This window comes from Chryseobacterium piscicola (assembly GCF_900156685.1).
Classification (GTDB): Bacteria; Bacteroidota; Bacteroidia; order Flavobacteriales; family Weeksellaceae; genus Chryseobacterium; species Chryseobacterium piscicola.
In genome coordinates this window covers 1-99,274 of record NZ_FTOJ01000011.1, presented here as the reverse complement: position 1 = coordinate 99,274, position 99,274 = coordinate 1, and the positions used below count along the sequence as shown (strand labels likewise).

General features: G+C 34.7%; 85 protein-coding genes. 44 read left to right on the top strand and 41 right to left on the bottom strand.

Features of this window, described 5'->3' with window-relative positions:
- Positions 1 to 657: 657 nt before the first annotated feature.
- The 14 genes from BW939_RS14540 to BW939_RS14475 form a co-directional block, all read right to left on the bottom strand.
- The gene (locus tag BW939_RS14540; RefSeq protein WP_076452741.1) at positions 658 to 1,332 is read right to left on the bottom strand and encodes a hypothetical protein; all 675 of its coding nucleotides are present in this window, start codon (positions 1,330 to 1,332) and stop codon (positions 658 to 660) included.
- Between the two features lie 10 nt (positions 1,333 to 1,342).
- On the bottom strand, positions 1,343 to 2,203 hold the full coding sequence (gene rfbD / locus BW939_RS14535; protein ID WP_076452740.1) for a dTDP-4-dehydrorhamnose reductase: 861 nt from the start codon (positions 2,201 to 2,203) through the stop codon (positions 1,343 to 1,345).
- Between the two features lies 1 nt (position 2,204).
- On the bottom strand, positions 2,205 to 2,690 hold the full coding sequence (locus tag BW939_RS14530) for an acyl-CoA thioesterase (protein ID WP_076452739.1): 486 nt from the start codon (positions 2,688 to 2,690) through the stop codon (positions 2,205 to 2,207).
- Between the two features lie 71 nt (positions 2,691 to 2,761).
- On the bottom strand, positions 2,762 to 3,265 hold the full coding sequence (locus BW939_RS14525) for an OmpH/Skp family outer membrane protein (RefSeq protein ID WP_076452738.1): 504 nt from the start codon (positions 3,263 to 3,265) through the stop codon (positions 2,762 to 2,764).
- A 73-nt stretch (positions 3,266 to 3,338) separates the two neighbouring features.
- Positions 3,339 to 3,878 carry an OmpH/Skp family outer membrane protein gene (locus BW939_RS14520; protein ID WP_076452737.1) on the bottom strand — a complete coding sequence of 180 codons (540 nt, stop codon included), beginning with the start codon at positions 3,876 to 3,878 and terminating at the stop codon, positions 3,339 to 3,341.
- 2 nt (positions 3,879 to 3,880) lie between these two features.
- Positions 3,881 to 6,418 (bottom strand): outer membrane protein assembly factor BamA, encoded by a 2,538-nt coding sequence (bamA, locus tag BW939_RS14515; protein WP_076452750.1) that lies wholly within the window; start codon positions 6,416 to 6,418, stop codon positions 3,881 to 3,883.
- Positions 6,419 to 6,446: 28 nt separating this feature from the next.
- Positions 6,447 to 7,196: a polyprenyl diphosphate synthase gene (gene uppS, locus BW939_RS14510; protein WP_076452736.1), complete on the bottom strand. Its 750-nt coding sequence runs from the start codon at positions 7,194 to 7,196 to the stop codon at positions 6,447 to 6,449.
- Between the two features lie 7 nt (positions 7,197 to 7,203).
- A complete protein-coding gene (locus tag BW939_RS14505; protein WP_076452735.1) occupies positions 7,204 to 8,097 on the bottom strand; it encodes a DUF6089 family protein in 894 nt (297 codons plus the stop codon).
- A gap of 296 nt (positions 8,098 to 8,393) precedes the next feature.
- A complete protein-coding gene (locus tag BW939_RS14500) occupies positions 8,394 to 10,889 on the bottom strand; it encodes an exopolysaccharide transport family protein (protein ID WP_076452734.1) in 2,496 nt (831 codons plus the stop codon).
- 1 nt (position 10,890) lies between these two features.
- On the bottom strand, positions 10,891 to 11,727 hold the full coding sequence (locus tag BW939_RS14495; protein WP_076452733.1) for a polysaccharide biosynthesis/export family protein: 837 nt from the start codon (positions 11,725 to 11,727) through the stop codon (positions 10,891 to 10,893).
- Between the two features lie 34 nt (positions 11,728 to 11,761).
- On the bottom strand, positions 11,762 to 12,892 hold the full coding sequence (locus BW939_RS14490) for a glycosyltransferase family 4 protein (RefSeq protein ID WP_076452732.1): 1,131 nt from the start codon (positions 12,890 to 12,892) through the stop codon (positions 11,762 to 11,764).
- Positions 12,893 to 12,930: 38 nt separating this feature from the next.
- Positions 12,931 to 13,938, bottom strand: coding sequence for a glycosyltransferase (locus BW939_RS14485; protein WP_076452731.1), 1,008 nt, complete (start codon positions 13,936 to 13,938; stop codon positions 12,931 to 12,933).
- Between the two features lie 69 nt (positions 13,939 to 14,007).
- Positions 14,008 to 15,078, bottom strand: coding sequence for a formimidoylglutamase (locus tag BW939_RS14480; protein WP_076452730.1), 1,071 nt, complete (start codon positions 15,076 to 15,078; stop codon positions 14,008 to 14,010).
- 292 nt (positions 15,079 to 15,370) lie between these two features.
- Positions 15,371 to 16,519, bottom strand: a complete 1,149-nt coding sequence (locus BW939_RS14475) for an alpha/beta hydrolase (RefSeq protein WP_076452729.1) — start codon at positions 16,517 to 16,519, stop codon at positions 15,371 to 15,373.
- 178 nt (positions 16,520 to 16,697) lie between these two features.
- Here BW939_RS14475 and BW939_RS14470 point away from each other — a divergent pair, with 178 nt between their 5' ends.
- The 4 genes from BW939_RS14470 (at position 16,698) to BW939_RS14455 (ending at position 18,767) form a co-directional block, all read left to right on the top strand.
- A complete protein-coding gene (locus tag BW939_RS14470) occupies positions 16,698 to 17,177 on the top strand; it encodes a hypothetical protein (RefSeq protein WP_076452728.1) in 480 nt (159 codons plus the stop codon).
- A gap of 84 nt (positions 17,178 to 17,261) precedes the next feature.
- Positions 17,262 to 17,558 (top strand): hypothetical protein, encoded by a 297-nt coding sequence (locus tag BW939_RS14465; RefSeq protein ID WP_123891556.1) that lies wholly within the window; start codon positions 17,262 to 17,264, stop codon positions 17,556 to 17,558.
- A 44-nt stretch (positions 17,559 to 17,602) separates the two neighbouring features.
- Entirely contained in the window at positions 17,603 to 18,154 is a 552-nt protein-coding gene (locus tag BW939_RS14460) for an REP-associated tyrosine transposase (RefSeq protein WP_076452726.1), read from the top strand.
- Positions 18,155 to 18,431: 277 nt separating this feature from the next.
- Positions 18,432 to 18,767 carry a hypothetical protein gene (locus BW939_RS14455; protein ID WP_159439280.1) on the top strand — a complete coding sequence of 112 codons (336 nt, stop codon included), beginning with the start codon at positions 18,432 to 18,434 and terminating at the stop codon, positions 18,765 to 18,767.
- Between the two features lie 143 nt (positions 18,768 to 18,910).
- Here the strand turns inward: BW939_RS14455 and topA are convergent, their stop codons facing one another.
- From topA to BW939_RS14430, 5 genes are all read right to left on the bottom strand, one after another.
- A complete protein-coding gene (gene topA, locus BW939_RS14450; protein ID WP_076452724.1) occupies positions 18,911 to 21,484 on the bottom strand; it encodes a type I DNA topoisomerase in 2,574 nt (857 codons plus the stop codon).
- 44 nt (positions 21,485 to 21,528) lie between these two features.
- Positions 21,529 to 22,674, bottom strand: coding sequence for a hypothetical protein (locus BW939_RS14445; RefSeq protein WP_076452723.1), 1,146 nt, complete (start codon positions 22,672 to 22,674; stop codon positions 21,529 to 21,531).
- Between the two features lie 249 nt (positions 22,675 to 22,923).
- Positions 22,924 to 26,364, bottom strand: a complete 3,441-nt coding sequence (locus BW939_RS14440; RefSeq protein ID WP_084566672.1) for a T9SS type A sorting domain-containing protein — start codon at positions 26,362 to 26,364, stop codon at positions 22,924 to 22,926.
- Positions 26,365 to 26,588: 224 nt separating this feature from the next.
- Positions 26,589 to 27,728: an EpsG family protein gene (locus BW939_RS14435; protein WP_076452722.1), complete on the bottom strand. Its 1,140-nt coding sequence runs from the start codon at positions 27,726 to 27,728 to the stop codon at positions 26,589 to 26,591.
- Entirely contained in the window at positions 27,729 to 28,730 is a 1,002-nt protein-coding gene (locus BW939_RS14430) for a hypothetical protein (RefSeq protein ID WP_076452721.1), read from the bottom strand.
- A 147-nt stretch (positions 28,731 to 28,877) separates the two neighbouring features.
- On the opposite strand from BW939_RS14430, the gene BW939_RS14425 reads away from it, so the two are divergent.
- The 6 genes from BW939_RS14425 to BW939_RS14400 all read left to right on the top strand — a co-directional run bounded on the left by BW939_RS14425 (position 28,878) and on the right by BW939_RS14400 (position 36,005).
- Positions 28,878 to 32,531, top strand: a complete 3,654-nt coding sequence (locus BW939_RS14425) for an MMPL family transporter (RefSeq protein ID WP_076452720.1) — start codon at positions 28,878 to 28,880, stop codon at positions 32,529 to 32,531.
- Positions 32,532 to 32,657: 126 nt separating this feature from the next.
- Positions 32,658 to 33,572: a hypothetical protein gene (locus BW939_RS14420; protein ID WP_076452719.1), complete on the top strand. Its 915-nt coding sequence runs from the start codon at positions 32,658 to 32,660 to the stop codon at positions 33,570 to 33,572.
- Between the two features lie 2 nt (positions 33,573 to 33,574).
- The gene (locus BW939_RS14415) at positions 33,575 to 34,714 is read left to right on the top strand and encodes a dialkylresorcinol biosynthesis protein DarB (protein WP_076452718.1); all 1,140 of its coding nucleotides are present in this window, start codon (positions 33,575 to 33,577) and stop codon (positions 34,712 to 34,714) included.
- A complete protein-coding gene (locus tag BW939_RS14410) occupies positions 34,714 to 35,145 on the top strand; it encodes a hotdog family protein (protein ID WP_084566671.1) in 432 nt (143 codons plus the stop codon). Before BW939_RS14415 ends, BW939_RS14410 begins: the two co-directional genes overlap by 1 nt.
- A gap of 61 nt (positions 35,146 to 35,206) precedes the next feature.
- Positions 35,207 to 35,644: a hotdog family protein gene (locus BW939_RS14405; protein WP_076452717.1), complete on the top strand. Its 438-nt coding sequence runs from the start codon at positions 35,207 to 35,209 to the stop codon at positions 35,642 to 35,644.
- Positions 35,645 to 35,735: 91 nt separating this feature from the next.
- The gene (locus tag BW939_RS14400; RefSeq protein WP_076452716.1) at positions 35,736 to 36,005 is read left to right on the top strand and encodes a hypothetical protein; all 270 of its coding nucleotides are present in this window, start codon (positions 35,736 to 35,738) and stop codon (positions 36,003 to 36,005) included.
- Positions 36,006 to 36,100: 95 nt separating this feature from the next.
- Here BW939_RS14400 and BW939_RS14395 read toward each other — a convergent pair whose 3' ends face one another.
- Positions 36,101 to 39,013 carry a M16 family metallopeptidase gene (locus BW939_RS14395; RefSeq protein WP_076452715.1) on the bottom strand — a complete coding sequence of 971 codons (2,913 nt, stop codon included), beginning with the start codon at positions 39,011 to 39,013 and terminating at the stop codon, positions 36,101 to 36,103.
- A 246-nt stretch (positions 39,014 to 39,259) separates the two neighbouring features.
- On the opposite strand from BW939_RS14395, the gene BW939_RS14390 reads away from it, so the two are divergent.
- From BW939_RS14390 to BW939_RS14300, 18 genes are all read left to right on the top strand, one after another.
- Positions 39,260 to 39,664, top strand: coding sequence for a flexirubin biosynthesis protein DarG (locus BW939_RS14390; RefSeq protein WP_028121066.1), 405 nt, complete (start codon positions 39,260 to 39,262; stop codon positions 39,662 to 39,664).
- Positions 39,664 to 40,659, top strand: a complete 996-nt coding sequence (locus BW939_RS14385; protein ID WP_028121065.1) for a BtrH-related acyltransferase DarH — start codon at positions 39,664 to 39,666, stop codon at positions 40,657 to 40,659. Before BW939_RS14390 ends, BW939_RS14385 begins: the two co-directional genes overlap by 1 nt.
- Before the next feature lies 1 nt (position 40,660).
- Positions 40,661 to 41,413: an ABC transporter ATP-binding protein gene (locus BW939_RS14380; protein WP_076452714.1), complete on the top strand. Its 753-nt coding sequence runs from the start codon at positions 40,661 to 40,663 to the stop codon at positions 41,411 to 41,413.
- Complete coding sequence (locus tag BW939_RS14375) at positions 41,403 to 42,665, top strand: ABC transporter permease (RefSeq protein ID WP_076452713.1); 1,263 nt, start codon at positions 41,403 to 41,405, stop codon at positions 42,663 to 42,665. The genes BW939_RS14380 and BW939_RS14375 overlap by 11 nt, the downstream gene beginning before the upstream one ends.
- A 455-nt stretch (positions 42,666 to 43,120) precedes the next feature.
- Entirely contained in the window at positions 43,121 to 43,540 is a 420-nt protein-coding gene (locus tag BW939_RS14370) for an acyl-CoA thioesterase (RefSeq protein WP_076452712.1), read from the top strand.
- A gap of 293 nt (positions 43,541 to 43,833) precedes the next feature.
- Complete coding sequence (locus BW939_RS14360; RefSeq protein ID WP_076452710.1) at positions 43,834 to 44,967, top strand: beta-ketoacyl synthase N-terminal-like domain-containing protein; 1,134 nt, start codon at positions 43,834 to 43,836, stop codon at positions 44,965 to 44,967.
- Positions 44,968 to 45,007: 40 nt separating this feature from the next.
- Positions 45,008 to 45,250, top strand: a complete 243-nt coding sequence (locus BW939_RS14355; RefSeq protein WP_076452709.1) for a hypothetical protein — start codon at positions 45,008 to 45,010, stop codon at positions 45,248 to 45,250.
- On the top strand, positions 45,240 to 45,527 hold the full coding sequence (locus BW939_RS14350; RefSeq protein ID WP_076452708.1) for a type II toxin-antitoxin system RelE/ParE family toxin: 288 nt from the start codon (positions 45,240 to 45,242) through the stop codon (positions 45,525 to 45,527). The genes BW939_RS14355 and BW939_RS14350 overlap by 11 nt, the downstream gene beginning before the upstream one ends.
- Positions 45,528 to 45,545: 18 nt before the next feature.
- Positions 45,546 to 46,085: a 3-oxoacyl-ACP synthase gene (locus BW939_RS14345; RefSeq protein WP_076452707.1), complete on the top strand. Its 540-nt coding sequence runs from the start codon at positions 45,546 to 45,548 to the stop codon at positions 46,083 to 46,085.
- A gap of 157 nt (positions 46,086 to 46,242) precedes the next feature.
- Positions 46,243 to 46,500 carry a phosphopantetheine-binding protein gene (locus tag BW939_RS14340; protein WP_076452706.1) on the top strand — a complete coding sequence of 86 codons (258 nt, stop codon included), beginning with the start codon at positions 46,243 to 46,245 and terminating at the stop codon, positions 46,498 to 46,500.
- An 82-nt stretch (positions 46,501 to 46,582) separates the two neighbouring features.
- On the top strand, positions 46,583 to 47,782 hold the full coding sequence (locus tag BW939_RS14335) for a beta-ketoacyl-[acyl-carrier-protein] synthase family protein (RefSeq protein WP_076452705.1): 1,200 nt from the start codon (positions 46,583 to 46,585) through the stop codon (positions 47,780 to 47,782).
- Positions 47,779 to 48,840: a beta-ketoacyl synthase N-terminal-like domain-containing protein gene (locus BW939_RS14330; RefSeq protein ID WP_076452704.1), complete on the top strand. Its 1,062-nt coding sequence runs from the start codon at positions 47,779 to 47,781 to the stop codon at positions 48,838 to 48,840. Before BW939_RS14335 ends, BW939_RS14330 begins: the two co-directional genes overlap by 4 nt.
- A gap of 33 nt (positions 48,841 to 48,873) precedes the next feature.
- A complete protein-coding gene (locus BW939_RS14325) occupies positions 48,874 to 49,623 on the top strand; it encodes a polysaccharide deacetylase family protein (protein WP_076452747.1) in 750 nt (249 codons plus the stop codon).
- Positions 49,623 to 50,249 carry a flexirubin biosynthesis/transport protein LolA2 gene (locus tag BW939_RS14320; protein WP_076452703.1) on the top strand — a complete coding sequence of 209 codons (627 nt, stop codon included), beginning with the start codon at positions 49,623 to 49,625 and terminating at the stop codon, positions 50,247 to 50,249. The genes BW939_RS14325 and BW939_RS14320 overlap by 1 nt, the downstream gene beginning before the upstream one ends.
- On the top strand, positions 50,215 to 50,850 hold the full coding sequence (locus BW939_RS14315) for a flexirubin biosynthesis protein LolB2 (RefSeq protein WP_076452702.1): 636 nt from the start codon (positions 50,215 to 50,217) through the stop codon (positions 50,848 to 50,850). Before BW939_RS14320 ends, BW939_RS14315 begins: the two co-directional genes overlap by 35 nt.
- Before the next feature lie 3 nt (positions 50,851 to 50,853).
- Entirely contained in the window at positions 50,854 to 51,228 is a 375-nt protein-coding gene (locus BW939_RS14310) for an ApeI family dehydratase (protein ID WP_185094323.1), read from the top strand.
- 1 nt (position 51,229) lies between these two features.
- Positions 51,230 to 51,715 carry a hypothetical protein gene (locus BW939_RS14305; protein ID WP_028121050.1) on the top strand — a complete coding sequence of 162 codons (486 nt, stop codon included), beginning with the start codon at positions 51,230 to 51,232 and terminating at the stop codon, positions 51,713 to 51,715.
- Positions 51,716 to 52,888: a DUF2062 domain-containing protein gene (locus BW939_RS14300; RefSeq protein WP_076452701.1), complete on the top strand. Its 1,173-nt coding sequence runs from the start codon at positions 51,716 to 51,718 to the stop codon at positions 52,886 to 52,888.
- Positions 52,889 to 53,029: 141 nt separating this feature from the next.
- Here BW939_RS14300 and BW939_RS14295 read toward each other — a convergent pair whose 3' ends face one another.
- The 7 genes from BW939_RS14295 to BW939_RS14265 form a co-directional block, all read right to left on the bottom strand.
- Positions 53,030 to 54,676 (bottom strand): C45 family autoproteolytic acyltransferase/hydolase, encoded by a 1,647-nt coding sequence (locus tag BW939_RS14295; protein WP_076452700.1) that lies wholly within the window; start codon positions 54,674 to 54,676, stop codon positions 53,030 to 53,032.
- Positions 54,666 to 56,201 carry a phytoene desaturase family protein gene (locus tag BW939_RS14290; RefSeq protein ID WP_076452699.1) on the bottom strand — a complete coding sequence of 512 codons (1,536 nt, stop codon included), beginning with the start codon at positions 56,199 to 56,201 and terminating at the stop codon, positions 54,666 to 54,668. Before BW939_RS14290 ends, BW939_RS14295 begins: the two co-directional genes overlap by 11 nt.
- A gap of 80 nt (positions 56,202 to 56,281) precedes the next feature.
- Positions 56,282 to 57,166, bottom strand: coding sequence for an LpxL/LpxP family acyltransferase (locus BW939_RS14285; RefSeq protein WP_076452698.1), 885 nt, complete (start codon positions 57,164 to 57,166; stop codon positions 56,282 to 56,284).
- A gap of 79 nt (positions 57,167 to 57,245) precedes the next feature.
- Positions 57,246 to 57,497, bottom strand: coding sequence for an acyl carrier protein (locus tag BW939_RS14280; RefSeq protein WP_076452697.1), 252 nt, complete (start codon positions 57,495 to 57,497; stop codon positions 57,246 to 57,248).
- A gap of 6 nt (positions 57,498 to 57,503) precedes the next feature.
- Complete coding sequence (locus BW939_RS14275) at positions 57,504 to 58,724, bottom strand: beta-ketoacyl-[acyl-carrier-protein] synthase family protein (protein WP_076452746.1); 1,221 nt, start codon at positions 58,722 to 58,724, stop codon at positions 57,504 to 57,506.
- Positions 58,725 to 58,814: 90 nt separating this feature from the next.
- On the bottom strand, positions 58,815 to 59,546 hold the full coding sequence (fabG, locus tag BW939_RS14270; RefSeq protein ID WP_076452696.1) for a flexirubin biosynthesis SDR family reductase FlxB: 732 nt from the start codon (positions 59,544 to 59,546) through the stop codon (positions 58,815 to 58,817).
- Positions 59,547 to 59,593: 47 nt separating this feature from the next.
- Positions 59,594 to 61,114, bottom strand: coding sequence for a flexirubin biosynthesis tyrosine ammonia-lyase FlxA (locus BW939_RS14265; protein WP_076452695.1), 1,521 nt, complete (start codon positions 61,112 to 61,114; stop codon positions 59,594 to 59,596).
- Between the two features lie 84 nt (positions 61,115 to 61,198).
- Between BW939_RS14265 and BW939_RS14260 the strand changes: the two genes are divergently transcribed.
- Complete coding sequence (locus BW939_RS14260; RefSeq protein WP_076452694.1) at positions 61,199 to 62,443, top strand: NAD(P)/FAD-dependent oxidoreductase; 1,245 nt, start codon at positions 61,199 to 61,201, stop codon at positions 62,441 to 62,443.
- A 35-nt stretch (positions 62,444 to 62,478) separates the two neighbouring features.
- Here the strand turns inward: BW939_RS14260 and BW939_RS14255 are convergent, their stop codons facing one another.
- A complete protein-coding gene (locus BW939_RS14255; protein ID WP_076452693.1) occupies positions 62,479 to 63,771 on the bottom strand; it encodes a flexirubin biosynthesis putative acyl-CoA ligase FlxY in 1,293 nt (430 codons plus the stop codon).
- A gap of 410 nt (positions 63,772 to 64,181) precedes the next feature.
- Between BW939_RS14255 and ileS the strand changes: the two genes are divergently transcribed.
- The 8 genes from ileS to BW939_RS14215 all read left to right on the top strand — a co-directional run bounded on the left by ileS (position 64,182) and on the right by BW939_RS14215 (position 73,163).
- Positions 64,182 to 67,580 (top strand): isoleucine--tRNA ligase, encoded by a 3,399-nt coding sequence (gene ileS, locus BW939_RS14250; protein ID WP_076452692.1) that lies wholly within the window; start codon positions 64,182 to 64,184, stop codon positions 67,578 to 67,580.
- 59 nt (positions 67,581 to 67,639) lie between these two features.
- Positions 67,640 to 68,020, top strand: a complete 381-nt coding sequence (locus BW939_RS14245; protein WP_076452691.1) for a TraR/DksA family transcriptional regulator — start codon at positions 67,640 to 67,642, stop codon at positions 68,018 to 68,020.
- 84 nt (positions 68,021 to 68,104) lie between these two features.
- A complete protein-coding gene (locus BW939_RS14240) occupies positions 68,105 to 68,350 on the top strand; it encodes a DUF6576 domain-containing protein (protein WP_076452690.1) in 246 nt (81 codons plus the stop codon).
- Between the two features lie 50 nt (positions 68,351 to 68,400).
- Positions 68,401 to 68,598 carry a DUF2683 family protein gene (locus BW939_RS14235; RefSeq protein ID WP_076452689.1) on the top strand — a complete coding sequence of 66 codons (198 nt, stop codon included), beginning with the start codon at positions 68,401 to 68,403 and terminating at the stop codon, positions 68,596 to 68,598.
- Complete coding sequence (locus BW939_RS14230; RefSeq protein ID WP_076452688.1) at positions 68,598 to 69,248, top strand: lipoprotein signal peptidase; 651 nt, start codon at positions 68,598 to 68,600, stop codon at positions 69,246 to 69,248. Before BW939_RS14235 ends, BW939_RS14230 begins: the two co-directional genes overlap by 1 nt.
- Before the next feature lie 423 nt (positions 69,249 to 69,671).
- Positions 69,672 to 70,931 carry a serine hydrolase domain-containing protein gene (locus BW939_RS14225; protein ID WP_076452687.1) on the top strand — a complete coding sequence of 420 codons (1,260 nt, stop codon included), beginning with the start codon at positions 69,672 to 69,674 and terminating at the stop codon, positions 70,929 to 70,931.
- 25 nt (positions 70,932 to 70,956) lie between these two features.
- The gene (locus BW939_RS14220) at positions 70,957 to 72,705 is read left to right on the top strand and encodes an Ig-like domain-containing domain (protein WP_076452686.1); all 1,749 of its coding nucleotides are present in this window, start codon (positions 70,957 to 70,959) and stop codon (positions 72,703 to 72,705) included.
- Positions 72,705 to 73,163, top strand: coding sequence for a heme-binding domain-containing protein (locus BW939_RS14215; protein WP_076452685.1), 459 nt, complete (start codon positions 72,705 to 72,707; stop codon positions 73,161 to 73,163). Before BW939_RS14220 ends, BW939_RS14215 begins: the two co-directional genes overlap by 1 nt.
- Position 73,164: 1 nt before the next feature.
- Here BW939_RS14215 and BW939_RS14210 read toward each other — a convergent pair whose 3' ends face one another.
- The 5 genes from BW939_RS14210 to BW939_RS14190 all read right to left on the bottom strand — a co-directional run bounded on the left by BW939_RS14210 (position 73,165) and on the right by BW939_RS14190 (position 77,443).
- Positions 73,165 to 73,683, bottom strand: a complete 519-nt coding sequence (locus tag BW939_RS14210) for an NUDIX hydrolase (RefSeq protein WP_076452684.1) — start codon at positions 73,681 to 73,683, stop codon at positions 73,165 to 73,167.
- A complete protein-coding gene (gene xerD / locus BW939_RS14205; RefSeq protein ID WP_076452683.1) occupies positions 73,680 to 74,594 on the bottom strand; it encodes a site-specific tyrosine recombinase XerD in 915 nt (304 codons plus the stop codon). Before xerD ends, BW939_RS14210 begins: the two co-directional genes overlap by 4 nt.
- Positions 74,595 to 74,619: 25 nt before the next feature.
- On the bottom strand, positions 74,620 to 75,048 hold the full coding sequence (locus BW939_RS14200) for a deoxycytidylate deaminase (RefSeq protein ID WP_076452745.1): 429 nt from the start codon (positions 75,046 to 75,048) through the stop codon (positions 74,620 to 74,622).
- Between the two features lie 34 nt (positions 75,049 to 75,082).
- Entirely contained in the window at positions 75,083 to 75,850 is a 768-nt protein-coding gene (locus tag BW939_RS14195; protein WP_076452682.1) for an enoyl-CoA hydratase/isomerase family protein, read from the bottom strand.
- A gap of 105 nt (positions 75,851 to 75,955) precedes the next feature.
- Positions 75,956 to 77,443 carry a catalase gene (locus BW939_RS14190; RefSeq protein ID WP_076452744.1) on the bottom strand — a complete coding sequence of 496 codons (1,488 nt, stop codon included), beginning with the start codon at positions 77,441 to 77,443 and terminating at the stop codon, positions 75,956 to 75,958.
- A 109-nt stretch (positions 77,444 to 77,552) separates the two neighbouring features.
- Between BW939_RS14190 and BW939_RS14185 the strand changes: the two genes are divergently transcribed.
- From BW939_RS14185 to BW939_RS14165, 5 genes are all read left to right on the top strand, one after another.
- Complete coding sequence (locus tag BW939_RS14185; RefSeq protein WP_076452681.1) at positions 77,553 to 78,503, top strand: LysR substrate-binding domain-containing protein; 951 nt, start codon at positions 77,553 to 77,555, stop codon at positions 78,501 to 78,503.
- 231 nt (positions 78,504 to 78,734) lie between these two features.
- Positions 78,735 to 80,015: a methionine adenosyltransferase gene (gene metK / locus BW939_RS14180; RefSeq protein ID WP_076452680.1), complete on the top strand. Its 1,281-nt coding sequence runs from the start codon at positions 78,735 to 78,737 to the stop codon at positions 80,013 to 80,015.
- 78 nt (positions 80,016 to 80,093) lie between these two features.
- Positions 80,094 to 80,585, top strand: coding sequence for a hypothetical protein (locus tag BW939_RS14175; protein ID WP_105170186.1), 492 nt, complete (start codon positions 80,094 to 80,096; stop codon positions 80,583 to 80,585).
- Between the two features lie 188 nt (positions 80,586 to 80,773).
- Positions 80,774 to 81,361, top strand: coding sequence for an RNA polymerase sigma factor (locus BW939_RS14170; RefSeq protein WP_076452679.1), 588 nt, complete (start codon positions 80,774 to 80,776; stop codon positions 81,359 to 81,361).
- A 202-nt stretch (positions 81,362 to 81,563) separates the two neighbouring features.
- A complete protein-coding gene (locus BW939_RS14165; RefSeq protein ID WP_076452678.1) occupies positions 81,564 to 82,259 on the top strand; it encodes a YjjG family noncanonical pyrimidine nucleotidase in 696 nt (231 codons plus the stop codon).
- Between the two features lie 40 nt (positions 82,260 to 82,299).
- On the opposite strand, the gene trpS is transcribed toward BW939_RS14165, so the two are convergent.
- The 6 genes from trpS to BW939_RS14135 form a co-directional block, all read right to left on the bottom strand.
- On the bottom strand, positions 82,300 to 83,268 hold the full coding sequence (gene trpS, locus BW939_RS14160; protein ID WP_076452677.1) for a tryptophan--tRNA ligase: 969 nt from the start codon (positions 83,266 to 83,268) through the stop codon (positions 82,300 to 82,302).
- A gap of 388 nt (positions 83,269 to 83,656) precedes the next feature.
- A complete protein-coding gene (locus tag BW939_RS14155; RefSeq protein WP_076452676.1) occupies positions 83,657 to 84,586 on the bottom strand; it encodes a 2-hydroxyacid dehydrogenase in 930 nt (309 codons plus the stop codon).
- A 148-nt stretch (positions 84,587 to 84,734) separates the two neighbouring features.
- The gene (locus tag BW939_RS14150) at positions 84,735 to 85,256 is read right to left on the bottom strand and encodes an acyl-CoA thioesterase (protein ID WP_076452675.1); all 522 of its coding nucleotides are present in this window, start codon (positions 85,254 to 85,256) and stop codon (positions 84,735 to 84,737) included.
- Entirely contained in the window at positions 85,244 to 86,029 is a 786-nt protein-coding gene (locus tag BW939_RS14145) for an HU domain-containing protein (protein WP_076452674.1), read from the bottom strand. The genes BW939_RS14150 and BW939_RS14145 overlap by 13 nt, the downstream gene beginning before the upstream one ends.
- A gap of 510 nt (positions 86,030 to 86,539) precedes the next feature.
- Entirely contained in the window at positions 86,540 to 88,639 is a 2,100-nt protein-coding gene (locus BW939_RS14140) for a TonB-dependent receptor (protein WP_076452673.1), read from the bottom strand.
- Positions 88,640 to 88,890: 251 nt separating this feature from the next.
- A complete protein-coding gene (locus BW939_RS14135; protein WP_105170187.1) occupies positions 88,891 to 89,646 on the bottom strand; it encodes a WG repeat-containing protein in 756 nt (251 codons plus the stop codon).
- 391 nt (positions 89,647 to 90,037) lie between these two features.
- Between BW939_RS14135 and BW939_RS14125 the strand changes: the two genes are divergently transcribed.
- Positions 90,038 to 92,818, top strand: a complete 2,781-nt coding sequence (locus BW939_RS14125) for a bifunctional aconitate hydratase 2/2-methylisocitrate dehydratase (protein ID WP_076452670.1) — start codon at positions 90,038 to 90,040, stop codon at positions 92,816 to 92,818.
- Positions 92,819 to 93,259: 441 nt separating this feature from the next.
- Complete coding sequence (locus BW939_RS14120; protein ID WP_076452669.1) at positions 93,260 to 95,527, top strand: aconitate hydratase; 2,268 nt, start codon at positions 93,260 to 93,262, stop codon at positions 95,525 to 95,527.
- Between the two features lie 274 nt (positions 95,528 to 95,801).
- Here BW939_RS14120 and BW939_RS14115 read toward each other — a convergent pair whose 3' ends face one another.
- Together BW939_RS14115 and BW939_RS14110 are read right to left on the bottom strand one after the other, a co-directional pair.
- The gene (locus BW939_RS14115) at positions 95,802 to 96,989 is read right to left on the bottom strand and encodes a hypothetical protein (RefSeq protein ID WP_076452668.1); all 1,188 of its coding nucleotides are present in this window, start codon (positions 96,987 to 96,989) and stop codon (positions 95,802 to 95,804) included.
- Between the two features lie 14 nt (positions 96,990 to 97,003).
- Complete coding sequence (locus BW939_RS14110; protein WP_123891557.1) at positions 97,004 to 98,203, bottom strand: hypothetical protein; 1,200 nt, start codon at positions 98,201 to 98,203, stop codon at positions 97,004 to 97,006.
- Positions 98,204 to 99,274: the final 1,071 nt, after the last annotated feature.

The following is a 99,274-nucleotide window of genomic DNA, read 5'->3' as shown; positions in this document are numbered from 1 at the left end:
GTTTAAAAAAAAGGTTTTTTTTGCTTTTTATAGGAGAAGCTGGGCGGGTTTAGCGTCTTGTGATGAAATAATAATAGAATATACTGCATCATTTGAGCCTGTATTATATTATCCGAAACAAAATTTTTACTAAAATAAAATGCTGCTTTATATATAGAGATGAAACTTGTGTTCCCCTAAATCTTTTTTTGTTAAAGTAGCTATGCGAATTTTTAGTTTACATTTGAATCTTTTCGGGTTTTAAATATTGCAAAATGATAAAATGAAAAGTCTCTAATGAAATTTTGATTTTGAAAAAATGCGATCTATAATACTAGATATCAAAATATGGATTCTTTTATATAGTGCTGCGCCTAGATTAGAAAGAAAATGTTTTGTGGGAACCACCAAAAAGGTTTGTTTACTGGATCGTGTTTTAGGAATAAATCTTCTTTATAGCCCCGATGGTAGCGGCATCCTTTTGTGATGAGGAACGAAGAGCAAAAGATACAGCGGACAGCGGGTTCCCGGCTCTTAAAAAAAATGCAAATTCCTGCGGTGATCAATTGTCATTTTTTGAGGTCGGAGGTGGGAAAGGAGATGATAGGTTATCGATTTTTTTTAAAAATAATAAAATTGATAAATGAATATATAGTGATAATTCTCTGTATTTTCATTTTAGTATTTAGAATAAATGGTTCGTAGAAAATCCCCAAATGATTCTTCGAGTCCTATGATGTCTCCTGATTTTAGATTGAGCCCTCCAACTCCCGAGTCGTCTGCTTTAATATTCGATGATGTGGCTTTAAAATAATAGGATGTGCTTTGATTTTTCACCTGAAATTTAATGGTTGAACCAAAAATTTTTTTTGTGGAAATCGTATAAACTTCTCCCGCTATCACTGGAATTGAAAGATAAGACCGTGGTGATAAAATATAATCTTTTTTGTTGACAGCTATTTTTTGGTTTTTTGCCGAAGATGCGAAGATATAGAGTGCGCCGTTTTTTTTCCAATATAAATCTTTATTTAAATAATATAAATTTAACCTATAATGCCTGGAATCAAATTTAGAATTGGAACCGTCAATTGTTTCAAAAGGTTTTATAGTATAAGAATTTGCGCCAATATCTTTTGCTTTTTTGTAAATTGCGGAAAATACGTCCGCATCGTTATCTGAAAATCCTTGAACTTCTATTTCTCCCAGATATTCAGCTTGCTGAATGTTTTCTGAAAGCAAATATAAATGCTTATCATTATTACTATTCGTTTTTTCCACTTTGTTCAGAAAAACATTTTGTGAAAAGACGATTTGGGAAATCAGTATGAAAAATAGGATTTGAAGTTTACTCATTTAATTAAAATTAATTTTGAAGAATTGATACAACATCTTGAAGACTATTTTCCCAATGTTTTAGCTCAATTTGATATGTCTTTTCGATTTTATCAAGATTCATAGTGCTTCGCTTTGGTCTTTTTGCAGGTGTAGGATATTGCTCGGTAGTTAAGTAATTTAATTTCACTGAAGAACCTGAGAATTCTGCGATTTTTTTTGCAAACTCTAACCATGTGGTTTCAGGATAATTTGAAAAATGGTATATTCCGTAAGTTTTTGGTTTGGTATCAATAATTTTCAAAATGGCTTCGGCCAAATCATTTGCATTGGTAGGTTGCCCATATTGATCTCCTACAATACCTAGTTCCTGTTTTTGTTCAAATAAATTAAGCATTGTTTTGACAAAATTTTTATTGAATTCCGAATACAGCCAAGATGTACGAAGAATAATGGTTTGAGGATTATTTTCTAATGCCAACTCTTCTCCTTCTCTTTTTGAAGCTCCGTAAACTCCTATTGGTGTAGTAAAATCTTCTTCACAATAGTCTAGATTGGTTTCGCCATCAAAAACATAATCTGTTGAAACATGAATAAACGTGGTTTTATACTCTTTGCATACTTCTGCTAAATTCCCAACTGCTATGGCATTTATTGCGAATGCTTTTTCTTGCTCTTGCTCTGCCAAATCTACAGCAGTGTAGGCAGAAGCATTGATGCAAAATTCTGGTTTATTGTCGTAGAAAAAATCATCAATTTGGTCTTTATTGGTAATATCTAATGTTTTTGAATCTGTAAAAATAAATTCATATTTACTTTCAAAATCGAATGCTAATTTTCGGATACAGTTTCCTAATTGTCCGTTGCTTCCGATTACTGCTATTTTATGCATTTTATGAGTTTTTTGCGTTTTTGGTTCTTAAAAATTTCACTCTCGACTGAAAATCTTTCTGCTCTAGATCGACAAAGAATTTGCCAAAAGTTTCTATAATATCTTGAGGATGGCTTTCGGATTTTCTGGTTTTAATATTAAAATAGATAACGGTAACCCAGAGTACAGCGTGAATGGTTTTCTCATCAAGACTTTTCATTAAAATCTCCACTTTTGCTGTGCGTTCTCCTACTTCTATTGTTTTGCTGCTAATTACTACTTGATGGTTGTATCTTACTTCTCTTAAGTAAGCGATTTCGTTCTGAACAGCAAGCCAGGTACAGCCTGTTTTTTTTGTGTATTCTTCATATGTAAAACCGTAATAAGTTTCTACGTGATCTTCTCTTGCATTAAACATATAATCCAGATATTTTACATTATTTAAATGACCTATTGGATCACAATCGCTGAATCTCACTTTTACCGTTGTCGATACTTCTTTTTCCATGTCACAAAAATAAAAAAACCACCTTTAATAAAAAATAAAGGTGGTCATTATATTATTTGAAATTAAAAAAATTATTTAATTGCCAATTCTTTTTTCACAGCATCAGTAATATCTGCACCGTTTTTGTAAACTAATGAAGTTGAGTTTCCATCTAATACAAATTCATAACCTCCAGCTTTAGATACTTTCTCTATAGCTACATTTAATTTTTGTTCAATTGGATTGAAAGCCGCATCTTGTTTAGCTTGAAGATCTTTTTGAGCTTTTTGCTGCATTGCAGTGATTTCGTCTTGAAGTTTCTTCATTTCGTCTCCTCTCAATTTGTTTTCAGCTTCAGTTTTGGTTTGAGCTTCTTTCATATAAAGATCATACTTTGTTTGAGCTGCTTCCATTTTTTTCTTGATTTCAGCTTCTTTAGTATCTGCAAAAGCTTTCAAATCTGTATCAGCTTTCTTTTTATCGGGCATTGCGTTTAGCACTCCGAAGACGTCTAAAGTAGCAACTTTCTGTGCTTTAGCCGTACCAAAAGATGCCATCATCAATATCGCTGCAAATAATACACTTAATTTTTTCATAATAGGTAAATAGATAATTTTGTTTTTTCTTTGATTGCAAAAATAGTAAAAAGTTAACTACTGCAACAAGAATTTATTTTTTGCTCTTTTTTTCTTTGTCTGATCCCTTTAGAAGTATATCTAAAACCTTATCGGTGTAGTCATTTCTCTTCTGAAGGAAAATTACATTGTTTTCTGTTTTATCAAGAACCATGCCCAGTCCATTTTTCTCAGACATCTTTTGAATTGCTGCCCAGATTTGATCTTGAAAAGGCGTCATCAAATTTGCTCTAAGTTTACTGATTTCTCCTGTAGAACCAAACCTTAAACTAGTAGTTGTTTTGATATTTTTTTCAAGGTCTAAAACTTCCTTTTCACGAAGTCTGAGCTGGTCACCAATTAATAAAACTTTTTCGTTTTCAAAAGCTGATCTTTTCTTTTCGTATTCCGACTGTAGACTTTGCAATTCATTTTGCCAAGTATCAATTTGCGAATTTAATCTTGCTTCTGCTTCTTTATATTGAGGAAGCATTCCCAAAATGTATTCTGTGTCTACAACTCCAACTTTTTGGGCATTTATAGATGAAAATGCAACAAATAGGAAAAGAAAAATAAAAGCTTTTAAAGTTTTCATAATTATAAAGATTGGTTCATTAAGAAGTGAGCTCTCCAACCTGCAGGTTCTGTTCCTAATACAGTTTTATCGAAACCGTATGCAAAATCAAAACCTATTAAACCAAAGGCTCCCATGTATACTCTAACCCCTACACCAACTGATCTTTTTAATTGGAATGGGTTATAGCCTGCCCAAGAGTTCCAAACGTTACCACCTTCTGCAAAAGTTAATGCATAAATTTTAGCCGTTTGATTCATTGAGATTGGATATCTTAATTCTAAGGTAAATCTATTGTAAATAGTACCTCCGCCGGTAGGGGTAATATCATCTAAAGTTCCACCATAAGTAGAAGCATTTTCATAACCTCTTAGAGGAATAAGCTCTCTACCATCAAATCTACCTCCAAAAAGACCAGTTCCACCAACGTAGAATCTTTCAAATGGTGGTGCTCCTAGTGCTTTATCGTAGCCATCCATAAAGCCCATTTCGGCAGACGATCTCAATACTAATTTACCAAGAACTTCGTTGTAAACATCCGCTTTAAATTTAATTTTATAGAATTCCATCCACTTATATTTTTCTACAGGAGTCATTGAAGCATAGTTCTTACTCTTGAAAAGTGAATAGGGCGGCGTAAATTTACCTGACAATTCAATATTTGATCCCATAGTAGGGAAAATTGGATCTATTCCTGCTGAATTTCTGCTCAAACCTAAGTTTAGACTTAAGTTATTTGCTGTTCCATACAATTCTGTAGAAGCTCCAAATTCAAAAGGATAATTGCTAAAATCATATTTTTGAAACTGAAGTCCAGTATATAATGAGAAATAATCATCAGGCCATGTCAATCGTCTGTTAAGACCCACTGTTGCTGAGAAAATATTCAATCTCTGATCTGGGCCAGAAAATTGGCTGTAATTTACTCTTGAATTATTTAAACTTACAGAAAGAGCTGTTGGTCTTGTACCAAACAACCATGGTTCTGTAAAAGACACTCCGTAGTTCTGAAAATTCTGACCAGCTTGAGCTTGTATTGATAAAGTTTGACCATCTCCTTGAGGCACAGGTCTAAAGTCTTTAAATTTAAGGAAATTTCTTAATGAGAAATTATTAAATGTAAGTCCTAAAGTTCCGATAAAGCTATTACCACCATATCCTGCCTGAAGCTGTACCTGAGAAGATCCTTTTTCAACTAATTTCCAGTTTACATCAACGGTATTATCTTGTTGGTTTGGGTTGATGTCTTGTCCGATTTGTTGAGGATCAAAGAAAGACATTCCTGCCAAATCAAAATAAGTTCTTTTGATTTCAGATTTTTTAAAAAGTTCACCTGGCTTGGTTCTTAATGAACGAAGGATAACGTGGTCATGAGTAGTTGTATTACCTTCCCATGTTACACGGTTCCATGTTGCCTGCTCGCCTTCGTTAATACGAATTTCAAGATTTACAGCATCTCCACTTACTGATTTTTCAACTGGAGTAACATTTGAGAAAAGATAGCCATTATTCATGTACATCGACTTGATGTCTGAATCATCTTCTTTACCTCCATCTTCTCCCACTTTTTTGTTGAATCCAACTGCATCGTAGATGTCTCCTTTTTTGTATCCTAAGATTCTTTGAAGATATTCTGTGGGGTATACGGTATTTCCGGTAAAACTAATATCGCCGATGTAATATTTTTTACCTTCGGCAAGTTTTACGTTGATTTCGTAGTTATTCTTTTTGTTTCTCCAAACAGAATCTGAAACGATTTTAGCATCTCTGTAGCCCAAAGAATTGTAGTAGCTTATAAGGCTTTGCTTATCTTCTTTATACTTATCTTCGATGAATTTGGAAGATTTTAATATACCTCCAATTCCGAATCTCTTTTGTTTAGTTTCTTTGAATGCTTTTTTTCTAAGTTTAGCATCGGTTACACTGGTGTTTCCTTCAAACTCAATATGGCTGATTTTGATTTTCTTGCCTTTGTCGACGTTAATCGTCCAATCTACCATATTAGGGTCGTTGGCATTCACTTTATCTTGGATACTGATACTAGCGTCTGCAAATCCTTTTTTTACATAATCTTTAGGAAGATTAGTTTTAAGACTTGATACAAGATTTTGGGTAATTTTAGTTCCTGGCTTTAGATTGTTGTCTTTAGCTAGTTTTTCATTTTTTGATTTCCCAATTCCTTTTCCTGTAAATTTAACTTCTCCTAGTTCCTTAAGATCTTGAAGATAAAATTTTAAAACTACAGTTTGTCCTTCAATACTTTCTACATACACCTCTACCTCAGAAAAAGACTGTGTATCCCAAAGTTTTTTGATCCCGTTACTGATCTTTTGCCCTGGAATATCTACTGTTTCTCCTTTTGATAGACCTGTGAATCTCAGGATCTGAGCAGGTGTATATTTTTTTACCCCATCCACAACAATATCTTTAAGAGTGTAAGCTCCTTCTTGATTATTTGCCAGAATGCTTGTATTAACAGCAGTACTGTCTTGTGGTGTTACTTGTCCATAAAAATGTGCAGAGGCTGCAAACATAATGATGGGTAATAATCTAAACTTCATTTTATCGTAGTCTTTCTTTTCTAAAAATTTACTGGATTTTGATTTGTTCCCCTGTGAGACCATATCTTCTTTCTTTGTTTTGATAGTTTACAATACATTGAAAGAAAACATCTTTTGTAAAGTCTGGCCAAAGAATATCGAGAAACTGCAGTTCTGCATAAGCAATCTGCCAAAGCAAGAAATTACTAATGCGTACTTCGCCGCTTGTTCTTATCAACAAATCTACTGGTGGGAAATTTTTTGTATATAAGTAATTTTCGAATAGTTGTTCGTTAATATCTTCAATTTGAATTTTTCCTTCCTTTACTTCGGTACCTATTTTCTTTACAGCATTTAAAATCTCTTCTTGGGAGCCGTAGCTAATGGCTAAAATCAAATTGCCTTTGGTATTATCTTTGGTAAGTTCTACCACATTCATCAATTGATCTTTTACCAAAGGAGAAAGTTTTTCTATATTGCCTATAACATGCATACGTAAACCTTTTGTGAAAATCTCTTCTGATTCTAGCAATAAAGTTTCCGTAAGCAAACTCATCAATGTATTTACCTCGGCTTCGGGGCGGTTCCAGTTTTCTGATGAGAATGTGTAAAGGGTAAGATAAGGTATGTGAACTTCATTACAAGCGTTAATTGCATTTCTTACTGCATCGATTGCATTTTTATGACCAAACGTTCTTTCTTCTCCCCGAGATTTAGCCCATCTTCCATTACCATCCATAATGATCGCAACGTGCTGTGGTAGTTTTTCTGGGTTTATTTTTTCTTTAATCAACGACATAATTTAATTAATCACAATAACAAGGAGGTCTTCCGAATGAATAAGTAAGACCTAGGCTGAATGTATTCAACCAGTCTCTTGATTCGCTATCTCCTATGTTTCTGTTTTTGATGAATTCTGCTTCTCTTTCTTTAGAAACAATAAAATAATTTCCAGTTTGAAGCAATGATCCTCCTGTAGAAGGACTTAAAATTTCTGCATTATAGCTTGAGTTCACATCAGTTCTTAGAACTTTACTGTGATCCAGCTGATCTGTTACTGCTAATCTGAAGGTAGCTTCAGCAAAAATGCCCCACCCGTGATTGAATTTGTATTTCAAACCAACACCGAAAGGCACAATTGGTGCTATTTTTTTTCCTAATGAATAATCTACTGTAGTTACAAAATCAAGTTCATCTATTGGTGCTTGTGCAACCCCGTTAGCGTCTCTTCTGTAATCATGTTTTACTGTAGCCTTAGGAGCATCAAACATTATACCTCCAAAACCAGCAAATATATATGGGCTCAACATGCTTAGTTGCTCATTATTCACTGGAAAGAAATTATATTCAAAAAGTAAACTTGCTTCGTATATATTATTTTTCCCGAAAGAATTACGATTTCTTCTGTATTCTTCTTTCGCAGCTTTATCACTGAACTGTACTTGGTTGTAACCTAAGTCTAATCTCACAGTTTGATAAGGATTAAAATTAAACCTATATAATAAACCACCGTAAAAAGGAAACCCCCATTCTGAAGCTCTATCTAAATCCAAAGGCTTCTGTAGAATATAGTTTGTTTTCCCAACATCGCCAACAAGATTACTCATCCCAAGTCGAATTCCCACTTCGTTTCTTTGAGCTTTCACTGATACCATTACAGTAAATATGGCAAGGAAGCTAATCAATAATTTTTTATTCATAAAAGAATACGGATTTATGGTTATTTTAAATTTTAATTTTTGCAAATATAAAACAATTTTATATTAATGATAATCTTAATGATTAGTTAAAAATAAACAAAAAAACATAATTAATTAGTATCTAAACGGCAAAATGTTAAAAATATTCTTTTTACGCTATTTTACAGCCTTTTTAATTTTTTTTATAATTCGTTTATTTTCTTTCACAAATAATATGTTTAAGTAAAATTTGTATATATTTTGATTCTGAAATTCAAGACAAAAAAGGTAAACCCTCATTTCAGAGGGTTTAGAATTTATTTTTTATTGAAAAACTCCCGCAATTTGTTTCTCATTCTGATGAGCATTGGTTCTTTGTAGTTTTTATCTTCATCAAAATAGCCGTAACCATAACCATATCCGTAACCATAGCCATACCCATAGCCATAGCCTTGTTTAGTGTTGTAATCATTATACACAAATCCTAAATGCTTTATCTCATTATCATGATACTTTTCTGTAATCATTTTTAGCATGTATTTTTCGGTATATTCATGTCTTACTACGTACAAATTGGCATCTGAATGCTTCATGAGTTCAAAAGAATCTGCAACCAAACCTACTGGAGGAGAATCTATTACAATAAAATCATACATTGTACGAAGTTCATCAATAAACTGCATATTCTTCTCGCTCATCAAAAGCTCAGACGGATTGGGAGGTATTGGTCCGGATGTAGCTACATCAAGATTCGGAATTCTGGTTTTGTTGATGATTTTTTCTATTCCTACCTCACCTGTAAGATAGTTTGAGATTCCGTATTTATTATCTATATTAAAATCATTAAAAATCTTTGGCTTTCTAAGATCCATTCCTAAAAGGATAGTCTTCTTGTCACTAAGACCTAAAACAGATGAAAGGTTGATGGAAACATAAGTCTTCCCCTCACCTCCTACTGAGGAAGTTACTAGAATTACTTTACTCTTATCATTTTCCCCTGAAAGAAATCGCATATTGGCTCTGATCCCTCTAAAAGCCTCTGAAACTGAAGATTTTGGCTGTTCTAAGACCGTAAGCATAGTATCTCCGTTACCGTTATTGCCTATCACACCAAGTAATGGGATTTTGGTAACACTCAAGAGTTCTTTTATGTTTCTGATTTTCGTATCTAAAAACGCTCCGATACCAATAAATAATAATGGAAGAGCTAATAAACCGCCCATAATCATAGATTTGGTACCTTCTACATTGGGACCAATTGGGCCTTGCCCGAGATTTTTCGCTGGGTCTATTACCGAAATGTCTGATTTGTTGGTTGCTAATCTAAGCTGGCTTTCATTTTGTCTTGACAAGATACTATTGTAAGTAGCTTCAATCATATTGTAACCTCGCTCAGCATCGAGATATTTTCTTTGTTTTTCTGGATAAGTATCCAAGTCTATATTGGCATTATCTATTTGCTGATTTATTTTTGAAATCTCTGATGTGTAAACTGTGTAGTAATTCCTCAATGCTCCATTAGAATTTACCCTCGCCTCACTTATGAGCCTATTAATCTCTTTCATAGGTTCTGAGTTTGGCGTATAAATACTGGCCATATCTCTTCTTTTGGCATATAAAGCTTTCATTTCAGAAACGGAAGCTTGGAACAAACCATCTTCAAAACCTGCTGCAGTAGTGCTGATCATTTTTTCAAAATTCTGCCCATCTACATTATTTCTAATTGTGTTTAAGGAAGTAAGTTTACTTACAAGATCTGCTTTTTTGGCATCTAGTTCTTTAATTTTTTCAAGAGATTTCTCGTCTCTGTTTTTGATGTCATAAAGTTTTTCTGATGTTTTCAGATGATTCATGACTTGTGCACTAGAATCTAGCTTTCTTCTTATTGATTTTAGATTATCTTCAAGATATTCTTTCGTATTTTCATCTAAAATATTTTTATCTGCAAATCTTTTCTTTTGTAGTTCTGCAACAGATTTATTCAAGAAATTCACTGTACTGTTTAGATTATAGCCTGTTTTAGATATAATCATAATGGTATTAATTTCTTTATCAAAATCTACAGACATTGTTCCTATAATCCCGTTTACAGCGTCGTTTACAGTTGCTAATTCTACAATAATATTATCTAGTTTTATTGCTTGAATTTTAGGATTTGGCACCAATCTGAATCTAAGATTCGGTGTAGTATACCATTCGTTTACTTTTACAGTTTTGTTCCCCGGTCTGGTATAGCTATCAACGCTATGGTATCCTTCAACTTCGTAGTTGTAAAGACTTGTAGACTCACCTTCTTCTGGAAGCTGAATTTCATAAGCACCATTGGTTTTAGGAATGATTGTAATGGGATAATTTACTTGCTGTAAATGCTTCCTATCAACCTCCAAAAACACTGGTGAATCATCTTTATCAAGATAGGTAGCTTTTATGACTCCTTTTGTTTTATAATTTACAAAAAGACCTAATTCTTTTACTAAAAACTCATTATGAGTACGTGAAAGAAGCATTTTTTTTAAATAAATACCATCTTGATTTCCGTTTTGTCCCCAAATAAAGTTGATTGACTGATTGGGTGTGAAATAACTCGCTGTATTGTTTGAAACACTCAACGAAAGACTTGACGAAAAAATATTCTGTGCATAATATTTTCCATATACATAGGCAATTCCGTAGCCTATCATCAGCATCATTACAAACCAATACCAATTTTTAAGAACTCTTCTTATAAAATGTTCAATATCAAAAATAGCGAAAGATCCTGTTTTTTCTTTCGGTTGAATCTTATCTTTTTTTACTTCTCTTTCCGGAATCATATTATAGGTTTTTGATAAGTAAATAAACCGACAAAGCTGTGGTAAATACCGAAACTCCACTTATAATCGTCTGTACAGGGTCTTTCCCAAATCCGTTGAGACTTCTACCACGTGTTGTAAGATAAATCTCGTCTCCATTTTGCACATAAAAGTATGGTGAATTCATCACATCTTGCCTTGTAAGGTCTACTTTTGCGATTTTTATTCCTTCCGGCAACTTTCTGTGAATCTCTATATTTTTTCTATCTATCGTTCTGTTTAATCCTCCATTGATAGCGATTGCTTCAGACAATGTAAGTACATTTTTCATTACTGTTTTTTCGCCTGTCATGCCTGTAGTTTCCACATCTCCTAAAACATAATAAGTAATACCTGCAGTATTTAAACGAACTTCAGATTTTCCCTCTTGAAAATTTTCGTTTACTCTCTCCTGAATTTCTTGACTGATTTCTTCAATTGTTCTTCCTTCAGCTTTCACATATCCTATTCCAAATATATTAATATCGCCTTTAGATTCAACCTTCAATCCTGTAAAATATATCATAGCATTTCCTCCACTTCCCGAACCACCAGCCACTGAGACATTTGCTCCCGCTCCCCCTGAGGCATAAAGTGTAGAGTAAAATTGTGCAGCATCCCCTTTTGGAGTAGTAATAATATCTAGTTTTAAAATATCGTTTTTTGTCACTCTATAAATAGGAATATTATAGGGAACTAAGCCTTCTTCATTGATGACCAAACTTTCGCTAGGTTGCATATATTTCACATCCTTTGGCGAAATACAAGACGACAAAAAGAATGCTGAAAGTAATATTAGATAATAATTCAAATTTTTCATTACTGAATAAAAATTAATTTGTGAAAATAGAAATTTAAAGTTTAGATTGTGTTTTTTGTTCTTGAAGTTTACAAATAATATCTGGAAGATAAGCTCCCAGAAACCCTAGAGCCAAAACTATAGCCAAAAGCTGATTGACATCAATGTGTCTGAAATAGTAAGCTACAGCTACAATCATAAGATAGTACAGGACAATATAAAAACTTGATCTCCTGTGAGTAAGATTCATCCTAATGAGCTTGTGGTGAATATGATTTTTATCTGCCTCGAAAGGAGATTTTTTGTTCATTAGCCTTATAATGATAACATTCAAGGTATCTACGATAGGTAAAATCAAAATTGCTACAGCAATCGCAGGTGCAGATTTCAGATGATAACGTGGCATTCCTGGGATTTTTTTATCTATAAAAATATCAATAAAACAAACTGCCGTAAAAGCCAAAAGAAATCCTAATAGCATGGAGCCTGTATCTCCCATAAATATTTTTGTAGACCTATAATGCGACAGATTATAATACAAAAACGCCATAACAGAACCTATAATACACACTGATAAAATAACCAAAGGATAATTGAACTCTCCTAAGCGGTAATAACTTATACCAAAAAGAGCACTACAAAGCAGAGAATATCCGCCAGCCAAACCATCTATACCGTCTATAAGATTGAATGCATTAATTAAAATTATAAAAGTAACCACTGTGATAATTACACTCAAATAATAGTTAATCTCATAAATGCCGAAAATGCCGAAAAAACTTCTAATCCTTACATCAGAACCCATTACAAGAACTACAGATACCAAAATCTGAGCAAACAACTTTTTGTAAGCCCTCATCACCATAATATCATCCATAACGCCAACGTAGAGTAGAATAATAAGTGATGCAAAGAGAAATTTATAGAGATCAAAAATTTCGTGGGCGAAAATAGAAGCACAAATTCCTATCGAATAAAAAATAGCAATTCCCCCAAGATTAGGGATTTTCCTTAGATGCGAACTACGCTGCCCTGGCTCATCCATCAGATTTTTTCTTCGTGAAATTTTAATGATGGTTGGTACAGAAAAAAAAGTGATGATGAATGAAAACAGTAAAGCCAAACCTACTTTCAGATAAAAAAAGGGAAGTCCTGTTTGCTGTAAGAACAATTCGAAATTCTTCATACTCGTTGTATTCGAATGCTTAAAATCAATGATAATTTTTACATAAATCTTCTAAAAGCCTTGTAAAAACCACTAAAGTAAAGCAGATAATAAATTTTTTTTTTCAAAGGCAAAGATAACAGATAATTTCTATCAAAACGATTGTAAATCAATATATCTTTAAAATTAATATCATTTTGTTGTATAAAAAGACTCAATTTTTCACTCATCATTTTAAAAGTAGCATCATCTTTTACAAATGCTAAATAAGCAAGAAAGGTATAAACTCCTTCTAAAATCTGAAAGTTTTTTAGCTCAACTCTCTTCGATGAATACTGAGATTTTTCGAATGCAGATTCTACATCTTCTACAGCCTTCAAAATATCTAGACCTTTTTCTGTATGTGTTTTGGAAATTGAATTGCTGCGCTCCAGATAGTGATAGTGATAATTTTGAGTCTGAGCTAAAGTTTTACATTCCAATAAAAGTTGCGGAATGAGTTGAATATCTTCAAAATGAACTCCTTTTTTGAATCTTTTGGTTTCAAAAAGCTCTTTTTTAAACAATTTATTACAAGCAAAATAACTTACATCTGAAAAAACAGAAAAATGCCTTTCTAAATCAATTTTCTCTGGCATATTGGGGATTTGCGTCAACTTTTGAGTAATATTTTCGTACTCATCAACTTTTTGAATATTACAGATAACCATTTCCGCTTGGTTTTTTTCTCCAAGAAACAGCATTTCCTCAAACATCGTGGGAGAGACATAATCATCGCTATCTACAAAGCCTATAAAATCCCCAGAAGCTCGTTCTATCCCAAAGTTTCGGGCATCGCTTAAGCCACCGTTTTCTTTTGTAAAAGCTTTTATCTTTGAAGGATATTCAGCTTCATACCTGTCTATTATTAGCTGTGAACCATCACTACTACCGTCATTAACAATGATAATTTCAATATTTTGCAATGTTTGATTCACCAGAGACAAAATACATTTTTCCAGATACAATTCTACATTGTAAACTGGAACTATTACCGAAACAGTGTTTGTTTTTGAAAAATCCGTCATAACCAATACCCACCACTGAGCTTTTCATTTTGTATTACCTAAATAGCGCAAATTCGCAGTTGCCAAAAACTAATCTTTAGTAAATCTTGGACTCAGCCAACCTCTTTTGGCGTCATCAAAATCTTTTCTTGAGCATGGAATACAGTTTTCTATATTATCATCATCACCAAAATACCAAAGACTACTGAAAACATCTCGTTTGAAACCATATTGCCTATCATTAATCAAAACATAAAAAAGTTCGTACTGCCTTTCTTTCGGATGAGATCGCTGGATGTTGATTCCCTCAATCAAATACCAAATCATTTGTGCCAAAAGCTGATGATTGAGTTGATTTTCAGAATAAATATTATAATTGAAAATTCCTACAGATTTTAAATTTTCACTCAACCCTATTTCTTTCATGTAAGCACAAATTTCCCTTCTGTTTAAACCATTTACCTGCGGATTTACAGAAAAAGAATCACTAAAACTTTCTACTGCATCACAATTAACGGTTACGAGATCTGCTTTTCTGAAGAAAGGCTCGGTTTTCTCTGTAGAATTCATCATTTCAGCGAGACGTACAATATCAAACTCAACTTCCTTGATTAACTTAATAGAATCCGCTTCGTTTAAATGTTTCTGATAGCCTAAATGATGATAATTTTTTATTGAAAAATCTTTTGAACCAAAAATTTTACCTAAAAACGTTTGTTCGTTTATTCTTTCACCTTGTTTCAGCGAAATAATATTGCTTATTTGTGTATAATTAATGTTTTGCTGATGAAAATTCAAACCAGAAAATAAAGAAAAAGCAAAGTCATTGGAACCTCCAACGATTATCGGAATCGCTCTTTTTTGTTGACAAGACGATAAAACTTCCTGTAAAATATAATGTGAATCTTCCACTGTTTTCCCAGAAACAAGATCTCCCAAATCTACAATAGGAATATCAAAATCAAACTGAGAAAGTTGGTAAAACTCTTTACGAATCGGCGTAAAATCTTGCATCTCTGCTTCACCTTCTGCCCCTCGATAATCTGACACAAAAAGTAAAACAATACTGTCTTCTTTCAGTTCTTTCGTAATTTTGTTCCCAATTTGCCAGTTTTCTGTTCTGAAATTTCTTGGCGAAATAATAAAATCTTCAAAATCCATGCTTCGAGTTGCTTTTAACAGCCTCAAAAATATTAAAATAAGATGACTTTGGTATAAGAAATTATAGTAAATCTTTTAACCACTACGGTTACAAATGTTTATAGCTATGTGGTGATAGTAATCTCTAATCGTAGAAACGTTTCACTCAATAATGGACGAAGCCAAACCTGTGCTCAACAAATTCTAAATATTTTTACCAGCCGCTAAAGTCTGCGTAAAAATTGTTCAAAAATAAAATTGAAACAAGGTCTGAATATCAAAATTAAATGTAGTTCGTTTAAACCTTAAATATCTATCTCCCCATCTGCGTCACAGAATAGAAAAACCGCTCTACAGAATACATAGATAACTGTCCGGCAGGACCATTCAGATTATACTCAAAACCATGCGTTCCCCACGGAATGGTAAGTAAATAATTCTTCACATGATGTTTATCTAGTTCTTTCTTCAGCATTTCACTTTGGATATGCCATACGTGGGCATCAAGACAACCGTGAGCGAGTAAGGTTGGTGTAGTTTCAGAATTAACATGAAATATCGGTGATTCTGAAACATATCTATCGGGGACTTCTTCGGGCGTACCCCCTAAGAAATCTCTCTGTACCTCTCTGGAATCCATGATTAAAGGATTATCGGGATTTTTATAGCTCCAAGGCATGTCTATCGCGCCATAAAATGCTGCAACACCTTTTACACCATTTTCTTTCCCGGTGTAAGCCATCGTTAAAACAATGGATGCACCTGCAGATCTTCCCATCAGAACAATATTGGTTGTGTCAATTTTCAGCTCTTCAGCGTGCTGACGAATCCATTTAAAAGCAGAATGCAAATCTTCCTGCTGAGCCGGACTAGGGAATTTCGGGGCCAATCTGTAATTAATCGTTGCAACCTGATAACCTGCATTCGCAAAATAATTATTGGCTGCAGCAATCTCACTGTTATCGCCACGTTTCCATGAACCTCCATGCACAACAATTAAGCATGGCCGAACTCCGGGAATGACTGAAGGTGTAAAGTTTAATGTTAAATCAACTCCATCTGTTTTGGCATAATGATAGGTTTTAAAAGGAATATCTTTCGCCCCATTTCCCGTAAACATCTGTAAAAAACTGTAAGGTTTCTTCTGATGAAAACCTTTCATGTCTGCATCTTTTACTCCGAATGATTTTTCAAGATCTTCATTTAAGTGACTGCCAACATTATAAGCCCGCACAATGGGTGAAGTGAGGATCACAAAAGTAATTCCGCCTAAAATAAGCGATACTTTTCTGAATCTTTTTGAATACCAACTCCAAACCAGCAAAGCCAGCGAAAAGAGCATAAAAACCCAGCAAAATTCGGGAACGGCTATACCAACATACCATGTACTCTGGCTTGGTACAGGAAAAAAATTAACAAGAGATAGTATAAAGAGCAGGATAATCAGGACGAAACGAATCATAGTTATGGTTTAAAATAACATACGATTTAAGTTGAGTAACAGTTTTATGTTGATTTGTAAATGATTGAACCGAAATGTAAAAATCATAATTTGAATTAAAATTTTACATCAAACACAAGTGTTTTGAATAATAAAATTTGCTAAATTTGATTTTCAACAAACAATAAATCAACACACAATGAGTACAAAAAATCAGATCAGCGTAGAAATTCCGGCTACTGTTATTGCCGAGGTTAATCAAAAATTACAAGACTGCAAGAGTTTACTTGCACCTTATTTACAGGCTTTGGCTAAAGGCGAGAAAGAATCTATTTTCAAGTTGGGCGACAAAACCGTGGCGACCGTTCAAAAGGTAAAAGATTACACGGGCACCAACCCCGAATTTGCACCTGCCTATATGGATCAGGCGGAATTTCTGAAAGACGAGGCGGTAGTGAGCAGTCTTTCGCCTATACGTAATCTCGCTACACAGTTTGCATCGGATCTCAGCGATACCATTACTATTGCAGGTAACGAGGCTTTACTTGCTGCTCTTCTCTATTATGGCGCTGTAAAGGAAGCTTCCAACAAAGGCGTTGCAACCGCAAAACCTATTTACGAAGACCTCAGCCAAAGATTTTCCCTAAAAGGTTCGAAGAAAAATTCTGCTGAAAAGTAAACATCTCCTTTCATTATCTAAACGACTCTTTTTTACTCAACGGCGAGTGCAAAAGAGTCGTTTTTGAGTGTAAAAGATTCAAATTTGAGTATACAGGACTCGTTTGTGAGTGTGAAAGATTTGATTTCCATTGTTGAAGACTGGTTTTTGAGTGTGGAGAACTGGTTTTTGAATGCACAAGACTCAAATTCCAATATTAAAGATGCATTTTTCACTAGTGAAGTCTCGATTATAAATATTGTAGCGAAATTTTTAAAGTTACTTGATAATGGGTACGAGAGGTACGCTCGCACCAGCAATAAAAAGCAGATTCAAGCAACACCAGAATATAAGATTTCCGCTGGCGCGAGCGTCTCGCTCGTACACATAAACCAACCATAACCTTTTCCTACAAACACATCATCAATTCAACACAACTAAAAACTATGAGCAGAAAATATAAATTTCACGAAAAAGAAGGAGCTTACTTTATAAGTTTCGCCACTGTATTCTGGATCGATTTATTTACCAGAATGGAGTATTTTGACATTGTAATTAATTCTTTAGATTACTGTCGTAAAAACAAAGGATTGATTATTTTTGGATATTGTATTATGCCAAGTCACATACACTTATTGTTCCGTTCGGCAGATGGTAAGCCGTCTGATCTCATTAGAGATTTTAAAGGCTTTACTTCCAAAAAATTGATTGAAGCAATTAAGGAAAATAACCTAGAGAGTAGAAAAGAATGGATATTATGGATGCTTAAAAAGGCTGGAGAAAGAAATTCAAACATTAAAAATCATCAGTTGTGGCAACAGAACAATCAGCCAATTGAGATTTGGTCTTTAAAAGTGTTTGAACAAAAATTAAACTACATCCATCAAAATCCTGTAGAAAGTGGTTTTGTAATAGAACCATGGGAATGGAAATACAGCAGTGCACGAAATTACTGCGATGATTTTGAAGATGTTTTAAAAATTGATATTAATACTTGATGTAATTAGTGCGGACACGAGCGGGACGCTCGCGCCAGCGAGGGGGATAAATCTACAACATCGAGATCATAATCTATAATACTATTTCTTACTTAAAAAAATTGATTTCATGAAAAGATTGATGTTAATAATCAGAACTATCATTTTCATAGCAGTCTTATCTTGTGAAAAAGAGAAACATGAAAAGCAACTACATGTGAAATCAGATAATACACTTCTTAAGATTAATTCTTTTAAAGATTCTCATGTTTCAAATAAATTCGATAAAGGGTGTATTATGACCTTTTCTAAAAAAGAAGACAGCAAGAATGAAATTATCCTGATGCAAGGAACAACAATTCAACATGTGATCGGCAGATCAATTTTCATAATGAAAATTGATGGAACATTTCAGATGTTTAATTCAAATGACGAAAAAGACATTGCAAGAATAAATAGGGATTTGATTATGGCAAAAATAACTAACAACGATTATGAAGTAGAAATCATTACTCATTTTCAACAAAACATCCGTGGATCAAACTTAAATAAATATTACGGAACGGTAAAGGTTAGAAGAAAAAAAGATAATTGTACCAATTCTATTGATTATTTTGGTGAGATGACCTGTTGATTTGCTCTATATTAAATTAAAAAAAAGATTATCCCAACGCTGGTGAGAGCGTCCCGGTCGTACCCATTGCATAAAAGACACAAGCAAGTAACAAAAAAGCACAGATCAAAAATCTGTGCTTTACTATTCTATAAAAGAGAATACTATTTCTTTGTTGCAGGTTTTTTCGCTGCCGGCTTCTTAGCAGCAGTTGTTGCCTTTTTCGCAGGAGCTTTCTTCGCTGCAGGTTTTTTCTTTTCTGCAAAAGCTTTTGGATCTTGTGCTGTGATCCATTTTTTAACCTCATCGATAGAAACCTCTTTCAGGTCGTCTGCTTCGTATTTGCTATCGTCTTTTTTCTTTGGTATTTTGTGGATGTTTTTTCCGTGTTTTACGATGGGGCCCCATCTCGCATTTTCAATGGAGATCTTTTCTGCTTCCCAATGCTGGATGTAGCGGTTGGCTTCTTTTTCTAGTTTAGCCTCTACCAATTCGTTGATGTCGCTTTGAGAAAGATTTTCGAAGTTATAACGTTTCGGAACGTTGATGAAAATACTTTGGTATTTGATGAACGGACCAAATCTTCCGCTTCCTTTTGTAATAGGCTCACCTTTGTAAGACGCAATTGGAGCATCGGCTAATTTCTTTTCTGCAATAATTTCTTCAGCACGCGTTTGCTCTATAGAAAGTGGATCTTCCCCTTTCGGAATGCTGATGTACGTTTCTCCCCACTTCACATAAGGACCAAATCTTCCGACACCAATAGCAACCGGCAAACCGTCTACTTCATTGAGATCAAATGGTAATTTGAACAATTCCAAAGCATCTTCCAGAGTGATGGTAGCGATGTTTTGTCCGGATAAAAGTGATGCGAAAACTGGTTTTTCCTCATCATCCTGCTCGCCAATCTGAATCATAGGACCGAATCTTCCGATTCTGGTGGTAACATTTTTTCCTGTTTTTGGATCTACACCCAAAAGACGTTCACCGTTGGCACGGTCTGCATTTTCTTCTACATCTTCAATTCTCGGATGGAATTTTGAGTAGAAATCGGTCATCATTTCTTTCCACTTCTGCCCACCATTGGCAATTTCGTCAAAACTTTCTTCTACTCTAGCTGTAAATCCGAAGTCTAGAATTTCGCTGAAATTATCGGTAAGGAAGTCATTCACCACTTCGCCGATGTCTGTAGGAACGAATTTATTTTTGTCGCCCCCGAATTTTTCGTCGAGAACTTCTTTTTTGATTTTATCTTTTACAAGAGACATTTTCACAATCTCACGCGTATGAGGCTCTATTTCTCTTTTGTCAACATACTCACGGTTTTGAATCGTTTGGATGGTAGGTGCATAGGTAGACGGACGACCAATTCCCAACTCTTCTAGTTTTCTTACCAAACCGGCTTCAGTATATCTTGCGCTTGGTCTTGTGAATTTTTCTGTTGCGGTAATTTTTTTATAGTCTAAAACTTCACCTACGGTAACTTTTGGCAATAGTTTTTCGTTGTTTTCTTCATCGTCTTCATCTGTTTTTACAATTCCGTAAGCTCTTAGGAAACCATCGAAGATGATAACTTCTCCTTGCGCTTCAAAGTGCAGGGGAAGTTTTGCATTACCAATTTCAATCACAGTTTTCTCAATTTTGGCATTCGCCATTTGAGAAGCGAGTGTTCTTCTGTAAATTAACTGATACAATTTGTTCAACTGTACGTCACCAATAGATTTTACAGAAAAATCTGTAGGCCGGATGGCTTCGTGGGCTTCTTGTGCAGAAGATGATTTGGTGGTATATTTTTTTGGCGAAGAATATTCTTTACCATATTCTGATAAAATCTGATTTTTTGCACCTTCAATAGCTTCTTGAGAGAGGTTTACCGAGTCTGTTCTCATGTAAGTAATGTGACCTTCTTCATACAATCTCTGTGCAAGGCGCATGGTATTGGTAACGTTATACCCCAATCTTGAAGAAGCTTCCTGCTGAAGTGTAGAAGTGGTAAAAGGGGCAGATGCAGAACGGCTTCCGGGTTTTGTTTCTACATTTAAAACTTTAAAATCAACAGTTTTTGCCAATTCTAAAAACTTTTCTGCGTCTTCTTCTTTGTCGAAATCTTTTTTCAATTTTGCGGCGATTTCCTGCGAGGTTTTATTCAAGAAAACACCATCCAGTTTGAAACTTGCTTTTGGTAGAAATGCCCGGATTTCTTTTTCTCTTTCCACTACCAAACGCACGGCTACCGATTGTACTCTACCGGCAGACAATCCTGGTTTTACTTTTTTCCAAAGAACGGGAGACATTTCGAAACCTACGATTCTATCCAGCACCCTTCTTGCCTGCTGGGCATTCACCAAGTTTTGATCAATATCTCTAGGGTTTTCTATGGCTTTAAGAATAGCATTTTTTGTAATCTCGTGGAAAACAATTCTCTTTCTATTTTCAGGCTTCAGTTTTAGTTCGTCTGCCAAGTGCCACGCAATAGCTTCTCCCTCACGATCCTCATCGGAAGCGAGCCATACCATTTCGGCCTTTTTTACAGCAGACTTTAGCTCTGTAACCAATTTCTTTTTGTCGGCGGAAACTTCGTAATCCGGACTAAATGTGGCCAAGTCTATTCCCATCCCTTTTTTAGGCAAATCTCGGATGTGTCCGAAGCTTGATTTTACCTCAAAATCGCTACCTAAATATTTTTGAATAGTTTTTGCTTTAGCCGGAGACTCGACGATTACTAAATTTTTCGACATCCTGAAATTTTTGCAAAAGTAAGCCTTTTTTTATTAAAGCATATTTACAGCATTTTATTTAACAATTCTATTGGCGAAATAAACACTCTGTACAACAAACCTTGCCATGTAAAACCTTTCCCTGACATCTCCACTCTGTACATTAAAGAAAAAAGAATAAACGAAAGTACAATTCCGTTTTTCACATTTAACCTAAAACCTCTAGAAACCTCATCAGAATTGCGTTTTGGGAGATTTAATGTAAGAAGAACAATGATGAAAATCATGTGAATATAAAGCCATCTTCCCCAATCGATTGCGAGATAAAAAAGCGGTAATGAGAATAGAAAAGCTAGAATTAATAAAATAGACAGAAACTTTTGTGCTTTTTGAAATTTTAAATAAAAGCCGACATGAGCAACGCTAATAATAAAGCTTAAAAAGTATAACCTATACTCATTAAAATGATCGATAATATATTTTTTTTCGTCAAAATTCCAGAAAAATATTCCTTTAGTTAAAACTACACCACGGTCTTTCAGAATTTCCAGAGAATGTCCTTCGTTGATTTCTTTGCCAAAGAAAAATAGTAAGCCTGCAGGAATAAATGTAGCCAAAATATATTTGATATATTTTTGGGGTTCAAATTTTGCACTTTTTAAATACAATCCAATTAAAAAATAGGGTACAAAAAAAAGTGTTATTTCATGGAAAAGCATCGAAATAACCAACCCTAAACAAATCAAATACTCTTTAAAACAACTAAGTTTATCTTTTTCTAAAAGATTAATAAAAACTGCAAATAAGAGAAAAGCTACAAATTCTTTTTTACCTACATAATCCACACAATTAAAAACACCTACAAAACCGATAGATGAAAGCAGAAGCGAGAGATAAAAAAGGTCAGGTTTTTTTCTTTGAATGAGTGTAAAATAAGTGTAAAAAAAACCACATATAATGATGACCTGGAAAAAGTAGACTGCCAAATTCAGTTTTAGCCCTGTAAAATCCTGAATAAGAAAGAAAAATGATCCGGAAAGCCCTCTTCTTTTAAATCCCCCATCCTGATAATTGATGAGCCAATCCCCGAGAATATATCCATCAGATTTCTGATTGTGAATAAAAGTAAAAATCAGCGCAAAAACTGCGGTTGCAAGTATCAATACATTGATCAGCAATCTTACGGTAAAAAATTCTGCAAGTTTTTTCAAGTGTGTAGTTTTTCCAATATAAAAGAACCGAAATTATCCTGAATTATCTTGTTCATAAATTTGATTGTCAAAAATAGGAATTAAAGCGTATTCAAAAAATAATTTCGGCTCTGTTTTATGCTTATTTAATTTTTGAGCATATGTAAAAAATGATTAAAATTATTCCCCAACCCTAAAGGATGTATTTTTGCTGAATTTTAAGGAAATTTTTCAACTTTAGGGCTGGGAATAAAATTTAATTTAAAAAAATTACTTCTTCATAATTTTCACAACTACTTCTGCATCGTTGATTCTTACTAAATAAAAACCCTGAGCAAGATCTGAAATATTGATTTGGTTATTTTGAAACTTTCCTTTTCTAACCATTTGCCCCGAGGCATTGTATATCTGAAAGTAATAATCTTTTCTCACATCCGCTTTGATGTAAAGAATATCTTGTACAGGATTTGGGAATAATGAGATTTGATTTTTAATTTCTTTTTCTTGAATTTGTTTTTCAGTAAACACATTATTTGCCATAAATGCCCCTGCTTGAGTAACTGGAATTGCAGGAATAGGCCCTGCTTGATTGCCCACAGCATTAGAATTAACTTTCACGCAACGGCAGTTCATACCAAAATAAGGATCATTGTTATCATGGAATGCGATCATTCTATTGGCCGTTGAAGCGGCATCAAAAAGAATATTGATTGATCTTCCTATGTAGTTTGAATTCAATGCAGCCGTCCAAACTCCTGGATATTGGTAGTTATTGACATTATAAGTGCCGTCCGCGGTTTGATTAGCCGTTACACTTCTAAATCCCCTTGATCCTGAATTCGGAAAATTACCTACATTGTACGCCGGATTATTGTAAATATACCCGATTGTAGTAGTTGTACTGTTTCTTACCCTTGTTCCTAAATAATCTGTGATTACACCGTAACTTGTAGCTACTTTTTTATCTTTTTTATACCAAGGTGAAATTCCGAAATCTCTGTTTGAAATGATTGCTGTACTTGTAAGATCGGGAATCCTCCAACCATCTGGACAAGGATCATAAACAGATTTTTCACCACCTCTTCCCCATCGGTCTGCAGCTAAATTGGGTTCATTAGAGATCCAATCTGTTCCGTTGGTATAGTTCGGAACCGCAGAATTATACGGTGCAAAAGCACTCGGTATCATGTATACCAAAGGATTTTTTACAGAATAAGATAAAATTTTAGCCAATTTTTCAGGAACAGTGTCCTGAGTAACTATATTGGCATTACTTGCATTTGAATAGGTGTTGTAAGGAACAATATAATTACCTGAAAGGTTATTGTAATTAGCATAACTAAGAGCCGTGTAAGCAACCGCTCCATTTGCCAATACATTTCCTAAATAAATACTGTAAGAAGCTCTATTATCCGTATGCTGAAACGGAGGGATTGGATCTTTTCTTCCCCATTGATACTGCATTCCCGTAGAAGCTCTAATCTGAGAAAGCTCTGCAGCATTGGGCGACAACGGGTTTGCCACTATCGGAAAAGCATCTGTTGCACCAAGATTCCTGTCCATAAATTCGGTTTTTAACACATCCCCTTTTTGTACATAGTTTACATAATTCGGCGCATTAGAATTCGGGGTTTCTGTAGCATAGGTGAAAGAAGAAATTGCTGTGTCTGTTACCCAAATATGCCATGACCAATAAACTGGGTTTGAAACACTTCCGTTATGAAGTGTAATTACAGCGTTTCCACTTTGGTTAGGATTTATATTGACCTGAATATTAGTATTAGAAAGATCTGCAAAACTTGACGGAGACGGATTTGATAAAGTAACCGATCCTATAAGTGAAGTATTGGTAGACCAAAGCACATTTGCTTTTAAACTATTAAAATTTGTGGAGTTAAGAATTGTTTTGTTATTAAGCAATTGACTTTGAACAGAAAACGCTTTCGAAACCGGAATCTGCATCAAAGTTGATGTTGCACTTTTTACAATTTGATAAGTATTTGGATTTTTCAGCCCATCAGTATAATCTGTTGGTTCATCATAAAACTCCGTAGGATAATTGTAGTTGTGAACAATATATCCCGGATCTTGAATACATCTGCAAGCATTGGCATCTGAGGTTTTCGCAGTTGATGTCGGCATGTACCAATATCTACCTTTTACAGTATTGTCTGCGGGATTTGGAGTATCAGCTTGATATTTATCTGGCACCATAAATAGTGCTCTTGCCGAAACAGCAGGTGTAGAATCTGAAAGTCTAGTCATGGTAGAAGTCCATAAACCTACCTGATGTTGGTCTGTGTACTGCCCCAGTTGTGAATTTATTGCCAACTGTCCTGTTCCTGGGAATTTTCCCATATTGAAACCTCCAACAGAAGTCATATCAAAACCTACATTTGGATAAATTTTAAATCCCGTCATAAATGAAGGCACTCCCACATCTGAAGGTTTTATTATATGATTTCCTGCACTTTCGAAGGCTGTTTTCCCAAGACTTGTACGAACACCAAATGGTGAAAAGTCTATCCTCACATCGTCGACGTAAGTTGATGAAGCCAAATTGGCAACCAACATAGAAGGCAAACGCCATCCATTGGGACAAGGATCAAATGGAGATTTTCTTCGGTATGGCTGTGCAGCGGCGTCTGTATTATAATTTGAATCCACAAGTCCTTCTGCATTATCTGACCAAAGATTTAATTTAGGCAAATCTTGAGCAGCAATATCTGAAGATGCACCAAACCAGTTGTACATCAAATTCGTATTATTATTGTAATAAGCTGGTCCGGAAAGATCGTCTTTATAAACGTAAATCGGACTTAAAGGATTGTTAATTGCCAAACCGATATTATTTTCCACACTGGAAGAAGAAAGCGGAGTAAACAGTCTAAGGTTGTCAAAATTAACAGCATTGTTGAAATTTTTAGCGCCTCTATGACGCACTCTTCCTACACTTCCGGAAACTTCATAAAAATCATCTCCCCTTAAAACCAATGGCGGAATAGGATCTTTTCTACCCCATTGGTATAATAGGCCACCGCTTCTGTTCCATTCTCCTGAAGTATTAGATGAAGAAATAGCGCCCAAGTTTCTATCCATCCATTTCCAATCGCCCGCAGGAATTATTTCTGTATCGCCGTTGGCAGTTTCTCTCTTTACATTCTCAAAACTTCTGTAAGTAGAGCCGTCTGTAGGATTATCTGTTACCCAAACGTGCCACGACCAAGCTATTTTACCATCTATTTTAAATGCAATTACGGCATTACCTTTTTTTGCTTTATTTACTGGGACAACAATTTTTGCTTCTTCTTGGGTACCATTAATCCGAAGCCTGTATCCTCCACTGGTTTTAATTAAACCATGATTATCTTCCCAAAGAAGTTCTGCAGAAATTTTACCATCGTAATTAAAATTGTTCTTGTTTAGATACTTATAAAAAGTCCAAACTGCGTATGCTTTTTTTACTGGGATATAGATTCCGTCATTGGAAGTTGAAGGATCGAATATATAGCTATTTGGAGCAAAAAGCCAAGGGTAAGTATATACTCGTGAAGCACTTATATTTGGATCAACAGGGATTTTTGCTGCGTTGACAATTCCATGAGATGATGGATCAGCATTGGCTAACGTTTGTTGTGCCTTAGCATTGCCCACGCTCAAAAAGACAATACCCAGACACATGCCGGTCTGAAAAATAGATTTTTGTTTCATAATAAATTCAATACAAAGTTTAGTCTTTAGTTATTAAACCACAACTTGTTACAAAAAAAATATGTTACAATTCATGTTTATACATAAATATACGAAAACATAATTTTAATATAAATAGTAATAATTCAACGAAAGCAAAAATATGTATTTAAATTCACAATTTTTAAAAATGAAAATTAATTTTTCTTTATGATTAAAAGAAATGATTTGGAAAAAAATGGCAATTAAGGCAAGAGATAGTTGTTGTAACGGTCTATGGTGAAATTTCCGTTAACAATATTTTTGAAGCTTGAGAAAACAACAAAATTGAAAATAAACAATGAGATAATAAATGTGTAAATCAACCTTTTGGTAGCATCATTTACTACATACATTGTATTGATAATTATAATGTAAGAAAAGCCAATAAAAGCTCCCGCAAGACGGGAAGAGAAAATAGGATTGTTTCTGAATATAAAGTAGGCACAAATACCAATTACTGCATAATTTCTATGATATTCGTAGTAAGGGAATTTCTCCTTCATTTGATTATCAAAGAAGAAAATGAAAAATGTAAGGATAGCCATTAAGCCTTCCGGTACACCAAAACCACCGTTGAGACGAGTTACAGATTCATCCACATACCCATTGAAACCCTCCACAAGAATGTTATCCGAAGCAACACCCTCTAAAAAACTACCGAAAACACGATAGACTTCAAATGGAGAAAGAAAGATAGAAGTAATAATTGCACTCAACATTACCACTTTATTAATCGGGATTCTCGCCACCCAATACATTGGCAGAAATACATAGCAAACGTTGTGAATTCCTGCCCCAATCAAGATAAATAAAACATACATAAAAAGTTGTCTTGATTTTATGTACTTGATTGAATAATACACTATAAACGAACCTAAACACTGCCTAATCTGCCCACTTTCTCCAATAAAAAAACCGGGGATAAACATAAAAAGAATAAATGTAAAGGGATAAAAGGTATTTTCTTCTACATATTCTATCTTAAAATACATTGTAATGGCAGCAATGACCAAAGTCAACATATAGAAAGGTGCATTGAAGACATTGAGCAATACCTTATTGATAAGTATAAAAAGCCACTCTAGCTCAAATGGCGTGGGCGGTTCCAAATACAAAGCTTTACAGAGAATACTTATGTAATCTATCTGATCCGAAAAAGCATAGATACCAACATAGCTTCCATAATCTGGACCTACAAACTTCCGCAGACCCGCTATTAAGATTAGAAATAGGGCCAAATACCAAAGATATTTTTTCTCGACTCTGCGGCCAAAGACTTCTTGTGCACTGAAAACCAGCAACACAATAAAAACTATCAGGTAATAAGGGTGAAATAAACTCATTTATGTTTTCTGAAAATAATTTACATTTTGAGACGAAATAACCAAAGCCCCGAGCAAAAGCGGAAGAAAAAGTCTCGTTTCCCAAAACAGCCCCACAAAAGTAATCATTCCAAGGTAAGGAACAGAAAGTATCAAAAAATTTCTCAAAATATTCCGTTCCGCAACTCCGCAAAGTTCGTAAATAAAGTACAAAAACAAAATTCCAAAAACCAATCCTACAAAATTAAACGGGCTGGTAAAATTTTGAACTAAATAAAATCCTTCTGCAAGAGAAGCCTGTTGGGGAATCATCAAACGCAAAATCACGTAAGGAATAATAAACGCCAAAACAAGCAATAAAATTTCTTTGTAAAAAGCGAAATTTTTAATCCTAAAACTTTGATAATCAAAAAACAAAGCACCAAAAAAAGCAATATTAAGACAAGCTGTTTCTCTTACAAACGTGGAAATAAAAATAACTCCACACAGATAAAGCAAATCTTTATTTTGTTTAAACTTTGCAAATCTCAAACTAAAAAACATTCCAGAAAGAAAGAAAAAAATCGCAATAGAATCACAATTGGTGGGTACGTACTGCACTACAACCATTAGAAAAATTCCAAAAAAGTGAAGTAATTTTCTCAACCTTGGATCTGAAGCAAAAAGATTAGGATTAAATCTTAAAATTTTATCCAAAACCAAAGATGAAGCGATAAAAAAGAAAACATTAATAACAAAAAAACTATGGTAAAAGATGCTCCCGTTCTTTACAATGAAAGGCTTTATAGAAAGTAAGTAAGAGTTTACGAAATAAGTAAGAAAATCGGTGACCTGAACTGTCAAGAAATTAGGAATTACCCGATAAGCATAAACCGAAGAAAACATAAAATCTGGAGCCCTCTCCATGGTTTTCAGCTTTACATACGAAGATTCAAAGCCGTAATACACGATGAAAAACAACAAAAAAGGAAGAATTGCTGTAAAAAGAACCGAACTTATTTTTTCATCATTGTTTTGCAACATACCCAATAGAATGTCATATTTTCACCTAAGCAGATCACTTAAGTCTTGCAAAAGTAGAATATTTTACTGATTATCAGCAAAACTTCGCCTATAAAGTTTTGACCTTAATCCTAAAAAATTAAATTTGCAACTTGATTAAACTAGGCTATGCATCGCTTTTTCATCCAATTATATTATCTAATCTCAAAAAACCGAGTTTTTTCCTTAGCCGTGGCTTTGGGAATTCTTATTGTTTGTGGTTTTTTTGCATCAAAAATTAATTTTGAAGAAGACATCAATCAAATTATTCCTAAAAACGAAAAGTCTGATCTGACGGCGAAAGTTCTTAAACAACTTAATTTTTCAGATAAAATAATCGTTATTATTGAGAAAAAATCTAAAGATGAAAACTTTCAGCTTTCAGAAACGGCAGATATTTTTTTAAAAAAAATTGAACCTATTCAAAAATACATCAGTTCGATTCAAGGAAAAGTAAATGATAACGAAATTTCAGAAACGTTTGATTTTGTCAATCAGAACCTACCTCTATTTTTAGACGAAAATGATTATACGGAAATTGAAAGAAAGCTCAACAAAGACAGTATTGCAAAGCAGATTGAGAGCAACTACACCTCTTTAGTTTCTCCTACGAGTTTGGTGACAAAAGAATTCATCAAAAAAGATCCATTGGGAATCACTTTTTTAGGAATCAAAAAATTAAATGCTTTAAACATCAGTAAAGATTTTAAGCTCGAAGACAATTACATCGTTACCAAAGACGGCAAAACCCTACTCCTTTTTATCGACCCGAAAAACAAAAGCAACGATACCAAAAACAATGAAGTTTTTGTAAAAAGTTTAAATGAAATCAAGGAAGATATAAACAAAAATTTCAAGGATAAAACTGAAATCAGCTATTTTGGTTCGCCAATAATTGCGGTAGCAAATGCGCAACAGATAAAAAAAGACATTCAAAATACGGTCATTATTTCCATGACGGTTTTGTTGATTTTGCTGATATATTATTTTCGAAATATCTTCACACCATTCATTGTTTTTTTGCCGACCGTTTTTGCGGTTTTCATCTCTCTTATGATTTTGTTTTTCATTAAAGACAAAATATCTGCAATTTCTCTCAGTGTAGGTGCTATTCTCATTGGTATTACGATTGATTATGCTCTGCATATCCTCACCCACTACAAACACAACAATAATATTGAAGAACTTTATAAAGAAATCACACAACCCATAATTCTGAGTAGTGCCACAACCGCAGTTTCTTTTTTATGCTTAGTTTTCGTTCGTTCGGAAGCATTAAAAGATCTTGGCCTTTTTGCAGCGATTACGGTTTTCCTTTCTGCTATTACTGCTTTAGTTATTGTTCCGCAATTGTATCATCCGAAAGAAAAATTAGAAAAAACAAGCACCAATTTTATAGATAAAATTGGAAATTATCCCTACGAAAATAATAAACCTTTAATAATTGTATGCTCCATGATGATTGTTGCCTGTCTTTTCGGCTTCAGACATGTTGGTTTCAATGAAGATATTGGGGATTTAAACTACATTCCGAAAGATTTGAAAACCAACGAAGCTAAGTTGGAAAAACTGTCAGACATCACTTCAAAATCTATTTACACCATTTCTTACGGGAATTCTGAAAATGAAGCTCTTGAAAGAAACTCCAGATTAAGCAATTTCTTGGAAAAAGAAAAACAAGAAGGTAAAATTTTAAGTTATAATTCTATTGGTCATCTTGTTTTGTCTGCAAAAGATCAGCAAAAAAAAATCGAAAAATGGAATTCGTTTTGGAGTCAGAATAAAAAAAATAAGACCATCGCAGAAATGGTAAAAAAAGGAAATGAATTTGGCTTTAACGCATCGGCATTTGATAGGTTCAATGAAAATTTAAATAAGAACTACCCTAATTTAAGTCTAAAAGATTACGAAAAAATAAAAGCATTACAAATCTCTGAATTTCTGAGCAAAGAAAACGGATTTTTCACGGTTTCTAACGTGGTGAAAATAGATGAAAATAAAAGAGACGCTTTCATCAAAGACGTTGAAAAAAATCAGGAAGCTTTGGCTATCGACCGTCAACAGATGAATGAAAATTTCTTAGGTCTTTTGAAAAGAGATTTTAACACCTTGATTAATTATTCTCTTTTGGCAATTATTTTAACAATCATTGTTTTCTTCCGAAATTTTGAATTGTCTTTACTGACCATGTTTCCAATTGTACTAACGGGCGTTGTGACAGCAGGAATTCTCTATTTCTTAGGTCTAGAATTAAATATTTTCAGTACCGTGGTCTGTACTTTGGTTTTTGGCGTGGGCGATGATTTCAGTATTTTCCTCACGAAAGCCATGCAGAAAGAACATACGACAGGCAAAAATGAACTTCCTACTTATCGAATTTCTATCATTCTGGCTGTTTTCACCACCATTTTATCCATTGGGTCTTTAATTTTTGCAAAACATCCGGCTTTACATTCACTCGCTTTAGTTGCTTTGATTGGAATGTTCTCTGTAATTGTGATTACTTCCACTTTATATCCGTTTTGGTTTAGGTTTTTAATTACCAACAGAGCCAAGAAAGGATTATCACCCATTACGTTGAGGTTATTTTTAAATTCAGTTATTTCATTTATATATTATGGTTTAGGTGGATTGATATTTTCTGCCATAGGAAGTGTTTTTGTAAGAAGATCTAGAGGAAAGACTTTAGATTTCATCAAATTACTTTTAGCAAAGTTTCTTACATCTGTTTTGTATACCAACCCTTTTGTAAAGAAAACACTTATTAGAAATCCTAACGAAGATTTTAGCAAACCCGCTGTGATTATAGCCAATCACACATCCTTTCTGGATACTTTAGTCTTAGGAATGGTAAATCATAAAATTATTTACCTCGTCAATGATTGGGTGTATCATTCTCCTGTTTTCGGAAAACTCATAAGAGCTTTAGGATTTTACCCAGTGTCTCAAGGCATTGAAAATGGGATGAATCAATTGAAAGAAAAGATAAAACAAGGCTATTCTTTGGTGGTTTTCCCAGAATCCGAACGCTCATATACGAATGAAGTGAAACGTTTTCACAAAGGTGCTTTTTATATTGCCGAACAATTTTCTTTAGACATCGTTCCCATTTACATTCACGGAAACTCTGAAGTGCAGCCAAAAGGAGATTTCATTATCTACGACGGAAGTATTACAGTAAAAGTAGGCGATAGAATTCGCAAGGAAGATTTAAATTTTGGGAAAAATTATTCTGAAAGAACGAAGAAAGTAAATGCTTATTTCAGGGATGAATTTGCCAAGCTGAGAAACGAATTGGAAGATGAAAATTACTTTAAAAAGAAATTATTGCTGAGCTTTTTATACAAAGAAAATGAGGTAGTAAAACCTGTAAAAGAAGATTTCAATAAAAACAAATCGGTTTATTTTGAATTGAATAAACACATTGCCAAGGACGCTGTTATTTTTCACATCGCTAATGATTTCGGGCAGAAAGACATGCTACTCACACTTCAGCAAGCCGAACGAAAAATCTTCAGCCTGATTAATGATTATGAGAAAAGGTTGGTGGCAAAAAACAGTTATCTGGCACAGAAAAGAAAAATCAATTACATTGATAATCAGTCACAAATCAACAAAAAGATAGATGTACTTTTAATTTCTGATGAAAATTTTAATCTTAATGATATCAAACACTTTCCAGAGACAATAATTTTATTGAATCTTGAAAATCTGCCTTTTGAAAATGAGAAATATAAAAAATCATTTAATTCGGAATCAATAAAAATATTTAGGCACGAGTAATAATTAGGAAATTGCTTATGATTCTGAACGTAATCGTAATTGAAACTATTGCAATTGCTTATGACCAAAAAAACAGTAGAAATTTACATCTGAAAATCATATTTTTGTAATCTATAAAAATTTTTAATGCAAAAAAACATACTTGTCTTATATTATACTCAAACTGGTCAGTTGGAAGATATTGTAAAAAATATTGCACAACCATTTGAAGATAAAAAAGACGAATATAAAGTGATCTACTACAATATTCAGCTGAAAAAAGACTTTCCTTTTCCTTGGCCGAGTAATGTTTTTTTTGACACATTTCCAGAATCTTATCTGCAGATTCCAAGTGAAATACTACCGCCGCCAGAGGAAGTACAGAATACAAAATTTGACCTTATCCTTTTTGGATATCAGGTTTGGTACCTCACACCCTCCATCCCGATTATTTCATTTTTGAAAAGTGGTTTTGCAGAAAATATTCTAAAAGGCACGCCAGTTGTTACCATCTCCGGAACACGAAATATGTGGATGCTTTCACAAGAAAAACTGAAAGTTTATTTGAAAAATCTAGACGCAAAATTAGTAGGAAATATTGCATTAGTAGACCGAAGAGACAATTACACAAGCGTCTTAACAATTCTTCGCTGGATGACAACCGGACAAAAAGAAAAATCTGGAATCTTACCTGCTGCTGGAGTTTCAAACGACGAAATTAATGGAGCCGGAAAATATGGGATGATTATTGAAAACCATTTTAAGAATAATAATCTCGGCAATCTACAGCCCGAATTAGTAAAAAAAGGAGCCGTAGAAATCAGAGCCTTTCTAGTAAGAGTAGAGAAAGTGGGCAACAAGATCTTCACGATTTGGTCTAATTTAATTATTAAGAAAAAAGAAAAAAGACCAATGCTAATAAAGTTCTTTAAAATATATTTGATGGCAGCAATCTGGATAATTTCGCCCATTGTGTTGATTTTTCATATCTTACTTGCTCCAATTTTATGGACAAAAAGACAAAAACAGAAAAAATATTTACAAGGAATTAATTTAAAATAGAAATGTACGACGTATTTATAACAAAAGCTTCAACATACTTACCCAATGAGCCAATTTCTAATGACGAAATGGAGAGCTACCTTGGTTTGGTAAACAATACACCTTCTAAGGCGAGAGCTTTGATTCTAAGAAACAATAAAATCAAAACGAGATATTACGCTTTAGATAAAAAAGGAAACCCCACCCACACCAACGCACAAATTACGGCAAAAGCCGTTGAAGGGCTTTTTGATGAAAATTTCACCAAAGAAAATATGCAATTGCTTTCTTGCGGAACATCTTCTGCAGATCAAGTGCAGCCTTCACATTCTTCTATGGTACATGGCGAGCTTAATATCGGGAAATCAATCGAAATAAATACCGCAACTGGGCTTTGTAATTCGGGAATGAACGCCTTAAACTACGGCTTTCTTAATGTAAAAGCGGGAATAAAAGAAAACGCAGTCTGCGTAGGTTCTGAAAGAATGTCTGCATGGATGACTGCAGATAAATTCAATCACGAAACAGAAAACTTGAAGCTTTTGGAAGAAAGACCCATCGTTGCTTTCAAAAGAGAGTTTTTAAGATGGATGCTTTCCGACGGAGCAGGAGCATTTCTCTTAGAAAACAAACCTAGAGAAAACGAAACTTCTTTGAAAATAGAATGGATTGACTTCTACTCTTACGCTCACGAAATCGAAGCATGCATGTATTCTGGTTGTGAAAAACAAGAGGATGGAAGTTTAAAATCTTGGGCAGAATATCCTGCTGAAGAGTGGCTTAACCAATCGATTTTCGCATTAAAACAAGATACTAAAATTCTTGATAAATACATTTTGGTAAAAGGTGCTGAAAGTTTAAAGTCTTCATTTGACAAACACCAGCTTGATCCAGAATCTGTAGATCACGTTTTGGCACATATTTCTTCAGGCTATTTTAAAGAAGGCTTGAAAGAAGAATTTGCCAATGTAGGTCTTGATTTCCCTTGGGAAAAATGGTTTTACAATCTTTCTGAAGTAGGAAACATAGGCGCAGGATCTATCTTTATCGCTGTAGAACAACTTCTGAATTCTGGAAATTTAAAGAAAGGCGAAAAAGTACTTCTTTGCGTTCCTGAAAGTGGGAGATTTGCTTATTCTTGCGCTTTATTAACCGTTTGCTAATGAATATGTCTTTGCCAACATATAACCAGAATTTCGTAGAAAGTTTAATTCCCCAGAAATTTCCTTTTGTGATGGTAAGCGGAATTTCAGAATACTCTGAGGAATTTTTGGTTTCAGGATTTGAAATTAAAGAAGATAATATTTTTGTGCACGAAGGTACGTTTCAAGCTTCAGGATTAATTGAACATCAGGCGCAAAGCGTTGCCCTTCATACAGGATACAAATTTTACCTTTTAGGAAAAGAAGCTCCGACTGGCTACATTGGCGCCATCAAAACCTTTGAAGCTACCATTTTACCAAAAATCGGTAATCTATTGGTTTCTGAAGTAAAAATCATTAATGAAATGATGGGCGTAACTTTGGTTGAAATCGTTACTAAAATTGATGGTGTAATTATCGCTAAATCTGAAATGAAAACCGTTGTAAAATAGAGAAAATCATTTTTTTTACCACAACTCTAAAGGTACAAAATTGATTTAAACATAAAAAAATATGGATTTAAAGGAAGAAAACCACATCAACATTCATCATTTTTTACCTCATCGTGAGCCGATGTTAATGGCTGATTATATTCTTGAGCTTACTCCGGAAAAGGTTATTACTTCTTTTAAAATTAAATCCGATAATATTTTCCTTCAAGATAATCAATTTACGGAAGCTGGATTAATTGAACATTCGGCTCAAACCTCATCCTCGATTCTTGGGCAGAGCTTCTTCGAAAATCAGGAATCAAATACGAAAGTAATAGGATTTATTACCAACATTAAAAAGATTGAAATTTTTGCACTTCCAAAAATTGGTGAGACCATTATCTCTAAAGCCTCTTTAATTTCAAAATACGAAAACATTTGCCAGATTTTCTGCGAAACTTTTTTAGGAGAAAAAGTATTGATTCGTACGGAGATTAGCTTGTTTATTCAGGAGATTTAATACTTGAAATTATTATAAAATAAAGAAGTCAATTTTAAAGTTGGCTTTTTTTATTGATTAAATTCTCGATATATTTGGTGAAAATAATAGTATGAGCGTTAAAGTAAGATTTTATTCCTACGATATAGAATTTGAGTTTGAAAACTCTGTAGAATTTCCTGTAGCACCTGCCGTCGGTGATGAGGTGAATCTGATTTCATTTTTTAAATATAAAACTTCTGAAAGATTAGAATACGTGAATAACATGGAAGATCTTTACCTGTATGAAAATGCCTTGGTAGTAGAACGTACTTGGAGCAATGATTTAGAAAAAAACGAAGTTTATCTTTTGATCCAATTGAAATATAAGAAGAGAAAGTAAATTATCTTTCATTTGTAAACATTGTAAAGTTCAATTACCACCAAAAAAAAGTGAAGCATTTCTGCTTCACTTCAAAGAATTGATATTTAGAAAAATTAGTATCCAAAGATTTCCTCAAGGGTAACTTCTTTGAATTCTCCCATTTTGTTGATTGATTCCATATTCAGGTTTTCTTTTTTCCCGATAATGGCGGTGTTGTATTTTAGTGGTTTAATCTCAGTATTGTAGAAATTGGTAAGCTGTGGTAAGCTTAAATTTTGAATTTCTGCATAAACATCTTTTCTGATATCGTAATCTACCCCCAACTTCTTCAATGCTAGTTGATTGTAAAAAATACTCGTTCTATTAATTCTGTTAGATGCTATTTGCTTTAAAGCTGATCCTTTAGAATTCTCAAACTGTGCCGGGATTTGCGGAAAATCTGCCATCAAATCATTCATTGCATTTACCGCAAGAGGTAATTTGTTTGCTTGAGTTCCGATGTAGTTGGTTACATAGTTTGGATGATTTTTTTCTGAAGCTGTACCAAAAGAAACATACGCCGAATAAGCTAATGACTTGCTCTCTCTGATCTCCTGGAAAACGATAGACGACAGTCCGCGTCCGAAATATTCATTAAATACATTGGCTTTCCCGAAGTCTGCTAAGTTGACGTTGCTTCCTTTGGCAACTTTAGCCATCTCCATCTGCACCATGTCATAAGCCGTGAAATATACCTTTCCTTCAGTTGTTGGCTCTGCATATACTTTTGCTTTCGCAGGCTGCAGTTTTGTATTTTCAATGAATGGTTTAACTGCTTTTTCCAATCCTTTTTGATCTTCACCATAGATGAAAATCTCGTAAGGATATTGGTTTAAGGTCTTGATTTTAGACATCAGCTCACTCACGTTGATACTTTCCAGACGTTGTTTAGAAATAATATCTGTCATTCTAGAATCTTTGCCATATTTCGCATAATTGGAAAGCGCAGACATAATTCTCGTCTTGTCTTTTTTAGCAACTTCTCTGGATTCTAAGATTGTTTTTACAGTTTGGTTGTAGATTGCTTTATCGGCTTTCACATTGGTCATCCAGTGATTTAGCAATTCTACTCCTTTCTTCATATTGCTTTCCAATCCGCTCAAAGTGATAATGGTTTGGTCATTTGAAGTTCTGAAACTGTTTGATATTCCTAATTTGTAGAATTCTTCTTTCAGCTGTTCAGGAGTATATTTATCAGTCCCCAAATATTGTAAAACGCTTACACCAAGACTCAATTCTTTATCATGATCTGTACCGAAAGGGAAGATATAATTAACCTGAGCTACTTTATTATATTTATTCTGTACGAAACTTACTTTTTTATCTTTTATTTCAGAGGAAGCAATTGCTGTTTTGAAATCAACAAATTGCGGTTTAATATCGCCTGCTTTTATTCCTAAAATATCTTTAAGGAAAGGCGACTGCGCTTCTCTGTTTAGTTTAATTGGCGTAATGGCAGGATTCTGCACTCGAACCAATTTGTCATTTACCCCTTTTTCTTTATAAACAACTACATAATTATCTTTGAAAAACTCATTGGCAAATTTTACAATATCTGCTTTGGTTATTTTTTCGTAATCATTAATTTCGTCTAACTCTTGTTGCCAAGTTCTTTCATTAATGTACGTGCTGTAAAGCGTAGTTGCTAAACCGTCTGCAGTTTCCCAACCCTTCATACGCTGAACTTTCATATCGTTTACGATAGCTTTCAGCATCCAATCTGGGAATTGACCTTTTTTAACTAAATCTAACTGGTCCAGCAACAATTTTTTAGCTTCATCAAAGCTTTGCCCTTCTTTAGGAACAACGTACATTGTAAATGCACCATACGTTTTGTAAGGAGACTCGTAAGCTCCTGCGCTTAGTACTTTTTGTTTTTGGCTGATATTCAAATCAATTAAACCAGCATCACCGCTGTTGCTTAAAATTTCTGCAATCATGCTTGCCAATCTCGCGTCTTTAGTTCCGTAAGAATCAGATCTCCATGCCATTGTTATTCTTGGTGTAGAAGGACTTTTTACAGTTCTGCTTATCACTTGGGTCATGGGTTCTTCAGAAACCATTTTCTTCATCGGAAGTTCTTTGTATTTGAACGTCCCGAAATATTGGTCAACTAATTTTATTGTTTTGTCGAAATCCAAATCTCCAACCAAAACAACCGCCATATTGTTTGGAACATAGTATGTGTCAAAATATTTATGAATCGCCACCATAGAAGGGCTTTTCAGGTGCTCTGAAGTGCCTATTGTTGTTTGTTGTCCGTTCGGATGTTTTGGGAAAAGAGCTTCATTTAAAGCATAATTTACTAAACGACTATCGTTATCTTGCGCTCTATTAAATTCTTCATATACTGCCTCCAACTCTGTATGAAAAAGTCTTAAAACCAGTTCTGAGAAACGTTCTTTCTCAACTTTCAACCATTTCTCTAGTTCGTTAGCCGGAATGTTATTTTTGTAAACTGTCTCATCAAGCCAAGTATGAGCATTGGTTCCTGTTGCTCCTAAAGAAGAAATCGCCTTATCGTATTCGTTAGCAATTGCAAACTTTGAAGCCTCGTTAGAAACCTCATCAATTTTTTTATAAAGTGCTTTTTTCTTTTCAGGATCTTTTTCTGCTTTGTGTTGCTCATAAAGATCAGAAATTTGCTGCAGCAAGACCTTTTCCTTTGCCCAGTCCTGAGTTCCCAAATGTGAAGTTCCTTTGAAAACCATGTGCTCAAGATAATGAGCAAGACCTGTATTATCACTTGGGTCATTGTTTGAACCTGTTCTTACAGGCACGTAAGTTTGGATTCTAGGAGCGTCGTCATTCTTTGCCAAATAAACTTTTAACCCGTTTTTTAAAGTATAAACCCTCACTCCAGCCTGATCATTTTTTACAGTTTCATAGGTATAACCTTGAGCATCGGTCTGTTTCTGTGTTTCAAATTTCTGCGCCATTGCAATGATTGTGCAAAAAAGAGAAACTGAAATAAAAAATTTCTTCATAGTAGAACTTATTAAATCATTTTTATAGTTAAAATAATTAGTACAAAATTTAATGTATCTGTTACAGTTTGTCATTATTTAAAAAAAACTATATTAACAAAGACAATCAATAAAAAATTTCAGCACTATACACCAAGACATTCCATTACACTATGTCCTGCATTTTTATTATTTTAGCATATTCAAAAATCAATAAAATACAGATGCATAAAATACCATCTGAATATTTAAAATCAATTTTTTCAGATGAAAAAACAAGATATTCCACAAGATGAAAGCAATCTTCAATCAGCAAATATGACGGAGATGCTCTATGTGACTGATGAAAACAACAATTACACTACCGCCAACAGCATCGGCTGGGACGCCAAAAAAGCAGCACTCGATGAATCTATGGCGCTCATCAACGAGAGAATTGAAGAGGCAAAACAAAACGTTGCCAACCAGATTGTGAGCCCAATCATCTATTTTATGGAATTTAACAAAATGGATTTGCAGGTTCTCGCGGCTTACGTCGGAATGTGGCAATGGACGGTTAAAAGACACGCAAAACCAAAAATTTTCAAAAAACTCAGTGATTCTACTTTGAAGAAATATGCCGATACGTTCGGAATTTCGGTAGACGAACTCAAAAACTTCGACGGTAAATAATGAAATTGAATTTTGAACACCATCAGACTGCCCACTGCGAAAACGGTGTTGCCTCCAATCTACTTCTCAATAGAGGTTTGAAACTCAGCGAACCAATGATTTTCGGAATCGGTTCCGGATTGTTTTTCGTTTATCTGCCTTTCTTAAAAGTCAATTTTGCGCCGGGTTTCAGCTACCGTCCGATGCCGGGAGCTATTTTCAGCAAGGCTGCAAAAAGGCTTGGAATTAAAATCAAAAGAATAAAATTTTCAAATCCTAAAGAAGCTCAAGCTGCTTTGGAAAAAAATTTAGAACAAAATATCCCGACAGGTCTGCAAGTCGGAGTTTTCAACCTCACGTATTTCCCTGAAGAATATAAATTCCATTTCAACGCTCACAACCTTGTGGTTTACGGAAAAGAGGACGGCAAATTCCTCATCAGCGACCCAGTAATGGATTTCGCAACAACTTTGACGGAAGCTGAACTTGAAAAAGTTCGCTATGCAAAAGGCGCACTCGCTCCAAAAGGTCATATGTATTTCCCGACACACATTCCTGAGAATGTAAATCTGGAAGAAGCTATTAAAAAAGGAATTAAAGATACCTGCAAAAATATGCTGGCTCCCGTTCCGATTATCGGCGTAAAAGCAATGCGTTGGGTAGCCAAAAGCATCCCCAAATGGGCTGAGAAAAAAGGCACAAAAGTGACCAATCATTATCTCGGACAATTAATCAGAATGCAGGAAGAAATCGGGACCGGCGGTGGCGGTTTTAGATTTATTTACGGTGCTTTTTTACAGGAAGCAGCTGTGATTCTTAAAAATGACGAGTTAAAGGAATTATCCAAAGAAATTACCGCCATCGGTGATCTATGGAGAGACTTTGCTGTGGATATTGCCAGAGTTTACAAAAATAGAAATTCGAAAAGCGACATTTACAATCAGCTTTCAAAATCGATGTTGCATATTGCTGATTTGGAAGAGGCTTTTTATAAGAAACTACGAAAAGCGATTTAGTTTGGAGAATATCATCGAAATAAAAAACCTTTACAAGAAATACAAAAACTCGGAAGACTTTTCGGTTAATGATATTTCTTTGAATATTGATAAAAACGAAATCTACGGAATTCTCGGTCCCAATGGAGCAGGAAAAACCACGTTGATTTCTATGCTTTCTGGTTTGATTAAACCAACCTCAGGAAGTTTTACCATCAACGGATTGTCGCCTAAAAAAGACAGTTCCAAAATCAAACAAATCATTGGAGTCGTTCCTCAGGAATATGCGCTCTACCCGACTCTGACGGCAAAAGAAAACCTTCTGTTCTTCGGAAGTCTGTATGGTTTGAAGAACAATTACCTTCACAAAGCCATCGATGAAGCGTTGGAATTAATGGGTCTAACGAAATTTGCCAATAAAAAAGTAGACCAGTTCTCCGGTGGAATGAAGCGCCGTTGCAATTTGATTGCAGGAACGCTCCACAATCCGAAAGTTCTGTTTTTGGATGAGCCGACGGTTGGCGTTGATGTTCAATCAAAAAAAACAATAATTGATTATCTTTTAGATCTAAATAAAAAAGGAACGTGCATTATTTACACCTCGCATCACTTATCTGAAGCTGAGGAATTTTGTACAAAAATCGCCATCATAGACCACGGAAAAATCCACGCAACGGGAACTCCGCAAGAATTGGTAGAAAGAATTGCCAATGCCGAAAACCTAGAGGATGTTTTCATTTCATTAACCGGAAAAGAATTGAGAGATGTTGTATAAATTGTGGAGAAGTTTCATCAAAGAAATTCAATTATTGAAAAGAGATTCTGGCGGAATTGTCATTATATTTCTGATGCCGTTGTTGCTGATTATTACAATTACCTTAATTCAGGATTCGACATTCAAAAATCTGGAAGGTTCAAAAATTCCGATTATTTTTATCGATAAAGATAAATCTGAAATTTCTAAGAACATCAAACTAGAATTTCAACGCAGTAAAACTTTTGATTTACTCACCAATTATGATGAAAAATCCGCTCAAAATGCCGTTTTTTCTGGTGATTATCAAATGGCCATCGTCATCCCCGAAAATCTAACGAAAGATTTAAATTCAAATATTGATTCTAAAGTTCAAGCCATCGTAAGTTCGTTTGGCTTGGAGACCGATTCTACTGCTACAAAAGCCGTGGCTTCTAAAGCAAAAAACATTCATCTCTATTTCGACCCTGCAACCAATGCAGGTTTCAAAAATTCTGTGATGAATTCCATCAATAAAATGGTTTTTGAAATCGAGAATAAAAAAATATACAAAGCTTTCCAAGATCAACTGGGAACAACGGAAGACCTTAAAAATCAAAGCTTAATTAGCTTCAAAGAAATCACGCCGAACAAAGGCAAGGAAGAACTAATACCGAATTCTGTTCAGCACAACGTTCCTGCTTGGGCATTGTTTGCGATTTTCTTCATTGTGGTACCTTTGTCTATTAATTTGGTGAAAGAAAAAAGTCAGGGAACAAGCGTGAGAGTTCGCGTGAGCCCTACGCCGTATTACATTCATATTTTAGGAAAAACATTGACGTATCTTATCATTTGCGTCATCCAGTTTCTACTGATGGTAGCGGTAGGAATCTGGCTTTTCCCACTGATGGATTTGCCTCAGTTTGATGTTTCCGGAAAAATGTTCCACCTTCTCATTGTTACGCTTTTTGCGGGCTTGGCAGCGATTGGATTTGGGGTTTTAATCGGAACAATGTCCAATACTCAGGAGCAGTCGGCGCCCTTTGGAGCGACTTCAGTGGTGGTTTTGGCAGCGATTGGCGGAATCTGGGTTCCGGTTTTCCTGATGCCCGAATTTATGCAGAAAATTGCGCAGTTTTCCCCGATGAATTGGGGGCTGAATGCGTATTACGATATCATTTTAAGAAACAGCGGGATTGGCGAAATTGCCAAAGAACTTATTTTCTTATTTTTATTTTATATTGTGATGGTAACTGTTTCTTTATTGTATGAGAGGAAACAAAATAGTGTGTGATTTTTTTAGAAGCCGGGAACCTGCTGTCCACTATATCTTTTTTGTCATTGCGAACGAAGTGAAGTTATCTATTGAACCCGTCAGCAACCGCAATAACAAAAAAGGATGCCGTTCCCATCAGGGCTAGGGATTTTGTTGGAAATTCACGTTTCGTCAACCCTATCAAAGAGACAAAACTTTGGCAAAGTTGAAAGATAAATAAACAGTTCGCTCCTCTGGAGCTTTGTTTTTGGGGCTTCATTTTTTTCTACTAACAGTAAGCCCCGATGGGACTTTGCAAAGCTTCGTTAGAAGCAAACTGTTAATAGCAAATAGATATTGATAAAATTAAAGCTCTAGAAGAGCGACCTGATAATCTTATTTCAATTTTATCAGATTATAATATATTTGATTATAATTGGTGAAATCTTTGTGAAAACCTTTGTGCCCTTTGTGGTAAAAAAAAAGAATACAAAATGCAGTCTAAAAATATAACTTGTACAGAAGAAGTACGCGTACGATTCAACGAAACAGACCCGCTGGGAATTGTCTGGCACGGCCATTACATCGTGTATTTTGAAGATGGAAGAGAAGCTTTCGGAAGACAGCACGGCTTAACCTATCTCGACATCCAAAAAGCGGGATTTGTAACACCGATTGTGAAAAGTACGTGCGAACATTTTCTACCTTTGAAATACGGTGAAACATTCAACATCGTTACGACTTTCGTGAATTCTGTGTCAGCGAAACTGATTTACAAATACGAGATTTTCAATCAGCAAAATCAATTGGTTTGCAGTGGCGAAACCATTCAGGTTTTTCTGGATTCCGACAATAATTTATGCCTGTACAATCCCGAGTTTTTTCAGGCTTGGAAAAACAAAATGGGATTTTAGATGGCTTTTGGCAATTGGCTATTAGCTTTTTAAAAAATTGTTGTCCGATGAAAACAGACAAACACGATATTTACAAGATAAATCTACATTTCGCTCCTCTAGAGCTCTGTTTTTGGTGGTTTCACTTTTTTCTATTAACAGTAAATCCCGATAGGAATAAACACAGCACCGTTAGGAGCATACTGATAATAGAAAAAATTATTCAAAAATTAAAGCTCCGTAGGAGCGACCTGTTAATTGTATTTAATCGGCAATAATGTTTTCAAAATAAGATTCAAAAATTTTAGTAGTTAATGAACAAAGAAATTTACATTACAGATTACAACTGCGTCACGCCTATGGGTTTTGATGTAGAATCAAACTGGAAAGCAATTTTGCAAGGAAAATCTGGCGTTGCACTGCATAAAGTTGTTGATAATCACGAAGCTTTTTTTGTTTCTAAAATTGATTCTGAAAAGCTGGAAGAAAAATTTAATAATAACTTCAACAATAAGGATTTCACAAGACTTGAAAAAATGTTTTTACTAAGTCTGAAACCTTTAGTAGAAAGACATCCGATTTCAGATCAAACCGCTTTTATTCTCTCCACAACGAAGGGAAACATCAGCTTATTAAAGAACGAAAGCTCTCTACCGGAAGGTGTTTATCTCTCGAATTTAGCTCAAAAATTAGCAGATTTTTTCGGATTTAAAACCAAACCAATCGTGGTTTCCAACGCTTGCGTTTCTGGAGTGATGGCGATTGCTGTTGCGAAAAATATGATTCTGGCAGGAAACTATAAAGACGCTTTTGTGGTTGCTGGAGATGAGATTTCTGAGTTTGTGATTTCGGGGTTTAATTCTTTTCAAGCCATTGGAAGCGAACCTTGCAAACCTTATGACAAAAACAGAAACGGAATTAATCTGGGCGAAGCGACTGCAGCAGTTTACATCACTTCCACTCCATCAGAAAACGAAAAATTTCGGTTTAAAGTGTTAGGCGATTCTGCCATTAACGATGCCAATCATATTTCTGGCCCATCAAGAACTGGCGACGGATTGTTTGCCAGCGTGCAAAATGCGATGAATGAAGCAAATATTTCATCAGAACAAATAGATTTCATTTCCGCTCACGGAACTGCGACACTTTACAACGACGAGATGGAAGCCATTGCCTTCAACAGAATGGATTTGCAAAATGTGCCCCTCAACAGTATGAAAGGTTATTATGGACATTGTTTGGGCGCATCAGGACTTTTGGAAAGTATTATTTCTATGCAATCTGCCTTAAACAATACTTTGATTCCTTCTAAAAATTTTGAAGAAATGGGCATTTCACAAGATTTGAATATTATTAAGGAAAATAAATCGGCAAAAATTAAATATATTTTGAAAACGGCTTCGGGTTTTGGCGGATGTAATGCGGCAATTGTTTTGGAAAAAGCATAAAAATAATTTTGTAATTTTGATAGCATTAAAGTTTTAGGAAATGGAATCTACTTTAGAACTCAGAAAAAGAATTCACGACTTCAACGATATTGCAGATGAGAGAATTCTGCGCATCATTAACGGAATTATTAATGTTGAGGAGCAGGAAGACAACTATCCAGCAATTCCTGATTGGTATTATGAAAAGCTTGAAATTGAAAGGGAAAAGCATTTGAAAGGAGAAACGCCTTCGTATACTTGGGAAGAAGTAAAGCAAAAGTTGATGAAAGACTATGACTTATAAATTAATTTTAAAGTCAAGATCTCACATCGATTTAGCGGAAGCAATTGAATATTATCAAAGCAAGCGAAAAGGTTTAGGTCTTAAATTTTTAAAATGTGTTCAAAAATTTTTTGGCAGAATTACCAAAAATTCGCTCCATTATCCTTTGAAAAATAGCCAATTTCGAGAAGCATACATCCAAAAATTCCCTTTCGTAATTATTTACGAATTGATTGATAAAGAAGTTGTGGTGTTCTCTGTTTTCAACACTCATCAAAATCCAACAAAAAAGCCTTAACCTTTTTGAAAAACCTTAATGAAGAAAACAGACATTTGTACCATAGAAAACTCAAAAATAATCCTCAACGAACAAATTATTTTTGAAACTGAAACCGAAAATTTCTCAGACTTTGCGAAAGAAGCCTACAAAACTTTAGAACTGAATTATCCCAAATTTCATAAGATGGATCATCTCAGCAAACTCGCTTTTCTCGCTTCCGAAATGATTCTGAAAAACGATGATCACAGCAAAACGGCTTTGGTTTTCGCCAACAAATCTTCAAGTTTAGATACGGATTTTAAATACCAGCAAAGCATCAATTCTCAGGAAGATTTTTTCCCAAGTCCTGCGGTTTTTGTGTACACTTTACCCAATATCTGCGTAGGAGAAATCAGCATTAAACATAAAATGCAAACCGAAAATGCGTTTTTCGTTTTAGATCAATTTGATGAAGAATTTTTAAACTCCTATTCGGCACAGATTCTGCAATCTGGAAAAGCCGAAAAAGTCTTGTGTGGCTGGGTGGAACTATATCAGGAAAGTTATAAAGCTTTTGTATATTTGCTGACATTATAAATTTGATAATTTGAAAATGTGCTAATTTGAAAATGCGAAATGTTCATAATAAGTACAACAATTATTCAACAGACTAATTTTAATTTAAAATCTAACATCTGTTATATTGTAAAACATTTTCAAATTATCTAATTAACATATTTTCAAATTAATTTTTATGAGCGATTTAAAATTAGAATTAAAAAACAAAATTATAGAAGTTCTTAACCTTGAAGACGTTGCAGTAGAAGAAATCAAAGATACAGATCCACTTTTCGGTGGTGGTCTTGGTTTAGATTCTATCGACGCTTTAGAATTAATTGTACTTCTAGACAAAGACTACGGAATTAAATTGGCTGATCCGAAAAAAGGAAAAGAAATCTTCCAGTCTATCGAAGTGATGGCGAAATACATCGAAGAAAACAGAACAAAATAAATTAATTTACCAATCTAACAGTGTAACAGTCTGGCAATTATTGGTAAACTGTTACATTGCTACATTGTTACATTTGTAAAAGATGAGTCAAAAAATTGCCATTACAGGAATGGGCATTATTTCCTCCATTGGTAACAATGTTGAGGAAAATTTTATTTCGCTCACAACCGGTAAACACGGTATTTCAGACATTGAATTGTTTGAAAGTCGCCATAAAGGAAGCATCAAAACAGGCGAGATAAAATTATCTAACGAAGAACTTGTGCGGAAACTTCAACTTAGTGAAGATAACAAAGCAACGAGAACCACTTTATTGGGAATGGTTGCTGCAAAAGAAGCCGTAGAAAGTGCTGGAATATCTGATATCAACGCATACAAAACCGGGCTTATTTCCTCTACAAGTGTTGCAGGAATGGATGTCACCGAAAAATATTTCTACACCTACGAAGATTTTCCTGAAAAGCAAAAATACATCGACGCTCACGACGCAGGAAATTCATCTTTGGCGATTGCAGAATTGTTGGGTCTGAAAGGAATGGTTTCTACCATCAGCACAGCCTGTTCGTCTGCAGCCAATGCGATTATGATGGGCGCAAAACTCATTAAAAACGGCGTTCTAGACCGTGTGATTGTTGGCGGAACAGATTCACTTTCGAAGTTTACTTTGAATGGTTTTAATACGCTGATGATTTTAACTGATTCTTACAATACCCCTTTCGACAACGACAGAAAAGGTCTTAATCTGGGCGAAGCAGCTGCTTTCTTGGTTTTGGAATCTGACGAAATTGTAAAAAAAGAAAATAAAAAACCAATTGCCTATCTTTCCGGCTACGGAAATGCCAACGATGCGCACCACCAAACCGCTTCTTCGGAAAACGGGCAAGGTGCTTATCTTGCAATGGAAAAAGCTTTGAAAGTTTCTGGTTTAAATAAAGAAAACATCGATTACATCAACGTTCACGGTACCGCAACTCCGAACAATGATTTGTCTGAAGGCATTGCAATGATTCGGATTTTTGGGGAAAACAAAGTTCCTGAATTCAGTTCTACGAAAGCGTTTACTGGTCACACTTTAGCCGCAGCGGCGGGAATTGAAGCAGTTTATTCTATTTTAGCAATGCAGAACAATGTGATTTTTCCAAATCTTAATTTCAAAACAAAAATGGAAGAATTTGACCTGAAGCCAGTTACAGAACTGAAGGAGAAAAATATCACCCACGTACTTTCCAATTCATTTGGGTTTGGAGGAAACTGTTCAACTTTAATTTTCTCTAAACAATGAGTACCGTTTACATCAACAGTGCCGCCTGCATCTCGGTTCAGGACACTTTAAACGACAATTTCTTAGACCATTTAAAATCTGAAAATACAGTTCTAGTTTTAAAAGCCATTGAACCGAATTACAAAGAATTCATTCCGCCAGCGATGAGCAGAAGAATGTCTAAAACAGTGAAAATGAGTTCCGTAGCTTCCAAAAAAGCTTTACAAGAAGCTAGAATTGAAAAACCCGACGCCATCATCGTAGGAACCGGAATGGGTTGTTCACAAGATTCTGAAAAATTTCTGAAAAATGTGATTGATAACGATGAAGAGTTTTTGACGCCTACCTTTTTTATCCAGTCAACTCACAACACCGTTGCCGGACAAATCGCTTTGGGACTGCAATGTCACGGCTATAATTTCACTTACGTTAATTGCTCTTCTTCGCTGGAATTTTCTATGTTGGATGCCAAACTTCAGATTTTGGACGGTGAAGCAGACAATGTTTTGGTAGGTTCTACAGACGAGCAAACCGAGCGAACAATGGAACTGTACAAACTTACCAATGCCATTAAAAAAGAAGAAAATCTTCCGGTTGATTATTTAAACTCAAAAAGTGAAGGCGTAATTTGGGGCGAAGGTTCTAGCTTTTTTGTTTTAGGAAAAGAGAAAACTGAAAACTCTTATGCCAAACTGAAAGATATTAAAATTATTAACTCATTAGAATTAAACGAAACTCAACAATTCATTGAGGATTTTTTAGTTAAAAATAAGTTGAAAAACGAAGAGCTTGATGCTGTAATTTTTGGTTTCAGTGGAGATTCTGCATCTGATGTTTATTATAAAAATGCATCTGAATTATTTCCAAATTCTTCACTACTTTATTACAAGCATTTGAGTGGCGAATACAATACAGCAAGTGGTTTTTCAACATTTATGGCTTGCAAGATTCTTAAAAATCAAGAGATTCCAGAAGTGATGAAAATTAATGATGTGAAAAGGGAAAATATTCAAAATATTCTTCTCTATAATCATCTTGGAGGAAAAGACCATAGCTTGGTTTTGCTGGAGAAGGCTTAAAACCAAACCTTGGAGGTTTACAGACATAAAAAAATGAAACACTATTCTTTCGTCCTATTTTACTTGTTTTGCAACCTTATTATTTTCGGGTTTCAGGGAACTATTTGGGTCTACATCTTTTGTTTCATTCTATTTTCAGTAGTTGTAATTTGGGGATCGTTTGATATTCAGTTAGGATATTTTGTTAACAATTTTACCCACAAACGAACGAAAATAAAAGAAGTCGCTTTGACTTTTGATGACGGACCTACTGAGTTTACGCCGAAGTTTTTAGATGTTTTGAAGGAAAACAACATCAAAGCCACATTTTTCCGCATCGGAAAACAGATTGAAAAATATCCCGAAACTTTTCTAAGAATTATTGCGGAAGGTCACACAGTAGGAAATCACACCTTTTCACATTCTAATAATACCGGATTTTTATCAACTTCAAAAATGGTAGAGGAAATTGAAAAGTGTGATGAAATTATTTTCAAAATCGGAAAAATTAAAACCAGTTTATACCGACCACCTTTCGGCGTTACCAATCCGAATATTGCAAAAGCAATTAAAAAAACTCATAAGAAAAGCATCGGATGGAATACACGTTCTTTGGATACAATAATTTCTGATGAGAAGAAAATTTTAAATAAAATCACAAAAAATCTGCGAAAAGGAAGCATTATTCTTCTGCACGACACTTCCGAGAAAACGTACCAAGTTTTGGTCGAATTATTGTTATTTTTGGAACGTGAAAAGTATTCGACTTTCACGATTGATTCAATGATTAAATCAGAAAAATAATGTTTAAAAATATAGTTTTCATAACACTTTTCTTAATTTCAGGTTTTGTTTTTGCACAGAACACAGCAATGACGAGCGCCGAATCTAAAGCATTCGTGACAAAAATTTCTGCTGAAACCAAAGAAATCAAAACTTTGCAAAGTGATTTTGTTCAGACCAAAAAGATGGATTTTTTAGATAAAAATATTGTCACGCAAGGCAGAATGTCTTTAAAATCCCCAAATAACTTAAGCTGGAAGTACACAAAACCATATCAGTACAGTATTATCTTCAAGGAAAATAAAATTTTCATCAACGACCAAGGAAAAAAATCTTCGGTGGATGCAAAAAGCAAAACTTTTGAAAAGATCAACAAATTAATTGTAGGAAGTTCTAACGGAAAAATGTTTAGCGATCCGGAATTTGTAGTTTCATATTTTAAAAATGGAAGTTCAAACATCGCCAAGTTTACTCCAAAATCTCCTCAATTACTGAAATACATCAAACAGATTGAACTTCATTTTCCTAAAAACCAATCGACCGTTTCGCAAGTGAATATGACCGAAGCTTCGGGCGACACCACAAATATTGTTTTCAAAAACACCAAAATCAATGCGCCGATTCCTGCTGCTGAGTTTTCTTTATAGCTCAATTTTTCTGCTGTTGATTTCTTGTAAGACGTACCAGCTAAAAGATGTAAAACCTATTTCAAATTTCGAAAAAACGGTTGAAAATTTATATTTTTCGTCGAAAGAAGATTATGTATACAAATGCCAGATGGATATTTATAAAAATCACGTCAGCGGAATTTTAATCATCAAAAAAATATCAGATGACACACATCGGGTGGTGATGACATCAGATTTTGGCAATAAAATGATTGATTTTGAAATTTCTGAAAATGATTTTAAGCTCAACTATGTTTTGGCAGATTTAGATAAAAAAATGGTTATTAATTTTTTGAAAAATGATTTTCAGGAACTTTTAAGGCAAAAATACCTTGTGAACGAAAGTTTTGAAAATGAAAATTCAAGAATTTACCTCTCGAAAACTAAGAAGAAAAGCTATTATTTGTTTTTCAACAAAGAAAATAGTTTGCTCAAGCAAATCATTTATACCAAGAGCAATAAGGAAAAAATCGATTTTAGTTTTGATGCAAAAAAACCTACTTTTGCAGAGATGATTCTTCTAGACCATAAAGATTTTAAAATCAATATAAAATTATTCCAAATCACTGAAACTGAATAAATAATGCAGACTATTCTTACAGATTTTTACACATTAAAATCCTCTGAAAAGACGGAAAACGGAAGTTTTATTGCCAACATTTCCCTCAATAAAGATCACGAAATATTTAAGGGCCATTTCCCAGGCAATCCTGTAACACCAGGTGTTTGTATGATGCAGATCGTAAAAGAATTGACGGAAGAGTTTACCGGAAAAAAATTATTCCTAAAATCTGCTTCCAATGTAAAATTTATGGCGATTATTAATCCTTTTGAGACGCCAGATTTAGATTTAAGTTTCATCATTACCGAAAGTGAAACCGAAGTTAAAGTGAAAAACACTACCGCTTTTGGCGAGACTATTGCATTGAAAATGTCTGTTAATTACACTAAAATTTAAGATGAAACTGATATTATCTCTTTTCACTGGTTTGTTTTTATTTTTTCAAACATCAGATTTGGATGCCCTTAGAAATGCTTATTCTAAAGCCAATACCTCAAACGAAGGCGCAAAAAACTTCATTGAACTGGCTGATAAAAGCTCTTCTTCTGACCCATTAATCAAAGGTTACAAAGCTGCTGCAAAAATTTTGGAAGCCAAAGTGACAACAGAAAAAAACAAGAGAAAATCTTTCGTAAAATCTGGAGCTACAGAGTTGGAAACCGTGATAAAATCTAACCCCAACAACGTAGAAATGAGACTCATCAGAATGAGTATACAAGAAAATATTCCGAAAATTGTGGGATATTCTAAGAATTTAAAAGAAGACAAAGCCTATATTTTGAGTAACTATACAAGGCAAAATTCCGTACTGAAAGTGTATATTAAAAAATTTGCAATGCAGTCTAAAACAATGACCGCAACGGAAAAAAACTCATTGAAATAAATGCTGATTTCTGAAGTACAAGATGCAATAAACGAGAAGAAAATCTGCGTTTTAATTCCTACTTACAACAACGAAAAAACTTTAAAAAGAGTAATAAACGGTGTTTTAGAATATACACAAAACATCATCATCATTAATGACGGTTCTACGGATTCTACTTCAGAAATTTTAGAAAATTACTCTCAGCTTACCGTCATCAATCTTCCTGAAAATAAGGGTAAAGGAAATGGTTTGAAAATCGGTTTCAGAAAAGCAAAGATTTTTGGCTATAACTACGCAATTACTATAGATTCTGATGGACAGCACTATCCAGACGACATTCCCGTTTTTATTGAAGCATTACAGAATGCAACCGAAGATGTTTTAATTATCGGAAACCGGAATATGTCACAAGACGGAATTCCCAAAAAAAGCAGTTTCGGTAACAGGTTTTCTAACTTTTGGTTTTGGTTTGAAACCGGAATCAAGCTGGAAGATACGCAATCTGGTTACCGATTATATCCTCTATATAAAATTCCGGAAAAGTACTATACTCCAAAGTTTGAGTTTGAGATTGAAATTATCGTCCGAACCGCCTGGAGACACGTTCCCGTGAAGAATATTCCTATAAAAGTTTTGTACGATCCTGCGGAAAGAGTTTCTCATTTCAGACCTTTTAAAGATTTTACAAGAATCAGTATACTGAATACGATTTTGGTATTTTTCGCTTTGGTGTACATCAAGCCCAGAAATTTCATCCATAATTTTAGAAAGAAAAGTTTCAGGAACTTCATCAAAGAAGATGTCTTGGAAAGCGACGGGAGCAACCGCACCAAAGCGCTCTCTATTGCCTTGGGTGCATTCATTGGTCTGTCGCCGGTTTGGGGTTTTCAAACGGCTTTAACGATATCTTTGGCTGTTATTTTCAAGCTCAACAAAGTGCTGGCATTTGTTTCTTCAAACATCAGTTTCCCGCCATTTATTCCGTTTATTATTGCGGGTTCTCTCTTTATTGGTGCGCCGTTCGTAGATGGAGAAACCAACTTTCTGAATCACGAAATCAATTTCGAATTGGTGAAAAATCACCTGCTTCAGTACATTATTGGAAGTCTCATTTTGGCCAGTTCTGTTTCTACTATTTTGGGCGTTGGTTTTTATCTTTTTTTAAATAAAGTAAATCCTGAAAACGGGTAGGATTATTTGGGCAACTTTTCCGCCTTCCACTCCCAATCTTTTTGCCTACGCTTTTCCAGCCACAAAAAAGGATTTCCGTTCAAGTCGGGTTGCGCTTCGCCAAGGGGTAACCTTTTTTCCAATTATTTTGAGATTGGTCATTTATTTCAACTTCCTCAAAGTCTTCTTTAGATATTTCTGAATATTTTCTTTATCCGGAATAGTAGTAATTTCTTTTGTTAAAGCATTTTCAAGCTCAGCTTTCGCTTTCAGATAATCTTTTTGATTGAAATAGTATTTTCCAGCTTGAAAATAAACCACCCAAAAATCCGGATTTAGTGCTTGGTAATGCTTGATAAATTCATTAGACAATAATTTATCTTCATCAAACTGCGAACTCAATTTTTTAAACTCTTCATAATTCTTAAATTCTTGAGAATCCACAAAAGAATCTTTCGCAATATTTAAATTTGAACTCGCAAGTCCTCCTGTTTTTAGTCGTTCAACAGAAAAAATTGTATTCAAATCATAACAGACAAATTCACCCAACTGATACGGATTTGACGATACCCAAACCAATCGTTTCTCTGGCGAAAAAATCACAGCGTGATGTGCCAAAAGTTGGTTCAAAGCTTTCTCATTTCCATTACCTATCTTTTCATTTTTAAGCCCAGATCTATCTCGTAAAATCGAAGCCATTTTTTCAGGATTAATTTTGGGATTGGATTTTAATAGCTCGTTGAGCTTAGTAAAACGATATTCTGAATGACTTTCTAATATCTGTTTATTATTTATCTTATCATCTTTATAAGCATCTGACTGAAAATGATTAGAACAGACCATCTTTGCGACATTTTCAACATTAAAAACCCCAATTTTTACTGGCGAAATTTCTATAATTACAGCTTTTCTATCATTAGCACTTCCTACCAAAATTGATTCAGACACGAAAACTTTCCGCTTTTCAACAATCGCAATCGCTTCATCAATATTTTTGGCGAATTGCAGAATCTCTCTTGTTACTAAAGAAATTGGCGTTTTTGCTATCTTTGGAATTCTAGATTTTCCAGCGTTAATTGTTACTGTAATTCCTTCTTTATTCATCCCCGAAACCACGCCAATCATCCCTGGCCAGCTGACCGACATATAGGGAATCCCAATTTCTGGATCTACAAATTCCAGCAATTTATTCTTTGCAAAATCGTCATCTAAGAAAAAATCAAAATTTCTTCCAATCAATAGATCACCATCTTCGGTGTTTTCATTCCAAACTGCTAGAGAAGAGCATCCTACCAATGCCAAATCCTGCATTGCATGGCCAATATCGTGGGCGCCATGCAGATACATTGCTCTTCTGAATTTCGGTGCTATAAAATCATATTTATCCGAAGAATATTGAGACAACCCCAACAATTCTACCTGAAAATCATCTCTCACATGGAGATACATTTTTCTGTTGTACCATTTCAGAAAACCTCTTAAAAGATTCTGTTTAAATTTGGATGGAACAAATGTTTCTACTTTTGAAAAGAAAATCTCTTCCTGTTGCTGCATTAAACCCAGCGTTAAAGCTCCATTATTATAGCCCAACTGCAAAGGATTGCCTTTGATGTACAATTCCCAAAGTTGCTGCCTGTTTTTTGTTAAGTAATTTTGATCAAAACTAAAAGTTGAATCGTTGATTTTGCTAATTTTAGGAATCTCTACCAAATATCTTTTGGTATCAGGAATATGTTTAACAGACTTTGAAACCCCACAAGCAATGAGACTTCCAATTAAGAAAAAGTAAATAAAAAATCTAATTTTCATTAGTTTGATTTAAAATTTCTAGCAAACGTTCATCAATCAGTTCTTTACCCAAAATTTCTGCACAAGTATTAAAAGCTCCGATTGTACAACCCAAAATCCCATGCATATTAACAGATTGACCGGTTAAGAATAGATTTTCTATTTTTGTGCGTGGCGAAACCATTGTTTTTAAAGCATTTTCAGAGGTTTTTGCGTAACCGTACATATTCCCCTCAAAACTTCCGATATAATCACGATAAGACAATGGCGACGATGTGTAAATATTTTTAATCGATTCTCTCAGATTCGGAATCTTTATTTCTAAAGCCTGAATCATTTTTTCCGCTTTTTCAAATTTGAATTTTTTGTACAATTCATTTCTGTCTTGCTGTCTTGCTATCGTGTTGAAAGTATTTTCCCATTCTTTAACTTCTGTAAAATGCATGTAAGAAATTGCTGTTAAACTTTCTGCAAATTCTGGATCGTGCTTGGAAGAAGTAGAAGAAAGCATATAAGTTTCAGGCCATTTCTCTTTTTTATATTTAAAAGAATTCCAAACTAAATCTTTAGACAAAAAATGATACACATTGTAGTTAAAACTGCCAATCGACTTAGGCTTTAATACCAAATACACACTAAAACACGACGAAGTAGGCTCCCAGCTAAAAACCCTGTTGTAAAAAGATTTCTTTATTCTGTTTTCCCCAATGAGTTTTATCGCTGAACGAATTTCTATATTTGAGATAAATTGTTTAGAAAAATATTCATTTTCATCTTTAGTTTTTACTGAACTCAATAAATTATTATCACTAAAAACAAACTCAGTAACCTCGGAATGCTTGTGAACCTCTGCTCCATATTTCCGTAATTTATTAATCAGTAATTTTGAAATCTGACTTCCCCCTTTCGTACATTTGTAAGCACTTTGAATGTAGGAATTAACCGTCAAAGCATGAACATAAAATGGGGTATTTTCAGAATCTCCTGCGTACAAAAAGTTAGACCCTAGCAAAACAGACTGAAGTTTTTCGTTGGAAGTAATCGATTTGATGAATCTTTTGGTATTGAGATGCAGAATGTCTGGGTTATAATTATTTTGTGCTACAACATTGTATCTCGGAAAATAGTTACAAACTCGCTGAATTTCTTTACAGTAATTCTCAATATTTTCTCTTTCTTCAGGGAAAAATTTTGAAAGCTGTTCTACAAAATTATCATAACCTTGTGCGTGAGGATATTCTATTTCATCATCTCCGAAAGTGATTTTATCATAACAATCCTCATCCATTTTCTGAAGTTGAAGTTCTTCAATAATCTCTAAATAAGAAAAAAACTGATGGAGATTTTGCCCTTTAGACAATCCGCCCAAATAATGAACTCCTGTATCGAAAATAAGTTTGTCTCGTGAAAAAGTCTGGAGGTTTCCGCCATACTGGTTGTTTTTTTCGAGTACACAGACTTTCAGGCCTTCTTTCGCTAAAATAAGTGCAGAAACAAGACCGCCGAGACCGCTGCCGATGACCAATATGTCGTATTCTTTTTTCATTTTTTCTTAGAATTGAGATAGTAGACATTAGATGTAAAATTTACTCAACCAGTAAATTATTTCTCTAAATATATTGAAAATCAATCAATATCGTCCCAAAAATCGAAGTAATTGAACCACTGTAGTGGATATTTTTTGAGCATCGATTCCAGATTTTGGGTGTAGGAATTGAGCAAACCTTGGGAATCTCGGTTTTTTATGTTCTCTGCAACTCTTGCGTAAAGGTGATAATGGAGATTTTTTTCCTTCATCACGTAAACATACACCACGGGAACGCGCAGTCTGGAGGCAATAAGGAAAGGTCCTGCAGGAAATTTGGCCGTTTTTCCGAGCAGTTCTGCTTCCAAGAATTTTGAGCCTTCGAAATAGCGGTCACCTGTGAAACAGATGAGTTCATTGTTTAAAAGCGCCTGATTGATTTCAAAAATATGCGACATATCGTCTTTCACATAGATGAATTTCACATTGCTTTTCTTTACGGAAACACTTTCCAAGTATTCTCTAATGACTGTAACTTCCAGATCTGTTGTCACTAAGTTGATTTGGCAATCAAGATCAATATCGGCAAAAAAATGATCGGCTATTTCGAAATTACCGATGTGCGCGCTGATGAGGACGCCACCTTTTTTTTCGGCCAAAAGATTTTTGAGCGTATCAATTCCGTCGAATTCGTAGGTGTATTTTCCTCTCAACCCTGCTGAGATGGCCGTTTTATCAATTAACGTTTTTCCGAACGTAAAATAACTTTTATATACTGCTAGTTTGGCTTTCCAGAAACTGAATTTGAGCCGTTTTCTGAAGTAATATGAGATGTAATGGTTGCTCTTTTTTTCGAATAGAAAATAGTACAAAGCAACAAAATAAAGCACAAAATATGAACTGCGGATTCCTATGTTTCTAATGCACCAGACGAAGATTCTATATCCTAAAATTGTGCCTTTAGATTTGCCTTTCCACTTATTCATAGTTTCAATTTAACAATATATCAATGGAACAGTGTAACAATTTTAAAATCTATTGATACATCTCCAGATTAATACACAGTTATACTTTTTGAGTGATTTTATTTTCGATTATCGAGTAGAAATCGTTAAAAGTGATGATATTTTTGAAATCAACTTCACCTAATTTAACACCGAAATTAGATTCAATGGCCACAACCAAATCGATATAATCTAAACTGTCTAAGCCCAAAGTTTTTTTGAAATGGGCATCATTGCTAATCTCATCGGCGTCTACCTCAAACTCATTGATTAAAAAATCATTAGCAATGGCAACAATTTTTTCTCTTTCCATGTTTATTTATTCAAATTTTTTAACGATTAATGCAGAGTTGGTTCCCCCAAATCCGAAAGAATTTGACAAAAATACGTCAATTTTTTGATTTGTAGTTTCGGAGATTAAATTTATCTTTTTTGCGTCTTCATCGGGGTTTTCCAAATTAATATTCGGGGCCACAAAATCGTTCTGCATCATGAGGATCGAATAAATCACTTCACTAGCACCTGCCATCCAACATTCATGACCGGTCATCGATTTGGTAGAACTTACCGGAACTTTACTTCCAAAAATTTCATAGATTGCTTTAGCTTCATTGGCATCGCCCAAAGGTGTAGAAGTTGCGTGGGCATTGATGTAATCTATGTCTTTTGGAGAAAGATGGGCTTGTTTCAGAGATCTTTCCATAGCCAGAGCTGGGCCGTCTACATTAGGCGTAGAAATATGTCCGCCGTTGGATGAGAATCCGTAGCCTACAATTTCTGCAAGGATTGTAGCACCTCTTTTCTGTGCAGATTCTAGACTTTCCACGATCATGGTGGCTGCACCTCCGCTAGGAATAAGCCCGTCTCTTCCCGAATCAAAAGGTCTTGAAGCTTTGGTAGGTTCATTTTCTCTTACTGAAAAAACTCCTAAACCATCAAAACTTGCCATAGAATATTTGTTCGTTTCCTGGGCCCCACCGCAAATGATAGTCTCTTGAAACCCGTTTTTAATCATCATATAAGCAAATCCCAAAGAATGAGAACCGCTAGCACAGGCTGCGCTGATGGTTAAATTGATTCCTCTTAATTTAAAAATGGTAGAAAGATTCATTGTCACAGTGGAGTTCATCGATTTGAAAATCGCTCCTGAACCCATTAATGTCGTATCTTTTTTTTCTCTCGCAATGTCGATAGATTCTACAACAGCTTTTGAAACGCTGTCGTTTCCGTATAAAATTCCAACTTCATTTTGGTCTAAAAAATCTTGGTCGATATTCGCTTGTTTCAAAGCATCAAGGGTTGCTACATAGGCGTACTCGCTTTCTTCTCCCATGCTTACGCGTTGTCGTCTGCTGAGAAGATTTTTCAGATCAGGTTTCGGAACTACCCCACTAAGACCAGATCTGAAACCAAATTCTTTTCTTTCATCAACCAAAACAATTCCGGATTTACCTTCGTATAGAGATTCTTTCACCTCTTCCAAAGAAGTTCCGATGCAAGAATAAATTCCCATTCCGGTAATGACTACCCTATTTTCCATCATTTTAAATTTAACAATGTATCAATTTAGCAATGTATGTAACAATTTTAAATATTGCTAAATTGCTTCATTGCTACATTGGCACGTTATTTACGAATAAATTCCGCCGTTGATATTAATAATTTCTCCTGTGATGTAAGATGCTTTTTTTGACGCTAAAAACGCAACCAAATCTGCCACTTCTTCCGCTTCACCAAAACGGTTTGCAGGAATCATGGCCTTCAGTTCGTCTTCATTGAAATCCTGCGTCATATCCGTTTTTATGAAACCTGGCGCCACGGCATTTACCGTGATGTTTCTCTTGGCAACTTCCTGAGCGAGAGCTTTTGTAACGCCCACCAAAGCGCCTTTTGCGGCTGAGTAATTGGTTTGTCCGGCAGTTCCTTTTACTCCGGAAACAGAAACCATATTAATGATTCTTCCGTATTTGTTTCTCAATAACTTCTGAATGAAGAAATTGGTGACGTTATAAAAACCATTCAAACTCGTGTTAATCACAGAGTTCCAGTCTTCACTTGGCATCCACATGAATAATCCGTCTCTTGTAATTCCGGCATTATTAACGATAACCTCAACGATAGCTTTTGGATTTTTTTCCTGCCATTCGTTTAAAATCTGTTGAGTTTCCTCGGCATTTCCTACATCGAATTTAAGGATTTCTCCTGTAGAACCCAATTCTTCAACTTTAGCCAAAGTTTCCTTTGCTGCAGCTTCATTGGAAGTGTAGTTGATGAGAATATGATAATTTTTTTCTTCTGCCAGTTTTATACAGATTGCTCTTCCGATACCTCGGGAACCACCTGTGATGATTGCACATTTCATGTGTGTTTTAGTTTATTTAAATATTGACAACTAAAAGTAGCCAATAATTACATTGTCTTTAAATATTTTTTCACTTCCTCCAAATAAGGATACATCACCATATCATTTGAAAATGCTGGTATAATCTTTCTAATTGCGTCGTACAATTCTCTTGTTGACGATGAAACTTGATCTTTAAAATCAAGATATTCAATTGCCTGAATGATCGTGATTGCTTCAATCGCCAGTACTTCAAATGCATTTTCAATGACCTTTCTGCAAATCACTGCAGCATTGGTTCCCATGCTTACAATATCCTGATTATCATTATTATTAGGTATACTGTGAACATACATTGAGTTTGATAACATCTGACTTTCTGCTGTGGTAGAAGTGGCAGTAAACTGAACACCCTGCATCCCAAAATTGAAACCTAGTTTACCTAAATTGACGAAAGGAGGCAAGATTTCATTTATTTTTGAATTCAAAAGATAGTTTAATTGTCTTTCTGCCAACATCGTGAGCTTTGTCACGACAATTTTCAACTTGTCCATTTCCAAAGATATATAATCTCCGTGGAAGTTTCCGCCGTGGTAAACATGCTGATTTTCAACATCTATAATTGGATTATCGTTGGCAGAATTAATTTCGTTTTCTAACACTTTTTCAGTATATTCCAACGTATCTAAAATAGGCCCCAAAATCTGCGGAACACATCTTAAAGAATAATATTCCTGCACTTTTTCTTTAAAAACCTTTTCCTGCTCTTCGAAATGAGTATATAAATGATCGGCTCTTTTTCTAATCAATTTACTATCAGACAAATGTTCGCGCATTTTGGCCGCTATTTTTTGCTGACCAGCATGAAGTTTTGTTCCGTTTAAAGCTTCTGATAAATGATCGTCATAAGCCTGAACGATTTCATTGATTGCACAAGATAATTTAATTGAAATATCTGTTAATTGATTGGCTTTGTAAGCATTTACAATACCAATCCCAGACATCACAGAGGTTCCGTTCATTAACGCTAAACCTTCACGAATTTCTACTTTGATCGGCTCTAAACCTTCAGTTTCAAAAACTTCTTTGGTTGATTTTCTTTCACCTTTATAAAAAACTTCACCTTCACCAATCAATACTAAAGCTAAATGTGCCAATTGTACCAAATCTCCACTTGCTCCTACTCCACCGTGTTCAAAAATTAATGGTGTAACATCTCTGTTAATTAATTCTTTAAGTAAAAAAACAACAGATTCATGAACTCCGGAATTCCCTAATGATAATGTGTTTAATCTAGCCAACATACAAGCTTTCACCTCATCTGCCGGAAGCGGATTTCCTATACCCGAAGAGTGACTTCTGATTAAATTATATTGAAGCTGATGGGTATCTTCATCACTTATTTTGAACTGAGCCATAGGCCCGAACCCCGTATTGACTCCATAAATCACTTTATTTTTTGAAAATTCTTTTAGAAAAGAAAAACTTTCATTCACTCTCTGGAGAAGTGATGGATCTAATTCTATGCTTTCGTTTTCAATAATAATTCTCTGAAAATCTCTCAGTTCTAAAAAGTTATTTATTTTCATCTATTAAAAGTAATAGTATATAATTTTGTAAAATACAATTAATTGTCACTAATTTTGCGCAAAGATAAAAGTTTTATTAAACAAATGAACAAAGAAATTGTTGATGTTTTAGTTATTGGAGCTGGACCTTCTGGTTGCGTCTCTTCCGCATATCTGAAGAAGAATAACATCAACGTGAAAGTAGTAGAAAAGGCAAAATTCCCGAGACTTGTAGTCGGCGAAAGCTTGATTCCGCGAGTGATGGATCATTTTGAAGAAGCCGGATTATTTCCTGCATTAGATAAAATGGGCTTCGAAAAGAAACTCGGAGCACGTTTTATGCGAGGAAACGAAGTATGTATTTTCGATTTCAGCAACAAATTCGGGAAAGGCTGGGACTGGACATGGCAGGTTCCTAGAGCAGATTTTGACAATACTTTGGCTCAGGAAGTGATTAATAAAGGAGTTGATCTTGAATTTGAAACTGAGGTGATTGGTATTGAATTTAACGGGACAGATTCCATTACGACCGTAACGACAAAAGAAGGTGAAACGAAGGAAATCCATGCAAAATTCGTAATTGATTCAAGCGGTTACGGGAGAGTTCTTCCGAGACTACTAGATTTAGAAAAACCCTCAAAGCTTTCACCCCACTCTGCAATTTTTGCTCACGTTGAAGATGTTAACAGAGAAAAAGGTGAAGAAGGAACCTTGATTTCTTTTGACATTATCGAAACAGAGGTTTGGCTATGGGTAATTCCTTTCTCCAATGGAAATACGAGTATAGGAATTGTGGGACCTACTGATTATATCGATAAACTTTCTGAAAATGGAGATACAACCGAGGCCTTAAGAAAAGCAATTTTTCTTTCAGATTACTATGTAAAACGTTTCGGTGGTGTAGATTTTCTTTTTGAACCACGACACCTGAAAGACTATTCTTGTTCGGTAAAAAAACTATTTGGAGACGGCTTTGCCTTAACAGGAAATGCTTCTGAATTTCTTGATCCAGTTTTTTCATCAGGAATGGCCTTTGCCACCGAAGGCGGAATGACGGCTGCAAAACTTGCAATAAGACAATTAAATGGCGAAAAGATAGATTGGCAGACAGAATTTGCAGACTACATATTATATGGAGTGAATGTTTTTACAACTTATGTAAAAGAATGGTACACAGGAAATCTTCAGGAATTGTTTTTCCACCAACCGGAAAACGCCGATGTAAAAAGAAAAATTTGCGCAGTTTTGGCGGGTTATGTTTGGGACAAAAAAAATACATTTGTGAGAATACACGATACAGCCATTGTAAACTTAGCCAATTTCATCAAAACAGAAAAGCAACAAGCATAAAAAAACGGTCTGAAAATTCTCAGACCGTTTTTCATTTATCTTAGATCAACAAAGTTAATGGGCTTTCTGCTGTTTGGATTAAATACCGCTTTAGATAAAACATCAAAATCCACCATTTCAATTTTTGGGCTTACTCTTAATTTTGCACGGAAATGATCTCTTACTTCACCTTCAAAACCTTCGTCATCTCTTTCAGCACTCAGCTTAATGATAATTTCATCCAAACCAATTTCATTCGATTGAATTACAATTTGGTAACACAAAATCCCGTCAAAATCATTCAGAATATCGTTCATTGCTGGTGGATACAACGTTGTTCCTTTATATTTAATCATTTGCTGTTTTCGTCCGACAACCGGTCCCAACCTCATCGTATTTCTACCACATTCACAAGGCTCATAATGAGCTTTAACTAAATCTCCCGTTTTAAACCTTAGTAAAGGAAGCGCTTCAACTCCCAACGTTGTAATTGTCAACTCACCACTTTCACCATCTTCCACAGGATTTTCATTATCATCAAGAATTTCTGTAATAATCAATTCGGGATGCTGGTGACCGCCAATCTGAAATTCACATTCTGTAAAGGCAGTGCTCATTTCTGTAGATGCGTAAGTGGAAAATAATTTAATGTTCCACTTTTCCTTGATCTTAAGAGAAAGAATATTATCTGTAAAATCCTGATTTTTGATACTTTCACCAATACAAACAGCTCCGAGAACACTAGAATTTTTATAATCAATGCCATTTTTCTCAGCGTAATCAATCATTTTTAAAAGAAATGACGGAACTGTAATTAAATATTTTGGTTGATATCTAAAAATTGAATCCCACTGAAGTTCAGGAATTCCTGGGCCCATTCTGATGACACTTGCCCCCATTTTTCGTAAACCTAAAAGATAAGCGAGCCCAGCAATAAATCTTTTGTCAATCGTGGTTATCATTTGAACAACGTCAGCTTTAGAAATTCCGGCACACGAAAGAGAAACCGCTTCGTTGTAGGCAATTCTTTCCATATCCTTTTCTGACAATCCGAAAGTTACAGGATCACCTAAAGTTCCGGAAGTCGTACTATAATCAATGATTTGATTTTGAGGAACACAGAAAAAGTCCTCATTATTCTGCTGAATATCATTCTTTGAAGTCGTTGGGATTTTCTGCAAATCTTCCAAAGTCTGGATATCAGAAATCTGAATATTATTTTCTTTGAATAACTTCTGATAGAAAGGTGAATGCGCCTGAAGATACTGCAAAAGGTCCTGAAGTTTTTCTTCCTGGAATTTTTTGATGTCCTGAATGCTTGATTTCTCGATGAGTGGGAAGAGTTCCAATAGTTTAAATTTAGGTGACAAATTTATTTAATTTAAAATTAAAAGTTGGAAGCTAAATTTTCCCACAGATCACACAGATTTTCACAGATCATTGTTTTAAAATTTTATCTAATCAATTGGCGTCATTAGCAAAATCTGCGAGAGAAAAAACAAGTTTTGGCTTAAGCCAATTTCACGCGGCAACACTGAAAGCGGGCTAAAGTAAAGCACGCTCCTATTGATGAAAATCACAGATTTTATTTGTAAGACAATTTAAAAATTCACATTTAACCATTTAAAATTCACTTCAAAAAACGCTTCAATTTTCGTAAACTTTTCAATAATTCGAATCAAAATAAAACATATATTATAAACCGACAAAAATCACTAAATTTGCCAACTTGATTAATCAACGAAATTGAGAAATTACAATGAGCCAATTTAAAGAATATAAAAACCTCAACCTGATAGACGTAGCGGAGAATGTTGCGGAATTTTGGAAAGCCAATAAAACCTTTGAAAAAAGTGTAGAAACCCGTGAAGGAAATCCCGAGTTTGTGTTTTACGAAGGTCCGCCTTCAGCCAACGGAATGCCCGGAATTCACCACGTTATGGCAAGAGCGTTGAAAGATATTTTCTGTCGTTACCAAACGCAAAACGGAAAACAAGTTTTCCGTAAAGCGGGTTGGGATACACATGGGCTTCCAGTAGAATTAGGAGTTGAAAAAGAACTCGGAATCACCAAAGAAGATATTGGCCAAAAAATTTCCATCGAAGATTACAACAAAGCCTGTCGTGAAGCAGTAATGCGTTATACAGATGTTTGGAATAACCTGACCGAAAAAATCGGGTATTGGGTTGACTTAGAAGATCCGTACATCACGTATAAATCCAAATACATGGAAACCGTTTGGTGGTTACTAAAGCAATTGTACAGCAAAGATTTGTTGTACAAAGGTTATACGATCCAGCCTTATTCACCGAAAGCAGGAACCGGACTTTCTTCTCACGAAGTCAACCAACCCGGGGCTTACCGTGATGTTACCGACACAACGATTGTTGCACAATTCAAAACACTTCCTGAAACATTGCCTTCATTTTTACAAGGTTTCGGAGATGTACATTTTTTAGCCTGGACTACAACACCATGGACTTTACCTTCAAACACGGCTTTGACAGTAGGTCCAAAAATCGATTATGTTTTAGTAAAAACATTTAATCAATATACTTTTGAGCCAATCAATATTGTTTTGGCTAAAGCTTTAACAGGAAAACAGTTCGGGAAAAAATTTATTGAGGGAACTGACGAAGATTTCGCCAATTATACTTCATCAAGCAAAACCATTCCTTTCCAAATTCTTGGGGAATTCAAAGGTGCTGACTTGGTTGGAATTAAATATGAGCAGTTATTGCCTTACACTTTACCTTATCAAAACCCAGAAAATGCTTTCAGAGTAATTTCAGGAGATTTTGTAACGACAGAAGACGGTACAGGAATCGTTCATACCGCGCCTACTTTTGGTGCTGATGATGCGAAAGTTGCCAAAGAAGCAACACCTGAAGTTCCGCCAATGTTGGTTTTAAATGAGTTCGGAAATCCCGTTCCTCTGGTAGATTTACAAGGAAAGTTCACTTCGCAAATGGGAGATTTTGCAGGTAAATATGTGAAAAACGAATATTATGATGCAGGAACAGCGCCAGAAAAATCTGTCGATGTAGAAATCGCCATTCGTTTAAAAGAAGAAAACAAAGCTTTTAAAGTTGAAAAATATGTTCACAGTTATCCCCACAGCTGGAGAACTGATGAGCCTCTTTTATATTATCCGTTAGATTCTTGGTTTGTGAAAATGACAGCGGTAAAAGACCGTTTGGTAGATTTAAACAAAGAAATCAACTGGAAGCCGAAAGCTACAGGAGAAGGACGTTTCGGAAATTGGCTGGAAAATGTGAACGATTGGAACCTTTCCCGTTCAAGATATTGGGGAATTCCGTTGCCTATTTGGAGAACAGATCCTTCAACAGGCTCAGCACAGGAAGAAATCATCATTGGTTCTGTTGAAGAGTTGTACAATGAAATTGAAAAATCTATCGCAGCAGGATTGATGACAGAAAATCCGTTCAAAGGATTTGAAATCGGAAATATGTCTGAAGAAAACTATTCTTTGGTTGATCTCCACAAAAACATCGTTGACAAAATTGTTTTGATCTCAGCATCAGGAAAAGCGATGAACCGTGAGAGCGACTTGATCGACGTTTGGTTTGATTCTGGTTCTATGCCTTATGCGCAATTGCATTATCCGTTTGAGAATAAAGAATTAATTGATAATAACAAGGCGTTCCCTGCAGATTTCATTGCAGAAGGGGTTGATCAAACTCGTGGCTGGTTCTACACACTTCATGCGATTGGAACAGCCGTTTTTGATTCTGTTGCTTATAAAAATGTAATGAGTAACGGACTTGTTTTGGATAAAAACGGTCTGAAAATGTCCAAATCCAAAGGAAATGCAGTGGACCCTTTTGAGACTTTAGCTGTTTATGGTCCAGATGCCACACGTTGGTATATGATTTCCAATGCAAATCCTTGGGAAAACCTAAAATTTGACATCGAAGGAATTGACGAAGTAAGAAGGAAATTCTTTGGAACATTGTACAATACGTACTCATTCTTCACTTTATATGCGAATGTTGACGGATTTAAATATTCTGAAAAAGATATTGAAAACCGTCCGGAAATTGATCGTTGGATTTTGTCTGAATTGAATCTTTTAATTAAAGAAGTAAAAGCATTATACGAAGATTACGAGCCTACAAGAGTTGCAAGATCGATTAGCACTTTTGTAAATGACAATTTAAGTAACTGGTACGTAAGATTATGCAGAAGACGTTTCTGGAAAGGAGATTATTCTGATGACAAAATCTCTGCTTACCAAACTTTATACACATGTCTTGAAACTGTTGCCAAATTATCTGCGCCAATCGCTCCGTTCTTTATGGATCAGTTGTATCAGGATTTGAACGCTGTAACTGGAAAAGAAAAATTTGAATCAGTTCACTTAACAGATTTCCCAGTTGCAGATGAAAATTTAATCGATCAGGATTTGGTTGAAAAAACGCATTTAGCACAGAATATTACAAGTATGGTTTTCTCATTGAGAAAAAAGGAAAATATAAAAGTGCGTCAGCCTTTACAAAAAGTATTGATTCCTGTTTTAGACAAAAAAACTGAAGAGCAGATTTTAGCCGTATCAGAATTAATTAAACAAGAAGTTAACGTTAAAGAATTACAGTTGATTAATGCTGAAGAAGCATCACATTTAATTGTAAAACAAATCAAACCGAACTTTAAAACGCTGGGTTCTAGACTTGGAAAAGACATGAAAGTGATTGGTAATGAGATTGCTAATTTCACATCAGAGCAGATTTCGTCTTTAGAAAAAGAAGGAAAAGTGGAAATTCAAGGATATGAAATTACAACAGCAGATGTAGAAATTTCAACAAAAGATATCCCGGGATGGACCGTAACTTCTGACGGGAAAACAACTGTGGCATTAGATTTGACTTTGACTGAAGAATTAAAATCCGAGGGTGTCTCTAGAGAATTCATCAACAGGATTCAAAATATCCGAAAGGAAAAAGACTTTGAATTGACCGATAGAATTATAATTTCTATCGAAGAAACCTCGCCATTTATCAATGACATTCGCAAAAATGAAACCTATATTTCAGACGAAGTATTGTCGGATAAATTAGATGTTGTATCTTCACTATCAAATTTTAACGAAATCGAGATAGATGAGGTTAAATTTAAGATAAATGTTGAAAAAATTTAACATACAGTTATTGTTTTTCATATTCCATTTCATAATTTTATTAAAAAAGAAAAAGAACCATGTCAGACGAAAGAGTACGGTACAGCGATGCTGATTTACAGGAATTTAAGGCAATCATTAAAGAAAAAATAGATAAAGCTGAGAATGATTTAAAATTAATAAGAGAAAGTTTTATCAACGACCAGAATAACGGTACAGATGATACTTCCCCAACTTTCAAAGCATTTGAAGAGGGTGCAGAAACCTTAAGTAAGGAGCAAAACTCTATTTTAGCAGGACGACAAGAGAAGTTTGTTCGTGACTTGAAAAACGCCTTGATTAGAATAGAAAATAAAACTTATGGTGTTTGCAGAGTAACGGGTAAATTAATTCCTAAGCCAAGACTTTTGGCAGTTCCTCACGCTACATTGAGCATCGAAGCTAAAAATATGCAGAAATAATATTTTTATCTTATTTTTGCAAATAATAAATTGGGTTTATATGATGTTTTATACATTATGTAAACCTAATTTTTAATTATATCTATGAGTGAATATTTAATTTTAGGAACCATCATTGTAGCTGCTTTGTGGTATTTTAACAGAGATAGAATTAAAAACAAATTCTATCCTAATCAACCTAAAAACCTCACCATAGATCAGAAATTTAATTCAGAGAAACGAGACAGAGAAAAGGAAATTGACAAACTTCTCGGTAAAATGGGCAAGAATGGCATCAATGATTTATCTGCAAAAGACAGAAAACGACTAAACGAACTTTCTAAGAAATAAAAGCGTTGCGAGCTCTTATCGCAATTGCATGGCTTAAAAAACAAATAAAAATGGAAGCATTAATTGTACACCCAAAAAATCAAATGGAACTAAACGCACTGAAAAGTGTAATGAAAGACATGGGAATTCGATATGAAAAATTTCACACCAGAGGTGCGAAAACACAAACTTTCGAGCCAAGGATTTCTCCTTCAAAAAAGGAAAAACCAGCTAGAAATTTCAAAGACAAACCAAAGAAAGATTTATAATGAAGAAGATAGCACTGGTAACTTTTATCATTTTATTAATAGATCAGGCATCAAAAATCTATGTAAAAACCCACTTCGAGCTGAGCAAGTTTCCCAACGACTCGGTTGAAGTCTTTTCTTGGTTTAAATTGACGTTTGTTGAAAACCCAGGAATGGCTTACGGATTCGAATTTGGTGGCCTTTTGGGCAAGTACTTTTTGGTCATCATAAGAGTTTTTCTGATTGCAGGAATGGTGTATTTATTTAAAAAATGGCTACAAAGAGGTGAATCAAACTATCTTATTATCCCAATGGCAATTATTTTTGCTGGAGCCATTGGAAATCTTATCGACGGTATGTTTTACGGATTAATATTCGATCACGGAACAGTTTATGATGAAACAGCAAAACATTGGATGCCGTATGATGGCATGGCAAAACTAGTTCCCTTCGGAAACGGATATTCTCACTTTATGAAGGGTTGCGTTGTGGATATGCTTCACTTTCCTTTGGTGGATTGGACTGTTCCAGAAAGTTGGCCTTTAATTGGAGGAAAACAAATTGAATTCTTTAAGTATATTTTTAATGTTGCAGATTCTGCTATCACAATAGGTGCAGCATTATTATTAATTTTCAGAAAAAAAGCTTTCCCAAATGGACTTGAGTTCTAAAACGTTTTTTAACCTCATGAACCCTTCAAAAGATTAATATAAAAGTATCGGATTGATTTCTTACTGAGAAATAAGTGTTATTTTTTTAAAAATATATACAAAAGATGTGGCTTCTGCCCCATCTTTTGTGTTTCTTATCTACTACATGATGTTTTCGTTCAGATTATAAGCCCGTATTTCATTATTATAATTATTAAGAGGTATAAAGTTTTTGGAATCACAGTCTGAAGTTTCCTAAATGGTCTGTCATATACTTATTATTTTCAAAATTATAGTAACTACTAAAAATTTGAATTTTGTTTAAAGCACGCTCCAAAATTCACTTCCTACACGACAGATTATGTTAAAAAATTCATAATTTACATTCCGGTTTCAGTCTTTCTTTTCAGTTTTATTAAATTGCCATTCATTTTTAAATTGGGTATGAAGAAGTTTAAATTGGTATTGGCAGTGACCGTTTTTTTGTTGTGTATTTCATGTAAAAATAAATCCGAAAAAAAGGAGGCGCAGGCTTACACTTCCGAGCTTCCCAATTATGGCAATGTCAATCTAAATGAGGTTTTCAGCAAAGAAGATTCTTATCTCTCCGGAAAAGAAGCAACCATTCAATACATCAAAGGATATTATGATAAAGTTTGGGACCAAGGTAACCTGAGCGGCGGAATTCTTGTTGCCAAAGGGGAAGAAATTCTTTTTGAAGGCTACCGAGGATTTGCAAGAGAAGGCAACCAAAACCCTATCAGTAAAGACACTCCGCTCCACGTTGCATCTGTATCAAAGACAATGACAGCAATGGCGGTACTTAAATTAATAGAAGCCGGAAAATTAAAACTTACAGACCATTTAACAGATCATTTTACCGGATTCCCGTATCCTAATGTAACCATACAGACCTTATTAGACCAAAGAAGCGGGCTTCCGAAATACGAATATTTCATCGATAAAATAAAACCTGCACCGGCAGAGCTGTCAAAAAATTACATCACCAACCAAGATGTTCTCAATATGCTGATAAAGTACAAACCCGAGCTGGCGAGAGATACCAATACCGGTTTTATGTACTGTAATACCAACTACGCACTTCTGGCACTTCTTGTGGAAAAAGCTACAAAAACTCCCTTCCCGATAGCGATGAAAGAAATGGTATTTGCTCCTCTAAAAATGCAAAACACCTACATTTTTGAAGAAAAAAACATCCCTACCGCTTCGCAATCTTTTTATTTTGGAGGAAACAGACTGTATCCTTTAGATCGTTTAGATTTAATTTATGGAGATAAAAATGTTTATACCACACCACGAGATCTTTACAATTTTTCTAAAGCTTTGTTTTCTAAAGATTTCCTTAAACCCGAATTGAAAAACATGATTTTTGAGCCATACAGCAATGAAAAAGCCGGACAAAACAATTATGGCTTAGGTTTCAGAATGAAAATTTTTGACAATGGCGAAAAGTTAACTTATCACAACGGATGGTGGCACGGTACCAATTCTGTTTTTGCCCATTTGCTTAAATCTAAAGTCACAATTGTTGCCATCGGAAATAAATATTCCGGTAGAGTATACACTGCATTAGCTTTAGCTGGTCTTTTCGAAGATTTTCCGCCCCAAAAAGATAAACTTCATCACATAATGAATGAAAATCAAGACTCTCTGAAAACAGGAAGTGAAGTTTTCGGAGAATAATGATTATTTTTGTCCAAATATCTTCATGAAAAGAATTTTTTTATTTTTAACGGTCTTATTTATCCTGCATTCTTGTGCAAGAGTAGGTTCGCCAATCGGTGGCTCAAAAGACACATTAGCTCCCAATATCATTGGCTCTAATATTGACAGCTCAAGAATTAATGTTGACAGAAATATCCGTGAACTGAGAATTGATTTCGATGAATATATTACCTTGAAAGAAATTAATAAGAACTTGATTATTTCTCCGCCAATCAAAAATATTAAAAAAATTCTTCCAGCTAATATTGCCAATACATCATTATTTATTCAGTGGACAGATACTTTGCAAGCCAATACAACTTACAATTTTAATTTCGGGAATTCTATTGCCGATAACAACGAATCTAATATTCTTAGATACTATAATTTTGCATTTTCAACTGGCGAAAAACTAGATGATTTGTACATCTCGGGCGATGTAAAAGACGGGATGGCAATAAAAAAAACGCAGTCTTCAGAAAACAAATTGGTGGTAGGTCTTTATCAGGTAAAAGATACAATCAACTACCGAGATAAGCCTTATTACATTTCTAAAGTAGATGATGACGGCTATTTTGAGCTTAATTATCTATCTCCAGGAAAGTACCGTATCATTGCATTTGATGATGAAAACAGCAACTCAGTCTACAATCCCGGGAAGGAAAAAATAGCTTTCCAAAAGGAAGAGGTAAACATAGAAAAATCTATTTCTGGGTTAAAATTAAAAATATTTCCATCTAAAAAAACGGTTAAATTTCTAGAAATGAAAGAAATGCCAGGTGGGATTTTAATGACTTTTGAAGGAAATCCGGAGTCTGTAAAAGTAAACCCACTGAGTGACAAACTTAAAGATTTTAAAGTAACCCACAAACCTAAATCTGATTCTGTAAAAATATGGTTTGATGCTGTAAAAAGTGAAATTGGGCAAACTACGAATGAAAACCTTAAGTTCACTTATGATGCCGGCATTATTAAAGATTCACTTTTCAATGCATCATTGTTCTACAAATACAATACGAAGAACAAAATGGCTCTAGAAAACGCCATCGGAGGCAATCTTCTTCCTCCAAAATCGGATTTTAAAATCTTGTCAAATTATATTGTAGATAAAATTCAGCCAGAAAAATGGACTTTGAAAGCCGATAGTTTAAACCAGAGTTTTACAGCTAAAATTTCTGAAACCAATCCTTACGAAATTCAAATTCAGTCTAACTTTGTTGAAGGAAAAAAATACCAGCTTACTGTTCCTAAATCTACTGTTTCATCTTATTACGAGAAAAATGCAGACTCAAAAAGATTTGATTTCGAGGCAGATAAGATAGAAAACTATGGTAGTATTACTTTTAAATTAACCAATGCACCCACAGATAAATATTGGCTACAGCTTTTAGATTCTTCAGAGAAAGTAATCTACCAGAAATACACTTCTGGAACTGAGGTAAAATTTGATATTGTGAAGCCCGCCGAGTATATCGTACGAATTCTCGTAGACAGCAACGGAAATCAATTTTGGGATGCATCCGATTTTACAACAGAAAAATTTGCCGAAGAAGCTTTTGTTTACTACAAACTTGCATTGTCTCGTGCACTTTGGGATTCTGTTGAAAACTGGGATTTGAAAGACACCCGAGCTTTAGATCTAGAAATTGCAACACCAAAAACTACTGATCAAAACAAAAAATCTGGCGAAAAGCTTAATCCTTTAGATGCACCACAAGATAAAATGAATAATCAATTCCTAAATGCAAGATAATGAAGAAAACTAAGAAAATTTTATTTTGGATTTTAGTAGGTTTTGCTATCATTCAATTTATCCCTATTGATAAAGTAAATAAACCGGTGGATCAAAAGTTAAATTTTGTTACAGTAAAAAATACGCCATCTGACATTGCGCTTCTCATAAAAAACACATGCTACGATTGTCACTCAGACGAAACGATTTATCCAAAATATGCGCATATCGCTCCTATTTCATGGTCTATAAAATCTCATGTGAATGATGGCAGAAATCATCTCAATTTTTCAATTTGGAATAATTATAATGCCGATCTCAAAAAAAGTATGATAGAAAAATCTATTCAAACGATTCAAAACAAAACAATGCCTCTTCCCGGCTATATTGTTTATCATCCAAAAGCCAATCTTTCTGCTGCTCAAAATTCTGAACTGATTAAGTATTTTGAATCTATTTTAAACTCTGGAAAGCTTTAGGCTACTTCTGGTTTTCAATATAACTTTCAAGGAATTTTTTCTGAGAATCAAACGCAAGATCTTCCAGATTTATTTGATCTAAGGGAATCCAAATAGTTTCAGAAATTTCAGAAACTTCAAGGTCTACCTTAAATTTTTCGTTTACATTGTATTCAAAAAACAAATCGAGTGTATTATAATCTATTTCTTTGTATTGATAAACGTTGGGCAGACTTGTAAGATATCTCAGATTAGAAATATCGATATGTAACCTTAATTCTTCAAAAAGCTCTCTTTTGCAAGTGTTTTCTGCGCTTTCATTGGGATCGGTAAACCCGCCAGCCAAATCAAGTTTTCCTTTCTTAGGCTCTTGATTTCTTTGGGTAAGAAAAATTTCGTTTTCACATCTTATGACAACAGCAACAGCCCCTGCAACATTATGGTAAAGAACGAAGCTGCATTGTGTGCAGCTCCATTTTTTTTCATGATTCCAAGTAAGTGATTTTTTGCCACAACTTGGGCAGAAATTTAGATTTTTCATTGTGCAACTTTAGCATTTCTGGGATGAAAGTTCAAGATTACATCTCTTAATTCTTCATTTTTCAAATGAGTGTAAACTTCGGTTGATGTAATACTAGAATGACCAAGCATTTCTTGTATAAATCTTAAATCTGCGCCATTTTGCAGTAAATGCGTTGCAAAAGAATGTCTGAAAGTGTGGGGAGATATTTTTTTGCTAACACCCGCCCTATCAGTCAATTCTTTGATAATTAAAAAAACAATTACTCGAGACATAGATGTTCCGCGACTGTTTAAAAAGAGGGTATCTTCATGCTTTTTAGTCATTTTATAACCTGATCTTACTTCGGATATATAATCTTTGATGAGTTCTGCAGTGTATTTGGCAAGAGGAACAAATCTTATTTTGTCGCCTTTTCCGTATATTTTGATGTAGTTTTCTTTAAAATTGATATTTGAAATCTTTATATCAATCAATTCAGAAACCCGAAGTCCACATCCATATAAAACTTCAATTATACAATGATTTCTTTTTCCAGTTTTTGATGAAATTTCTATTGCACCAATAATCTTATTGATGTCTGTAAGACTTAAGGTATCTGGGAGATAAAGACCTAGTTTAGGGCCTTCAAGCAATGCGGAAGGGTTATCTTCTCGGATGTCATCTTCTAGTAAATATCTAAAAAACGCTTTAATAGAGGATATCCATCTTGCTTGTGATCTTTCGCTGAATTTTTGTTTGCTGAGTCTGAAGATATATTCTTGCAGGTTTTCATAAGAAATACTATCCGGGCCAATATTTCCCAGAGATTCTTCAGTATAATCTTTTAATTTTTTGATGTCTCGAACATAGGCATCAAGTGTGTTTTCTGAAAAATTTCTTTCGAAACGAAGAAATATTTCAAAATCTTTAATTTTTTCTTCCCAAGTCATTTGTGTGTTTTTTTAAGTTGTTTTTTTAGTTTAAATCATCTTCATTTACTTGTATTATTTCAATATTATGATTTTTTAAAAATCCTATTCCCTCATCGTCAGAATATGCGTTGATGTAAACCAATTTTTGTATTCCTGCTTGCAGAATAAGCTTACTGCATTCTTTACAAGGCGAGAGCGTAAGATAAAGCGTAGATCCTTTAGCAGACTGTGTAGATCCCGCGAGTTTTAGAATCGCATTTGCTTCAGCATGCAGCACGTACCAATGCGTTTGTTCATTTTCATCTTCGCAACAGTTTTCAAATCCGGATGGTGTACCATTGTATCCATCAGAAATAATCATTCTGTCTTTTACAATAATTGCTCCTACTTGTTTTCTCTTACAATAAGAAAGTTTTGCCCATTCTTGAGCCATTTTAAGATAAGCTTTATCAAACTTACTGTATGTCTGCATCTTGTTATTTGAAATAATTGAGTAATTCTTAAGTTTAAAAGTTGGGTTTTCTTTTTTCAAGAAACGCAGCGACACCTTCTTTTTTGTCGTCAAGCTCAAAAACTTCTCCGAAATACTGTATTTCTGTATCAAAACCTTTATCTGTATCTGAAAGGTTTACCGCATTTATTGCTTTTGCAATTGCCATTGGCGAATTGTTTGAAATAATTGTGGCAAGTTCTTTTGTTTTATTAATTAAATCTTCTAACACAAAAACTTCATTTACAAGGCCAATTTCTTTTGCTCTATGTGCGGATATCATTTTTGCAGAAAAAATAAGTTCGTTTGCTAACCCTTTTCCTACTAATTTCGGAAGCCTCTGTGTTCCTCCATACCCTGGTATTAATCCTAAAGTAACTTCAGGAAGTCCTAATTTTGCATTTTCTGATGCATATCTGATGTGGCAAGCCATTGCTAGTTCTAAACCTCCACCTAAAGCAAAGCCATTTACTGCTGCAATTACGGGTTTTGAAAGATTCTCAATCTTGTTGAATAATATATTTTGTCCGTTTCTTGCTAATTGTTCAGCTTCTTTTTGTCCAAAATCTGCGAATTCTTTGATGTCTGCACCTGCAACAAATGATTTCTCTCCGCTTCCGGTAAGAATGATGACTCTTGTTTCTGTATCTTTTTCCAAACCATCGAAAGCATCCCCAAGCTCCCTAATTGTATTTGCATTCAATGCATTAAGACTTGTTGGTCTATTGATGGTGATGATAGATATTTTGTTTTCTTTACTTATAAGTATATTTTCAAACTCCATTTTAGCGTAAACATTTATTACCATGCAAATTAAAAATTTTTTTCAACAAAAAAGAGGAAAAATGTAATTTTTTTCCTCTTTTAACAGTTTATTTTGAATTGCAATCTATTTATTATGATTCATCATGTTGCCATCAATGCTTATTTGTAAGCCCGCAGCAACCTTCATTCCAAGCTCAATATTTGCTCTGAAAAAATGACATAATTGACGGTTTATGATTTCATCTCTCTTAGGGCCATCAATCCCGCTCATATTTTCTATAATATTATTAATCAACCTCTCACGATCTTCTACACTCATTGCTTTAGTGTAAAGTAAACCTGGTTGCGTATAATGATCGTCATCATTTTCGTTTCTATTGTAGTTGGCAACATGGTTACTATCCAGCTCATATTCAAAGTTTTTATACGCTGAATCTGGAGTAATATCATCGAAACTATTAGGATGGTAATTGGGCTTGTCTTGGTAATGACTTGAATCTGCCATCGCGCCATCTCTCTGGTAATTATTAATAGCAAACGGGCAACGGTTTACCTCCAAGTGGTGTGCATTAACGCCAACTCTGTAACGATGAGCATCAGGATATGAGAAAAGTCTACCTTGAAGCATTTTGTCTGGTGAAAAACTAATTCCGTTAATTAAATTACTTGGAGAGAAAATAGATTGTTCTACATGCGCAAAATAGTTTACAGGAATTTCGTTCAATTCCATCTCACCAACTTCTATTAATGGGAAGTCATCATGTGACCATATTTTAGTAACATCAAAAGGATTCCATCGGAATTCGTTTGCTTGAGTCTCGGTCATGGTTTGAATATACATCTTCCATTTGGGAAAATCTCCGTTTTCAATGGCGTTGCAAAGGTCTTCTTGCGCAAAATCTGGATTTACACCTGCCATTTTTGTAGCTTCTTCGTTCGTGAAGTTTTTTATGCCTTGTTGAGTTATAAAATGAAATTTCACCCAAGTTCTTTCATTTTGTTCATTAATCATAGAAAAAGTATGAGACCCAAAACCATGCATGTGCCTAAAACCATAAGGTGTGCCTCTTTCAGACATCAAAATAAGAACCTGATGTAAGGATTCAGGATTTAAGCTCCAAAAATCCCACATCATTGTTGCGCTTTTCAAGTTGGTTTTAGGAACCCTTTTTTGGGTATGAATAAAATCTGGAAATTTTTTGGCATCTTTTATAAAAAAAACGGGTGTATTGTTTCCTACCAAATCCCAATTTCCGTCTTCTGTATAAAATTTCAAAGCAAAACCACGAGGATCTCTCGCTGTATCTGCGCTTCCTTTTTCTCCACCAACAGTAGAAAATCTTGCAAACATTTTGCAGGAGTTTCCAATTTTAGAAAACAGTTTAGCTTTGGTATATTTTGAAATATCGTGGGTTACTGTGAATTTTCCGTAAGCGCCGCTGCCTTTTGCGTGAACAATCCTTTCCGGAATTCTTTCTCTCACAAAATGAGCGAGATTTTCTTGTAATATAAAATCTTGTAGCAAAACAGGACCTCTTGCTCCAACTGTTTGCGAGTCTTGATGTTCAAAATAAGGAGCTCCACTGCTCGTGGTTAATTTTTTAGTATCCATAGATTTATAATTTGTTATTGTAGTTTCGTTTTTCAGATTCAAATTTAGATGAATTTTTAATTGCCTATACCAAAAACGTCATATCTTTGTAATAGATAATATTAATCAAATGAACATTCAGCAATTGGAATATCTTATCGCTGTAGATAAGTACAAACATTTTGGCAAGGCCGCTCAAGCATGCTTTATTACTCAGCCTACATTAAGTGCTATGATCCAGAAGTTTGAGGACGAGCTGGATGTGAAAGTTTTTGACAGAACCACCCACCCCATCAGAACAACCGATGTTGGCCTGCAAATTATAGACCAAGCCAAAGTAATTATTGAGGCCGTAAATGAGCTTAAAAACAAAGCTAATCTATTAAACAATATTTTAGGAGGTACAATCAATCTGGGGATTATCCCAACGGTTTCATCATTCATTCTTCCAACCGAAATTTTCAGTTTTCTTCAGGAAAATCCTAAGATTCAGATGAATGTAAAAGAGATGACGACAGACAACATTATTAAATCCTTAAAATCTGGGGAGTTGGATGCTGGTATTATTTCTACCCCGTATGACAATGCCAACGAGTTTTATCAAGACTTTCTTTTTAATGAAGAATTGATGATTTATAGCTCAGACACAGAAGCTAACAAAAAAAACACCTTCATCGTTCCCGAAGAAATGAATGTAGAAAAAGTATGGCTTTTAGAGGAAGGAAATTGCCTTAGAAATCAGTTTGAAAATATTTGTCATTTAAAAGAAAATTCTCTGAAACCCAAAAATTTGGACTTTTTAGCTTCTAATATTCAGACTTTAGTCCACATGGTTGATAAAGTTGGAGGAATTAGTATATTGCCAGAACTGGCCTTAAATCAACTGTCTGATGAGCAGAAAACAAAAGTTTTTAAATTTAAAAAACCTTTTCCATACCGCGAAATCAGCATTATTTATTACAAGCCAACATTTAAACAAAAAATTATTGATGAGCTGGGCAATTCAATCAAAAAAACCTTAAAAGACAAACTTAATTACTACAAAAATCCGAAAGATTTTGTGAGTATAAAGCCCCAATAACATTAAAAATCAGATGAAAGTCTGATTTTTTTCATTTATTTTCGGAGCCAAAAGTTTTGAGTATTAGAAAAATAGTACTTACATTTGCACACGTTTGATAACGAGGAAAAATTTGACCTGATTGCAACCTCTATAAAAATAAGCTAAAGCAGTATTCTTTTTGAGCTATTTCCGGCAATTATTCATTTTTTATCCTCATTAGTTTTTAATTAAAAAAAACAAAAGAATAATATGTCTTATTTATTTACATCTGAATCTGTATCAGAAGGGCACCCGGATAAAATTGCCGATCAAATTTCCGACGCATTAATTGATAACTTTTTAGCTTACGACAAAACTTCGAAAGTTGCCTGCGAAACTTTGGTTACAACAGGACAAGTTGTTTTGGCAGGAGAGGTAAAATCTGATGCTTATCTTGATGTACAAACTATTGCAAGAGAGGTAATCAACGGTATTGGCTACACAAAAGGCGAATACATGTTTAATGGCGATTCTTGCGGGGTAATTTCTGCAATTCACGAGCAGTCTCCGGATATCAACCAAGGTGTTGACAGAGCTGTAACTGACGAATCTTTTGAAGCAAAAGCAAACGCACAGGGAGCTGGTGACCAGGGAATGATGTTTGGCTATGCAACCAACGAAACTGCCAACTATATGCCTTTGGCTTTAGATCTTGCACACACAATTTTAAAAGAACTATCTGCTTTAAGAAGAGAAGATTCTGAAATTAAATATCTTCGTCCTGATGCGAAATCTCAAGTTACTATCGAGTATTCTGACGACCACAAACCGGTAAGAATAGATTCTATCGTCGTTTCTACTCAGCATGATGATTTTGCAGCTGAAGAAGAAATGCTAAACAAAATCAGAGAAGACATCAAAAACATCTTGATCCCTAGAGTTGTTGCATTGCAGACTGAAGAGATTAAGGCTTTATTCAACGAGCAAATAAAATATCACATCAACCCTACAGGTAAATTTGTAATCGGTGGCCCTCATGGAGACACAGGTCTTACGGGAAGAAAAATCATCGTTGATACTTATGGTGGAAAAGGAGCTCACGGTGGTGGTGCTTTCTCTGGAAAAGATCCTTCAAAAGTAGACAGAAGTGCGGCTTATGCTACAAGACACATCGCTAAAAACTTAGTGGCTGCAGGTGTTGCAGATGAGGTTTTGGTACAGGTTTCTTATGCAATTGGCGTGGCTGAACCTTGTGGTTTATACATCAATACCTACGGAACTTCTAAAGTGGAGTTGAATGACGGTGAAATTGCTAAAAAAGTGTCTACCATTTTCGATTTGAGGCCTTATGCAATTGAGCAAAATTTGAAACTGAGAAATCCTATTTATCAAGAAACGGCTTCTTACGGTCACATGGGAAGAGAGCATTTTGTTGCAGATAAAACATTCAACAAAGGTCACAAAAACGAATTGACTTTAACAGGTTTAGAATTCTTCACTTGGGAAAAATTAGACAAAGTAGAAGAGATTAAATCGGCTTTCGGTTTATAATTCTTCTTTTCGGTATAGAAACTGCTTTAACATGAAAATGCTAAAGCAGTTTTTTTTATTTTTACACTTAAATATTACATGATGAATATGCGATTTGCAATCACTGGTCTTTTTGTTTTTTTTACCGGAATTTTTACTCAGGCACAGTACACCATTCACAAGATGATTAATGTGGGATACGTCTATCAAAATCAAAGTTTTGGAGAAATTGGAGGCAAACTCATGTTTCTAAAAAATGATGATGTCATTTACAGATTGGGAGCATCAGCATTGATGGGATCTGCTAATTCTAAATTTGCTATTATGCCAAAAATGCAGGCAGATGTACTTTTGAATTTCCAGAAAAACGTAGATTTTTATCACTCTTACTACTTTATCCTCGGAGCTGAAGGTACCAACAAATATGTAGCGCCAAAAGTTGGTTTCAGCTTGTTTGGTATTGTTGATTTGACGGGAGGATATGCTATTACAGTAGCAGATGCTAAATTAAATGGCAAAGAATTAAAAGGGTTAAATATTAATTTCACATTAAATATCCCAACAGTGGCAATTTATGATATGTTTAACTAATAATTTTTGTTTTTTTTTAGGTTTATTGTTAAATGTTTAACATTTATTAAAAAATTATTTATATTTACAGCATAATTTTTTACTATAGAAAAAAACTTTACTCTGAAATTGCTTACAACCGAAAAAATACCAGTTCTACTTAGGTGAAAGGTTTCTGCAAAATAACAATTATAGAGAAGAGAAAAGTTATGAAACCTACAGATAGCAACCTGATTGCCCTTTATCAGACCGGAAACGAAGAAGCCTTATCAATACTTATCCACCGTTATCAGAGCGATCTTTTCACGTTTATTCTTTATAAGATTAAAGACGAAGATTTTGCCAACGATATCTTTCAGGATACTTTTATGAAAATCATTGTAATGCTTAAAGAAGGTCGCTATAATGAAGAAGGAAAGTTTATCCTATGGGCTAAAAGAATCGCTCAAAATTTGATTATTGACCATTTTCGGGCAAAAGCTAAAAACACAAAAGTTTCTGAGACCACTTTTGATAACGAGGAATATTCAATCTTTGACCTCATCAGAGAGCCTTCAGAAAACATTGAAGATCAACTGGTAAGCCAACAAATTCAGCAAGATTTGATTAAAATAATTCAGTTTCTACCAGAAAATCAGCAAGAAGTGATAAAACTTAGATTCTTTGATGGGTTGAGTTTTAAAGAAATTGCTGAACAAACTAATCTAAGCATCAATACAACATTAGGAAGAGTACGCTATGCACTCATTAATCTTAGAAAAATAATGGAAGAAAACAATATTATTCTCACGAGATAATATTTTGGAACAATTTTCGTTTTTAAAGAAAATATAATTTTCGCCTATGAAAAATAACGATTCTTTAAAATCCAAAAGTTTAAAACCTAAAAAACAAACTATTGATTTTTTGCTCAGTTTCTCTAAAAGTCTTGAAGTAGTAAAAGTGAAGAATTCTCACCTATACATTTCAAAAAATTAAAAATTAGTAAATTTGTGCTGTATGAAAATTCAGCACATTTTTTTTGACCTCGACAATACACTTTGGGATCACCGCAAAAACGCTTATTTAACAATCAAAACCCTTTTTGAAAAAGAAGAAATCACTTTGAAATATGGTATTGATTTTGAAGAATTTCACTCTGTTTATCATGATATTAATGAAAAACTATGGGAAGATATTCGAGATGGTATCATAGATAAGGAATACCTCAGAAAACATAGATTTTACGACACTTTCAATCATTTCGGAATTGATGATTTGGAATTATCTATGTATTTTGAAGAACATTTTTTAGATAAAATTTTAAATTTTAATCATTTAGTTGAAGGCGCAGAATATATATTAAATTATTTGAAATCTAAAAAATTTACTTTGCATATCATTTCAAATGGTTTTCAGGAAGTTACAGAAAGAAAATGCATTTTGTCAAAAATAGATCATTATTTCAACACAATAACAAGCGCAGATTCCGTTGGTATTAGAAAGCCAAATCCTGAAATTTTTGAATATTCTTTAGGTCTTGCAAAAGCTAAAAAAGAAGAAAGCATTTTGATTGGTGACGATTGGATTGCCGATTGTTTAGGCGCGCAGAATTTCGGGATAGATGTAATTTTCTTTGATGTTTTGAACGAAAGTCCGGCTCAGGAAAATTTAAAAGTAATCAAGCATCTACTGCAGATCAAAGAATATTTGTAAAAATCCCTCTCTTTTGGAGAGGGATTTAGGATGTGAGGAATTAAATTCCCAAACTCTCTCTTACTCTTTTGATGGTTTGTGTAGCAATTGCTCTAGTTTTCACGGCTCCTTCCTGAAGTTTTGCCTCCAATTCATCAAGATTGCTCATGTAGTAAGAAAACAATTCTCTTTCCTTTTCAAATCTTGTGAGAATTAAATCTAAAAGTTCTTTTTTAGCATGACCATAACCGAAATTTCCGGCTACATATTTTGCTCTCAATTCTTCCGTTTGTTCAGGAGTTGCAATCAATTCATAAATTGCAAACGTTTTATCTGTAGAAGGATCTTTTGGCTCTTCTAAAGATTTAGAATCGCTTTCGATGCTCATTACCTGTTTTTTCAATTCTTTTTCAGGTAAGAAAATATTGATAATATTTCCTCTGGATTTAGACATTTTGTGACCGTCAACTCCAGGAACATATTTGGTATCTTCCTGCAATTCAGCTTGAGGCAAAACCAAAATTTCACCCATTTGATTATTGAATCTGGAAGCCACGTCGCGGGCAATTTCCAAATGCTGAAGCTGATCTTTTCCTACAGGAACGATTTCTGCATCATATAAAAGAATATCTGCAGCCATCAAAATCGGGTAGGTAAACAACCCTGCGTTTACATCTTGTAAGCGATCTGCTTTATCTTTAAAAGAATGCGCTAAGGTTAATCTCTGATAAGGAAAAAAACAAGATAAATGCCATGAAAGTTCGCAAGTTTCAGGGATGTCACTCTGTCTGTAGAAGAATGTTTTTTCGGTGTCTAATCCGCAGGCAAGCCAAGCTGCAGCAATTTCGTAAGTGTTGTTTTTTAATTCTTTTGCATCTTTAATCTGTGTAAGCGAATGAAGATTCGCAATGAATAAAAATGATTCGTTTCCTGCTTGCTTTGAAAGCTCAATTGCAGGAATAATTGCACCCAAAAGGTTTCCCAGATGCGGTGTGCCGGTGGCTTGTATGCCGGTAAGAATTCTTGACATTTTTTTTAAATTGTTTGTGCAAAAATAGGTAAAATTTAGAATTTATCTCCTTCGAAAATATTGCATTTCCATTTGGAACCACAAAAACGGCTTTTGTGAAGATTTAAGTTGCTAACATCTGGATTGCATGAGTAGAAAACCTGTTTGGCAGATGTAATTATACAAATATTTATACTAATTTTAATAACGGATCTTTACTACCCATCATCTATGGAAGAATCGTCATTACAAATAAGAAATCTTTAGCTTACTATTTTAAAAACAAATCTGTATGATGATTGAGACAGATTTTTATATTTATTATAGAAATAGGGTTCTGTATATGTCAAGGGAATTATTTTTGATGAAAATTTAAACAGACACTTATTTTGGTTATGAAAAACATTGATTAACAAAATCCGTCCACAATCTTATCTACAATTACTTGGGCTAGCTTTTGCTTGCTTTGGTGAGTCCATCCGGCTATATGTGGTGTAACAATGGCTTTTTCAGAATTTAAAAGGAAATTCAAATCATCATTTTCAGATTCTAATTTTTCGAAAGATGATTTTTCATATTCTAAAACATCAAGACAGGCACCTTTCACCTTACCTGACCTTAAGGCATCAACTAAATGTTTAGTTTTTACATTTTTACCTCTTGCGGTATTAACAAAGTAGAATTTATTTTTCATTTCCGAAATAAACTTTTCATCAATCAAATAATTTGTTTCTTCATTCAAAGGAATATGCAAGCTGAGAACCTCTGCATTTTCTTTTAACTCTTCCAAACTTACTTGTGTTGCAAATTCATCAGAAAGATTAGGCAAAATATCATGAAAAATCACGTTACATCCAAATCCATAAAGCCTTTTAGCAGTAGCTTTCCCCATGTTTCCATAGCCTATCAGACCAACGGTTTTTCCCAACAATTCGTCTCCTCGGTTTTCTTCACGCAGCCAAATTCCGTTTTTTACTTGGTTGGAAGCGATGAATAGGCGGTTCATTAAAATCAACAACATTCCGACGACGTGCTCAGCTACAGAATCTCGGTTTCCTTCGGGTGAATTGATGAGTTTAATACCTAACTTTTCGGCGACGGGAATATCAATATTTTCCATACCCGCTCCTACTCTAGCGATAAACTTCAGGTTTTTCCCTTGCTCTAGAAAGTTTTTATCTAAAGGGATTCTACTTCTAATAATGACACCGTCATAATTTTGGATTTTAGAACAAATTTCTTGGTATGAAGACGTGAAATCTTCTTCTAATATAAAGTTTTTGGATAAAAGCTGTTCGGTGATGAGCGGATGGTTTTTATCTAAAAGGAGAATCTTCATTGTTTGTAAGTTTCACAAATTATTCACGAATTATTCGAATTTTTTTGAAAGATTTTTCCTACAATCATGCCTAAAGAAAAGTTATTAAAAAAGAGATTTAAACATTTCTTCAACTCTTGGAGTAGTGAAAACTTCAGATAATGATTAATTAAGAAGGTTCTTGGAACAATTTTTTGAGTTCTACAGATTCAGAAGGCTTCATTCTTCCCGAAAGAATTAGAGAAAGTTCTTTTCTTCTTAATGCTGCATCATATCTTTCTATTTCAAGATCAGTTTCTGGCTCCATTGCAGGGATTGGGATAGGTCTGTTGAATTCATCTACAGCAACGAAAGTGTAAATACCTTTGTTGGTTTGGGTTTTTTTGTGATTAATAGGATCATCTAACCAAACATCCACGTATATCTCCATAGAGGTTCCGAATGCACGTGATACTTTAGATTCCATTACTACAATTCCACCTTCCGGAATAGGATGATCAAAAGAAACATGGTTTACAGAAGCCGTCACCACTCTTCTTTCGCAGTGTCTAGTGGCCGAAATAGATGCACACCTGTCCATTCTTGCCAGCAATTCGCCTCCAAAAAGATTTCTCAATTGGTTGGTATCATTGGGAAGTACAATATTTGTCATTACCGTCAGTGATTCTGACGCTTTTTTTATCTGTGCCATTTTGATTTTCTTTTTTGATATTTTGGCCTCCAAGTTTTTGGTGTATGTTTTCTGATGGAGTCCTTTTTTATAGAATCTACCTTTAAAGAATCTACTTTGAAAGTAACTCTTTTGATAGAATCAGCAATTTTCATCTGTACAGAATCTAGTTTCGTAGGAACTGCTTTTTCAATACGTTTTGTTTTGGTTTGTGCCGAGAGGCTGTCTAAAGATTTTTTACCAAAAATTAACTCTTTCTGGGTAATCCCAAAATAAAGCAAACCGGCAATGGGAATAGCGATGAAAAAAATCCATAAAATAGACTTGCTAAATTTATAATCTTTGTCTGTATCATTAGTTGTAACTAAATTTTCTCCATCACTGATGTCTGAAAACCTTATTTCTTCTAACCCATAAAATTCAGGATGATCTGAAGTGAGCCTTTCGCCGTAGAATACCAGACCATTGTCATGCTGATCTAGTCTGCCAAGATTTTGAATTTCTAAGCGATGATCCGCCTGCAGCTTTTTTTTCCAAAAATCAGTCTGAATCTGAAGTTCGTTTTTCGAAGCTTCAAAGGTTGTGCTTTTTTTTGTCGCTATATAACGTATTAGATCATCAGATGCTACCTGATAATCGACTTTAAAAGCAATATGACTAGAAGGCGGTAGAATAGTTCCGTTTTCGGGATCTAGTTTTGCCTTCGAATTTTCGAGATAAAATACCCCAAAGCCTGGCACGGTAACCGTTCCGTATTTCTTCAGATATTCTAAAGTGTATGCTGAAATATTCATTTGGCGACAAATTTATGACTTTTTCGTGACTTTTAAGAGATTTGTTTTTAAGCCATTTTTTGAAATTAAGTCTATAATGATTCTTGTAATGGGACGCATGACGAACGAAAAATTAATCCTTGCCAGAAAGGCAAAAAGATAGCGCAGGCTGATATTGCAATTTACCTTAAAATTAGCCCAAACCCCAAACCAGAGAACATAAAAAGGTAAAATAAAAATTGCAAATAATGAATGTCACCTTATGGCAAAATTAGTTAGCGTGTCTCTACAAGAAATTTATACAGGTTGTATAGAACAAGGATCTAAAAATTCTATTAGTTTAATATAGGATATAGATTTTTTAAAAGAAAAAAATTGAAATATCAGAAAAGAAATTGTACTATCTCCTTTTTTAATATACTGCTAATAAAATAGTGGTGTGATTTTTAAAAAGAACAAAAAAGACCGCCGAAGCAGTCTTTCAAATTAATCCTAAATTACTTAGAAAAGTATAAAAAATGATGTGGTGTCTTATTGAATTTTCCAGCTGATACCGAACATAAAGTTGGTGCCTGCCTGAGAAAAGTAAACCGGCCCGTTGTAAACATAACCGTTGTTCACGTATTTTTGATCCAAAATATTATTCACTAAAAGCTTCAAAGCGATTTCATGTTTTTTGATTTTAAAATCATACTGTGCATTGAAATCTGTCAGCAAATAATCTTGAAGCTGCAAATCCTGAGTTTGTGTATTGTCCAGATATTGCTTCCCTACATACTGATTGGTTAGTCCCAATTGGAAATTTTTTACAGGGCTGTATTTCAAACTTAAATTGGCAATTAAATTCGGTGAAAATGAAATTTTGGTATCTCCTAAATTCTGAATCCCTACCGCATTTTTAATTTTGAACTCCAAATTTTGGTTCTGGCTAGCACTGATGTTCGCAGAAATTTCAAACTGCTTTGTAACCTTCGCCAAAGCGCCAATTTCAACACCTCTTCTATAACTTTTGCCGGAATTGGTTCTGATAAACTCCCCAATACTGCTGATTTGCCCGTTCAAAACCAACTGATTCAGATAATACATATAATAGAGATTAGCGGTAAACGCTACTTTCCCGAACTGCTTTTCGAGCCCGGCCTCAAGGTCGTGAAGCTTTTCAGATTTTACATTATTATCTGAAATTAAATCATCCCGATTAGGTTCCCTTTGCGCATGGGCATAAGAAACAAAAACCTTTCCTCCTCCGATTTTATAGTTGATGCCTGCTTTTGGGTTAAAGAACAGCCAGTTTTTATTAAGATTTGCTCCTTCAAAATCTCCTTCTTGTAGAATTTTGGTTTCGTAATCAATATTTCTGATTTGAAGATCTCCAAAAAACTCAAAATTATTGACAGTGACTAATGCTTTTGCGAATCCTGCCACTTCACTTTTTAAAGAGCGGTTTCTATAATATTCATGCTGTTGAATTTGTGGATTGAAAACATCCGTAACATTACCATAATGTCTTCCGTAGTATTGATTTCCTACAACGCCAAAATTTAAATCTAAATTGTTAAATTTTCCGTACAAAGTAGAAACAATGCCATAAAAATCATTATTTAACCATTTTTTTCTTATGAAATCTGAGTATTTTCCCCCATTAATATTCGGAAGATTGTACCTCGCAAAAGGATCGCTTTGTTTGTAGTTTTCATAATAGCCACGACCTTTTGTATAGTGAAGCGTAGTTTCAAGACTCCAATATTCATTTAAACCTTGCTCCCAAAGCAGTTGATAGTGATTCTGTCTGTAATTATCGGTTTCGTTATCATAAAACCCTACAATATTTTCCCAATTAGCATCGTAAATAGCTCCGGAAGCATTGAATTTAGGATTACTTTCCCAAGTTTTTCTGTCTACTCCGTTCCATGCTTGGTAGGTTTTTTCTTTTCCACCGAAAGTCATTAGACGAAGTTTTGTTTTTCTTTCTTCAAATAATGCAGTGAAATTATAAGAATGTAGATCTGAAGATGCACGATCTATAAACCCATCCGAGTGAATCTGAGAATACCTTCCCATTACAGAAAGACGGTCTTTCCAGAATTTACCAGAACCGATCTCTGCAGAATATTTGTACGTATTAAAAGAACCATAACTGTCATCTGTTTTAAAATAAAACTTCTCATCAGGCTCTTTTGAAATAATATTGATACTCGCTCCAAATGCCGAAACACCGTTATTGGAAGTACCAACACCTCTTTGAATAACAACTTGTGACGCCGAGCTCGTGATATCAGGCACATTCACAAAAAAAGTCCCTTGACTTTCAGAATCGTTGAATGGAACACCATTCATCATCACATTAATTCCTCTTCCAGCAACCCCACGAATCCTGAAACCTGTGTATCCAACGCCATTTCCAGCATCTGATGTAGAAATAATAGAGGTTTGATTTTTCAGCAACATCGGAAGATCTTGTCCGAGATTTTTACTATCTAAATCTCTTTGTACGTTGATGATTTCTTTGGCAACGGGTAGTCGCTTGGTAAAGCTCACGGCTTCAATGTCTCTTACAGAAAGTGTATCTGTAGATTGAGCATTCAAAAAGTTGGCGGCTACGGTAAGCCCTAAAAAAACAAATCCTTTCATTCTTATAAATTTTTAAAATTTAATTGAATAAAAGGGGCGATTAAAAATTGTAACAATTTGAAAATTTAACAATGTAGCAATGCCGAAACATTGGTAAACTGGTACATTAATCAATTGGTACACTTACAAAGTTCCCTAAACAGCATTACCTGTTCCAGGTTCATTGGGTATAATCTCAGCCCCTAGTGGAGCACCCCTTAAATTTCAGTGGCAAAAATAAGCCTTTTTTATGTAATTCTTAAAATTATTTTTTACCTGTAAGATTTGTTGTGAATATCAATATAATAATAGTTCACATCATCTTTCGTAACTTCAAACATTTTACCAAGCTTCCAGCTATAGTTTCTCTTGATATCTTTGTATTCTAGAGGAATAATCGTTTGACCTTTCACATCAATAATTCCAAATTTATCATCTTTGTTTACTACAAGCATAGGGTTTGCAACATCATTGCCTTCCATCACAAATAAGTAATCATAAGTAGGATAAATGATAAAATGTTTCTTATCGGCAGGATTTACCAATTTCCCTTCTTCTACCAACCCGTATTTTCCGTTGTGGCGATAAGCATTGTAGAGGGGTTTCTTATATTCTGTTTTGCAGACTCCTAAATCTGCAGGTTTGTAAGTGTAAACAATTTTACCAGACCTATTGATGCGGTAAGAAATCCCATTTTTATCAACAGTAGCATAGCTTTTTGAACCATACTTTTTTACATTTTCGTTGGGCGAATACAAAAGATTACAATCTTCTCCAAAAAACAAAGCAATATGATATTCTGGCTGTATAATAAACTTCCCATTTTGATTCACATAGCCAAATTTACCCTCTCTTTTCTGCGGAATAAGCAGAGGAACTTCTTCATCAATTCTTACAACATCTTTGGGTAAAACATCGTTTGAGATAGATTTTTGTTTGCTATTTTTACTAACTAAATCTTTAGGAAAAAAAGTTTTAACCTGAGAATTATTAAATAAACTAAAAAAGGTAAACACTAATAAGGTCATCTTAAAAAAAAATTTCAAAGTCATCATGTTCTGTTTTATACTTCAAAAATAATAAAATAGAATTTATAAAACCCATATTTATAAAGAATCTAAATAGTGATGCTTTAAAAAAATAGTAAAAATTCGTAAATTTGAACACATTTTTAAATGTTTCATTTTTTAATAAAACATTCCCAGAAACACTTTTGAACAATTTATGTAGTCAAAAGATATTTTAAATTTTGTTTTTTAAAAAATTGAAGGCAATTGTTTTTCACTTTTTTTGTTAAAAACATTACCTTACATTACAACTGTTTGACTATCAATCAAACAATTTGCAGATTCGCTATAAATATTTACAGCCCAAAAACTGTAAACACCTAGAATAAAGATTGAAAAGACTTCTAATATTATGAATATTTATCAGGATTACATCCAAGAGATTGAAGAAAGAAAAAACCAAGGGCTACATCCTAAGCCAATTGACGGTGCAGAATTATTAAGCGAGATTATTTCGCAAATAAAAGATAACGACAATGAATACAGGTCAGATTCTTTGAAATTTTTCATTTACAATGCTTTACCGGGAACTACAAGTGCTGCTGGTGTAAAAGCTCAATTTTTAAAAGAAATCATATTAGGTGAATCCCTAGTAAAAGAAATCACGCCTGCTTTTGCATTTGAGTTACTATCTCATATGAAAGGTGGTCCTTCTATCGAAGCACTATTAGATCTTGCTCTTGGTACGGACGAAAATATTGCCAAAGAAGCAGCAACCGTTCTTAAAACACAGGTTTTCCTTTACGAAGCAGACACAGACCGTTTGAAAGAAGCATTCAACAACGGAAATGAAATCGCAAAAGAAATCATTGAAAGCTACGCACAGGCAGAATTCTTCACAAAACTTCCCGAAGCTGCGGAAGAAATAAAAGTAGTAACATACATCGCTGGCGAAGGTGATATCTCAACAGATCTATTGTCTCCGGGAAACCAGGCACACTCTAGATCAGATCGTGAACTTCACGGTAAGTGTATGATGACGCCAGAAGCTCAGAAAGAAATCCAAGCTTTGCAGGCACAGCACCCTGACAAAAGTGTGATGCTGATTGCTGAAAAAGGTACAATGGGCGTTGGATCATCCAGAATGTCTGGTGTAAATAATGTGGCACTTTGGACAGGTAAACAAGCAAGTCCTTACATCCCTTTTGTAAATTTCGCACCAATCGTAGGTGGAACAAATGGGATTTCTCCAATTTTCCTAACTACTGTTGACGTGACTGGTGGAATTGGTATCGATCTTCAAAACTGGGTGAAAAAACTAGATGCCGAAGGTAATGTAATCCGTAATGAAAACAACGAACCCATCCTTGAGGAAGTTTATTCTGTAGCTACAGGAACAGTTCTTACTATTAATACAAAGACTAAAAAATTATACAACGGCGATCAGGAACTGAAAGATATTTCTAAATCTTTCACGCCGCAAAAGATGGAATTCATCAAAGCGGGTGGTTCTTACGCTATCGTTTTTGGTAAAAAATTACAGACTTGGGCTTCAAACATTTTAGGAATAGAAATCCCAACTGTTTATGCGCCATCAAAAGAAATTACTAAAGAAGGTGTTGGTCTTACGGCTGTTGAAAAAATATTTAATAAAAACGCTGTTGGTTTAGCGCCAGGAAAAGTGCTGCACGCTGGTTCTGATGTTCGTGTAGAAGTTAACATCGTTGGTTCTCAGGATACAACTGGTTTGATGACCGCTCAGGAATTGGAATCGATGGCTGCAACAGTTATTTCTCCAATCGTTGACGGTGCTTACCAATCTGGTTGTCATACCGCTTCTGTTTGGGATAAAAAAGCTCAAGCAAACATTCCTAGATTGATGAAATTTATGAATGATTTTGGTTTAATCACTGCGCGCGACCCGAAAGGTGAATACCACGCAATGACAGATGTTATTCATAAGGTTCTGAATGATATTACCATCGACGAATGGGCAATCATTATTGGTGGAGATTCTCACACAAGAATGTCTAAAGGTGTGGCGTTCGGAGCTGACTCAGGAACTGTTGCATTAGCATTGGCGACTGGTGAAGCATCTATGCCGATTCCGGAATCTGTAAAGGTGACTTTCAAAGGCGATATGAAGCAGCATATGGATTTCCGTGATGTGGTACACGCAACTCAATTGCAGATGTTGCAGCAGTTTGGTGGAGAAAACGTCTTCCAAGGTAGAATTATCGAGGTTCACATCGGAACACTTCCTGCGGATCAAGCATTTACATTCACTGACTGGACTGCAGAAATGAAAGCAAAAGCTTCAATCTGTATTTCTGAAGACGACACTCTGATCGAATCATTGGAAATTGCGAAAGGCAGAATCCAGATTATGATAGACAAAGGAATGGACAACCACAATCAGGTTCTTCAGGGATTAATTAATAAAGCAAACAAGAGAATTACAGAAATTAAATCTGGTGAAAAACCAGCTTTAACACCAGACTCTAATGCTAGTTATTACGCAGAAGTAGTTGTTGATCTTGATATTATTGTTGAGCCAATGATTGCTGACCCGGATGTAAATAACGAAGATGTTTCTAAAAGATACACGCACGATACCATCAGAGATCTTACTTTCTATGGCGGAGACAAAAAAGTAGATCTTGGCTTCGTAGGATCTTGTATGGTTCACAAAGGCGACTTGAAAATCGTTTCTCAAATGTTGAGAAATATTGAAAGAAAAAATGGTAAAGTGGAATTCAGCGCACCGCTTGTAGTTGCTGCTCCAACTTACAACATCATCGATGAATTGAAAGCGGAAGGCGATTGGGAATTACTAGAAAAATATTCAGGTTTCGAATTTAATGACAATGCTCCGAAAGGTGCTGCTCGTACAGAATATGAAAATATGATGTATCTGGAGCGTCCCGGTTGTAACCTTTGTATGGGTAACCAAGAAAAAGCCGAGAAAGGAGACACTGTTTTGGCAACTTCTACAAGACTTTTCCAAGGAAGAGTGGTTGAAGATTCTGAACGTAAAAAAGGAGAATCTCTATTGGCTTCTACACCAGTTGTTGTACTTTCTGCAATTATGGGAAGAATCCCAAACATTGAAGAATACAAAGAAGCAGTGGAAGGTATTGATTTAACGACTTTCGTTCCGTCTATCAAAGAATTGGTAACTGTGGGTCATTAATAGATTTTAAATTTTAGTCGAAAGACTTTTTTAAATATAAAATGGAAGATTTCTTTTGGAAGTCTTCCATTTTTTGTTTAGAACGCTTCCATTTAAGCCCTATCTAATTTATTTTATCTTAAATCAATAACCGAAATTTTATTTTTCCTTAACTTGATAGTTATAAATAATCTCAGTCATTCATCATATTTATCCCTTTTTGTGGATTGAGGGAACAGTATTTGATGAATTATAAAGGATTAAAATTTTCTACTTTAAATTGAATGATTGATGAACCTTTGAGTTCTTTTTTAAGTTTACGGCTTTGTGAACCTTAAAAGCATTTAGCAGTCAAAAAAGTCTCTGTGTGCCTTGTGTTCAAGATAAAATATTTAGCTTAAGCAGATATTCACTAAATTAAGAATAGAAAATTTACAAAAAACAGAAAAATTAAATTTAGATATGACTTTCGACATCGACATGATTAAAAAAGTGTACGAACGCTACCCTGAACGTATTGCTGCAGCAAGACAGATAACTGGAAAACCGTTGACACTTTCAGAAAAAATTCTTTACACCCACTTGTGGGAAGGAAACGCTACAAAAGAACATGAAAGAGGAAATTCCTACGTAGATTTCGCTCCGGACAGAGTGGCAATGCAGGATGCTACTGCACAAATGGCTCTTTTACAATTTATGCAGGCAGGAAAAGCCAAAGTTGCTGTTCCTTCAACTGCTCACGCAGATCACCTTATTCAGGCAAGAGTAGGTGCAGAAGCCGATTTACAGGAAGGAATTAATAAAAACTCTGAGGTTTTCAATTTCTTAGGTTCGGTTTGTGATAAATATGGAATTGGTTTCTGGAAACCGGGAGCCGGAATTATTCATCAAGTGGTTTTAGAAAACTACGCATTCCCTGGAGGAATGATGATCGGAACAGATTCTCATACAGTGAACGCAGGAGGTTTAGGTATGGTTGCCATCGGAGTTGGTGGTGCAGATGCAGTTGACGTAATGGCAGGAATGGCTTGGGAATTGAAAATGCCAAAATTAATCGGTGTAAAATTAACCGGTAAAATGTCTGGCTGGACTTCCGCAAAAGATGTTATCCTAAAAGTTGCCGGAATTCTTACCGTAAAAGGCGGCACAGGATGCATCGTAGAATACTTCGGTGACGGTGCCATATCTTTATCAGCAACAGGAAAAGGAACTATCTGTAACATGGGAGCTGAAATTGGCGCTACTACTTCTACTTTCGGATACGATGATTCTATGAGAAGATACCTTGCTTCTACAGGAAGACAAGATGTTGTAGATGCTGCAGATAAAATTGCAGAACATTTAACAGGTGATGCAGAAGTGTATGCAAACCCAGAACAATATTTTGATCAGGTAATTGAAATTAACCTTTCAGAATTGGCTCCTCATTTGAACGGTCCGTTTACACCAGATTTAGCTACTCCTGTTTCTGAATTCAAAGAAAAAGCTATAGCAAACGGATGGCCAATTGAAGTAGAATGGGCATTGATTGGTTCTTGTACTAATTCTTCGTATGAAGATTTGTCGAGAGCTGCTTCTATTGTAGAAGATGCCGTAGCAAAAGGCGTGAAACCTAAAGCGATCTTAGGAATTAACCCTGGTTCTGAGCAAGTAAAATTCACAGCTGAAAGAGACGGATTCTTAGATTCTTTCAGAAAATTTGAAAATGCCAGAATCTTTACCAATGCTTGCGGACCATGTATCGGACAATGGGACAGAGAAGGCGCTGAAAAAGGCGAGAAAAACTCGATCATTCACTCTTTCAACAGAAACTTTGCCAAAAGAGCAGACGGAAACCCAAATACCCATGCATTTGTAGCTTCTCCGGAAATGGTGGCAGCCATTGCCATTTCAGGAAGATTAGATTTTAATCCGATTACAGATACATTAACGGCCGAAAACGGAGAACAAATAAGATTAAACGAGCCTCAAGGTTTTGAATTACCAGCGAAAGGATTTGCAGTAGACGATAATGGTTATCAAGCTCCTTCAGCAGATGGTTCTGGTGTGGAAGTAAAGGTAAGCCCAACTTCAGACAGACTTCAATTGTTGGAAGAATTCCCAGCTTGGGATGGTAAAAATATTACCGGAGCGAGAGTTTTAATCAAAGCTTTCGGAAAATGTACAACAGACCATATTTCTATGGCAGGACCGTGGTTGAAATACAGAGGACATTTAGATAACATCTCAAACAACATGTTGATCGGAGCGGTAAATGCTTACAACATGGAAACCAACAAAGTTAAGAATCAGCTTGATGGTTCTTACGGTGAAGTTCCTGCTGTACAGCGAGCTTACAAAGCTGCCGGAATTCCTTCGATTGTAGTAGGAGATCAAAACTATGGTGAAGGTTCTTCTAGAGAGCATGCAGCAATGGAACCGAGACATCTTGGTGTAAAAGCTGTTTTGGTAAAATCTTTTGCAAGAATCCACGAAACCAACCTGAAAAAGCAGGGAATGTTGGGATTAACTTTTGCCAATGAAGCTGATTACGACAAAATTCAGGAAGACGATGTGGTTAACTTTTTAGATCTAGATCAGTTTGCACCTGGAAAACAATTGACATTAGAGTTTATTCACACCAATGGAACGAAGGACGTTGTTTTAGCAAATCATACGTATAATGACCAACAAATTGATTGGTTCAAAGCAGGTTCTGCACTGAATTTAATTAAACAACAGGAAAATTAAAATTTCTGTTATATATAATGAAAGCAACTTCAAATTTGGAGTTGCTTTTTTACTTGTATGTTATTTTGAGTAAAACTGCTCTTTTGCCTTCCGAAAATCAACAATTATTCCATCATAATTGTAAATCATGCATAATACTTAAGCATCTTTCATCAGAAATTCCGTCGTGTAGATTTTCTGTTTCTGTAGTTAAAAGAATCACAGAATCTCTAGTTCTTGAAATAGAAATTTGCAGCAAAAAAAAGATCAAACATTTCTGTCTGATCTTTTTGAATTAATTTATTTGGTGCCAATTCGTTCCGTCACTCTGGAGTTGGTAAACACCGGTTGTAATGGTGCCCACTGTAGTCCCTAAACTGTTGATAAAAGAAGTAATATTTGTAGTTCCCACACTTGTATTCTTTTTCACGATATACATTCTTCCAGGGCAAGAAGATGCAGCAGGAAGCGTGATGGTAATCGCAGAAGCGTTATTGGCTATTACGGTAAAGAAATTTTCATCTAAAGTTGTACTTGCTGTAATGGTAGCGACAGATTGAGAAACAGATCCGTTTACCTGAAATGTAGAGTTGGCTGTAGTTCCTGCCATATTAATCCCTACTCTCACGTTAGCATTAAGACCTGTTCCCTGCATACGCATCATTTCAACGTAAGCAGCTGGAGAATAGTTATATTTTCTGAAGATCATAGGCTCATTACCATCATCTCCTATCGTGAAAACCATTTGCCCATTATCGCTTGTTCCTGCACTACCGAGTTCAAAAAAATCTGTGCCTGCACTAGAACCTCTCATCAAAAAGTTTCCGGAAGCATCTGTGAAAATGATAGGTTTGTAAAAACTAGCTCCTCCTGCTTCAAATTGCAGTGCCGAAACACCACTTGTTCCTCGAACGTATGTTACCGACGCATCCGGTTGATTGTAAGGAATAAGGCTAGATGTACTCTCATAAAGTCCTAATGTCTGTCTTCTCCCAAACTCCAGCATTGATGTGTTATTAGATCGTATTGACATTGGAACATCATTGATTGTTCCTAAAAAATTTGCAGATGTAACATTGCTGTTTCCTGTAAGAAGCCAATTAGACGCACCTGCTTGATTAGCAGGAACCCAAGATGTACCATTCCAAGTTAACACTTGATTGGCTGTTGCACCTTGCTGCGCAATTCCCAAGGGGCTTGCTGTAGAACCATTTCCGGATAAGGTAGAATTGGTAACTACTTTTACAGAACCTGCATCTGCTAATGAAGCAATAGACGTTGCCGAAACGTACTTTATCACACCATCGCTATCAAAAGCCATAATTGAATCTTTAGCAGCAGCATTAGAACCCGCCTGAGTTATTCCTCTTACTCTTAAGCTTCCGTTAACGTCTAATGTATGCGTAGGATTTGTAGTATTAATCCCTACCTGACTGAAAATCAAGAAAGGAAAGAAGGAAAATATAAAATAGAAGACTTTCATAGTAGTGAAAATTATTAATTAATTTGTTGCCAATTGGTTCCGTCACTCTGTAGCTGAGTAACGCCATTGGGTAAAACTGTAGCCGACGAACTTAGCCTATTTAAATAACTTGAAATATTTACCGTATTTGAAGTGAGTTTCTTTAAAACATAAATACGCCCTCTAAATGCAGATGCAGAGGGTAATGTAATCGTTATCGTGTTTGAATTATTAAGAAGAACAGTGTATTGAGACTCTGTTAAAGTGGTACTTGCAGTAATTTGGGAAATACTTCTTGAAACAGAACCCTTTACTTCAAATGTAGAATTGGGCTGGCTGCCATTCACATTAATACCCACAGTAACTCTATTATTAAGTCCTAATCCCTGCATGCGCATCATTTCTATAAAAGAATTGGTAGAATTGTTATACTTTCTAAAAACAATAGGCTCGTTTCCTTCGTCTCCTATAGTAAATTGAAGTGAAGCGTTATTACTGATTCCGGACGAAGTTACCTCAAACCAATCATTACCTGCAGCCGAACCACGAAATCCAAAATTACCATTACTGTCTGTAAAAAAGACAGGTTTATAGGTCTGGCTCATAGAAGATTCAAATTGTAATGAAGAATTGCCATTGGTTCCTCTTATGTAAGTTACAGCATCGTTAGGTTGATTATATGGATACAAACCAGTAATGCTGGAATCAAAAAGACCTAAAGTCTGTCTTCTCCCAAATTGCAGCATGGTTGTATTATTAGAACGTATATCAAAACTAATATCATTGGTAGCTCCTAGAAAGTTTGTTGCCAATGTATTTCCGTTTCCCACACTAAGCCAGTTGCTGGAACTTATTTGGTCTACCGGTGTCCAACCCAAAAGATTATTCCAACCCAATGCTTGATTTATACCTGCAGAAAGAGATGAAATGCCTAAAGTATTAGAAGAAGTTCCTGTACCAATAAGTTTTGCATTGGTAACCATAGGAAAAACACCCTGTGGAACTTGCTGAATTATTTGTGAAGAAGAAGCATATTTTAATACTCCGTCATTTTCAAAAACCAATATAGAATCTTTAACAGTGCTAGTTCCTGCTGTATTGATAGATCGTACTCTTATTGATCCGTTTACATCTAATGTTTGTGTGGGAGATTGTGTTTTTATACCAATATTTTGGGAAAAACAAAAAAAAGGTAACAGAAATACAATTGCATATACTGTTTTAAATAAATTCATTTGTGTTTTATTGAAATTCGACATTATGTAATTTAATGGCTACTAAATATTAAGTTGCAAAGAAACGAAAATTAATTGTAACTTAAGGCAAGTTGTTGAAATTGTGCATACTAAAATTAAAATGCAACACATAATAATTGTCTTTCTCTATAAAATCAAAGTAAATTTCAAGTTGGAGAAAACCATAATCGTGCTTTCTATTGTTTCCTCTACATTGAGTCTAGCACAAAAAACCAAAACAATAAACTAAAAGGAAATACAAGGTGTAGTAACCGCCAAAACCAAAAAAACTCACCTTACAAGTATCAATTTTCGAAGCACACTCTGCATTGAATTGGATTAAGCAACAAGAAAATTAAGAAACTATATTAGGTAATTAAAAACCGCAGTTCATTTTAAGCATGCGTTTTTCGTTACGTTAATTAAAAGAATATAATAAAAATACCATAAACTGTCTAGGAATATATTTGTTGGGATTGAACTTACCAAATAATCAATTACATATTGTCAAAACAATGGTAATGTATCTGAAAAGATATTTCTATAAGCAGAAAAAAGCAGATTAATTGAAGGAGATTCTATAATTGTAAATTATCTAACGATAGTAAAATAATTAATTTACTTAAAATTACCCAACAAATAAAAGTCTAAAAAAAAATTGCAAGTAGAGTTTTTTCTAAAAGTGATTCTAAACAAATAACACCTGAATATTTCTTTTTAAGGAGCTATTTCCTGCTATCCGCTTCTACTCCTCGCTCCAAAACTCTCCACCGCCAAAACCCATGCGCTCCAACCCTTGCTGTGGGGTAACCGCTACTATCAGGGCTAAGGTATTCGGCATCAAAAAACTTTATTTTAGTAATACCCTTATTCTTCAAATAAAATTAAAAATCTATTGCTACTGTACTAAGTTTTATATCGTAGAAAAAACAGCTACTCCGAATTTTGAATTTCAAATTTCAAATTTTAGATTTTGGGACAAAAAAAAAGTCTCATACAAATACATGTATGAGACTTTTAAATAAAAACTGGCGGCGACCTACTCTCCCGCTTTCGCAGTACCATCGGCGC

Excerpts from the sequence above, each read along its gene's own strand:
- BW939_RS14540 (WP_076452741.1), bottom strand. The coding sequence starts at position 1,332 with ATGAGTAAACTTCAAATCCTATTTTTCATACTGATTTCCCAAATCGTC.
- rfbD (WP_076452740.1), bottom strand. The coding sequence starts at position 2,203 with ATGCATAAAATAGCAGTAATCGGAAGCAACGGACAATTAGGAAACTGT.
- BW939_RS14530 (WP_076452739.1), bottom strand. The coding sequence starts at position 2,690 with ATGGAAAAAGAAGTATCGACAACGGTAAAAGTGAGATTCAGCGATTGT.
- BW939_RS14525 (WP_076452738.1), bottom strand. The coding sequence starts at position 3,265 with ATGAAAAAATTAAGTGTATTATTTGCAGCGATATTGATGATGGCATCT.
- BW939_RS14520 (WP_076452737.1), bottom strand. The coding sequence starts at position 3,878 with ATGAAAACTTTAAAAGCTTTTATTTTTCTTTTCCTATTTGTTGCATTT.
- bamA (WP_076452750.1), bottom strand. The coding sequence starts at position 6,418 with ATGAAGTTTAGATTATTACCCATCATTATGTTTGCAGCCTCTGCACAT.
- uppS (WP_076452736.1), bottom strand. The coding sequence starts at position 7,196 with ATGTCGTTGATTAAAGAAAAAATAAACCCAGAAAAACTACCACAGCAC.
- BW939_RS14505 (WP_076452735.1), bottom strand. The coding sequence starts at position 8,097 with ATGAATAAAAAATTATTGATTAGCTTCCTTGCCATATTTACTGTAATG.
- BW939_RS14500 (WP_076452734.1), bottom strand. The coding sequence starts at position 10,889 with ATGATTCCGGAAAGAGAAGTAAAAAAAGATAAGATTCAACCGAAAGAA.
- BW939_RS14495 (WP_076452733.1), bottom strand. The coding sequence starts at position 11,727 with ATGAAAAATTTGAATTATTATCTAATATTACTTTCAGCATTCTTTTTG.
- BW939_RS14490 (WP_076452732.1), bottom strand. The coding sequence starts at position 12,892 with ATGAAGAATTTCGAATTGTTCTTACAGCAAACAGGACTTCCCTTTTTT.
- BW939_RS14485 (WP_076452731.1), bottom strand. The coding sequence starts at position 13,938 with ATGACGGATTTTTCAAAAACAAACACTGTTTCGGTAATAGTTCCAGTT.
- BW939_RS14480 (WP_076452730.1), bottom strand. The coding sequence starts at position 15,078 with ATGGATTTTGAAGATTTTATTATTTCGCCAAGAAATTTCAGAACAGAA.
- BW939_RS14475 (WP_076452729.1), bottom strand. The coding sequence starts at position 16,519 with ATGATTCGTTTCGTCCTGATTATCCTGCTCTTTATACTATCTCTTGTT.
- BW939_RS14470 (WP_076452728.1), top strand. The coding sequence starts at position 16,698 with ATGAGTACAAAAAATCAGATCAGCGTAGAAATTCCGGCTACTGTTATT.
- BW939_RS14460 (WP_076452726.1), top strand. The coding sequence starts at position 17,603 with ATGAGCAGAAAATATAAATTTCACGAAAAAGAAGGAGCTTACTTTATA.
- BW939_RS14455 (WP_159439280.1), top strand. The coding sequence starts at position 18,432 with ATGACCTTTTCTAAAAAAGAAGACAGCAAGAATGAAATTATCCTGATG.
- topA (WP_076452724.1), bottom strand. The coding sequence starts at position 21,484 with ATGTCGAAAAATTTAGTAATCGTCGAGTCTCCGGCTAAAGCAAAAACT.
- BW939_RS14440 (WP_084566672.1), bottom strand. The coding sequence starts at position 26,364 with ATGAAACAAAAATCTATTTTTCAGACCGGCATGTGTCTGGGTATTGTC.
- BW939_RS14435 (WP_076452722.1), bottom strand. The coding sequence starts at position 27,728 with ATGAGTTTATTTCACCCTTATTACCTGATAGTTTTTATTGTGTTGCTG.
- BW939_RS14430 (WP_076452721.1), bottom strand. The coding sequence starts at position 28,730 with ATGTTGCAAAACAATGATGAAAAAATAAGTTCGGTTCTTTTTACAGCA.
- BW939_RS14425 (WP_076452720.1), top strand. The coding sequence starts at position 28,878 with ATGCATCGCTTTTTCATCCAATTATATTATCTAATCTCAAAAAACCGA.
- BW939_RS14420 (WP_076452719.1), top strand. The coding sequence starts at position 32,658 with ATGCAAAAAAACATACTTGTCTTATATTATACTCAAACTGGTCAGTTG.
- BW939_RS14415 (WP_076452718.1), top strand. The coding sequence starts at position 33,575 with ATGTACGACGTATTTATAACAAAAGCTTCAACATACTTACCCAATGAG.
- BW939_RS14410 (WP_084566671.1), top strand. The coding sequence starts at position 34,714 with ATGAATATGTCTTTGCCAACATATAACCAGAATTTCGTAGAAAGTTTA.
- BW939_RS14405 (WP_076452717.1), top strand. The coding sequence starts at position 35,207 with ATGGATTTAAAGGAAGAAAACCACATCAACATTCATCATTTTTTACCT.
- BW939_RS14400 (WP_076452716.1), top strand. The coding sequence starts at position 35,736 with ATGAGCGTTAAAGTAAGATTTTATTCCTACGATATAGAATTTGAGTTT.
- BW939_RS14395 (WP_076452715.1), bottom strand. The coding sequence starts at position 39,013 with ATGAAGAAATTTTTTATTTCAGTTTCTCTTTTTTGCACAATCATTGCA.
- BW939_RS14390 (WP_028121066.1), top strand. The coding sequence starts at position 39,260 with ATGAAAAAACAAGATATTCCACAAGATGAAAGCAATCTTCAATCAGCA.
- BW939_RS14385 (WP_028121065.1), top strand. The coding sequence starts at position 39,664 with ATGAAATTGAATTTTGAACACCATCAGACTGCCCACTGCGAAAACGGT.
- BW939_RS14375 (WP_076452713.1), top strand. The coding sequence starts at position 41,403 with ATGTTGTATAAATTGTGGAGAAGTTTCATCAAAGAAATTCAATTATTG.
- BW939_RS14370 (WP_076452712.1), top strand. The coding sequence starts at position 43,121 with ATGCAGTCTAAAAATATAACTTGTACAGAAGAAGTACGCGTACGATTC.
- BW939_RS14360 (WP_076452710.1), top strand. The coding sequence starts at position 43,834 with ATGAACAAAGAAATTTACATTACAGATTACAACTGCGTCACGCCTATG.
- BW939_RS14355 (WP_076452709.1), top strand. The coding sequence starts at position 45,008 with ATGGAATCTACTTTAGAACTCAGAAAAAGAATTCACGACTTCAACGAT.
- BW939_RS14350 (WP_076452708.1), top strand. The coding sequence starts at position 45,240 with ATGACTTATAAATTAATTTTAAAGTCAAGATCTCACATCGATTTAGCG.
- BW939_RS14345 (WP_076452707.1), top strand. The coding sequence starts at position 45,546 with ATGAAGAAAACAGACATTTGTACCATAGAAAACTCAAAAATAATCCTC.
- BW939_RS14340 (WP_076452706.1), top strand. The coding sequence starts at position 46,243 with ATGAGCGATTTAAAATTAGAATTAAAAAACAAAATTATAGAAGTTCTT.
- BW939_RS14335 (WP_076452705.1), top strand. The coding sequence starts at position 46,583 with ATGAGTCAAAAAATTGCCATTACAGGAATGGGCATTATTTCCTCCATT.
- BW939_RS14330 (WP_076452704.1), top strand. The coding sequence starts at position 47,779 with ATGAGTACCGTTTACATCAACAGTGCCGCCTGCATCTCGGTTCAGGAC.
- BW939_RS14325 (WP_076452747.1), top strand. The coding sequence starts at position 48,874 with ATGAAACACTATTCTTTCGTCCTATTTTACTTGTTTTGCAACCTTATT.
- BW939_RS14320 (WP_076452703.1), top strand. The coding sequence starts at position 49,623 with ATGTTTAAAAATATAGTTTTCATAACACTTTTCTTAATTTCAGGTTTT.
- BW939_RS14315 (WP_076452702.1), top strand. The coding sequence starts at position 50,215 with ATGCGCCGATTCCTGCTGCTGAGTTTTCTTTATAGCTCAATTTTTCTG.
- BW939_RS14310 (WP_185094323.1), top strand. The coding sequence starts at position 50,854 with ATGCAGACTATTCTTACAGATTTTTACACATTAAAATCCTCTGAAAAG.
- BW939_RS14305 (WP_028121050.1), top strand. The coding sequence starts at position 51,230 with ATGAAACTGATATTATCTCTTTTCACTGGTTTGTTTTTATTTTTTCAA.
- BW939_RS14300 (WP_076452701.1), top strand. The coding sequence starts at position 51,716 with ATGCTGATTTCTGAAGTACAAGATGCAATAAACGAGAAGAAAATCTGC.
- BW939_RS14295 (WP_076452700.1), bottom strand. The coding sequence starts at position 54,676 with ATGAAAATTAGATTTTTTATTTACTTTTTCTTAATTGGAAGTCTCATT.
- BW939_RS14290 (WP_076452699.1), bottom strand. The coding sequence starts at position 56,201 with ATGAAAAAAGAATACGACATATTGGTCATCGGCAGCGGTCTCGGCGGT.
- BW939_RS14285 (WP_076452698.1), bottom strand. The coding sequence starts at position 57,166 with ATGAATAAGTGGAAAGGCAAATCTAAAGGCACAATTTTAGGATATAGA.
- BW939_RS14280 (WP_076452697.1), bottom strand. The coding sequence starts at position 57,497 with ATGGAAAGAGAAAAAATTGTTGCCATTGCTAATGATTTTTTAATCAAT.
- BW939_RS14275 (WP_076452746.1), bottom strand. The coding sequence starts at position 58,724 with ATGGAAAATAGGGTAGTCATTACCGGAATGGGAATTTATTCTTGCATC.
- fabG (WP_076452696.1), bottom strand. The coding sequence starts at position 59,546 with ATGAAATGTGCAATCATCACAGGTGGTTCCCGAGGTATCGGAAGAGCA.
- BW939_RS14265 (WP_076452695.1), bottom strand. The coding sequence starts at position 61,114 with ATGAAAATAAATAACTTTTTAGAACTGAGAGATTTTCAGAGAATTATT.
- BW939_RS14260 (WP_076452694.1), top strand. The coding sequence starts at position 61,199 with ATGAACAAAGAAATTGTTGATGTTTTAGTTATTGGAGCTGGACCTTCT.
- ileS (WP_076452692.1), top strand. The coding sequence starts at position 64,182 with ATGAGCCAATTTAAAGAATATAAAAACCTCAACCTGATAGACGTAGCG.
- BW939_RS14245 (WP_076452691.1), top strand. The coding sequence starts at position 67,640 with ATGTCAGACGAAAGAGTACGGTACAGCGATGCTGATTTACAGGAATTT.
- BW939_RS14240 (WP_076452690.1), top strand. The coding sequence starts at position 68,105 with ATGAGTGAATATTTAATTTTAGGAACCATCATTGTAGCTGCTTTGTGG.
- BW939_RS14235 (WP_076452689.1), top strand. The coding sequence starts at position 68,401 with ATGGAAGCATTAATTGTACACCCAAAAAATCAAATGGAACTAAACGCA.
- BW939_RS14230 (WP_076452688.1), top strand. The coding sequence starts at position 68,598 with ATGAAGAAGATAGCACTGGTAACTTTTATCATTTTATTAATAGATCAG.
- BW939_RS14225 (WP_076452687.1), top strand. The coding sequence starts at position 69,672 with ATGAAGAAGTTTAAATTGGTATTGGCAGTGACCGTTTTTTTGTTGTGT.
- BW939_RS14220 (WP_076452686.1), top strand. The coding sequence starts at position 70,957 with ATGAAAAGAATTTTTTTATTTTTAACGGTCTTATTTATCCTGCATTCT.
- BW939_RS14215 (WP_076452685.1), top strand. The coding sequence starts at position 72,705 with ATGAAGAAAACTAAGAAAATTTTATTTTGGATTTTAGTAGGTTTTGCT.
- BW939_RS14210 (WP_076452684.1), bottom strand. The coding sequence starts at position 73,683 with ATGAAAAATCTAAATTTCTGCCCAAGTTGTGGCAAAAAATCACTTACT.
- xerD (WP_076452683.1), bottom strand. The coding sequence starts at position 74,594 with ATGACTTGGGAAGAAAAAATTAAAGATTTTGAAATATTTCTTCGTTTC.
- BW939_RS14200 (WP_076452745.1), bottom strand. The coding sequence starts at position 75,048 with ATGCAGACATACAGTAAGTTTGATAAAGCTTATCTTAAAATGGCTCAA.
- BW939_RS14195 (WP_076452682.1), bottom strand. The coding sequence starts at position 75,850 with ATGGAGTTTGAAAATATACTTATAAGTAAAGAAAACAAAATATCTATC.
- BW939_RS14190 (WP_076452744.1), bottom strand. The coding sequence starts at position 77,443 with ATGGATACTAAAAAATTAACCACGAGCAGTGGAGCTCCTTATTTTGAA.
- BW939_RS14185 (WP_076452681.1), top strand. The coding sequence starts at position 77,553 with ATGAACATTCAGCAATTGGAATATCTTATCGCTGTAGATAAGTACAAA.
- metK (WP_076452680.1), top strand. The coding sequence starts at position 78,735 with ATGTCTTATTTATTTACATCTGAATCTGTATCAGAAGGGCACCCGGAT.
- BW939_RS14175 (WP_105170186.1), top strand. The coding sequence starts at position 80,094 with ATGATGAATATGCGATTTGCAATCACTGGTCTTTTTGTTTTTTTTACC.
- BW939_RS14170 (WP_076452679.1), top strand. The coding sequence starts at position 80,774 with ATGAAACCTACAGATAGCAACCTGATTGCCCTTTATCAGACCGGAAAC.
- BW939_RS14165 (WP_076452678.1), top strand. The coding sequence starts at position 81,564 with ATGAAAATTCAGCACATTTTTTTTGACCTCGACAATACACTTTGGGAT.
- trpS (WP_076452677.1), bottom strand. The coding sequence starts at position 83,268 with ATGTCAAGAATTCTTACCGGCATACAAGCCACCGGCACACCGCATCTG.
- BW939_RS14155 (WP_076452676.1), bottom strand. The coding sequence starts at position 84,586 with ATGAAGATTCTCCTTTTAGATAAAAACCATCCGCTCATCACCGAACAG.
- BW939_RS14150 (WP_076452675.1), bottom strand. The coding sequence starts at position 85,256 with ATGGCACAGATAAAAAAAGCGTCAGAATCACTGACGGTAATGACAAAT.
- BW939_RS14145 (WP_076452674.1), bottom strand. The coding sequence starts at position 86,029 with ATGAATATTTCAGCATACACTTTAGAATATCTGAAGAAATACGGAACG.
- BW939_RS14140 (WP_076452673.1), bottom strand. The coding sequence starts at position 88,639 with ATGAAAGGATTTGTTTTTTTAGGGCTTACCGTAGCCGCCAACTTTTTG.
- BW939_RS14135 (WP_105170187.1), bottom strand. The coding sequence starts at position 89,646 with ATGACCTTATTAGTGTTTACCTTTTTTAGTTTATTTAATAATTCTCAG.
- BW939_RS14125 (WP_076452670.1), top strand. The coding sequence starts at position 90,038 with ATGAATATTTATCAGGATTACATCCAAGAGATTGAAGAAAGAAAAAAC.
- BW939_RS14120 (WP_076452669.1), top strand. The coding sequence starts at position 93,260 with ATGACTTTCGACATCGACATGATTAAAAAAGTGTACGAACGCTACCCT.
- BW939_RS14115 (WP_076452668.1), bottom strand. The coding sequence starts at position 96,989 with ATGAAAGTCTTCTATTTTATATTTTCCTTCTTTCCTTTCTTGATTTTC.
- BW939_RS14110 (WP_123891557.1), bottom strand. The coding sequence starts at position 98,203 with ATGAATTTATTTAAAACAGTATATGCAATTGTATTTCTGTTACCTTTT.